Annotated in this window: 102 protein-coding genes, 1 rRNA gene, 1 pseudogene and 1 riboswitch; of the genes and pseudogenes, 87 read left to right on the forward strand and 17 right to left on the reverse strand. The window is 57.0% G+C overall.

Features of this window, described 5'->3' with window-relative positions; translation table 11 throughout:
* Window positions 1-73: 73 nt before the first annotated feature.
* Complete coding sequence (locus FOI68_RS16355; protein WP_143863754.1) at window positions 74-1,105, reverse strand: zinc-dependent alcohol dehydrogenase family protein; 1,032 nt, start codon at window positions 1,103-1,105, stop codon at window positions 74-76.
* Between the two features lie 351 nt (window positions 1,106-1,456).
* Here FOI68_RS16355 and FOI68_RS24185 point away from each other — a divergent pair, with 351 nt between their 5' ends.
* The gene (locus tag FOI68_RS24185) at window positions 1,457-1,687 is read left to right on the forward strand and encodes a WGxxGxxG family protein (RefSeq protein WP_304488788.1); all 231 of its coding nucleotides are present in this window, start codon (window positions 1,457-1,459) and stop codon (window positions 1,685-1,687) included.
* Window positions 1,688-1,995: 308 nt separating this feature from the next.
* A complete protein-coding gene (locus FOI68_RS16365; RefSeq protein ID WP_143863756.1) occupies window positions 1,996-2,250 on the forward strand; it encodes a hypothetical protein in 255 nt (84 codons plus the stop codon).
* Window positions 2,251-2,900: 650 nt separating this feature from the next.
* Here FOI68_RS16365 and FOI68_RS16370 read toward each other — a convergent pair.
* From FOI68_RS16370 to FOI68_RS16390, 5 genes and pseudogenes are all read right to left on the reverse strand, one after another.
* Window positions 2,901-3,605, reverse strand: a complete 705-nt coding sequence (locus tag FOI68_RS16370) for a DUF3600 domain-containing protein (RefSeq protein WP_143863757.1) — start codon at window positions 3,603-3,605, stop codon at window positions 2,901-2,903.
* Window positions 3,589-4,000, reverse strand: a pseudogene (locus FOI68_RS16375) (sigma factor-like helix-turn-helix DNA-binding protein). The gene FOI68_RS16370 and the pseudogene FOI68_RS16375 overlap by 17 nt, the downstream one beginning before the upstream one ends.
* Before the next feature lie 283 nt (window positions 4,001-4,283).
* Window positions 4,284-4,709 carry a hypothetical protein gene (locus FOI68_RS16380; RefSeq protein WP_143863758.1) on the reverse strand — a complete coding sequence of 142 codons (426 nt, stop codon included), beginning with the start codon at window positions 4,707-4,709 and terminating at the stop codon, window positions 4,284-4,286.
* A 195-nt stretch (window positions 4,710-4,904) separates the two neighbouring features.
* On the reverse strand, window positions 4,905-5,780 hold the full coding sequence (locus tag FOI68_RS16385; RefSeq protein WP_143863759.1) for an SDR family oxidoreductase: 876 nt from the start codon (window positions 5,778-5,780) through the stop codon (window positions 4,905-4,907).
* Window positions 5,781-5,875: 95 nt separating this feature from the next.
* Entirely contained in the window at window positions 5,876-6,316 is a 441-nt protein-coding gene (locus FOI68_RS16390; protein ID WP_370512136.1) for an Rrf2 family transcriptional regulator, read from the reverse strand.
* Between the two features lie 900 nt (window positions 6,317-7,216).
* Here FOI68_RS16390 and FOI68_RS16395 point away from each other — a divergent pair.
* From FOI68_RS16395 to FOI68_RS16415, 5 genes are all read left to right on the forward strand, one after another.
* Window positions 7,217-7,489 (forward strand): DUF6366 family protein, encoded by a 273-nt coding sequence (locus tag FOI68_RS16395; protein ID WP_143863760.1) that lies wholly within the window; start codon window positions 7,217-7,219, stop codon window positions 7,487-7,489.
* A 146-nt stretch (window positions 7,490-7,635) separates the two neighbouring features.
* Window positions 7,636-9,093: an aldehyde dehydrogenase family protein gene (locus tag FOI68_RS16400; RefSeq protein WP_143863761.1), complete on the forward strand. Its 1,458-nt coding sequence runs from the start codon at window positions 7,636-7,638 to the stop codon at window positions 9,091-9,093.
* Window positions 9,094-9,195: 102 nt separating this feature from the next.
* Entirely contained in the window at window positions 9,196-9,516 is a 321-nt protein-coding gene (locus tag FOI68_RS16405) for a hypothetical protein (RefSeq protein WP_143863762.1), read from the forward strand.
* Between the two features lie 342 nt (window positions 9,517-9,858).
* A complete protein-coding gene (locus FOI68_RS16410) occupies window positions 9,859-10,695 on the forward strand; it encodes a GGDEF domain-containing protein (protein WP_143863763.1) in 837 nt (278 codons plus the stop codon).
* A 3-nt stretch (window positions 10,696-10,698) separates the two neighbouring features.
* Entirely contained in the window at window positions 10,699-11,913 is a 1,215-nt protein-coding gene (locus tag FOI68_RS16415) for a glycosyltransferase family 2 protein (RefSeq protein WP_143863764.1), read from the forward strand.
* A 98-nt stretch (window positions 11,914-12,011) separates the two neighbouring features.
* Here FOI68_RS16415 and FOI68_RS16420 read toward each other — a convergent pair whose 3' ends face one another.
* A complete protein-coding gene (locus FOI68_RS16420; protein WP_143863765.1) occupies window positions 12,012-12,440 on the reverse strand; it encodes a hypothetical protein in 429 nt (142 codons plus the stop codon).
* Window positions 12,430-12,885 carry a hypothetical protein gene (locus FOI68_RS16425; protein WP_044898895.1) on the reverse strand — a complete coding sequence of 152 codons (456 nt, stop codon included), beginning with the start codon at window positions 12,883-12,885 and terminating at the stop codon, window positions 12,430-12,432. Before FOI68_RS16425 ends, FOI68_RS16420 begins: the two co-directional genes overlap by 11 nt.
* A gap of 869 nt (window positions 12,886-13,754) precedes the next feature.
* Here FOI68_RS16425 and FOI68_RS16430 point away from each other — a divergent pair.
* The 30 genes from FOI68_RS16430 to fliT all read left to right on the forward strand — a co-directional run bounded on the left by FOI68_RS16430 (window position 13,755) and on the right by fliT (window position 45,997).
* Window positions 13,755-15,434 carry a methyl-accepting chemotaxis protein gene (locus FOI68_RS16430; protein ID WP_143863766.1) on the forward strand — a complete coding sequence of 560 codons (1,680 nt, stop codon included), beginning with the start codon at window positions 13,755-13,757 and terminating at the stop codon, window positions 15,432-15,434.
* A gap of 159 nt (window positions 15,435-15,593) precedes the next feature.
* Entirely contained in the window at window positions 15,594-16,547 is a 954-nt protein-coding gene (locus FOI68_RS16435) for an aldo/keto reductase family protein (protein ID WP_143863767.1), read from the forward strand.
* A 252-nt stretch (window positions 16,548-16,799) separates the two neighbouring features.
* A complete protein-coding gene (locus FOI68_RS16440; protein WP_143863768.1) occupies window positions 16,800-17,945 on the forward strand; it encodes a copper amine oxidase N-terminal domain-containing protein in 1,146 nt (381 codons plus the stop codon).
* A gap of 344 nt (window positions 17,946-18,289) precedes the next feature.
* Window positions 18,290-19,240 (forward strand): accessory Sec system S-layer assembly protein, encoded by a 951-nt coding sequence (locus FOI68_RS16445; protein ID WP_029100313.1) that lies wholly within the window; start codon window positions 18,290-18,292, stop codon window positions 19,238-19,240.
* A 101-nt stretch (window positions 19,241-19,341) separates the two neighbouring features.
* Complete coding sequence (locus tag FOI68_RS16450) at window positions 19,342-20,307, forward strand: SLAP domain-containing protein (RefSeq protein WP_143863769.1); 966 nt, start codon at window positions 19,342-19,344, stop codon at window positions 20,305-20,307.
* A gap of 56 nt (window positions 20,308-20,363) precedes the next feature.
* Complete coding sequence (locus FOI68_RS16455; RefSeq protein WP_029100311.1) at window positions 20,364-21,347, forward strand: SLAP domain-containing protein; 984 nt, start codon at window positions 20,364-20,366, stop codon at window positions 21,345-21,347.
* A 229-nt stretch (window positions 21,348-21,576) separates the two neighbouring features.
* Window positions 21,577-24,132: a S8 family peptidase gene (locus tag FOI68_RS16460; protein WP_143863770.1), complete on the forward strand. Its 2,556-nt coding sequence runs from the start codon at window positions 21,577-21,579 to the stop codon at window positions 24,130-24,132.
* A gap of 26 nt (window positions 24,133-24,158) precedes the next feature.
* Entirely contained in the window at window positions 24,159-24,623 is a 465-nt protein-coding gene (locus tag FOI68_RS16465) for a hypothetical protein (RefSeq protein ID WP_029100309.1), read from the forward strand.
* A gap of 53 nt (window positions 24,624-24,676) precedes the next feature.
* A riboswitch (SAM riboswitch) is annotated at window positions 24,677-24,777 on the forward strand.
* 129 nt (window positions 24,778-24,906) lie between these two features.
* A complete protein-coding gene (metK, locus tag FOI68_RS16470) occupies window positions 24,907-26,118 on the forward strand; it encodes a methionine adenosyltransferase (RefSeq protein ID WP_143863771.1) in 1,212 nt (403 codons plus the stop codon).
* A 126-nt stretch (window positions 26,119-26,244) separates the two neighbouring features.
* A complete protein-coding gene (locus FOI68_RS16475; protein WP_044898888.1) occupies window positions 26,245-27,264 on the forward strand; it encodes a polysaccharide deacetylase family protein in 1,020 nt (339 codons plus the stop codon).
* On the forward strand, window positions 27,261-28,403 hold the full coding sequence (locus FOI68_RS16480) for a sensor histidine kinase (protein ID WP_143863772.1): 1,143 nt from the start codon (window positions 27,261-27,263) through the stop codon (window positions 28,401-28,403). The genes FOI68_RS16475 and FOI68_RS16480 overlap by 4 nt, the downstream gene beginning before the upstream one ends.
* Before the next feature lie 29 nt (window positions 28,404-28,432).
* Window positions 28,433-29,098 carry a response regulator gene (locus FOI68_RS16485; RefSeq protein WP_143863773.1) on the forward strand — a complete coding sequence of 222 codons (666 nt, stop codon included), beginning with the start codon at window positions 28,433-28,435 and terminating at the stop codon, window positions 29,096-29,098.
* Between the two features lie 112 nt (window positions 29,099-29,210).
* Window positions 29,211-29,582 carry a glycosyltransferase family 2 protein gene (locus FOI68_RS16490; protein ID WP_185973972.1) on the forward strand — a complete coding sequence of 124 codons (372 nt, stop codon included), beginning with the start codon at window positions 29,211-29,213 and terminating at the stop codon, window positions 29,580-29,582.
* A gap of 122 nt (window positions 29,583-29,704) precedes the next feature.
* A complete protein-coding gene (locus FOI68_RS16495) occupies window positions 29,705-31,657 on the forward strand; it encodes an ATP-dependent helicase ComFA (protein ID WP_143863775.1) in 1,953 nt (650 codons plus the stop codon).
* On the forward strand, window positions 31,636-32,535 hold the full coding sequence (locus tag FOI68_RS23570) for a ComF family protein (RefSeq protein ID WP_185973970.1): 900 nt from the start codon (window positions 31,636-31,638) through the stop codon (window positions 32,533-32,535). Before FOI68_RS16495 ends, FOI68_RS23570 begins: the two co-directional genes overlap by 22 nt.
* Window positions 32,536-32,662: 127 nt before the next feature.
* A complete protein-coding gene (locus FOI68_RS16505; RefSeq protein ID WP_029100301.1) occupies window positions 32,663-33,091 on the forward strand; it encodes a TIGR03826 family flagellar region protein in 429 nt (142 codons plus the stop codon).
* 148 nt (window positions 33,092-33,239) lie between these two features.
* Window positions 33,240-33,515, forward strand: a complete 276-nt coding sequence (gene flgM / locus FOI68_RS16510; RefSeq protein WP_035295905.1) for a flagellar biosynthesis anti-sigma factor FlgM — start codon at window positions 33,240-33,242, stop codon at window positions 33,513-33,515.
* 44 nt (window positions 33,516-33,559) lie between these two features.
* Window positions 33,560-34,060 carry a flagellar protein FlgN gene (locus FOI68_RS16515; protein ID WP_029100299.1) on the forward strand — a complete coding sequence of 167 codons (501 nt, stop codon included), beginning with the start codon at window positions 33,560-33,562 and terminating at the stop codon, window positions 34,058-34,060.
* Between the two features lie 12 nt (window positions 34,061-34,072).
* On the forward strand, window positions 34,073-35,551 hold the full coding sequence (gene flgK / locus FOI68_RS16520; protein WP_029100298.1) for a flagellar hook-associated protein FlgK: 1,479 nt from the start codon (window positions 34,073-34,075) through the stop codon (window positions 35,549-35,551).
* A gap of 34 nt (window positions 35,552-35,585) precedes the next feature.
* Window positions 35,586-36,476, forward strand: a complete 891-nt coding sequence (gene flgL / locus FOI68_RS16525) for a flagellar hook-associated protein FlgL (RefSeq protein ID WP_143863776.1) — start codon at window positions 35,586-35,588, stop codon at window positions 36,474-36,476.
* A 26-nt stretch (window positions 36,477-36,502) separates the two neighbouring features.
* Complete coding sequence (locus tag FOI68_RS16530) at window positions 36,503-37,081, forward strand: DUF6470 family protein (RefSeq protein ID WP_143863777.1); 579 nt, start codon at window positions 36,503-36,505, stop codon at window positions 37,079-37,081.
* A gap of 40 nt (window positions 37,082-37,121) precedes the next feature.
* A complete protein-coding gene (locus tag FOI68_RS16535) occupies window positions 37,122-37,541 on the forward strand; it encodes a flagellar assembly protein FliW (RefSeq protein ID WP_143863778.1) in 420 nt (139 codons plus the stop codon).
* Between the two features lie 8 nt (window positions 37,542-37,549).
* The gene (gene csrA / locus FOI68_RS16540) at window positions 37,550-37,798 is read left to right on the forward strand and encodes a carbon storage regulator CsrA (RefSeq protein ID WP_143863779.1); all 249 of its coding nucleotides are present in this window, start codon (window positions 37,550-37,552) and stop codon (window positions 37,796-37,798) included.
* 172 nt (window positions 37,799-37,970) lie between these two features.
* Window positions 37,971-38,798, forward strand: a complete 828-nt coding sequence (locus FOI68_RS16545) for a flagellin N-terminal helical domain-containing protein (protein ID WP_143863780.1) — start codon at window positions 37,971-37,973, stop codon at window positions 38,796-38,798.
* Window positions 38,799-38,919: 121 nt separating this feature from the next.
* Window positions 38,920-41,799: an IPT/TIG domain-containing protein gene (locus FOI68_RS16550; protein ID WP_143863781.1), complete on the forward strand. Its 2,880-nt coding sequence runs from the start codon at window positions 38,920-38,922 to the stop codon at window positions 41,797-41,799.
* Window positions 41,800-41,956: 157 nt separating this feature from the next.
* Window positions 41,957-43,198: a flagellin lysine-N-methylase gene (gene fliB / locus FOI68_RS16555; RefSeq protein WP_143863782.1), complete on the forward strand. Its 1,242-nt coding sequence runs from the start codon at window positions 41,957-41,959 to the stop codon at window positions 43,196-43,198.
* A 131-nt stretch (window positions 43,199-43,329) separates the two neighbouring features.
* Window positions 43,330-43,692 carry a flagellar protein FlaG gene (gene flaG / locus FOI68_RS16560; RefSeq protein WP_143863783.1) on the forward strand — a complete coding sequence of 121 codons (363 nt, stop codon included), beginning with the start codon at window positions 43,330-43,332 and terminating at the stop codon, window positions 43,690-43,692.
* 12 nt (window positions 43,693-43,704) lie between these two features.
* On the forward strand, window positions 43,705-45,222 hold the full coding sequence (locus FOI68_RS16565; protein ID WP_143863784.1) for a flagellar hook-associated protein 2: 1,518 nt from the start codon (window positions 43,705-43,707) through the stop codon (window positions 45,220-45,222).
* A gap of 20 nt (window positions 45,223-45,242) precedes the next feature.
* Complete coding sequence (gene fliS / locus FOI68_RS16570) at window positions 45,243-45,623, forward strand: flagellar export chaperone FliS (RefSeq protein WP_029100289.1); 381 nt, start codon at window positions 45,243-45,245, stop codon at window positions 45,621-45,623.
* 11 nt (window positions 45,624-45,634) lie between these two features.
* The gene (gene fliT, locus FOI68_RS16575; RefSeq protein WP_143863785.1) at window positions 45,635-45,997 is read left to right on the forward strand and encodes a flagellar protein FliT; all 363 of its coding nucleotides are present in this window, start codon (window positions 45,635-45,637) and stop codon (window positions 45,995-45,997) included.
* A 464-nt stretch (window positions 45,998-46,461) separates the two neighbouring features.
* On the opposite strand, the gene FOI68_RS16580 is transcribed toward fliT, so the two are convergent.
* Window positions 46,462-46,635, reverse strand: a complete 174-nt coding sequence (locus FOI68_RS16580) for a putative motility protein (protein WP_445437256.1) — start codon at window positions 46,633-46,635, stop codon at window positions 46,462-46,464.
* Window positions 46,636-46,821: 186 nt separating this feature from the next.
* Here FOI68_RS16580 and FOI68_RS16585 point away from each other — a divergent pair, with 186 nt between their 5' ends.
* From FOI68_RS16585 to FOI68_RS16610, 6 genes are all read left to right on the forward strand, one after another.
* A complete protein-coding gene (locus FOI68_RS16585) occupies window positions 46,822-47,196 on the forward strand; it encodes a PspA/IM30 family protein (RefSeq protein ID WP_143863786.1) in 375 nt (124 codons plus the stop codon).
* 175 nt (window positions 47,197-47,371) lie between these two features.
* The gene (locus tag FOI68_RS16590; RefSeq protein ID WP_029100286.1) at window positions 47,372-48,181 is read left to right on the forward strand and encodes a motility protein A; all 810 of its coding nucleotides are present in this window, start codon (window positions 47,372-47,374) and stop codon (window positions 48,179-48,181) included.
* Window positions 48,174-48,959 (forward strand): OmpA/MotB family protein, encoded by a 786-nt coding sequence (locus FOI68_RS16595; RefSeq protein WP_143863787.1) that lies wholly within the window; start codon window positions 48,174-48,176, stop codon window positions 48,957-48,959. Before FOI68_RS16590 ends, FOI68_RS16595 begins: the two co-directional genes overlap by 8 nt.
* Before the next feature lie 299 nt (window positions 48,960-49,258).
* Window positions 49,259-50,068: a basic amino acid ABC transporter substrate-binding protein gene (locus tag FOI68_RS16600; RefSeq protein WP_143863788.1), complete on the forward strand. Its 810-nt coding sequence runs from the start codon at window positions 49,259-49,261 to the stop codon at window positions 50,066-50,068.
* Between the two features lie 89 nt (window positions 50,069-50,157).
* Entirely contained in the window at window positions 50,158-50,832 is a 675-nt protein-coding gene (locus FOI68_RS16605; protein ID WP_035296749.1) for an amino acid ABC transporter permease, read from the forward strand.
* 94 nt (window positions 50,833-50,926) lie between these two features.
* Window positions 50,927-51,124, forward strand: coding sequence for a cold shock domain-containing protein (locus tag FOI68_RS16610; RefSeq protein WP_029100282.1), 198 nt, complete (start codon window positions 50,927-50,929; stop codon window positions 51,122-51,124).
* A 77-nt stretch (window positions 51,125-51,201) separates the two neighbouring features.
* On the opposite strand, the gene FOI68_RS16615 is transcribed toward FOI68_RS16610, so the two are convergent.
* A complete protein-coding gene (locus FOI68_RS16615; protein ID WP_044898822.1) occupies window positions 51,202-52,254 on the reverse strand; it encodes an HD-GYP domain-containing protein in 1,053 nt (350 codons plus the stop codon).
* Window positions 52,255-52,458: 204 nt separating this feature from the next.
* On the opposite strand from FOI68_RS16615, the gene hpf reads away from it, so the two are divergent.
* The 5 genes from hpf to FOI68_RS16640 all read left to right on the forward strand — a co-directional run bounded on the left by hpf (window position 52,459) and on the right by FOI68_RS16640 (window position 58,643).
* Window positions 52,459-53,019, forward strand: a complete 561-nt coding sequence (gene hpf / locus FOI68_RS16620) for a ribosome hibernation-promoting factor, HPF/YfiA family (RefSeq protein ID WP_029100280.1) — start codon at window positions 52,459-52,461, stop codon at window positions 53,017-53,019.
* 358 nt (window positions 53,020-53,377) lie between these two features.
* Window positions 53,378-55,900: an accessory Sec system translocase SecA2 gene (gene secA2 / locus FOI68_RS16625; RefSeq protein ID WP_035295853.1), complete on the forward strand. Its 2,523-nt coding sequence runs from the start codon at window positions 53,378-53,380 to the stop codon at window positions 55,898-55,900.
* Between the two features lie 257 nt (window positions 55,901-56,157).
* Entirely contained in the window at window positions 56,158-56,670 is a 513-nt protein-coding gene (locus FOI68_RS16630) for a hypothetical protein (protein ID WP_143863789.1), read from the forward strand.
* Window positions 56,671-56,777: 107 nt separating this feature from the next.
* Window positions 56,778-57,891 (forward strand): peptide chain release factor 2 gene (gene prfB, locus FOI68_RS16635; protein ID WP_143863790.1). Its coding sequence is split into 2 segments (ribosomal slippage): window positions 56,778-56,858 and window positions 56,860-57,891, totalling 1,113 coding nucleotides; the frame shifts between segments, so codons are not numbered across the junction.
* Between the two features lie 11 nt (window positions 57,892-57,902).
* Entirely contained in the window at window positions 57,903-58,643 is a 741-nt protein-coding gene (locus tag FOI68_RS16640; protein WP_029100277.1) for a glycerophosphodiester phosphodiesterase, read from the forward strand.
* Here the strand turns inward: FOI68_RS16640 and FOI68_RS16645 are convergent.
* Window positions 58,626-60,053, reverse strand: coding sequence for a PAS domain-containing sensor histidine kinase (locus FOI68_RS16645; protein WP_143863791.1), 1,428 nt, complete (start codon window positions 60,051-60,053; stop codon window positions 58,626-58,628). The genes FOI68_RS16640 and FOI68_RS16645 overlap by 18 nt on opposite strands.
* A 136-nt stretch (window positions 60,054-60,189) precedes the next feature.
* On the opposite strand from FOI68_RS16645, the gene FOI68_RS16650 reads away from it, so the two are divergent.
* The 11 genes from FOI68_RS16650 to FOI68_RS16700 all read left to right on the forward strand — a co-directional run bounded on the left by FOI68_RS16650 (window position 60,190) and on the right by FOI68_RS16700 (window position 72,604).
* Entirely contained in the window at window positions 60,190-60,459 is a 270-nt protein-coding gene (locus FOI68_RS16650; RefSeq protein ID WP_035295849.1) for a YciI family protein, read from the forward strand.
* An 84-nt stretch (window positions 60,460-60,543) separates the two neighbouring features.
* Entirely contained in the window at window positions 60,544-60,906 is a 363-nt protein-coding gene (cccB, locus tag FOI68_RS16655; RefSeq protein ID WP_044898826.1) for a cytochrome c551, read from the forward strand.
* 210 nt (window positions 60,907-61,116) lie between these two features.
* Complete coding sequence (argC, locus tag FOI68_RS16660; RefSeq protein WP_143863792.1) at window positions 61,117-62,157, forward strand: N-acetyl-gamma-glutamyl-phosphate reductase; 1,041 nt, start codon at window positions 61,117-61,119, stop codon at window positions 62,155-62,157.
* A gap of 13 nt (window positions 62,158-62,170) precedes the next feature.
* A complete protein-coding gene (gene argB, locus FOI68_RS16665; RefSeq protein ID WP_143863793.1) occupies window positions 62,171-62,971 on the forward strand; it encodes an acetylglutamate kinase in 801 nt (266 codons plus the stop codon).
* Window positions 62,972-63,031: 60 nt separating this feature from the next.
* On the forward strand, window positions 63,032-64,213 hold the full coding sequence (locus FOI68_RS16670) for an aspartate aminotransferase family protein (protein WP_035295841.1): 1,182 nt from the start codon (window positions 63,032-63,034) through the stop codon (window positions 64,211-64,213).
* A 238-nt stretch (window positions 64,214-64,451) separates the two neighbouring features.
* Window positions 64,452-65,558 carry a carbamoyl phosphate synthase small subunit gene (locus FOI68_RS16675; RefSeq protein ID WP_029100271.1) on the forward strand — a complete coding sequence of 369 codons (1,107 nt, stop codon included), beginning with the start codon at window positions 64,452-64,454 and terminating at the stop codon, window positions 65,556-65,558.
* Window positions 65,551-68,787: a carbamoyl-phosphate synthase (glutamine-hydrolyzing) large subunit gene (carB, locus tag FOI68_RS16680; protein ID WP_143863794.1), complete on the forward strand. Its 3,237-nt coding sequence runs from the start codon at window positions 65,551-65,553 to the stop codon at window positions 68,785-68,787. Before FOI68_RS16675 ends, carB begins: the two co-directional genes overlap by 8 nt.
* Complete coding sequence (gene argF, locus FOI68_RS16685; protein WP_143863795.1) at window positions 68,732-69,703, forward strand: ornithine carbamoyltransferase; 972 nt, start codon at window positions 68,732-68,734, stop codon at window positions 69,701-69,703. Before carB ends, argF begins: the two co-directional genes overlap by 56 nt.
* A 433-nt stretch (window positions 69,704-70,136) precedes the next feature.
* Window positions 70,137-70,688 (forward strand): DUF5317 domain-containing protein, encoded by a 552-nt coding sequence (locus FOI68_RS16690; protein WP_143863796.1) that lies wholly within the window; start codon window positions 70,137-70,139, stop codon window positions 70,686-70,688.
* Window positions 70,672-72,006 (forward strand): HD-GYP domain-containing protein, encoded by a 1,335-nt coding sequence (locus FOI68_RS16695; RefSeq protein ID WP_029100267.1) that lies wholly within the window; start codon window positions 70,672-70,674, stop codon window positions 72,004-72,006. Before FOI68_RS16690 ends, FOI68_RS16695 begins: the two co-directional genes overlap by 17 nt.
* Before the next feature lie 169 nt (window positions 72,007-72,175).
* Entirely contained in the window at window positions 72,176-72,604 is a 429-nt protein-coding gene (locus FOI68_RS16700; protein WP_029100266.1) for a DUF4760 domain-containing protein, read from the forward strand.
* Window positions 72,605-72,622: 18 nt separating this feature from the next.
* Here the strand turns inward: FOI68_RS16700 and FOI68_RS16705 are convergent, their stop codons facing one another.
* Window positions 72,623-73,447, reverse strand: coding sequence for a VanW family protein (locus FOI68_RS16705; protein WP_143863797.1), 825 nt, complete (start codon window positions 73,445-73,447; stop codon window positions 72,623-72,625).
* 143 nt (window positions 73,448-73,590) lie between these two features.
* Here FOI68_RS16705 and FOI68_RS16710 point away from each other — a divergent pair, with 143 nt between their 5' ends.
* A complete protein-coding gene (locus FOI68_RS16710) occupies window positions 73,591-74,850 on the forward strand; it encodes an argininosuccinate synthase (RefSeq protein ID WP_029100265.1) in 1,260 nt (419 codons plus the stop codon).
* Entirely contained in the window at window positions 74,847-76,292 is a 1,446-nt protein-coding gene (gene argH / locus FOI68_RS16715; RefSeq protein ID WP_035295823.1) for an argininosuccinate lyase, read from the forward strand. Before FOI68_RS16710 ends, argH begins: the two co-directional genes overlap by 4 nt.
* A 25-nt stretch (window positions 76,293-76,317) precedes the next feature.
* On the opposite strand, the gene FOI68_RS16720 is transcribed toward argH, so the two are convergent.
* Complete coding sequence (locus FOI68_RS16720) at window positions 76,318-77,328, reverse strand: iron-containing alcohol dehydrogenase (RefSeq protein WP_143863798.1); 1,011 nt, start codon at window positions 77,326-77,328, stop codon at window positions 76,318-76,320.
* Window positions 77,329-77,666: 338 nt separating this feature from the next.
* Between FOI68_RS16720 and ftsE the strand changes: the two genes are divergently transcribed.
* From ftsE to FOI68_RS16750, 6 genes are all read left to right on the forward strand, one after another.
* On the forward strand, window positions 77,667-78,353 hold the full coding sequence (ftsE, locus tag FOI68_RS16725; protein WP_029100262.1) for a cell division ATP-binding protein FtsE: 687 nt from the start codon (window positions 77,667-77,669) through the stop codon (window positions 78,351-78,353).
* Window positions 78,343-79,239 carry a permease-like cell division protein FtsX gene (ftsX, locus tag FOI68_RS16730; protein ID WP_029100261.1) on the forward strand — a complete coding sequence of 299 codons (897 nt, stop codon included), beginning with the start codon at window positions 78,343-78,345 and terminating at the stop codon, window positions 79,237-79,239. The genes ftsE and ftsX overlap by 11 nt, the downstream gene beginning before the upstream one ends.
* A 50-nt stretch (window positions 79,240-79,289) precedes the next feature.
* Window positions 79,290-80,492 carry a murein hydrolase activator EnvC family protein gene (locus FOI68_RS16735; RefSeq protein WP_029100260.1) on the forward strand — a complete coding sequence of 401 codons (1,203 nt, stop codon included), beginning with the start codon at window positions 79,290-79,292 and terminating at the stop codon, window positions 80,490-80,492.
* Between the two features lie 591 nt (window positions 80,493-81,083).
* Window positions 81,084-82,562: a S41 family peptidase gene (locus tag FOI68_RS16740; RefSeq protein ID WP_143863812.1), complete on the forward strand. Its 1,479-nt coding sequence runs from the start codon at window positions 81,084-81,086 to the stop codon at window positions 82,560-82,562.
* A gap of 99 nt (window positions 82,563-82,661) precedes the next feature.
* Window positions 82,662-83,930: a PDZ domain-containing protein gene (locus FOI68_RS16745; RefSeq protein ID WP_143863799.1), complete on the forward strand. Its 1,269-nt coding sequence runs from the start codon at window positions 82,662-82,664 to the stop codon at window positions 83,928-83,930.
* 152 nt (window positions 83,931-84,082) lie between these two features.
* Complete coding sequence (locus FOI68_RS16750; protein WP_143863800.1) at window positions 84,083-85,783, forward strand: YcdB/YcdC domain-containing protein; 1,701 nt, start codon at window positions 84,083-84,085, stop codon at window positions 85,781-85,783.
* Window positions 85,784-85,871: 88 nt separating this feature from the next.
* On the opposite strand, the gene FOI68_RS16755 is transcribed toward FOI68_RS16750, so the two are convergent.
* On the reverse strand, window positions 85,872-86,804 hold the full coding sequence (locus tag FOI68_RS16755) for a flagellar hook assembly protein FlgD (RefSeq protein ID WP_143863801.1): 933 nt from the start codon (window positions 86,802-86,804) through the stop codon (window positions 85,872-85,874).
* Window positions 86,805-86,978: 174 nt separating this feature from the next.
* Here FOI68_RS16755 and uvrB point away from each other — a divergent pair, with 174 nt between their 5' ends.
* From uvrB to FOI68_RS16770, 3 genes are all read left to right on the forward strand, one after another.
* A complete protein-coding gene (uvrB, locus tag FOI68_RS16760; RefSeq protein ID WP_143863802.1) occupies window positions 86,979-88,955 on the forward strand; it encodes an excinuclease ABC subunit UvrB in 1,977 nt (658 codons plus the stop codon).
* Window positions 88,956-88,971: 16 nt separating this feature from the next.
* Window positions 88,972-91,839 carry an excinuclease ABC subunit UvrA gene (uvrA, locus tag FOI68_RS16765; RefSeq protein ID WP_035295802.1) on the forward strand — a complete coding sequence of 956 codons (2,868 nt, stop codon included), beginning with the start codon at window positions 88,972-88,974 and terminating at the stop codon, window positions 91,837-91,839.
* Between the two features lie 69 nt (window positions 91,840-91,908).
* A complete protein-coding gene (locus tag FOI68_RS16770) occupies window positions 91,909-92,538 on the forward strand; it encodes an HD domain-containing protein (RefSeq protein WP_065067351.1) in 630 nt (209 codons plus the stop codon).
* A gap of 112 nt (window positions 92,539-92,650) precedes the next feature.
* Here FOI68_RS16770 and FOI68_RS24010 read toward each other — a convergent pair whose 3' ends face one another.
* The 3 genes from FOI68_RS24010 to FOI68_RS16780 are packed head-to-tail and all read right to left on the reverse strand — an operon-like array spanning window position 92,651 to window position 94,751.
* A complete protein-coding gene (locus FOI68_RS24010; RefSeq protein ID WP_255309705.1) occupies window positions 92,651-92,779 on the reverse strand; it encodes a hypothetical protein in 129 nt (42 codons plus the stop codon).
* Between the two features lie 2 nt (window positions 92,780-92,781).
* Window positions 92,782-93,393, reverse strand: a complete 612-nt coding sequence (locus FOI68_RS16775) for an accessory gene regulator ArgB-like protein (protein WP_143863803.1) — start codon at window positions 93,391-93,393, stop codon at window positions 92,782-92,784.
* Window positions 93,394-93,407: 14 nt separating this feature from the next.
* Window positions 93,408-94,751, reverse strand: coding sequence for a sensor histidine kinase (locus tag FOI68_RS16780; protein ID WP_029100250.1), 1,344 nt, complete (start codon window positions 94,749-94,751; stop codon window positions 93,408-93,410).
* A 227-nt stretch (window positions 94,752-94,978) separates the two neighbouring features.
* Here FOI68_RS16780 and hprK point away from each other — a divergent pair, with 227 nt between their 5' ends.
* From hprK to FOI68_RS16865, 17 genes are all read left to right on the forward strand, one after another.
* Window positions 94,979-95,914 (forward strand): HPr(Ser) kinase/phosphatase, encoded by a 936-nt coding sequence (hprK, locus tag FOI68_RS16785; RefSeq protein WP_029100249.1) that lies wholly within the window; start codon window positions 94,979-94,981, stop codon window positions 95,912-95,914.
* Between the two features lie 25 nt (window positions 95,915-95,939).
* Window positions 95,940-96,440 (forward strand): acyltransferase, encoded by a 501-nt coding sequence (locus FOI68_RS16790; protein WP_029100248.1) that lies wholly within the window; start codon window positions 95,940-95,942, stop codon window positions 96,438-96,440.
* A 230-nt stretch (window positions 96,441-96,670) separates the two neighbouring features.
* Window positions 96,671-97,846, forward strand: a complete 1,176-nt coding sequence (locus FOI68_RS16795) for an ATP phosphoribosyltransferase regulatory subunit (protein ID WP_143863804.1) — start codon at window positions 96,671-96,673, stop codon at window positions 97,844-97,846.
* 3 nt (window positions 97,847-97,849) lie between these two features.
* Entirely contained in the window at window positions 97,850-98,491 is a 642-nt protein-coding gene (gene hisG / locus FOI68_RS16800) for an ATP phosphoribosyltransferase (RefSeq protein WP_029100246.1), read from the forward strand.
* 38 nt (window positions 98,492-98,529) lie between these two features.
* Window positions 98,530-99,828, forward strand: coding sequence for a histidinol dehydrogenase (gene hisD / locus FOI68_RS16805; protein ID WP_143863813.1), 1,299 nt, complete (start codon window positions 98,530-98,532; stop codon window positions 99,826-99,828).
* Window positions 99,825-100,421 carry an imidazoleglycerol-phosphate dehydratase HisB gene (hisB, locus tag FOI68_RS16810; RefSeq protein WP_143863805.1) on the forward strand — a complete coding sequence of 199 codons (597 nt, stop codon included), beginning with the start codon at window positions 99,825-99,827 and terminating at the stop codon, window positions 100,419-100,421. Before hisD ends, hisB begins: the two co-directional genes overlap by 4 nt.
* Window positions 100,422-100,423: 2 nt before the next feature.
* Entirely contained in the window at window positions 100,424-101,041 is a 618-nt protein-coding gene (hisH, locus tag FOI68_RS16815; RefSeq protein WP_035295791.1) for an imidazole glycerol phosphate synthase subunit HisH, read from the forward strand.
* On the forward strand, window positions 101,038-101,775 hold the full coding sequence (gene hisA / locus FOI68_RS16820; protein WP_143863806.1) for a 1-(5-phosphoribosyl)-5-[(5-phosphoribosylamino)methylideneamino]imidazole-4-carboxamide isomerase: 738 nt from the start codon (window positions 101,038-101,040) through the stop codon (window positions 101,773-101,775). Before hisH ends, hisA begins: the two co-directional genes overlap by 4 nt.
* Window position 101,776: 1 nt before the next feature.
* Complete coding sequence (hisF, locus tag FOI68_RS16825; protein ID WP_029100241.1) at window positions 101,777-102,535, forward strand: imidazole glycerol phosphate synthase subunit HisF; 759 nt, start codon at window positions 101,777-101,779, stop codon at window positions 102,533-102,535.
* On the forward strand, window positions 102,532-103,185 hold the full coding sequence (hisIE, locus tag FOI68_RS16830) for a bifunctional phosphoribosyl-AMP cyclohydrolase/phosphoribosyl-ATP diphosphatase HisIE (protein WP_143863807.1): 654 nt from the start codon (window positions 102,532-102,534) through the stop codon (window positions 103,183-103,185). Before hisF ends, hisIE begins: the two co-directional genes overlap by 4 nt.
* A gap of 148 nt (window positions 103,186-103,333) precedes the next feature.
* Entirely contained in the window at window positions 103,334-103,786 is a 453-nt protein-coding gene (locus FOI68_RS16835) for a GNAT family N-acetyltransferase (RefSeq protein WP_143863808.1), read from the forward strand.
* A gap of 30 nt (window positions 103,787-103,816) precedes the next feature.
* Window positions 103,817-105,757 (forward strand): transporter substrate-binding domain-containing protein, encoded by a 1,941-nt coding sequence (locus tag FOI68_RS16840; protein WP_143863809.1) that lies wholly within the window; start codon window positions 103,817-103,819, stop codon window positions 105,755-105,757.
* Window positions 105,732-107,108: a sigma-54-dependent transcriptional regulator gene (locus tag FOI68_RS16845; RefSeq protein ID WP_044898844.1), complete on the forward strand. Its 1,377-nt coding sequence runs from the start codon at window positions 105,732-105,734 to the stop codon at window positions 107,106-107,108. Before FOI68_RS16840 ends, FOI68_RS16845 begins: the two co-directional genes overlap by 26 nt.
* 177 nt (window positions 107,109-107,285) lie before the next feature.
* Entirely contained in the window at window positions 107,286-108,284 is a 999-nt protein-coding gene (locus FOI68_RS16850) for a TAXI family TRAP transporter solute-binding subunit (RefSeq protein WP_370512139.1), read from the forward strand.
* Between the two features lie 51 nt (window positions 108,285-108,335).
* On the forward strand, window positions 108,336-108,839 hold the full coding sequence (locus tag FOI68_RS16855) for a DUF1850 domain-containing protein (RefSeq protein WP_143863810.1): 504 nt from the start codon (window positions 108,336-108,338) through the stop codon (window positions 108,837-108,839).
* Window positions 108,840-110,807 carry a TRAP transporter permease gene (locus FOI68_RS16860; RefSeq protein WP_255433620.1) on the forward strand — a complete coding sequence of 656 codons (1,968 nt, stop codon included), beginning with the start codon at window positions 108,840-108,842 and terminating at the stop codon, window positions 110,805-110,807.
* Window positions 110,808-111,157: 350 nt separating this feature from the next.
* A 16S ribosomal RNA gene (locus FOI68_RS16865) occupies window positions 111,158-111,221 on the forward strand; the annotation flags it as partial.

Genomic DNA, 111,221 nt, shown 5'->3' on the forward strand with positions numbered 1-111,221 from the left:
GGGCCAAATTCTGTTACAACTGTCCGTTCAGTTTCCGGAGCGAGTTCAACCATATCTCCGCTGAGCCTAACGGCTATTGGAGTTTACACAAAATCATTGACAGACCCGCACTTTTAAACACCTCGTACGCCTGCATAATCTGGTCCAGCGGAAAACGGTGGGTGATCAGGTGTTCTGGTTTGATCTTTCCAGACTGCACTGTCTTTAGCAGCATCGGAGTCGTGCTCGTGCTAACCAGCCCGGTCGTGATCCTGACATTGCGCAGCCACAATCGTTCCAAGTGTAGATCGACCGGTTTGCCGTGTACACCGACGTTGGCCAGCCGTCCGCCGGGCTTCAGGATTTGCTGACAGATGTCGAAGGTCACGGGGAACCCGACTGCCTCAATCGCTACGTCGACACCCTTTCCATCCGTTACTTCCATCACTTGCTCAACCGCATTTCCCTTGGAGCTGTTAACTGTCTTGGTGGCTCCGAACTTTTTTGACTGCTCCAAGCGATTATCGTCAAGGTCGACCATGATGATCTCCGCCGGCGAATAAAGTTGCGCTGTCATGAGTGCCGACATCCCGACCGGCCCGGCCCCGACAATAGCGACCACATCCCCAGGCTGAACGCCGCTGTTGATCACCCCAATTTCCATAGCCGTCGGCAAAATGTCGCTCAACATGACAAGTGCTTCCTCATCGCTTCCCGGAGGAATGTGATACATACTCGTATCGGCATAAGGGATACGAACGTATTCCGCCTGGGTACCGTCGATCAGGTGCCCCAAAATCCAGCCACCGTCTTCACAGTGGGCGTACATCGCTTTTTTGCAATAATCGCATCTTCCACAGGACGTCACACAAGAAATCAGCACTCTGTCTCCGGGCTTGAAGTTGTTGACACCCGGTCCTACTTCTTCTACGATTCCGACACCTTCGTGTCCCAGGGTTCGGCCGTCGGTTACCGCCGGTACATCACCACCTAAGATATGCAAATCCGTGCCGCAAATCGTCGTTTTGGTGATTCTTACGATTGCATCCGTCGGTTTCTGAATCGTCGGCTTGTCCTTCTCTACCCACTCGTACTTTCCTGGCCCACGGAATATAAGCGCTTTCATAAACAATACCTCCTAAGTTTATACGAACATTCTTTCTTAGCTTGATGGCGATTTGTTATCCCACAGTTAGAAGGAGAAGCCCCCATCCTCTTTCTTTTATTCTCACCAATTCTCACCCAATGTACTCATTGGACTAAAGGCCTCAAAATCATTTTTTCCAATGTATTTCACTTCTTGCTCATTACTTTCATAAGCATTTGATGTTATTGGTACCAATACATCCCCTCGCCTCGGTGGGGGATTTCTTAATGTAATTTGAATAGAAGATGATCTGCATAAAGATTTTTCTGATGGAAATAATGTCCAATAGCAAGTAAATATATGGTCTGGGAGGTTCTTATGCAAAGGAAGATGAACGTAATTATTTTGACAATGGTGTTAACTTTATCAATTGGGTTAAACGCTAACGCAGAAACTGGTGGTTCCGGGAACACAGGCGTAAATAATGTAAACCAAGGCAACAACATGTTCAGAACTACTGCTACAGACAACCGTACTGACTGGGGATGGCTAGGTTTGTTAGGACTAGCTGGTCTTGCAGGGCTAGCGGGTCGAAACAGGAATCGTAATCCTGGAAGATAAAATAAATAGCACGTCTCTTACGCGGAGGCGAGTAAATTTTTTGCATGGCTGGTACAGACAGGCATATTTCCGTTCCAGCCGGCATACGCGCGTAGGCGCTACAGCGTTGGGGAATACTACGGCCTCCTTCCCGATTGGATGGGAGGCCTTGTTTTTTGTTGTGGCGTTGCGATACGAGGTGGTGTTATGCTCCCCCCTACTGCGATGCATACTCGGTGGCGGAGTCATCGTTGATGGTTAAGTTTATAGAAGACTGAAAATAATTTCTAAAGGATGAAAACCCCCATTCTCGCTCTGGGGGATTTTTCTTGCTTACAATGGATAAATCCGGTGCTGTCAGGCAAAAAATATGTTCGGTTATAAAACATAAAGTGAGGTTGAATGCGGTGAAGCACCAGGAGTTTTTACAGAGCTTATTTGAAGCCAGTAGCAGGAGAAGGGGAAGGGATGAAAAATCATTGGAAGAATTATTCAAACGGCCAATTCTTCATCGGCAAATCAACGGTGACGAGGTGTATGTACCTTTAGATTTGGTGCGGTTAGGCTGGAAAGTTGAACCATAGAGGGGAACCCGTCTCTTATGCGGAGGGGGTTTCATTTCAGCAAAACCGCCCTCACTTCGCTAAAGGATTTGACAGCCCCGGTTGTGCAGAGGGAAACTAACCCCTTCTCAGGCATATGGGATCCCTTGTCGAACAGTGTTGTTGCTTGTTGAGCATTGCATTCAAAATCCTGCTTGTTTTTTATTGCAAACCAAATTTGTCCGATCCATTAAAACCAGGGATTTCAGGTGTTTTCGTGATTTGTGACGTTAAGTGCTATTTAACGCTTCCCGGCGGTAGCCATGGCGGCGCATGTAGCCGCTGACACCGCCTTTCCCTTTGTACCCTAGCAAATCGGAGGGAATGACCATCATTGGGCCGGAGACAAATGCGAGATGATGGAGAGGATTTTACGAAACGACAAAAAGGAAACCTCCTCCATGTAAACGAGGACGCATGGATTTTTTATCAAGTAGAAAGGGAAGAGCAGTTGGCTTTCCTGCATGAAGAAGGCTGCAGCGAAGGACAAGGGTATCTGTTCAGTAAGCCAATCCCCCGTCAGGACATAGAAGCCTTGCTGAAGGCGTCAGCGGGGGAACCACACACGACCTAGTCCTGCATCCACGTTCCGGTACGTGATGAGACCGTCGAACGATTCGACGGTCTCATTCCTATGGGTTTTGCTCCTCGATTTTCTTGTACACTTCGGCTACAATCTTGTTTGCTTCCACGTATCGTTCTCGCAAATCCTCCGGAAAATCTTCGGGTTTCAAATCCGGGCGGTCCTTGATCCCGGCTATCGCTTTCACGGTGTTTAAGGTCATTTGCGCTTCGATGTACTGGTCAAATTCCTCCGGGGTTAAGACGTCCCGGCTGGATTTCTGATGGTTGAGCCTGTCAAAGTACGGCGTTACCTCCGCCATGAGCTGTTTGGCTTCGGCGCGTATGTCAGCCGGCATCTGGTCAAAGTTGATGTGACCATACGGGTCGACATAATCATACGTCACGGCGGTATACTTTTTCAGCAATGCTTCAAACGTCGCGTATTCCGCATCGCCGAGCTCCTGGTGCGCACCGGAAAGCTTCAAGCCGATGGCCTGATACATGTTCATGGTCATGACGCTGACTTTTTTCTTCATCTTCTCAAACGAGCCGAAAATGCTGTCCGCGTAGTTATGCGCCAATACGCCTGTCGGCAGCAAAAGCACGGCGGCGATGACCGCGGCGGGGAGCCAGTTTGTACGCTTCCTTCCTGCCTCCTTTTGTCGTAGATACAATTCGAAAGACTGACGTACACGCTCCTTCAGTTCAACAGGAACCTTCATCGAGTGGGACTGCCTGTGAAGTTCCAGGCGAAGTTTATCTTCCATAGACATGTGGTGCCTCCACCTTTCCGTCAGCGAAAGTCATATAGCGTTTGCGCAATTCCTTGAGTGCGAGGTGATGTCTTGACTTGACCGTCCCGACAGGAATGTTGAGCAAGGTCGCTATCTCCTCCAGCGAGTAGTCGTGGTAGTAGCGGAGGATGATCACAACACGCAGTTTGTACGACAGCTTGTTGGAACGAACGGTTGGGATCATAGCTGGGCAAAGACTTCCACATTTCGATGTACACCTCGTTTACAAGATCGTGAACGTCGTGTGTATTGCCCATTAAAAAGGTGACCGTGCGAAAAACATCATCAACCGTATGCTCATACACTGCTTCAAAAGCGGCCTGATCTCCGTCCATCAGCCGCCGCACCCATGCATGAAACTCCAGATCTGTCATTGAGGGCCCTCCTGCCTGTTGTTTCATCCTATATTGGCTCTCACTTGAAAAAAGGTTCAGTCGCCAGCAATTATCGATATCAAGGTTCAATCTGCGGCGGATGCAAACAAGAACATCCCCGTCTTCGGTGGGAAAGTGGCTGGTGAAGCATTTCGGTTACCGGCTCTTGCATGCCGCTATGTTGCTTGCATGACCATACCAGAGGGGGTCAAAAGCGATACGTCGGGGTTCGCTGGAGGAACAGAAAAAGCCGGACTACCCATTGTAATCCGGCTTGGCTCATCTACATTTGCTCATTGACGTAAAAAGGAACGTGATATTCGTTTGGCAAATTCGTGTTGTTGACGTTTTTCAAGTCCAAATCCCTATGGATATACAAGTGATAGGTGTGCCCGAATTCATATCCATTTTTGGGAGGGAGAACCGTTATTGTGTATGGGTCCTGTTTTTGTATGGTGACCGGGATGGTGTGATTTCTATCGTCCAATACGTAGATGCTGTTTTTGTGGAGCAGACTGTCATTCATCCCTTTGTCAAAGAAAATGGTGAACTCCTTGTGGGGAGATACAGATTGTACGGATTCCGTCACACGTTGTTGGGGTTCTAAAGGGTTGCTTGTGAGTTCGTGTGGCCCCGATAGGGGAGATGCCAGATAGCCAACGATTCCCAAGCCAACCATTGCTGGTAGAACCAATGCCTTCTTTTTCATGTTGCCTCTTCTCTCCTAAAAATTTGTACAATTTTCCATATTGTATCAAAAGGAAGCGCGAATTCACAATGCCCGACAGAAGCGAGATTCTTCCGCTTTGGGGCTGCCGCTGCTGTTATTGAGTGAACGAACCCGCTCGCAGACTTCATGAAAAAACCGACCTTTCCATTCGAAAGATCGGCTTTCCATGAAAGATCAGTTTTTGGTTTGGGAGATGTCATCCACGATTTGACGCAGGGCCTTGTCGATTGGCGTTGTTGGCCGGCCGAGCAGCTTTTCAAAATCGTTGCTCTCGATGTCCAAATGCCCTTCCCGAATGCCGCCCTGGATGGCTACGAGAAGAGGAATGAGGAAGTCTGGCACGCCCGCCCCTTTCATGATGTCGGCATACGTGGCGTCATCGACCTGCTGCACAGGGACTTCCTTGCCTATTACCGTGCCGAGAATCGCGGCCAGTTCTTCTTGTGTCATCGGCTTGCCGGAAAGCTCGTAGATGGTATTCTCGTGGCCGTTCCCCGCCAGCACCGCGGCCGCCGCTTCTGCATAGTCCTGTTGCAGGGCCCATCCCACCTTGCCGGTTCCGGCAGACGTTACCCAAGGCGCTCCCGCCAACACAGCTTGAATGGAAGCAGTCTCATTCTCCAAGTACCAGTTGTTTCGCAAAAAGGAGTAAGGGATTCCGGTTTTCAGGATGGCTTCTTCCGTGGCACGGTGTACGGGAGCAAGGAACAATCGGCTTTCCCGTGCATTTGCCAAGCTGGTATACGCAATGAACTTGACGTTCGCGCGTGCGGCTGCTTCTACCGCATTCGTATGTTGACGAATTCTCGTTTCATTGTCCCCGTCCGTCGAAATGATCAACAGCCGGTCAATCCCTGAAAAGGCCGCATCCAAGGTCTCCGGACGGTCAAAGTCTCCATGACGGACATCGACTCCCCGGGCGCGAAGGCCTTCCGCTTTCTCCGGATTGCGGACACTTACGGCGATTTGACTCGCCGGTACCGATTTCAACAGCGTCTCGACCACTTTCGTCCCCAGTTTCCCTGTGGCGCCAGTAACCAACAATTTCATTGCCGATACCTCCATGTGTTTGTTGTAATATATCTTGTTATAACATAAAAAGTTACAACAAGCGTATAAACAAAAGCTCGACAAGGAGCTTTCATTTATGTGAACCTGCCAATCAGGTCGGCCAACGTCGTTTGGGCCAGCCGTTGTTCCATGGCGGATTGAGCGTCTCTCAATTCAGCTTGGAGAACTTGCTCGATATTCCGCCCAACCGGGCAGCGAATATTGGGGTTTTCGTGTATGCGAAAGAGTTGGTTCTCCTCTGTCACGTTCACAGCCCGATAGATATCGAGGAGTGTAATCTGGCTGGGATCCTTGAGCAGTGAAGCACCTCCTACCCCCGGACGTACGTCGACCAACCCTGCCTTCTTTAACATACCCATGATTCTCCGGATGACCACGGGATTGGTATTTACGCTTCCCGCGATGAAGTCCCCGGTACAATCATTCGGACTGACAGCAATCAGAGACAGGGTATGCACAGCAATGGAAAATCGTGTGCTGATTTGTTTCAAGTGAACCACCACCGTTGTAACCATTTTAGTTACTTCTAAGCGTTATGTCAAGATCCGTACCAGAAGGGCTCCTCGTTGCATGAGTCTGCCCGCAAGTGTTATGAATGTCGGCCTTCTTACAACAGGCTGCTGTTCCAGGACCCAAAATTGTTGACAACCATCCCCTGAAGTGCTGGATCGAGACTTATCCGTATACGTACAATTGCTTGACGAGGCGGTAAGGTTCCAAGGCCGCAAAGAGAGGATGTTCATCTAAAAGGGGCTTCTGCGTGGACGGAAGCATCGAATAGGCGATGGGATCAGATAACGCGGATTGCATGAAACATGGACTAGCAACCTATAGTATGATCTGGTAAATTATCCCTAACCCTGTTGGTATGTATGTGTGGCAATACACAAAGAGGCCGAGCCCGGGACGAGGTGGCAGACCTTCCTGATGCATATGGGGATCGGGTTGCTGGCCGCTGTCATCTTTTTTGTTATGGGCTCGTTTTTCCTTTCGGTATATGATCCGTTCTGATGACCATTCCTTTTCCTGAAATGCAAACGTTCATGTCGTGAAACGTGTTCCTCATGCATGTACATCATGTGTGTGATCGGAACGCCGATTTTTTCTTCTGCCGGACAGCACCAAAAAAGCGAAAAACGTACCAGGTAGCTGAATAGAAATACTTCCGGTACGCATTTCGCTTTTTGGTTGCCGTGATCGGTTAGTGTTTACGACGGCGACGGCAGCGGACTAAGACGCGCTGACCTTCCCGTAACGTAATGACGATAGTGCGGCGTTTTTTGGACATGATTCCACCTCCTCATGGTTTGCTAGTTTATTTTATGAACGACAGCGAAAGATGCTTGGACGAACCATCACTGCCAACTACCTATTTGCGTATGGATCGGGACACAAGAAGGAAATAGAAGGCGACCATGCTGTTGGGGGTGTTGGCAGCGGAACAAGGAACTGAACGGCTGGAGCTGGGTGCCGGGGCCACCCCGATTCGCTGTGCGGAGGAGATAAAAATGGTAGACCGCGATCAGCAGGAAAAAGACGAATACCGGAAACACCCGTTCACAAATCTCAAGGACTCCTTTGATCGAACGCAGATGGGAGACTTACACTCTCTCAGCAAACTGGGCTGTTGGCCAACAGTGGTGATTATCGTCATTGGAATCATCCTTTTCCTGTTATCCAAATACTAGATACGAGGGTTGAAGGACAGATCAGCTTAGGTGAAAAACCAATGTCGGGGTCAGTCAAGATTTTTGCGTGATGCTGCGAACGTCCGGAATACTTCTGTACCCACCTGCCAAATACTAACATTACCAGTGGTACAGGAGGATCGAGGATGGCAACTTTCAGCGTCTGGAACAAACAGTTTATTGCAGGAGAATGGCGGGAAGGCAGAAGCAAAGATTCCTACGAAGACAAAAACCCTTACAATGACGAAACGCTGGTACACATTCGCTTGGCAAATCTCGACGACATCAACGACGCCTACGAGTCAGCCAAACGGGTCCAAAAAGAGTGGGCACAGGTAAACCCTTACGAGCGGTCCCGCATCATGGAAAGAGCGGCGGAACTGCTCTCCCAACGGCGTCAGGAATTGATTGACATCATCACGACGGAAACAGGAAGCTCCGTGGTGAAAGCCAATGTGGAAATTGATTTTGCCATGGCCATCATCAAAGAGGCAACCACATTCCCCATACGGATGAGAGGACATATACTGCCGTCCCTGATTCCGGGAAAAGAGAATCGAATCTATCGAAACCCGGCGGGTGTAGTAGGGGTGATCAGCCCGTTCAACTTTCCGTTTTACCTGTCCATGCGTTCCGTCGCCCCTGCCTTGGCGACAGGGAACGGCGTGGTGCTCAAACCGGATTCCCAAACGATGATTGCCGGCGGTCTCTATATCGGCAAACTGTTTGAAGATGCGGGCATTCCCAAGGGACTGTTAAACGTCGTGGTCTTCAACACCGGTGAAATCGGGGATGCGTTTGTGGAACATCCGATTCCGCGCATTATCTCATTTACCGGTTCTACGCAGGTGGGCAGACATATTGGGGAGCTGTGCGGACGGAATTTAAAACGGGTCGCGCTTGAACTTGGCGGCAACAACGCCATGATTGTCCTGGCGGATGCCGATGTGGAAAAGGCGGCGGGAGCGGCGGCATTTGGCAAGTTTATGCATGCGGGACAGATTTGCATGGCCATCAATCGAGTGATTGTTGATCAAACGATATACGAACCGTTCCTGGAGGCGTTTGTCCGAAAAGCGAAAGCGATCCCGTGTGGCGATCAGTCAAATCCTGAGACGATTATCGGTCCGCTGATCAACGCGAAACAGGTGAGCCGAATCCTCGCCCTGATCGAAAAGAGCAAGAGCGAGGGAGCAAAGGTGGCGCTGGAAGGGAGCGTCAACGGAAACGTCATGAGCCCGTTCGTTCTTCGGGACGTTACCAACGAGATGACGATCGCCCAGGAGGAAATCTTCGGGCCGGTGGCGTCCGTGATCGCCGCGAAGGACGAAGAAGATGCGATCCGCATTGCCAACGACAGCCCTTATGGGTTAAGCGGCGCGGTATACGGGGGACGTCTTGAACACGCCGTTGAAGTGGCCAAACGTATTGAGACAGGCATGATTCACGTCAATGACCAAAGCGTCAACGATGAACCCATTATTGCCTTCGGCGGCGAAAAATCTTCCGGGCTGGGCAGGTACGGAGGCGAGTGGGCGCTTGACGAATTCACCACGGTCAAATGGGTTTCCGTCCAAATCCAGGACCGGCCCTATCCCTTCTAGTTCGCTTCCGGGTGTGAAGAGGAAAGCCGCCTGCAGGTGAACGGACACTCGTCAGGTTTATCCTCCGGGAGATAAGGGTATGTGCAGGAGAGAGGTGAGATCATGGAACTGCACATACCCAATCCCAAAACGCTGCAGAAGGAACGCGCCAAGGATTTGATCGAGGAAGTCCTGGCGATGAAAAATTCAGCCGATAGATTGACCGTGAAACAGTTCATTTCCATTCTGAACGAACTGCTGCGAATCAAGGTGGTCGTTTCTACGGTGTCGGAAGTGATGATTTTCGTTTCACAGAAGAAGCCCGAGCTGTATCACGCGGCAAGACTGGCCATCTCGCATGCAAGCCATCTGAAGCTGCTTTTTGAAATCAGAGGGGATGCCGCATTGGCCGAAAAACGGTTGTTGGCCTTTGTTCAGGAATAGCGGAATCGGACGTGACAGCAGTCACTCGGGGAACCGGGTGGCTTTTTCTTTTTCGTCATCGCAGCATCCTCGTGTTCCCGATCACTTATCCACATTTTGTGCATAACTCTGTTGGTAAATGTGTGAATACTTTTATTTTATGCGCAATCATTTAGTTGACAAAGGGGGACGCCTTACGGGACATGCCTGTATGAGCGCCCCTGTCTATTTTTGTGGTGTTCATGACCGGAAACATATCGGGAATCTCGGTGGCATAAATTGTTGATAGCCAATATAATTGACGTGGTGCCATAATACGAACAGGTTGGTTTCGAAGTCATAATTTATCGGGAAGATCACATCATGAAACGAAGTGTCAGTGTTGCCGTATTAACGCTGATTCAACTCATGCTGGCGGTTTGGCTTGCCTTGCTGGTGCCTGTGGGCGTCGCTTGGCTTGTTTTGGCCGCCGCTGCCCTGCTGTACGGGCTTTTCCTGTTCTTGTCCCCACTCCGCTCCTTCACCTTGCTGGTCGCCGTCATCCTGCTCCACGCCTTTGCCGCCGTGGCACAGGGATGGAAATTCGGCTGGGACGTCGGTACGCAATTTCAGTCCATCGTTCTTCAGCTTGTGGTGTTGGGGCTTGCGGCTGCGTCATGGGCGCAGGCGGCCGAGCTGCGCAGGTGGGCTCGTCAATACGAGGAAGCGCAGCGGCAGATTGCCGCTCTCCGTAAAATGGACGAGGCGGTGTCTGTGCTGAGTGCAAATGAATTCAAAGACCGCTTGAAAGCGATCGTGGTCTCGCTGCGCCGGCGAAACGAACCGGGCGTGATCATTTTTGTGTCCATTCCTTCGCACGTTGTCGGGTTTGGAGGCCGGCGCTACGCGCCGGAAGCTGTGCTGCAGGTGGTCGGAGAGACGGCGCTGGCGTCCGTGCGCGACCAGTTTGACATCGTGGGACGCATTTCGCCCACGACCATCGCGATCGTGCTGCAGCGCTGCGACCGGGAAGGGGCCCATCGCGCGCTGCGGCGGTTTCACTGGCTGCTGCTCCGGCAGCGAAGGCTTCGCGCGGACGTGGTCATGTCGTGGGTGCGCGTCGAAGACTTGTCCGTGTTCCAGGGCTGGCCTGCGGTGGAGGCCCTGCTGGAAGAATTCGGTGCGGATGACGCCGTATCCGTGCGGCGGAGAGGAGGCTGACCCGTGTCGGTTGTCCTGCTCGTCATTGCAGCCATGTTTTGGCTGCTGCTTCTCTATTATTCGGTGCTGTGTGTCGCCGGTCTTGCGTTCCGATCGAAAACGGCTCCGTCCCCTTCGCTTGACGAATACCCCAGCGTCGCCATCCTGATCGCGGCCTACAACGAGGAAAAGGTCTTGGCCCAGACGCTGGATGCCATGGCGAGACTGAAGTATGACGGTCCGCTGACGGTGTATGTGCTGAACGACAATTCCTCCGACGCCACCGGGGACATCGCCGACTATTACGCGTCGATGTTTTCCCACATCCGGCATGTCAAAGTCCCCCCGGGAACGCCGAAGGGAAAGGGACGGGTGCTGAACTACGGTCTGACGCTGGCGCGGGAGAACTACATCGCCGTGTATGATGCCGACAACCAGCCGGAGCCGGACGCCCTGCGCCTGCTGATCGAGGCGGCCGTACAGACGCCGGGGGCGGTAGGGGCCGTCGGCTACGTGAAGACCCTGAACGCGGAGAAAAACTGGCTGACGCGAATGATCGCCCTGGAGTTTGCCGTCTTCCAACTGCTGATGCAATGTGGGCGCTGGCATTTGTTCGGATTGGGGACGCTGACCGGAACCAATCTGGTGGTGGAGCGCGAGGCGCTTGTCGCCGCTGGCGGCTGGGATTCGTCCGCCTTGGCCGAGGATGCCGACCTGTCGATCTCGCTCGCGGCCCTGGGAGGGAGGCTGCCGATTGTGCCGCAGTCGCGCTCATGGGAGCAGGAGCCCCAAACATTCGCGGTGTGGCTGAGGCAGCGAACGAGATGGATGCAGGGAAATCTGCAGTTGATCGGAAAAATGTTCGAAAAGCCGGCGTGGCGCGAGCGGCACGTTGTTTTGCACGCGGCTCACATTTTGTCCATCTACATCGTGTTTGCGGCGGTTCTGTTCATTTCCGATGTGTGGTTCCTGTTGGGCGTGCTGGGGATTGTCCACACGTCGTACACGGTCCCCCTGCTCCTGCTGTGGTTCGAGACGTGGCTGATCTACGTGATCCAACTGTTGAGCGCGGAAGTGGCGGACGGCATGGCAAGTCCCGTCAATCTGGCCGTCTCCTTTGTCATGTACTTTACCTATTCGCAGTTGTGGATGTTCCTGCTGGTGCGCGCCGCTGTCCTGGAGTACAAGCGTCGGCGCATGAACGTGGAACCGGTGTGGGACAAGACCGTCCGGTTTTAGCGGCAGACCTCGCCGGTCGTCACAAGGAAATCATGTCTTCGTACATTCGCCCTTTGTCTGTCACCGACGAAGGGCGTTTTTGTTTTTCCCCGGAACAACTACGATCCGGGCACGACAAATTCGAATTCCTGATGAACATGGGAGGAAGCGGAATGTTCTTCCACGTGAACCGCGCACACCCAATGACCCGGTTGCAGCGTGGTTCTCGCCTCAAAATGACCGCTGCCGCGGTTTGTCACCTCTACCGGTTGGGGTGTGGCATCTCCTTTTTTCCAGAGTTCGAACCGCACGTTCGTGCTGCTTCCGGCTGCAGGAATGTGAGCGGTCAAGATGACGTCCCCGTCCGCGAGCGTCCGGGTGTCGAATGCCACCTCCATCTTGTGATCGCCGTGACGGTGTGCATGTGTGTCCGATTGCTGTCCGTCATGGGGCGAGGACCCGTTTGGATTCCACGGGAAGAAGAACACGGACAGTGAAACGACAACCAGCAGCGATACAAACATCCATGCCAATCCCTTATTGTTCATGGGAAGAATCCTCATTCTTCGTCTGTTCAAAATGCTCTTCTTCTTCCTGGATCAGAAAAAAGAACAGCAGGACCATGAGACCAAAGATGATGTCCACAAACCAGATCATCGGTGCCGGGACCGTGAGCATGTTGCCAAACATCGCTCCCATCATGCCCCCCATCAATCCGGCGAGCATTCCGTCCATGGCCGCCATCAGGCTAACCGGTTTGCCTGTCAAAAACCCTACCGCGATTCCAACGGCAGCGCCGATAAAAGTCGGCAGGTTCAGATCCGGATAAAGCCAAATCCCCAACAGCAACCCAACGGAAAGACTTGATACCATGGCCAACGTCATCGCCATCATCATTCCGGTCATGCAGCGAATCTTGTTCCGACGTCGGTACGCATGGAAGACGCAATACAGTGTCGTAAGCAAAACGAACAACAAATGAACCGTTATCATATGTTCCCTCCCTGCGGCTGGCAACATGGGGCCTGTATTACTGTATGTCCAAAAAATCACCCCCGACTGGACTGATACGGATCGACCAACAAATTGGACGTTCTCCTCGCATGGAAACACGCCCCATCCCGTTGTGCACGATTGTCCACACGATTTCGGAAGAAGCTGAATACCTTGTATCAGAGATTGCGGATAGAGGTGATCACCATGAAGAGAAAACGCCGCTGCGGCTGCTGCAGATGTCGCAAGTGCACGTGCAAGGTTTGCCGATGCTGTCGTTGTCAATGACGTTACACGCTACACGCAGCCGGAATGTCTGAAAAAGCGCGATGGGCTCCTTGCCCTCGCGCTTTACAAATGGAGGGAACTGATTGAGACAAAGATAAAGCCCCCCAGGGGGAGCCATGTGACGGTTAACGCCGATGCATCATCTTCCGATGGTGATGTGCCCGCATACGGTGAAAATGTTCTCGTTCCGCAAACCGGTGATGCAGGATGCGATTGTGCTGATGAGTCATTTTTAACGCCCGAAAGTGTTCCGCCATCCGCATGTGATGCCGCCATCTGCTTCGATGGTACGCAGTGTGATCCATAACCCTTCCTCCTTTCCTTGTGCTACTTCATGCTATGGAGACCGTTTCCAACGTTCTTATACATTCGTACATGGGAACCAAAAATGTGCAGCAGAAACAGCCCTTTGCCCGGGAGCCCGGATGGAGGAGGAAGAAGCTCGCATGCCGGAGGGCATTGACCATCATGCGTTCTCGTGGTAGTTTGATATTACTTATCCTTGGTATTTTTTCCTAGCGAACAAGGTCGTGAACGAAGAGTCTGAGACGCAAGTCCCTATCAATCGGAGGAGTACAGACATGAAATGGACGATTGGCAGAAAAGTAACCGCCGGGTTTTTATCAGTTGCGCTTCTTTTGGTAATGGTGAGCGGCCTGTCTTTTTACTTTCTCAAGAAAGTGGACAGCTCGTATTCTGATGTCATGAACCGAAGAGTCATCATCCTCTTGAACGCGAAGAACATTCAAGTGCACGCGACCCAATTGAACAGCAGTTTGCGGGACTATTTGCTGACCCAAAATGCGGAAGCGATGGAAAAAGTGGAGGATGCAAGCAAGCAGTTGTCGGCATTGGTCTCCACCTCCATGGGACTGGCCGATACGCAGGAAACCAAGGTTTCCCTGAGCAAGATCGAACAACTGAACAAGCAGTTTCTAAAATCGAAAAATCTGATAGTTTCGGAAACGAAAGAGCAGGCCCTGGACTTTGCCACGACCTCTTTGTTTCCGATTTCACGGGATATTCGAACGATCGCGGACCAGATCAGTGAACGACAGCAGCAGCTCATGACCCAGGCCACCCAGGAAAACGCCGCGATGGTGAACGGAGTGGTGACCACCGTGTCGATGATCAGCGTGATCGCGGTCATCCTGGCGATTTGCATTGGCTATGTGGTTTCCAGACTGATTGCGCGACCCGTTGTGCAGCTCGCGTCCTCGGCCGAAAAAATTGCGTCAGGCGACCTGACCGTGGAAGATCTTCATGTAACGAACAGAGATGAGATCGGGGCACTGGCTCATTCCTTTACGGTCATGAAAAACAATTTGCGCGGCTTGATTCAGCAAGTGCGCATCAACGCTGAACAGGTGGCAGCCTCCGCTGAAGAGCTGACAGCCAGTGCGGAGCAAACAAGTAAAGCCACGGAGCAAATCGCTGCCACCGTGCAGGCAGTCGCCTCAGGCTCCGAGCAGCAGGCCTCCAGCGTAGGCCAAAGTGCCCAGATTGTTCAGGAGATGGCGCAGGGAATCCAACAAATTGCGGCCAACGCCCAGAAGGTATCCGCCTCTTCCGTACAGGCAGCCCAGGTGGCGGAGGAAGGAAATCGGGCGCTCCAAACCGCCAGCGATCAGATGGGGTCGATTCACGACAAGGTGAACGACCTGGCAGCGGTCATCAAGGAATTGGGCGAACGTTCCATGGAAATCGGTCACATTGTGCAAGTGATTACCGACATTGCCTCCCAAACGAATCTGTTGGCGCTGAACGCAGCCATTGAAGCGGCAAGAGCGGGTGAGCATGGCCGGGGATTCGCGGTCGTTGCCGATGAAGTGCGGAAACTTGCGGAGCAGTCGGCGGCGTCTGCGAATCAAATCCACGACGTTATTTCGATGATCCGCGGGCAGATGGAGAAAGCGGTCGCTTCCATGGATCAGGTAAAGGACGAAGTGAGCGAAGGGATGAACGTCGTGACCCAGGCGGGAACGTCCTTCGCGCACATTCAGCGTTCCGTGGATGACGTTGCCGTTCAGATTCAGGAGGTATCCGCCAGCGCGCAGCAGATGTCGGCGTCTGTGGAAGAAATCGTGCAATCCATCACCTTGATCCGGGAAGTGGCAAATGAAACAGCCGCAGGAACGCAGAATGTGTCTGCCGCTGCGGAAGAACAGTTGGCCTCCATGGAAGAAATCTCGTCTTCGGCCCTGGCTCTCTCTCAAATGTCGGAAGACCTGCAGAAACTCATTTCGCGTTTTCGGGTGTAGGGAAACAGGGTGGAAAAGGACCTCATCGCTATGGGTGAGGTCTTTCTGTTGAGTTTGCCTCTTGACATCTTGAAGCGCTCGGACAGCTTCGTGATAAAATAGAGAAGGAGTCGCGGCAGCTACCCGCTTTTTCGAATCCTTTCTCGGGAGGGAACGAAGATGAAGTACCGTCGTCTCGGAAACTCGGGATTGAAAGTGAGCGAAATCAGCCTGGGAAGCTGGCTGACGTACGGAGGCTATGTCGGCAGGGAGGAGGCGATCTCCACCATCGACAAGGCCTATGAACTGGGAATCAACTTCTTCGACACAGCCAACATTTACATGAACGGGGAAGCGGAGAAGGTGGTCGGTGAGGCCCTGCGGAAGTATCCCCGCGAGTCGTACGTGCTGGCGACCAAAGTCTGGGGACCGATGGGCGATCGACCCAACGACCGGGGATTGTCCCGCAAGCACATCATGGAACAGTGCGAAGCGAGCCTGAAGCGGCTCGGTCTCGATTACATCGACGTGTACTACTGCCACGCCTTCGACAACGACACCCCCATGGAAGAGACGCTGCGGGCGATGGACGATCTCGTCCGGCAGGGCAAAGTGCTGTATGTCGGCATCAGCAACTGGACAGCGGCGCAAATCGCCGAAGCGGTATCAATCATGGACAAAAACCTGCTGCACCGGATCGTGGCGAATCAGCCGCTGTACAACATGTTCGCAAGAGAGATTGAGAAGGAAATCATTCCGCTGTGCGAGCGAAACGGCATCGGACAGGTCGTCTATTCGCCGCTGGCGCAGGGCGTGCTTGCCGGCAAGTACCGAACGGTGAATGATGCGCCTGCGGGCAGCCGGGCGGCCGACAAACACGGCAATCAGACAGTGAAATCGTGGTTGAAAGAAGAGAACCTGCGCAAGGTGGAGCGTCTGCGTCCCATCGCCGAAGAACTGGGGCTTTCCTTGGCTCAGCTTGCGTTGGCCTGGACGCTGCGCCAACCGAACGTCTCCAGCGCGATCATCGGAGCGAGCGTGCCCGAGCAGGTGGAACACAACGTGAAAGCCTCCGGGGTGACGATTCCGGACGAGACGCTGGCCACAATCGACGAGATTCTGGAACAGGCATGATGCCATTACCCGCGCCGATGCGGAACGGGTGTGTGAAACGGGCGTTTCCGCCCAGAAGAAGCCGGTCGGCACTTGGACAAAAAAGGGACATGTCACATGTGCATAGCGGCAGCCTCACTCAGCAAGCTCCATTTCCGTGGGGCTTGCTGTTTTTATAGCCGGATCCTCTTTTCCCCTATCAAGTTCCCGCCGATTTGCCGATATGGTAAACAGAGCACGTATCACTTCTGATGCAAGCGGGAGGGACATACGATGAAAAAATGGCTGTCTGCAAGTTTGGTGCTCACCCTGCTGGCCTGTACGCCTCTGGCCGCCGTCCATGCGGAAAAACCGGTAAAAGAAGCCCAAAAAGGGAACGGTGGCGGTCAAGGGGACAAAGACGACAAGGGAAAGGGCAAAGACAAGGGAAAACCGGATAAGGACGAAAAGAACGGGAAAGAAAAGGAGAAACCGGACAAGGACAAGCCTACCGGTTCGACCGCAGAAGGCGGTTCCCCACAAGCAAAACCGGGGCGGGAAGCCCCTTCTCAAACGGAATCACCTGCTTCCCAAACGCCTTCCACGGAGTCACGCGCGGATGGAACGGCTCCGTCTTCCAAAAAAGAAGCGGTCCAGCAAGCTGTCAAGACCAAGAAGGAACTGATCGAACTGCGTCAGCAGTTGAAGCACGTCAAAGAGGCAACGGGAGAACTGAAAGCGAAATACGAAGAGCTGACCAGGATGCTGGAGCAGCAGTCCGAACTGAAGCAGGCGCTGGACGTTCAAAAAGAACTGCTCAACCGCTTCTATAAACCGGGCGATCAGAAACTGTTCGACAAGCTGGGCGAACTGTACGAGAAAACAGGCGACACGTCGCTGAAGACGTTTGTCAATGGAAAAGAAGTCGTGATGGACACCGCCCCGTTCGTGGAAAAGGGACGCGCTCTGGTGCCTGTGCGTGCCATCGGCGCTGCGCTGAAGGCCGAGGTGAAGTGGAACGGGGAGACCCGCACCGTCGAAGTGGTGCGCGGCGACAACAAGATCACGCTGTATCTCGATTCCGGCGAAGCGGAAGTGAACGGGGAGAAGATCAAGCTGGAGACCCCGCCGGTGATCAAAAAGGGCCGCCTCTTTTTGCCGCTCCGTTTTATTGGGGAAACGCTGAAGGCAAAAGTCGGTTATCAGCAGAAAGGGGATCTGATCATCATCGAGGATGGCAGCCTGACGGGAACCGACGATATCGACACCACACCGGAGACACCGGCAACAAGCGGAGAAGGGGAAGAAGCAGCGCCCACACCGGCAGCAGACGCGAGCGAAGCGTCAAACACATCGGAATCCGCTGCCTCGGAAACGGCACCAACCAGCGAGGCTTCCGAATCGGCCGGCTCCGGCACACAGACGGTGACGACGCCGTAAAGACAACAACCTGAGTCGAAACGAGAGGGCGAACCATACGCAGGTTTTGCCCTCTCTATTTGTTTTAGAAGGCACCATGCCCGCATCCAACGCGTTCCATTTCTTGACGGGACGAAACCGCACAGGTATTCTAACAGGGATTGCCGATCCGCGATGAAGATCGGCACGCGATCTCCGTGACCGCCAGGACGGCGCATGAAGCCATTCGGCGAAACCGTCAAAAGCCTTGAACGGATACCAAGTTTTCGATGTTGCATTAAGGGCTCACTGTGCTATAGTGGAGTACGAACAGCATCTCTATATTCCTTTACATATAGATGTAGAGAAAAGTTGGGAGAGACGTTATGTTATCCTTTTTGAAAAACATGTTGGGGAAGACGCCGACGCCGGAAGATGTGAAACAGCAGGTGCAGGAGGAGTCGGTATTGCCGGCAGCCGATACCGGCGTGTCCGAGAAGGCACCGGAGCGGAAAGAGACGGAGTCCAAGGCGGCTGGCGTGACGACATCCCTGTCGCTGCATGAGTCGTGGGAAAAGCGGCTGAACATGCAGGAGAAATACGCGTTGTCGTTTATGGCACAGGAACTGCCGCCGCTGGAGGAGGGGAACATTTCCCTGGCCGGCATTTCGCTTGTCCCGCACGACGACGGCGTTCAGGTGACGGCTTTCCTGCGCAACGGCACCAACCGGCCCCTGCGCCTGGGGGAGATGCCGCTGGTCGTTTTGTTTGGGGATCAGCAGTTGTTTACCCGACAGACGTTTGACCTGGGAGAGCTGGGCGAAATTCCGCCGTACGCGGCCAGGCCGTGGACGTTTGTGTTTAAGCGGGAGCACTTCCTGCAGGTAAATGTCCTGCTCACCAACTGGAAGATCGCGTTTGAGCTGGCGCAGAAAAAGATGGTGCTGCCTCAGCAGTTGGAACTGGAAGAGTCGTGGATCAAGGCACTGACGGACGAGCAGAAACAGTCCCTGATCGAACTGGCCAAACGGCTGCCGCCGCTAAAGGAAGGGGAAGTCAACATCCAGAGCGTTCAGCTTCGCCGGGCGGAGGACGGTGCGCTGCACGCGATGCTCTTGATCCGCAATGGGTCGACGCAGTCGCTGTCCATCGAGAAGCTGCCGCTCGCACTTTACGACGCGGCGGGAGACAAGGTGGCGGAAGGGCTGTTTGAACTGGGCGGATTGACCGTCAACGCCAATACCAGCAAGCCGTGGATGTTTATCTACCCCAAAGAAAGCGTGTTGAAGGATGACGCGGACTTCTCTCGGTGGAAGGTGGGCGTGCCGCAGGGGTAAGGCGGCGTTCAATCGTCCGCGGCCATTTGACCCCGCCTGCAGAAAAGTCTTATCATAGAGAGAAGCTTCATTTGTGCTGCGGTCAGGAGAGGAGGATGCAGATGTTTTCCTTTTTTAAGAATTGGCTGAACAAGGAGCAGGGAAAAACACGCTCCGTGGAAGAGTTGAAAAAAGACATTCAGGAAGATGCGGCTGTCGATTTTGCCGAGCTGAGCGAACAGGAGGCGGAGGTTGAAGCTGGAGAGGCCGTACCGGCTGCGGAGGCCCGGAACCAGAAAGTGCGGACGGACCTGTCTCTTCACCCGGCCTGGGAGCAGCAGTTGGACAACGAGAAAAAGTACACCCTCCGTTTTCTGCAGGCACAACTGCCGGATGTGCCCGCCGGAAGCATCAGCGTGACCGGATTCAGCCTGATTCCGAATCCGGAGGGCCTTACTGTGGCGATGTTTGTCCGCAATGGTCTGGACCGCCCCGTGCGGTTTAAAGACATTACCCTGGCGATCTATCTGGACGACAAGCCGTTTGCTCGTCAGCGGGTTGATCTGAGCGGAATGGGATCGATTCCGCCGCGCAGCAGCCGTCCGTGGGAGGTCTTCTTTCCGGAGGGCACGTACCTGCATGAGAATTTCAGCTTCACACGCTGGAAAGTGATGATGAAGGCGCAGGCCAACCCTTACGTCTGGCCCAATCATCTCGACCTCGACCCGCAGATGGAAGCACGCATGACTGAACGGCAAAAAGACCGCCTGGAGCTCTTGATCCATTCACTGCCGCCGATTGAGGCCGAATCCGTAGAGGCTACCGGATTTGACATCGGCTGGACGAAAAAGGGAGAACTGGTGGTGGCCGTGCTGTTCCGTAATGGCTTGCCGGTAGACTATCGCCCGGACCAATTGAAGATTACCGTTTCCGACACGGAGGGCGACGTGGTCGCAACCGGGGTGATAGACGGCAGCAGCATTCGGGTCCGTCCGGGGACCAGCCGTCCGTGGCTGTTTGTCTTCCCGGCAAATGCGGTGAAAAAGCCGAACGCCAGCCTGAAACGATGGGTGTTGGAGGTTACCTGACCGCCCCTGCATCTGCTATGTGTGATCCGCCGGTCGGGAAATGAGGAGGTTTTGTCATGAGTTGGTTGCTGGAAAACTGGTTTGGCTCCAAAGAGAGCCTGGAGCAAGTGCGTGAAGAGGTGCACAAGCACCTGCAAAAGGAGTTTTACCTGGGCGTGTCCGGGATCGACAATCCGGAGCAGTCGTCCAATCGCATCCCTTCCAAGGAAATGATCCTGAGCCTGCACGGCCCCTGGGGCGATAAGCTGGAGGAGCAGGAAACCGAGCTGCTGCAGTACATCCACGACGAGCTGCCGCCTGTGGTGCGGGATGAAGTGGGGATCTTCCCGTTTTTTACCCAGGTGACGCAGGAAGGGTACCTCGTGCTTACCTTTATCCGCAATGCCACCAGCCGCAGCATGCTGTTTCAGCGGCTGCCGCTGAGACTGGTGACGCCGGACGGAAAAGTCGTCGCACGCAAAACGTTTCATCTGCTGGAGTTTGGGCCGATCGGCGACAAGTCGAGCCGCCCGTGCGAGTTCCTGTTCCCGTGGAGCGAGTTTGACGACCTGCCGGATAAGGAAGTGCCGCTCACACTGGAGTACAAGAAACCCGAGAAAACAGCCGAGCATCCGGAAATGCTGGGCGGAGAGCTGACCGAAGAGGAGCAGCAGCAGTACCGGGAAAAGGCGGCCGCTCTGCCGGTTGAAGAAGGCCTGGTGGACCTGCAGGTGCTGGACATTACGGAAGGAACCAACAACGGCCTGAAGGTGGTCGTGCTGTTCCGCAACGGGCTGAACAAGCGCCTGGAGTTTACGGAAGTGCCGATTATCGTGCACGACAAGGCAGGAGATGCGGTAGCCCGCGTCCACTACACGCTGGAAAACTTGAAGGTGGAAGCCAAGGGCAGTCGGATCTGGGCGTTTGAAATCCCGGCGACGTCGATCAAGAAAGAAGGCGTGAAAGCCGCCGATTGTACCGCTTTCATCCCCAAGGCCAAACAGCAGAAAAAAGAGCAGGCTGCATCCGAAACCTCGCAGCCGAAGGGCTTTTTGCAATAACGGAACGTTTCAGGGAGACCCCCTTTTGCCGCGGCGGAAGGGGGTTCTGCCGTTTGCCGGGTATGTCGTCAGCGTTCCAAGAATTGGATTGACAGGGTTGCGTTTCGTCCATTTATTCCGCTATGCTAGATAGATAGAATGAAGAGAGAAGGGCATGTGACCCGCCACTACCTGCATTCCTTGTGTTTCGCCGGCATGCGGAAACAGGGGAGGAAGGACTGTCATTTTCATGAGGAGAGTTATCATATTGGGGCTTGTGGTCGCCATCGGACTGACAGCCGCTTTCGCGAACGTCAGAGCCGCTGCGGCGGCCGGAATTACATCGGACCGGTACATAAACAACCAGACCCACCTGAAGCAGATCAAGGCGGACCAGGCGTGGAAAACGGTGAACAGCAACAATTCCATCATCATCGCCGTCTTGGATACAGGGGTGGATGCCAACCATCCCGATTTGAAAGGGAATGTGCTGCCGGGGATCAACCTGGTGAATCCGGGCAAGTCTCCCTATGACGACAGCGCAAACGGACACGGCACGGCGGTGGCAGGCATCATCGCGGCCAGGGGAAACAACGGCATCGGGGTGTCCGGGGTGCTGTGGAACGCCCGCATCCTGCCGATCAAGGTGCTGGACAAATACGGCCAGCAGGACAGTATTGACGTGGTGGCCAAGGGGATACACATGGCGCTGGATCGGGGGGCCAAGGTGATCCTCATGTCGGTCAGCAGCATGTCGTACTCCAAAGCCTTGACGGAGGCGGTCCAACGGGCGGAAGCGAGCGGAGCGGTGCTGGTGGCGGCCAGCGGCAACGAGAGCGACCGGGTCGCCTATCCGGCTGCTTATCCGACCGTCATCGCCGTCGGGGCGGTCAAAAGCAACAACGAACCGCTGTACGAGTCCAATTCGGGGCCGGAGTTGAATCTGGTGGCACCCGGCATGAACGTGTACACCACCAAGCCCGGAGGCAAATACGGCACGTTGAGCGGCACATCGGCCGCCGCTCCCCAGGTGGCCGGGGCCGCTGCGCTTGTGCTGGCACGCCATCCCGGCATGTCGCCGTTCGATGTGCGGCAGCTCCTGTACCAGACCGCCACCGATCTCGGCGAGCGCGGCTGGGACCGGCGAACGGGCTACGGCCTGCTCAATGTCTACCGGGCCGTCCGAACCAATCCCTCGACGGATTTTCACGAGCCGAACAACAGCATGGGACAAGCCAGTCCGTTTCCCATCGAGTCGCAGATTCGCGGCCGGCTCAACCCGTCCGACACGATCGACTGGTACAAGATGGATATTCCCTACGACGGAAAAGTGACGTTGAGGGGTTCTGTCACCACATCGATATCGTCCCCCATGGCCGCCACGTTTTATTCGGAGAATCGCACGCCGGTCACGTATTACATCGGCAACGGCGATACCCTGACGGTTCCGGCCAAGGCCGGACGGATGCTGATCAAACTGCAGCGAAGCGGCGGGGTTAACGCGTTTACCTACGTGCTGACCAGCTCGTTTACGATCAACCCGGACCGCTACGAGCGAAACAACAACATGGATACGGCGCGTCCGCTGGTCGGGAATCAGATCAGCGTGACCGGCAATTTTCACGAAGAAGGCGACCAGGACTGGTTTTCCTACTACGTGCGCGAGTATGGCCGGCTGAACATTACCGTTACCCCTGACACCAAGCGGATGGATCTGAACATGCGCATCGGCAAACAGGGGCAGGGATGGGAAGAGTACGACACCGGGGACCGGGACGACCCGACCGAGCGGGCGCAAAAAGAGGTGTCGCCGGGCAAGTACTACATCCGGATCAGCGAGTACTGGCGCAATCAGGTAAACGGGGAATACCGGCTGGATTTGACCTACACGCCGGTTCGCAAGGACGTCAACGAACCCAACGATACGTATCGCCAGGCGTCTCATCTGGCCAGCGGCACGCTGATGACGGGCACCTTGCCGACCCATACCGACTCGGACTGGTTCCAATTTACCGTCGATTCGGAATCCTACGTCAGCGTTCGCGCGCCGTTTGTCCCCGTGTCCAGGGGGATGCGCATCGAGATCTACGGGTCCCAAACGTTCAATTATGCGCTGGCCGCTACCGACCAGGTGGCCCAGTTGTCTGATCAGGGCAAGGAAGTCATCGGATTGAAACTCAAGCCCGGCAGGTACTACATCCGATTGAGCAGCGCGGTTTCGTTCAAATACGACGCCTACCGCCTCACGCTGCACAAGGAGAAGCTGGTGGACGGCTACCGCGACATCGCCACTCACTGGGCCCGCTCCGACATCGCCCGGCTGACTCGAAAAGGGGTCGTCAAGGGCTTTGAAAACGCCACGTTCCAGCCCAACCAGCAGGTGACGCGGGCACAGTTTGCCACCATGCTGATCCAGGCCATGCGGGCCAAAGGGCTGCCGGTGGGGTCGTACACGGGCCGCAATCCGTTCGGCGACCTGTCCAGCTCCCATTGGGCGTACCAGTCGCTCTTGAAGGCTTATCAACTGGGGATTTTGCAGGGGTACCCCAACCGGACGATCAAGCCGAACCAGCCCATCTCCCGGGCGGAGATGGCCCAGATGACAGCCCGCGCCCAGAACCTGCTCTTGTACAAGCACAGCAGGTCTTCGTACCGTGACGTATCGACCAGCCACTGGGCGTCTCCGGCCATCGAGGCGCTCACCTCCAGAGGATGGCTGAAGGGATACGGGAATCTCTTCAAGCCGCAGGGACACGCGACCCGGGCCGAGGTGGTCGTCCTGTTGGCCAGGGTCTATCAATTGTGATCTTCAGAAAAGGAGAGGACATCGAGATGAACAAAGCGACAAAAGGATTGCTTGCAGCCGCGGTAGTCGGAACGGCCATTTTTGCTTCCCAGGCGATGGCTGACGGCGGAAGCGCCGGCGTGCCGGGTTCCGCAGACGACCCGGTCGTGACGAAGAGCTACGTCGATCAGCAGATCCAACGAGCGCTGGGCAGTGGAGGCGGCAGCGGGACCAGCGGATTGACCGTGGTGGAGCTGTATCCGGGCCAGACGCTGTACGGCTTTGAAGGGACGGAATTCATCGTCCGCACCGGACAGGTGCAGGCTGTCGCCGGCGACAAGGGAGATGGTCTGACCGACATTACGGAGGGGGCGGATCTCCGTGCCGGTGCACCGGTTTCCCACAACCACCTGCTCCTGATCGCCCGCTCCGACAACCGCGGTTTGCGGCTGGACCCGAACTACGGCGGCGTGGCCTACATCATGGTGCGCGGCAAATACGAAATCCGCTAAGTGCATATTGACACCGAAGAGAAAAACCAGTATCCTATTATCCGTAATGGATACTCTTATCCAGAGCAGGCGGAGGGACTGGCCCTATGAAGCCCGGCAACCGACTTGAGCGGTGCTAACCAGCAGAACGGATATCTGTTCTGGCCGATAAGAGGTAAGGAACGCATCAAAACAAGCACCTTTTCCTCAAACGGAAAAGGTTTTTTTTTGCATGTGCCTTCGTCTGATAAGAACCTGTTTCGGCTACCACACTATTTGTATGAGTCCAAAGGAGGTCGTACACATGGCATTGCAAAAAGGTCGTCGTCTGTTCACTTCTGAATCTGTCACCGAAGGTCATCCGGATAAGATTTGTGACCAAATTTCCGACGCCATTCTGGATGCGATCCTGGCAAAGGATCCGAACGCCCGCGTGGCTTGCGAAACGTCCGTAACCACCGGTCTCGTGCTCGTGGCGGGTGAAATCACCACCAACACCTATGTGGACATTCAAAAGCTGGTGCGCGACACGATCCGCGAAATCGGCTATGACCGCGCCAAATTCGGTTTTGACGCAGACACGTGCGGCGTCATCACCGCGATCGGCGAGCAGTCTGCCGACATCGCCCTGGGTGTGGACCAGGCCCTGGAAGCGCGCGAAGGCAAGATGACCGACGAGGAAATCGAAGCGATCGGCGCCGGCGACCAAGGGTTGATGTTCGGGTTTGCCTGCAACGAAACGCCTGAACTGATGCCGCTGCCGATCAGCATGGCGCACAAGCTGGCCCGCCGCCTGACCGAAGTGCGCAAAAACGGCACGCTCAGCTATCTGCGTCCGGACGGCAAAACGCAGGTGACCGTGGAATACGAAGGCGACAAGCCGGTGCGCATCGACACCATTGTCATCTCCACCCAACATGCGCCGGAAGCGACGCTGGAACAAATCAAGAAAGACCTGATGGAACACGTCATCAAGCCGGTCGTTCCCGCTGAACTGCTGGATGACGAGACCAAGTACTTCATCAACCCGACCGGCCGTTTCGTGATCGGCGGTCCGCAGGGCGACGCCGGTTTGACCGGACGCAAAATCATCGTGGACACTTACGGCGGCTACGCTCGTCACGGCGGCGGCGCGTTCTCCGGCAAAGACCCGACAAAGGTGGACCGCTCCGGCGCATACGCAGCGCGCTACGTGGCGAAGAACATCGTCGCGGCCGGCCTGGCGGACAAGTGCGAAGTGCAGGTAGCGTACGCCATCGGTGTGGCACAGCCTGTGTCCATCAGCGTGGATACGTTCGGCACCGGCAAGATCGCCGAGGAGGAGCTGGTGAAGCTCGTCCGCAAGCACTTCGACCTGCGCCCGGCAGGGATCATCAAGCAGCTTGACCTGCGTCGTCCGATCTACAAGCAAACCGCCGCATACGGTCACTTTGGGCGTAACGACCTGAATGTGCCGTGGGAGAAGACAGACAAGGCGGAAGCGCTGAAACAGGACGCTGCCAATCTGTTGAACTAACAACCGAGTAGGGAGAGCCTAGTGTACGCACTAGGCTTTTTTTCTTGGATAGGAATGGTAATCCAGTCATAAAGGAATCCGTTCACCGGTGTCGAATCACTATGTAGGCTGTAAGGAGGGATTTTGTTGCCGAAAAGGTGGCCCTTCTTCCTTGTCATTCTGGTGTCGTTCGGTCTGGTCGTGACTGCCGGACTGCTCGGGGGTGTGCATCTTCCAAATAAGAACATGCCAAAAGTGCAACATTTTCCCCCGGTTCCTACGTCTATAAGCACAAGCGGGGAGGAAGCCGCTGCAGCGCGGGAACGAACGGCCGAAAAGGACGAAGCCGTCGTACCCAGGCAGTGGTATCGAAATCGGGTGGTGGTGCTGACCTACCACCATGTGTCGAACCAATTGAACCAACGCTATGTGATTGACCCGGACCAATTTGCCCGGCATATGGCGTTTTTGCGCGAGAATGACCTGCATCCGATTTCGCTGTCGGAGTTTTTGCGTTTTGTCGACACCGGCGTGCTGTCCACCGACAACGCCGTGCTGATTACGTTTGACGATGGATACGAGAGTTACTACACGCATGCGTTTCCCGTGCTGCGCCGGTACCAGTTTCCATCCGTCAATTTTGCCATAGCAGGTCGGCTGCGGGACACCGTGGAGCGCAAGCGAGAAAATATGACGACACCGTTGACTCGCCAACAGATAAAAGAAATGCTCGTTTCCGGGCTGGTGGATATCGGCTCACACACTTACAGTCTGCATGAACAGGCCGCCAGCAGCGAATGGGGAGAATGGGGGCCAAAGACCGCTCCCGTATACATGGAGGATGTGCAGCGCCTGGAAGACGAGCAGGAATACCGGAACCGATTGTACGTTGACTTTACCATGTCCCGCGTCGGCCTGAGCGATCTGGTGGGCCGACCGGTGGATACCATATCCTTGCCGTTCGGCTTTTTCAATGACATCGTTCTGCAGACAGCCCAACAAGCCGGCTACCGTTACGTGTTCAACTCCAATCCGGGAGTGGTGACACCCGGCGTCAATCCGCTGGCCATCCCGCGCTTTGACGTCGGTTTGCGCGAGATGGATACTGCCCAACTCCACCAGCTATTTACGAAAGCGAAAAACGGATTTGAAGGAGAGCAGGAATGAATCAGGCAATCAGCATCAGCATGTTGGATGGAGTGATTAAACGAACGATTGAGACGGTGGAGGCAAGCAAGGCGCAAATCTTTGAGATTTCGGAACATGCACGCCAGCAGGGCAATGCGTTAAAGCTGGAATTGCATGAATTGCGACAAGAAATTTCCAAAGTGATACAAAAGGTGGACGCGCTGGAGCTCGCCTACCGCAAGTCGCGCAACCGGCTGGTGCTGGTGAGCCGCAACTTCCACACCTATACGGAAGAAGACATCCGCATCGCGTACGAGGAAGCGAGCCGCATCCAGGTGGAGCTGTCCATTTTCCGGGAACGGGAAAACAACCTGAAGCGCAGGCGCAATGATCTGGAGCGGCAGCTTCGCAATCTGGAGGAGACGATCGAGCGGGCGGAAAAGCTGGTCACGCAGATGGGGGTTGTGCTCGGGTACCTGACCGGCGACTTGAGCAAGGTCGACGAAGCGCTGGAGACGGCCAAGCAGCATCAGATGATGGGGTTGAAGATCATTCAGGCCCAGGAGGAAGAACGGAAGCGCGTCGCGCGCGAAATTCACGACGGTCCGGCCCAATCGATGGCCAACGTGGTGCTGCGCTCGGAAATCGTGGAGAAGATGCTGAAAAACGACCGCATCCTGGAAGCGCAGATGGAACTGTACGAACTGAAAGAGATGGTCCGCATGAGCTTGGCCGATGTTAGGCGGATCATTTTTGACCTGCGGCCGATGGCGCTGGACGATTTGGGGCTGGTGCCCACGCTGCAGAAATACATTCAAACCTACGAGGAGCGAACGCACGTCTCCGTCGACCTGGTCGTGTTTGGCGTGGAGCAGCCGCTCAAGAGCTCCGTCAAAGCCGCCATCTTCCGTCTGGTACAGGAGTGCCTGAACAACGTGGAAAAGCATGCGGGGGCCAGCACGGTCCAGGTGAAACTCGAGTTCTTGGAGGATTCGCTGGTTCTCGTTGTCAAAGATGACGGGGTCGGCTTTGACGTAGACAAGCGCACAGCCAAAGGAGGGTCCTTTGGGCTGTTGGGAATGAAGGAGCGGGCGCAGCTGCTCGAGGGTACGATGGAGCTGCAGTCGTCGCCTGGAGAAGGAACGAAAGTGATGTTTCAAATACCGGTTAAATTTTGAGTGCGAAATCGTGCATAGGGAGGATGAACATGGAGAAAAGGCAGCAAGAAATCCGGATTGTCATTGTGGACGATCATCAACTGTTCCGTGAAGGCGTAAAGCGGATTTTGGAAATGGAGAGCGATTTTCGGGTAATCGGCGAAGGTTCCGACGGGGAAGAGGCGTATCGCCTCGCCGAGGAGCACAAGCCGGATGTGGTCCTGATGGACATTAACATGCCCAATGTCAACGGTGTCTCCGCCGCGGAACACGTCATTTCCGTAAGCCCGGATACCCGTGTGATCATCCTGTCCATTCATGACGACGAAGGCTACGTGTACCGCACGCTGCGTTCCGGAGCGTCCGGCTATCTGCTGAAAGAGATGGGGACGAACGATCTGGTGGAAGCCGTTCGCGTGGTGGCCGGAGGCGGCGCGTATATCCATCCGAAAGTAACAGGCAAGCTGATTGAAGAGTTTCGCCGCCTGAGCGAACAGGAAGGAGCGTCGGAACGGACGTTTGCGGTAGAGGATTCGGAGCCGGTCGATCCCAAGGTGATCGAGTCGCTGACCCGCCGCGAGCGCGAGGTCCTGCAGTTGATGGCGGAAGGGAAGAGCAACCGGGCCATCGGGGAGTTTTTGTTTATCAGTGAGAAGACGGTCAAAAACCACGTCAGCAGCATTTTGCAAAAACTGAGCGTTCAGGACCGGACGTAGGCCGTGGTCATTTCCATCAAAAACGGCTGGGTAAAACTGTAAAACAAGAAGGCGGCTGCACCATGAACAAGCCATTCCGCATACCTTGATTGCAGGAGGAGGTATGACCGTGATGGAAGAGTTGGTGGTGTGGCTGTTGGCGGCATATGGCTGCTCCTCTCTGATGGTGACGCTTGCAAACCGCTGGATCAGCCGGATGGCGGAACGCGCGGACCAATCATGCGTGCATTACCGGCTGCTGCTCGGCAACTCGGAGCAGGTGGTGGAATACGCGGTCCGGCGGCTGCAGGTCCGTTCGTATTGGAGCGGCACGCCCATACGCATCTCGTATGTCGATTACGGATCGACTGATGATACATGTGGCATCATGGCTGTTTTGAAACGGGCCGGCCACCTCTGCGCCGACAACGGGGAAGAGGCGGCTGCCGTCCCGGCCGTGACCATAGACCTTCGCCGTACGGGCGAGTGGGAGCGCGCGATGTAGCGCGCTTTTTCTTTTGCCGTGGTTCCGCTTCACGGGACGATGGTTGTCCCGAAATATTTGCGGGCAGCCGCTGTCTTTTTGCACACTGGTCGTGTGGAGACAAGGGGGACGGAGGCGGTAGTGTGCGAGAGTACCTGCTCTATGTAAAAGTGGGGGACGAGGCGGCGCACGTGTATGTGACGCCGTGTTTTGCGGTGGATCAGACGTATTGGCGGGAGCGGGACGGCTGCAGGCTCCACGTCATCGGCAAAAGCCCGTCGCTGGCGCTGGCCTTTTACCTGAGAGGAGTGCTGAACGCGCGGCTGCAGGGACGGGACGTCGGGGAAGAGGATATTGCCGCCATGCGGGAATGGGCGCTGGCGCATGTCAGGGAAACCAACGCCTTGTACGGCCGGGAAGCGCGGGACATGCAGCCGCTCAGGGGAGAGTGGTTTTTGTTCGAGAGGGCCGGGGAAGACGCGGGGGATGCGGATGGCCGACAGGCTGATGAGGGGGAAGATGCCGATGCCGGGAGGGAGGCACCGTTCGGTCCGGGAGCCCCTTTCTCCGCTGGTGCCCTTCCCGATCTTCGCGCAGACAGCGAGCGGCTGCATCTGCTGCTGCAGGGACGCGCTTTGCTGCTGGAAGAGCTGGACGGCTTTCTGCACAGGCGCGGCTGGACAGGAAGTCTGCGCGGGGAATGTCTGCAGTGGCTGGTTCTCGACGGGAAAGCGGAGTGGCGGCCGGGCATTGAGCTGTTTGTGAGGCGGGACTGGTGGCGCCGCCGTTTGGCGATGCGGTGCGGCCGATGCGGCAGCGAGCGGGGGATCGCGCTCACGCTCTGCCACTCCTGCGGGCAGGGCTGCGCATACTGCACGACATGTTTGGACATGGGCAGAAGCAAATGCTGCACGCCGTATCTCTGCGTTCCCGGCAAACGCACCCGCTTTCGCAAGGACAGCGCGGCGGCCGCTCTCCAGTGGGAGGGGCGGTATTCGCAGATGCAGGCGGCAGCGGCGGAACGGGCCAGGCGCTTCGTGGCGGCCAGCAGACCGGGGCCTTCGGCGTTTTTGATGTGGGCGGTCTGCGGAGCGGGGAAAACCGAGCTCTTGTTCCCAGCCATCCGGGAGACGCTGGCGGACGGCGGACCGGTGTTGATCGCCACGCCGCGCAAGGACGTGGTGCTGGAGTTGGCGCCCCGTTTGCAGCGCGTTTTCCCGGGGGCGCGCGTGATCGCCGTTCACGGGTCCAGCCGGGAGAAATGGGAGGACGCCGACATTACCGTCGCCACCACCCACCAGGTGATGCGGTACTATCAGCGCTTTCCCCTGGTCGTGCTGGATGAGGCTGACGCTTTTCCGTACCACAACAACCCTGTCTTGTACCGGGCGGTTTCCCGCGCCGTTCAGCCCGGTGGGAAAACCCTGTATCTGAGCGCCACGCCGCCCCGCTATTTGCGGAAGCGGCTAGTCCCATCCGCATTTCGTTTCCCGACACACTCCGCTACCCACGTGCTGCTGCCGGGGCGGTATCACGGGTTTCCTCTGCCGGTGCCCAGGGTGTGCACGGTGGCTGCCCTGGACAAGCGGATGCGGCAGGGGCGTCCCGTGCCGCCGCTTCTCGATGGTGTCAAGGCTTCCCTCGCAGCCGGCCGTCAGGTGTTCGTCTTTGTCCCGCGGGTGGAGGACGTTCCCCGGGTCCTGCAGTATTTGCAGGCCCGCCTGCCGGATCACGCAAACGCGATGGCGGGCGTCCATGCCGCCGATCCGGAGCGGGAGCAGAAGGTGCGCCTCTTTCGGGACAAGCGTCATGCGGTGATGGTGACCACCACCATTCTGGAGCGGGGCGTTACCATTCCGCGCAGCGACGTGATTGTGGTCGGGGCGGATGCCCCCGTTTTTGACGAGGCCTCCCTCGTCCAGATTGCCGGACGCGTGGGCCGCTCCGCCGACGCGCCGGAGGGAACGGTGCTGTTTATCCAGTCTCATCGTTCCACCGCACCCTACGCTGCCATCAGGCAGATTCGCAGGATGAACCGGCTGGCGGAGCGGCTGCGGAAAAAGGAGGCGCCATCATGCTGCGGGAGCCGTGTGTAAGCTGTGGCGGCCGGGTGGCCTCGCGGGAGCGGGAGGCGGCGGTCCGGCGCTTGTCTCTGACCATAGCGCGTTCCGCCCGCTACCCGGCGGTCTACCGACTGCTGGACGGACTGGGGCTGTGTGCCGATTGTCTTCGGCTCCTGCCGCTCTTGGGAGAGCGGATTTGCATCCAGTGCGGACGGGATATGGGCGGCCGGACGCCTTCCCTGCTGTCGGATCGACAGAAGTGCGGGGACTGCGCGTCTGTCAGGGATGAACCGTTGGCAGGCAACCGGGGGCTGCTTGTCTACAACGAGTGGGGAAAAGACATGCTCAGCCGTTTCAAATACAGAGGAGACGAACGCATGGCCGGCTTGTTTGCCGCTTTGCTGGCGCTGGCCTTTTACCGCTACTACGGATCAATCCGGTTCCGGTGTGCAGCGGCTGTTCCGCTCCATGACAACCGTTTGCGGGAGCGCGGCTTCAACCAGGTGGAGCTGATGGTGAGCGGTCTGGGCAAACGCATCGGCGTGGAGGTTGTCCCCCTGCTGGCGCGGACGAGACATACCCCGAAACTGAGCAGGCAGGGAGGGCGTACGGCGCGGCAGGAGAGCATGCGGGGAGCGTTTGAGTGGGTGGGCCCCGCATCCTGTCGTAAACGCGAGCCGGATATCGTTGGGGATGGCGGCGGATCAGATGTCCGTGAACGTGGGGGCACGCTGCTCTGGTGGCGGAGAATCGGCTCGGCATTTCTTGGGCGTCGGCTCATGGCTCCCGACGCCATCCTGCTCGTGGACGATATCTACACCACCGGTTCCACGCTGCGTGCGTGCGCGGAGACAATCAGGGGGCAGGTGGGGCATGGCTGCCGCGTCTATTCGCTGACGGTCTTTCGGTAGAACGGCCGGCCGTCTCACAACTCTGTCAGATTCTCTTGATAGCCATCTTGGAAAAAATACGCTATGATGGAAGTACAGCGGGAAGAACATCAAGAGCAAGAACGGGGAGATAAAAGGAGTTGTGCTTATGTCGCTGGGCAAACTGTCTAACTGCTCGCGCTGCGGTGCCCTGTTTGTGCAGGTCGTTCGCGATATTTGCCCCACATGTCATCAGACGATCGAAAAAGAGTATGAACGGTGCGCCTCCTATCTGCGGAAGCGGGAAAACCGGGGGGCGACGATCTATCAGCTCAGTGAAGCAACCGGGGTTTCCGTTAAACAGATTACCCGATTTATCAGAGAGAGACGAATCTCCATCGCCAACAACCCCAACATGGGATATCCGTGCGAGAGATGCGGGTCCTTGATTCGCAGCGGACAGTATTGTGACGACTGCACCAAGCATCTGCAGCGGGACATCGTGCAGGATCTTGACGTTGAGCGGCGCCTGGAAGAAGAAAAGAGGATCCGCTTGGCGGAGGCTACCTATCGAAGAAAGCCGAATCGTGACGAATAGTTTTCGCGGAAAAAACTAATCGATCGCCGACATTTTGCCGATGATACTACTAAGAAGTATCATCGGTTTTGTTGTTCAGATGAGGATATGGAGCGATCCTGCTCCCCAGTCTTTTATGTCTGTTTGGATTGAGAGGATGGTTTTTCAGATGCGCATACAGGAACCGAACCGCACGGGAATGATAAACGCCTACAGCAAAACGGGTCAGACGCCGGTCGGCAAAGAGCGAAAGGTGTCCATGGGCAAGGACGAAGTGAACATTTCGGCGGAAGCCCTGGAGATGCTGAAGCAGGTGGAGGACCCCGACTCTCCCGCGCGCCGGGAAAAGATACAGCGCTTGAAAAAGCAGGTGGAGGAAGGGACGTACCGCGTTCCCAGCGACAAGATTGCTGACAAGATCCTGTCCTTCTGGCGGAAGCTGTAAGGGATGCAGCGCGACAACCTCGAGAGGAAAGCTGAGGTGGCCTCATGACGAAGTGGCATGAACTCTACGAGCTGCTCGACAACTTGATCCAACTGCACAAGGCGCTGTATACGCTCGCCGTACAAAAAAAGGACGTGCTGATCAAGGGGAACGTGGATGAACTGGTGGCCATCACCAAGCAGGAACAGAAACTGATCAAGGCCGTCGGCAGCGCCGAGGAGGCCCGCCAGGCCGTGGTGGCCCACTTGTTCGCTTCCCTGGGTTTCACCCGGGACAACGGCACGATTTCCGACCTGATCAAGCTGACGACCAGCGCGGAAGAGAAGATGCGTCTGACCACGTACCGCGACGAACTGATGCGGATTGTCTCTGAACTGCGGGATGCCAACGAGCTCAATCAGCAGTTGTTGGAACAGTCCCTTTCTTTTGTCAACATGACGCTCAACCTGATCACGGATGCGCCGGAGGATGACTATATCTACGGAAATCCGGCGGCGGATACATATCGTCACACAAGCCGGACGCTATTCAATAAAAAAGCGTAAAGAGGTGTCTATATGCGTTCTACATTTCACGGGCTGGAAGTGAGCAAACGCGGGCTTTTTGCCCAACAGGCGGCATTGAATACCACCGGCCACAACATCGCCAACGCCAATACGGAAGGGTACACTCGTCAACGGGTAAACATGGTGGCCACACCCGGCATCCCCTATGTAGGCATGCACATGAACAGAGAGGCAGGACTGCTGGGGACTGGGGTTATGGCAAGCGACATTCAACGTCTGCGCGAAGATTTTTTGGATCTCCAGTATCGGAAAGAGAACAAGACGCTTGGGTACTGGGAAGTGAAGTTGGACGCCCTGAACAAGATCGAATCGATTTTGCAAGAACCGTCGGATACCGGCCTGCAGAAGGTCATGGACCAGATGTGGCAGGCGTGGCAGGATCTGTCCAAAGATGCGGCCGATCCATCCGCACGGGCGGTCGTACGTGAACGTTCAATAGCGGTAGCAGAAACGTTTGCCAATACCTATAATCATTTGCTGGATATTCAACGTGACTTTGACAACGTAATAAGCGTCAAAGTACAGGAAATCAACTCTCTCGCCAGTCAAATCGCCCACTTGAACACAATGATCAGTGACGTAGTTCCGCATGGATATGCGCCCAACGATTTGTACGACCAGCGCGATGTATTGATCGACAAATTGTCCAAGCTGACCGACGTAAAAGTGATCCAAGCTGAAAACGGCATGGTAAACATACAGATTGAAGGCAAGGACTTGGTAACCGGCAGGACGGCTGTACCGATGGCGGCGACCAAAAACGCGGTGACTGGCTTCTACGATATTGCGCTGGGCGGGGCGGCGTTCGTTCCGACGCAGGGAAGCTTGGCGGGGCTGGTGGAAGCGCGTGACAAAATCATACCTGACACCCTGAAGCAGCTCGATCTTTTGGCCATTAACCTGACGAAAGAGATCAATAATGTCCACAAAACGGGGCTTACGTTAACCGACATCCGCAACGGAAGCGCATCTTCGGCCATTCCGCTGTTTGTCGATGCAGTTACTGGGGGGAGCGCTGATCCTGCTGGAGCCAATCGAATCGCGATCAACCCGGCGATTCTTGCGAGTCTGGATAACATAGCCGCTGCCAAGCCGGATGCAAGTGGCAAAGGCTCGATGGGCAACAATGAAAATGCTCTGGCGATTGCGGCAATCAAGTTCAAAGTGATTCCGCCAGGTACCGGGCCCAATGATTTTAAAGAAGCAACGACGCTGGATGACTTCTATCGATACACCATCGGTCAACTGGGTGTCAACGGGCAGGAAGCGGCCCGCAATCAGAAAAACTCCGAGACGCTGGTCGGCATGGTGGATTCCCAAAGACAGTCCGTGTCCGGTGTTTCCATCGACGAAGAGCTGTCGAATTTGGTGAAATACCAGCAAGCGTACAATGCTTCCGCACGTGCAATGACCAGTGTGGATGAAGTTTTGGACAGGATTATTAACGGAATGGGACGTGTAGGACTGTAGTCGTTTGTGAATAGCTGTCGTAGGGGGATCAAGTATGGCAATGCGCGTGACGCAGAACATGTTAAACAATAATATGCTTCGCAACTTGCACAATTCCATGGGAAACATGAACAAGCTGCAGGAACAGCTCTCGTCGGGAAAAAAAATTTCCAAACCTTCGGATGATCCTGTAATCGCAGCGAGAGCGGTGTATTACCGGTCGGCTGTGATTGAAAATGAACAATACGTCAGCAACCTGAACCAGGCGCGTTCCTGGTTGGAAATGTCGGACAAGTCGCTGGAGGAGGGCAATAATGTTCTCCAACGGGTACGTGAGCTGTTGATCTACTCCGGTGACCCTGCCGTGGGTCCTGACTCGTTAAAAGCATTGGCCACGGAGATTACTCAACTAAAAGACCATTTGGGTACTGTTGCCAATCAGTCGATCAACGGTCGGTATATTTTTGCCGGAACGGATACATTGACACCTCCGTATGACCAAACAACAGGGGATTTTACCAATACGAACTCCGAACAGATTTCGTTGGAAGTATCGCAGCAAATCTTTCTCCCGATCAATCCGAACGGTCAGGCAGTCTTCAATTATCCCGATCCGGCCAACAATGTATTTAAACTCTTGGATAAAATCATTACAGATTTAAACAATGGTCAGCCAGTCACTCAATATCTGGATGATATGACGAGTCAAATTGACAACATGGTACGGGAACGGGCAGCACTGGGGGCACGTTCAAACCGCGTCGATCTGATTGAAGATCGCCTCCTCACCGAGGGTGTCACCATAACGGAACTGATGTCCGAGAATGAAGACACTGATATTGCCAAGGTCATTACCGATTTGAAAACGCAAGAGAATGTGCACCGCGCAGCTTTGGGAGCAGGGGCCCGCATCATTCAACCGTCGTTGTTGGACTTTCTCCGCTAAACGGTAAGAGGTAGGAGGGAGCGACCGTGCAGGTACCACAGATTCGGCTGCAGCAGACATTCGCGAAGTTGGGCTTGCAGATAACCAGGCCGGTGCAGGAAATCCAGCAGCCGCGTGCCGAGCTAAACTTGCATCAAGAACCCGCTGTTTTGGAGATTCGTCAGCCTCGGGGAGTTCTCACCATGGATACCTCGGAGGCCCAAGCCAACATCGACCTGCGCGGTCCCCTTCGCCGATCACGGGACAACGCGGAATACGGCTACCAAAAAGCGATGGAGGCGATCGCTCAAATAAGCGAGGAGGGGGACCGTCTCCGGGCGATTGAGAATAAAGGAAATCCGATTGCCGATATCGCCTTTGAGGAAAGCGTCATCTACCACAATACCGAGATTATTGCTGAGGGATCGCTGGTAGGGGATGGCGTGGAGATTCATTATGAGGCTCGGCGACCTGAGATTAATGTGCAGATAGGCGGCGTGCAGATGAATCCCGAAATCAAACGGCCTATTCACAATTACACACCAGGTAAAGTTGAGGGATACATTCGCCAGTGGAACAGCTTGAAAATTGATTTTGTCGGGTTGAATGTGGACAGGAAGCTGTGAATAACGAAGCAGTATCGCAGCAAGGAAGGAGCTGTCAACAATGGCTGATAGCAAAATGGAGCTGGCAAAACTCTTCTTTGAAGAAGGATTACCAGGGTTTTACGATCTCCGGTTCTTTCAATTAACCCAGGAAGAACCGGGGAGTTGTTTTTTTTCGCTGCAATCGTTGGAAGATGAGAGGATTGGATTTTGGTTGGTCGACCCGTTCGCTTATTTTAAAGACTATGAATTCGAACTGGACAGCCGCACTAAAAAGATGTTGGACATCACGGAAGACACCCGTATCTTTGTCGCGAATATCATCACGCTGCGGGAAGGCGGCCATGTGACCGTAAACCTGAAAGCGCCGATTGTCGTCAATCAAGACAATTGCAAGGCAATACAGCTGGTCCTTGACCACGAAACCTACAGTTTGCGGCAGCCCCTGTTTCAACTGCGGCAAGCTGCGGTGAGGGAGTAGGTGAGCACATGTTAGTCTTATCCCGAAAGAAAAACGAATCCATTATGATCGGGGACGCCATCGAAATTAAGATTATCGGGATTGAGGGTGATGTTGTCAGGATCGGCATTGAAGCTCCCAAAGAGACGGGAATCTATCGAAAAGAGATTTACATGGCTATTCAGGAGGAAAACAAGCTGGCTGCCCAGACAAAGTTGGACTGGGCGACACTGAAACAGTGGTCAGCCGAAACAGAAGATGAATCGGGCGAGAAATGACTCGTCCGATTTTTTGTAGAAAAATAAGAAAAAGCACTAAAAAAGTTTCTCCACTCTACCGATAAAAGAAATGTAAGGGGCGATGACGCAAGCGCGCGATTGCGTGATTGCCCAAAGAATTAGGCAAAAAGTCACAGGGACGTGACTTTTCACACTCAAGGAGGAATCGTACATGCGTATCAACCACAACATTTCTGCGTACAACACTCATCGTCAACTGACTTTCAACAACACCAACGCTTCCAAAAACATCGAACGTCTCTCTTCCGGTTACCGTATCAACCGCGCTGGCGATGACGCAGCAGGTCTGGCGATCTCCGAAAAAATGCGCGGCCAAATCCGCGGTTTGGAGCAAGCTACCCGCAACGCTCAAGATGGTATCTCCCTGATTCAAACGGCTGAGGGCGCACTGAACGAGACCCACTCCATCCTGCAACGTATGCGTGAACTGGCGGTTCAAGCTGCAAACGATACTAACACCGCTACCGACCGTGCGAATTTGCAGGCAGAAGTCGATCAATTGGTAACTGAAATTGACCGTATTGCTCAGAACACAGAATTCAACACCACCAAATTGTTGGATGGTAATGCGACAGTTACAGCAGGTCTGAAATTCCAAATCGGTGCTAACAAAGGTCAATCCATTACCCTTACGATCAGTGATATGCAAGCTGCTGCTCTCGGTGTTGGAGCTGGTACTATCCTGGTCGATACTCAAGCAAACGCTGACAATGCAATTAAATTGGTTGACGATGCAATTGAAAAAGTTTCTACGCAACGTGCGGATCTTGGTGCCGTGCAAAACCGTTTGGAGCATACCATCAACAACCTGGGAGCTTCCGCTGAGAACCTGACGGCAGCTGAGTCCCGCATCCGTGACGTAGACATGGCGAAAGAAATGATGGAGTTCACCAAGAACAACATCCTGACGCAAGCCGCTCAAGCGATGCTGGCTCAAGCAAACCAACAACCGCAAGGAGTACTCCAACTCCTCCGCTAATCACTCTTTTACAGCGTGAAAAAGAGGCCTTAGGACAATTCCTAGGGTCTCTTTCTTAAGTGCAAAAAATTTTTAACTTAATTGAATATTAAACTTAATTTTAGTAAGAGGGGGTACGTGCATGCAGGTCATGAAGAAGATAGCACTCGTATTTTTTGCGCTGATCGTCATGATTAACGGCTTGCCTACGGCCAGTGCGGCCACTAACTATGTGACAGCATCCAAGAGTGTAAATCCTACATCGATTACAACGGAGGAAGAAGCAGAAGTAACCCTGAACATTACGGGTACTCCACCAGTAAACGTTGTTAAACCAAATGACGTGATCCTAATCATCGACCGATCAGGTAGTATGTTGCAGGAAAACAAGATGAACGCGGCGAAAGAAGCTGCCAAGCAATTTATTGATCTTATTGATTTTACGAAGCATCGTGTCGGAATTGTCGATTTCAGTTCGGATGCCAGACAGTTTGATCTGACAACAGATGCAGCAGCTGCAAAGGCATATATTGATAAGCTTAGTGCCAATGGCGCTACAGCTACAGGTGATGCAATTGATAAAGCCAGGGAATTGTTGGCCAACCATCGACCTGAAGCACAGCCTGTCATCGTATTGATGACCGATGGTGACGCTACGGTTCCTCAGGGCACCGCATATGAATATGCACTACAAAAGGCGAATGAGGCAAAGAATGAGGGGATTGTATTTTATACAATCGCTTTGTTGTTATCCACAGACAATCCTGATACAAGTGGCCCGAATCTTTTGTTGAAAGAAATGGCGACTACGGCACATCACCACCATTTTGTTTTAGGTTCAGTCGGGCTTGCAGAAATCTACAAAGCAATCGTACAAGAAATCGGGATGGCCAGCGCGTATGACGTAGTCGTCACCGATACCGTTTCTCCTGAGTTTGAGATTGTACCTGGTTCCTATGACAACAACATTCCTCAACCGACAGTATCGGGCAATACGTTAACCTGGAATTTCCTTGAACTGAAAAACGATACTCTTACGTTCACGTACAAAATTAGACATAAACAAGGAGCCGCAATAGGCACGTTACCAACCTCTACGAAATCAATCATAAACTATAAAGACTATACAGGAGCAGCTCGTTATTTCTCCATACTACCGGTCAATCTTACTGTAAAATATCCTGCTCCAGTCATTACATCCGTTTTGAATGATAATGGCCATATTAACGGTGGAGAGACGGTTACGATCAACGGCGATAAATTCCGCCCGGGAGTAAAGGTTACGTTTGGTACCAATCAGGCTACCAATGTTCAATTGGTAAATGAGAAACAAATCACGGTAACCGCCCCTCCGGGAGTGCAAGGTGATACCACTGTAACTGTTGTGAACGATGACGGGCAAAAAGCTTCGGCTCCATATCATTATTATGCGCAGCCGGAAGTTACCAGCATTAATCCGGCAAGCGGTCCGCTGGCAGGAGGAAATACCATTACCATTTACGGTAAGTATTTCATGCCGGGCGTTACTGTGAAATTCGGAGATGCTAGCGGAAGTGTAACGAGATACGATGGTTACCTGAAAGTTGTAGTTCCCGCAGGTACGGCTCCGGGAGCGGTAAATCTGGAAATCAAGAATCCTGACGGTACAAAGGTGGATGTCCCCAATGGGTACACATATGAAGCACCACCCGTAATATTGCCGAAAATTACTGCCCTTTCTCCAAACAGCGGATTGGTTTCAGGCAACGAATATGTGTATATATCGGGAGAAAACTTTGCCAGCGGGTTAAAAGTATATTTTGGAAGTTATCAGGCGACCGTAACAAATTATTACTCCGCGACTAGCATTAAAGTGAAAACGCCTGCTGTTTCGCAGGCGGGGCCTGTTGATGTGAAGATTGTAAATCCCGATGGACAAGAGGCAACGTTGACGAACGGGTTTACGTACAATCCTTTACCTCCTGCACCGGCACCGGAAGTTACTTCCGCTTCTCCAAACAACGGTCTTATGGCCGGTGGAGAAACTGTTTATGTAAATGGAAAGAACTTTGAAAACGGCCTGAAGGTTTATTTTGGTTCGAATGAGGCAACACTACTTTCCTATCTTTCCAACACGCAAGTGAAAGTAAAGGCACCGCAATCTACCGTTGAAGGTCCTGTAGATGTTTCCGTAGTGAATCCGGACGGACAGTCTGGAGTGTTGACAGGGGGCTATATCTATAAAGCTGCAGAGATCAAACCGGCACCGACGATCACAAGCATTAATCCGAATACAGGGATTACCGCTGGTGGAACGGCTGTGTTCATTACCGGTAAGGATTTTCAAACGGGAGCAAAAGTCACTTTTGGCAACAAAACAGTAAATTTGGACTACTACTATGACGCGACAAGAGTGAAAGTAAAGACACCGGTAGTTGCAAGTGCAGGTCCTGTCGATGTGACGATTACCAATCCGGATGGTCAAAGCTTTACCGTATCGCAAGGTTTCACCTATCAAGATCCACAAGTTACGATCAGCAGCCTGTCGCCAAATAGCGGACCGGTAACTGGCGGAACAAGCGTTTATGTAACTGGGCAAAACTTTGATCCGAATCTGACCGTTACAGTCGACGGTATGCAAGTTCCAATCGATACTTACTTTGACAGCACGAGATTCAAGATCAAAATGCCGAGCGCATCTGCGGTAGGTCCGGTTGATATTGTCGTTACGAATCCTTCGGGTCAGTCTGCTACTGCGACATATACGTATGTAGAACCGCCATCCTTGCCAGTGCCTACGTTAACCAAGCTCAGTACGACAAGTGGACCGGTAAGCGGTGGAACCTACGTTTACATTGACGGTACGAATTTGGAGCAAGTAAAAATATCGTTTGGTGGAGTTGTAGTAAGCCCGACAACCATACTTAGCCCAACGAAGATAAAAGTCCGCGTGCCGGCGGCGAGCGGACCGGGAATTGTAGACGTAAAAGCAATCAATGCGGAAGGAAAGGAAAGCAACGCACTTCCATTTGAATACAAGTAAATTTGAATAAAAAGTAACTAATTAAATCAAGGATCCTCAGGGTGAATGTAGTGTACTTTCACTCTGGGGACTTTCTTTTTGATTTTATAAAGTTTCTTGTTCTTCCGATATAAGAATATTGAGATGTACTAGGATGACATAAGGAGATTAGACGATCATGAATAAAAAGAAACGGCTTGTGCTGGTACCGCAATATATGCGCAAATTCGTGTGTATCGGTTCTGAATGTGAAGATACGTGCTGTAAGGGTTGGCAGGTAAATGTCGATAAAGCTACCTACAAGAAATACAAAAAGGTAACGTATCCTACATTAAAACCTTTGTTGGAGGAAAATATTAAACGGATTCGGTCTAATTCAAGTGAAGAGAGTTATGCAAAGATTCTGCTTGATAAAGAAAAAGGGTGTCCTATGCTGACGCAAGAAGGATTATGTGGGATACAACTGGCCTTGGGAGAGCAGTATTTGTCGAATGTATGCTTAACTTACCCTCGCATTACCAATCAGGTAAACGGCATCCTAGAGAAATCTGCTACTACGTCTTGTCCAGAAATTACTCGTCTTGCCCTGCTAAATCCACAGGGTATCGAGTTTGACGAAATTGAAGAAGACGTAGAGACACGCAATATTATTAGCAAAAATATCAATACCAATATGGATAACCAACACTTAGTCCACTATTTTTGGGATTTAAGGATATTTACAATACAGGTGATCCAGAACAGAAACTTTTCCCTGAACGATCGTCTCATTATGCTTGGAATGTTTTACAAAAAAGTTCAAGAATATGTTGAGGCTAAAAACACTAATCAGATACCTGAATTAATTGATTCCTATAATAAATTGATTGCGGAAGGAGCCTTTACTGAAAGCTTTGCAAAACTACCTGCTCGCGTAGATGTTCAATTGCACATTCTTAAGCAGTTAATTGATTTTCGGCTTACTTCTTCTGCCGTTAACAGTATACGCTACAAGGAGTGTTTCGAAGATTTCTTACAGGGAATTCATTATCAACCTGGTGATACTCTTGAAGTGGTTACTGAACATTATCAGAAGGCATATAAAGAACATTATGAACCCTTTATGCATAAACATGAATACGTCATGGAAAATTACCTGGTAAATTACGTGTTTAAAAATGCCTTTCCTTTGGGTAAGGATAAAAATGCATTTGAAGAATTCGTCATGTTGGTTCTACACTATGGCTTAATAAAAATGCATTTAATCGGAATGACAGGTTATTACAAGCAGGAATTTAGTCTTGATCATGTGGTAAAATTGATTCAATCGTTTGCGAGAACGGTTGAACATAATCCTGTTTACTTAAACCAGATCTTTGATTTGTTAAAAGAGAACGGCTACACTTCCATGGCCTATATGGCCGTCTTTATAAAAAACTAAAAAAGGTTTCATCTTCAGTCAAAGAGGGTAATTTCTTTAGAAAACCCTCTTTCTTCATTAAGAGCTAGGGTAAATTTTTCTATTGCTCTTTCCGATATAAATGGTAGAAGCCATTGTGAGGAGGGGCAGGAATGGACATTGGTTCCATAAGCAAAGTTGGGAATTTTATAAATTCGTACGTGGAGCCTAGTACAAACACCCCAGAAAATCAAGATCACGCACGAATTGAACCGTATTACACGGAGAATATTGAAACAGAAAAATCCTACAACAAAGCAGAACTGAAAAAAGCCGTAGATGACTTGAACAAACTACTTCAGACGGAAAAAACGCACCTAAAGTTTACCATGCACGAAAAGTTGGGAGAGTATTATGTGCAACTTGTTAATGACGAGACAAATGAAGTAGTTCGTGAAATTCCGCCTCGGAAAATCCTGGACATGGTGGCTGATATTCAGGAAAAATTGGGATTGCTGATCGATGAAAAAAGATAGGAGGGAACCATAATGGTTAGTCCGATTCGATTTAGCGGGATGGCTTCCGGCTTGGACACGGAGCAAATGGTAAAAGATCTAATGAAGGCTCAGCGCGCTCCGTTAAATAAGTTATTGCAAAAAAAGCAACTGGAAGAGTGGAAGCGGGATAGCTATCGTGAGATGAATTCGCTCTTGCTTGACCTGAAAAATACCGTGTTTGACATGAAATTGCAGCGTACATATCTGCAAAAAACTGCTTCTTCCGAAAATGAAGCAGCAGTCTCGGTGAAAACAGTGGGCACGCCCAGTCTCTCCACCTACACGGTTGAGGTCCTATCGCTTGCGCAGCCGGCCAAACCGGCGACGGCTGTGTATAGCTCGAGCTTGGCCGATGCCAATACCGCGGTTGGCAGCGGCAACGAATTCAGTTTTGACCTGAACGGTACCAAGATCGATGTTACTGCGGCCGACACCATCAACAGTGTCGTAAAAAAGATTAATGACGTGTCTTCAACGACTGGTGTAACCGCAACGTATTTTAACAACAAGCTCATTCTTACCTCCAAGACGGCAGGCTCGACTGCTGCGATTTCCATCACGAACACCACTGTTCCGGGGAATGTGCTGGGAATTTCAGATGGTTCCTTTAGCAACGGTGCAGACGGAACGCCCGGCCAGGTCATCATAAACGGTGTCACGCAATCCATTTCCAGCAATACGTTTACCTACGATAACATGGAATTCACCATCAAACAAACGTCAGCGCCTATTACTGTAAACGTAAAAACCAACGAGGACGCCATTTTTAACGCAATCAAAGGGTTTGTTGATAAATACAACGAAGTGATCGACAAGATCAATACAAAAATTACCGAAAAACAATACCGTGATTACCAGCCTCTGCTTGACGAGCAAAAACAGGAAATGTCGGAAAAGCAGATTGAGCTTTGGGAAGAAAAGGCGAAAAGCGGGCTGTTGCGTCAAGATTCCATTTTGTCCAGTGCCTTGTACGACATGCGCCAATCATTGAGCAATGCAGTAAAGGGGGTAACTGATTCAAATTTTGATATGCTGTATGAGATCGGTATTTCCACCTCCAAATACAGCGACAACAAATACGCTTACATGGAGAACGGTAAGCTGTACATTGATGAAACGAAGCTCCGCGAGGCAATCCGCAACAACGGTGACAAGGTTATGGAGCTGTTTACGAAAACAAGTAGTATTACCAATCCGACCACTGAAGCGGAAGCGAAACAGAAATTCGACGAAAGCGGATTGGCTCAGCGCTTGTACGACAAGTTGGATGTGGCCATTAAAAACCTCACCAAGAAGGCGGGAATGAGCGGTATTTTGGTAGACAACAGTACGATTGGAAAAGAGATTGACCAGATTAACGATGATATTAGAAATTGGGAAGATCGTCTGGCAAAAATCGAAGATCGTTATTGGAAACAATTTACCGCGATGGAAAGCGCTCTGCAGCGTTTGAACTCCCAAAGCTCGTGGCTTGCACAGCAACTCGGTGGGATCGGCGGAGGACAGTAAGAATAGAGGAGCGATGAGCAATGGCAATGTATAATCCTGTCCAGGCCTACCAGACTAACTCGATCAATACGGCATCTCCCGGTGAATTGACTCTTATGCTGTATAACGGCGCGATTAAGTTTATCAAACAGGCAAAGGCTGCTATTTCAGAGAAAAACATTGGTCAAGCCCATGAATACAACCTGCGCGTACAAGATATTCTCAATGAGCTTATTGTTACACTAGACAGATCCTATCCCATTTCCGATCAACTGTATCAGATGTACGACTACATGCTTCGCCGTATGATTGATGCGAATGTCCGAAAAGACATCTCCATCTTGGATGAAGTTGAGGATTTCTTTGTTCAATTCCGGGACGTTTGGAAACAAGCAATGGTTCTGGCCAAAAATCAAGGGTAAGGAACAGTGCGATGGAAAAAACAATGGAATTGCTCTTGCAAGAATTGCTTCAACGAACAATTTCCCTCGAGAAGTCGGTTACCGAGAGCGAAACAGAGTTGGACGAATGGAACATTCTCTTGGATGACAGGGCACGACTGATCAGTGAGGTCGAAGTTCGCTTGTCAGCAGGAGAGAAGATCTCCGATGACCTGAAGCAACGATACCTGGCCAAAGTGTACGAGATTGACAAGAACATCAAACCAAAGATTGAGGCTAGGCAGCAAAAGATAAAAGAACAGCTGTCCAACATCCGGAAGACAAAACTTGCCCGCCAGACTTATTACGATGACGGTCCAAGCGGCTACGGGGCATTCTTTGATCGCAAAAAATGAAAAAACGGCCGGTTTTGCTGGCCGTTTTTTGCTGCTTGCCGGAGTTCACTTGGATGTCGTTTGCTGTCCCCAGTGCCGGATGAGGAGCAGAAATGGATTGCTGCATACTGGCTTGGGGTTTGGAGAAGTCCTCCAGCCATGGTCGACCCTGCTGCCTGTGTAGCTTGTGCCATATCCAGCAGACTGAGGCTAAGTGCGTAGGATGTAATGGCCACGGACGCGCTGAAAAAGAATAGGGGGCGAAGTAATCTACATTGACGAAAAAGACTTCGCCGAAGGTTTACAGGTGTATATGGGCGGCAAAAAGCCTAGCTCATCACTTATTACGGCACGACCCAAGGTGCAAGCGCCCGGGAGACACCCTGGGAATGGTTGATGTAAAGGTGGTGAATCTGGGAAATCTACCGCGCCACAAAAAAACAAGCAGGCTGTCAACGTCGACAGCCTGCCCGTTCTGTCCCGGGTTACACCCGCACGTCAAGCACTTTCCCCAGCGACGGATGCGGAGCCTGTGCGGCCTGCTGGATGGTTTGCTGGGTTTTGGCGAAGTCCTCCAGCATCGTGGAAGCCAGCGCCTGGGCGGTGGACTGCACCTGTTTGGTCAGGCTGATGGAGATGGCTTGCTTCAGTTGGACCATGTTCACGTTCGTTCACCTTCTTCCGTACAGGTTCATGGGACAAACATGGGGATCTATTTTGGTATCGGCATTTTGCTTGCGGCGGATTAGAGAAAACATCTTGCAAATATCCGGCGGTTCCCGATATTTTTGTCTCGACGCTCTTGCTATAATAGGGGAAAGAGCGAGCAAAAGGGGGGCTGGCCGATGCAGGAGGAGATCCTGGGGATGCTTAGGGCCATCAGGGAAAGCCAGGAGGTAACCAATTCCAAACTTGAGGCACTGACCATGGATGTGCGCCGTTTGGAAGGGGAAGTGGTTCAACTTAAGGGAGACGTGGCGCTACTCAAGACCGAAGTGGCCGAATTGAAAGCCGAAATGGGTGAAATGAAGGCCGAAATGGCCGAAATGAAAACCGAAATAACCAAAATGAAAACGGAAATGACCGGCTTCAGCCAGCGGTTTGACCGTTTCGAACAGCGCTTCGACAACATGGAGGCTGATTTCAAGGTTCTGTATCAAGACTACCGCTTTCAAAAGCGGGACATCCAAAAGCTGAAAGACGCGACCGGTTTGCTATAAGAAAACCAAATCAGCAAAAAACGGCTGGAGCGGCCGTTTTTTTGTGTGGGCAAAAACGCGTTTGGTCGATGAGCCCCCTCCCCCAACAATCCATCCGCTTCACTACACATTCATCAACCACGAGCGATTAACCGATACAGGTAACAGAACAAACTCAACGGGATGGTGACACCTCTTGTCGACAAAACGTCGCTCGCTCCTGCTGGTGGGAGCGGTCTTGCTCATGTTTGTGCACGCGGTCTACCTCAACGGCAGCGCAGCCGATCTGCTGAACGTGACGGCGATCGAGCTGGTGGCGCTGGCCGTGCTGATTGCCTACGCGATCAAGCGCAGGCACCTGGAACTGCGCCCCTTGATCCGGCTCCTGGTGCACGGCCGGGAGGGAAACGTGGAAGAGACGATCAAACGATTCTACTACTACGCCCTGGTGCAGAAGGAACAGGGGTATCTGGCGTTGGAAAAAGAACTGCAGAACGAGAAAGATTCGTTCGTCCGCCGCGGCAGCTTGCTGGCGATTGAAGGCGTGCCGGAGGAAGAACTGCGCATGATACTGGAAAACGAGCTGAAAGGGGAGCAGTACCGCTACCAGCAGGCGGCCGGCTTCTTCCGACTGATCAGCCTGCTGGCGCCGGGCATGGGACTGGTAGGGACGCTGCTGGGGATGACGGGGGTGCTGAAGACGCTCTCCGACTTTACCCAGACCGGGTACAGCCTCAGTTCGGCGGTGGTGGCGACGCTGTACGGGGCGCTCTTGGCCAACCTGGTTGCCCTGCCGTGCTACTACCGGCTGATGGACATCCACGACCAGGAAATGTTCGAAAAGCGGCTCTACATCGAAGGGTGCGTCGGGCTGCAGCGGATGGAGACGCCGCGTCTGCTGTTTGAAAAACTGAATTCGTTCCTGCCCGGGGACCGCAAGCTGGTGCTGATCAAGCCGCCGGGCAGCGTCAGAGGAACGATCGAAAGGCAGGATCGCCATGCATGACGACCGGCTGTACGACGAAAAGGAACTGGAAAAGAGCTGGCTGATCAGCTACAGCGACCTGTTTACCCTGCTGTTTGTGATTGTCGTCATTATCGCCGCGGCCCATGCGACCAAGATCAAGGCGCAGATGGACGAAGCGGCCCGGCAGCAGGCCAGCTTGAAACAGGTGCACGAGAGCCTCGACCTGCTGAACCTGCAAAAGCTGGAGCTGGAGCGGGAGATTCACCAACTGGAAGCGAGGCGCGAAGCGTTGGCGGCCGTCGTGGAGGGGAAGAGCGCGGGAGAGAGCCGTCCCCGCCCGGAGGCGCCGCCGGCTGCCCGCGATGCGGCAAAGCGCGACATGGAGACCATCCGCACGCAGCTCGCCTCCGTGCTGCAGGCGAAGCATGTCGACTTCGAAGAGACCGGGGACGGGCTGCGGGTGCGCCTGCCGGAAACGATCCTGTTCGGCAGCGGCTCCGCCGATCTGAAGGACGAGGGAAAACAGGTCGTGGACGTCGTGGCGCGGGTCTTGAAGCCCTTTTCGTACCGCGTCCGGATCGAAGGCTGCACGGACGATACCCCTGCTGCCCAAAGCCCGTACCGCTCCAACTGGGAGCTGTCGTCGGCGCGGGCCATTTCGGTGATGCGCGAACTGGTGAACATCCACGGTCTGCCGGCCTCCCGCTTTACCGTGGCGGGTTGGGGTGAACACGCCCCGTTGGAGGACAAGGCCAGCGCGGAGAACGGCCCCCGCAACAACCGCGTGGACTTGCTCATCCTGGTGGAAAAGGAATAACAGTTCAAATTTTTCTGTCAATAAAAATACTTTTTCTGGAAGGATTCCCGTGTATCAGAGAGAACTATTTCTGACAGGAATCCTTCTTTCTTTTTTTGGAACGAACCTTGTTTCCTGCCTGTCCCTGACGCCGAGGGCAGCAGGGACGCAGGGCGGGGTGAGTTATTCCCAGCTTGTGCACAACCGTCTGTGGATAATGTGGACAACTTTGTGGAGAACGCGAAGCGACCGTTATCTCGATGTGGACAGCGCTGGGGAAAAGCAAAGCAGAGAGATACAGACAAGGGGGTTATTCAAACATGAGGCGCGGAAACAAATGGTTGATGTCGCTGGTGCTGACGGTTGGGGTCGGTCTGCTGGTATCCGCCTGTGGTACGGGCGACATGCCGGCGGCAAGCGGCAGCGGTTCCTCGGGAGGCGGCGGTGCGGCGGAAAAAGTGTACGTGGTCGGTACCGACGCGGCGTATCCGCCGTTTCAGATGATGGAGGCGGACAAGATCAGCGGTCACGACATCGACGTGATGAATGCCATCGCGGAAGCCGCCGGGTTCAAGATCGAATGGAAAAACACCGGTTGGGACCCGCTCTTTGACGGACTGGACAGGGGGACCGTGGATATCGGGATTTCGTCGATCACGATTCGCGAGGACCGCAAGCAAAAGTACGACTTTTCTGAACCCTATTTTGAAGCCAACCAGTTGATCCTCGTTCCGGAGAACTCTCCGGTCACCAAGCTGGCCGACCTGAAAGGCAAGAAGATCGGCGTGCAGGCGGCGACGACCGGCGAATTGGTCGTGCAAAAGGCGTTCGGCAACACTTATGAGGGACTGAAAGGCTACGACGACATGCCGTCCGCGATCGACGACTTTTACAACGGACGCGTCGACGCCGTGGTGGGCGACGACGGCATGATCAAGTACTACGTCAAGAAATTCAAGGACAAGAAGTTCAAGATGATCAAAGACGATTCCTTTGAAAAAGAGTATTACGGCATCATTGTGAAAAAGGGCAATACGGAGCTGTTGAACAAGATCAACGCGGGTCTGAAAACGATCAAGGAAAACGGAAAACTGCAGGAAATCTACAACCGGTACTTCGGTAACGAGTAAACAGCGCGACCGGCCGGGTACGTCGACCACTGGCGTACCCGTTGCTGTTTCCATCCGGCGGAACGCATCATGTGAAAGGAGGAATCCCTCTGGATTGGAGTGTCATCTACGAGTACCGGGAGTTGTTTCTGCGCGGGATCGTGAACACGATCCTGCTGACCACCGTCGCGACGGTGCTCGGGACCTTGCTGGGACTGTTTCTCTGTCTGGGGAAGCTGTCGAAAAACGGGCTGCTGCGCATTCCCTGTGCGATTTACGTGGAGCTGTTTCGCGGCACGCCGATGCTGGTGCAGATCCTGCTGATCCACTTTGCCGTCATCCCTTCAATCTGGGAAATCTTTTTTCCGGGAGAAAACAGCCCGGAAGCGATCTACTCCGGCTTGATCGCCCTGTCCCTGAACGCCGCCGCCTACATCGCGGAGATTTTTCGCGCGGGCATTCAGTCCATCGACCCGGGGCAGATGGAAGCGGCCCGTTCGCTCGGCATGACCAAGGGCATGGCGATGCGGCTGATCGTCATCCCGCAGGCGTTTACCCGCATGCTGCCGGCGCTGGGCAACGAGTTTATCGCCCTGTTGAAGGACTCCTCGCTGACGGCGGTCATCGCCACTCCGGATCTGAACTACGCGGCCATGAACGTGGCCAAAAACACCTTTGAGCGGTATCCCCCGTACCTGACGGAGGCGGCCGTGTACCTGGTGCTCACCCTGTTCCTGTCGCGGGTCGTCGTGAGGGGCTTGGAGAAGAAATATTCCCCCAAATAAGGGGAGATTTGACTCTTGTTTCTCTGGGTGATATAGTCATTCACAAGGGATGGACAATCCCAAGTTTTTACAAAAGAAAGGGTTGTTTTTTTCGATGCATGGCAAGGTAAAATGGTTCAACGCAGAAAAAGGGTACGGATTTATTGAGCGGGAGGACGGCGGCGACGTATTCGTGCATTACACGGCGATCCAGGCTGACGGATTCCGGACGCTGGAAGAAGGGCAGTCCGTCGAGTTTGACATCGTCGACGGCGACCGCGGCCCGCAGGCGGCTAACGTGGTGAAGCGCTAATCGCCAATTGCAAACGCTTACCTGACGGGAAAGCGAATCCCCCTGGTCCATGGAACAGACCGGGGGGATTTTTTCTATTACGCGATGATGGACTGGATGTGCAGGGAGCGGTGCTGCCGCAGATCGAGATAGTCGTCGCCGCGGCGGACCAGAGGGCGCATCGGTTCGTCCGTGTGGATCATCACCACTTCCACCTGCTCGCCGTTGTTCAGGCAGGCGCGGGAACCGACGTAGAGCATGACGACGTAGTGGATGAACCGGGTGACGATCTCCGGGTTCAGCTTGCCCTCGCAGGCCGACTGCCAGAGGACGTTGGACGCTTCAAACGGCGATGTCCCTTTGCGGTAGACGCGGTCGGAGCAGATCGCGTCAAACACGTCCGCGACGCTGACGATTTGGCATTCGAGCGGGATGTCCGCTTGCGTGAGACCCGCGGGGTAGCCGCTGCCGTCCAGCCGCTCGTGATGCATGAGCGCACATAGCGGGATGATCTCGTCTGCCCCTTCCATGGAACGGAGAAGCTGCTCACCCAGCTTGGCATGCTGTTTCATGATGGCGAACTCTTCGTCCGTAAGTCGGGTGGGTTTCATCAGGATGTCTGGAGGCATCAGCATTTTGCCTACGTCATGCAGCAGGCCGGCTTGTCCCAGACGGACGATCTCTTCCCGGGAGCGGCCCATCAGTTTGCCGATCAGGGCGGACAGGATGCCCACGTGCAGGGAATGGCGGTAGGTGTATTGTTCCGTTCCTTCTTTTATGTATACGAAGCGGAGAAAGCCGTGCCGCTTCAATACGTCGTCCAGCAGCGGATAAAAGACCTCGTTAAACTGGTGCAGCGGAGGGATGGAGCCGTTGGCGATCTGCAGAAACAAGTGCTCCGTCTGTTTGACGGCTTCCATGTATTGGCGGGCTGCCTCTGCCTCCTGCCAGTGGATGAGAGGAGTCGGCATGGCAGGATCTTCTTCGGATTCCGCCAGGTGCACTGTTTCCACCTGGTGGGCAGACAGCAGGCGAATGTCGCTTTCGTGCAGGACCGCGCCGGCGGGCAGAAGCAGGAGACCGTATTGGTTGTACACATCCTGCGCCAGCGTTTTTCCGAGAATGGAGCGTGAAGGCTTTGCTTCTGCCATGATGGTTCCTCCCGTGCGAAGAAAGTCGGCGGCATATATTGATTAGATTCATTATAGCACAGGGGATATTAGAAATTGTTGGCAGAAATATGTCGAATTTTGTCGTATTGTAAAGGTTTTGTAAAGGTTTTTTGAAGCGGGCGGGGAGGATTTTATCCATAGGTACGGAATAGACATAGGTAAAGACGGAAGGAGGTTTGAACCATGAAATTCAATATTCGTGGAGAAAACATGGAAGTCACCGCAGCACTTCGAGAGTATGTGGTAAAGAAAGTCGGCCGTCTTGCAAAATACTTTGAAACTCCGCAGCCTGCTGAAGCCCAAGTCACCATGAGGGTACTGCGGAACGAAGCCACCATCGAGGTAACCATTCCGCTCGGCGGAGTGATTATCCGGGCGGAAGAAACCCATGACGACATGTACGCCGCCATCGACCTGGTGGCCGAAAAACTGGAACGACAAATCCGTAAGCATAAAACCAAACTGATGCGCAAACTGCGCGTTGAGACCAACAATAAAGCCCTCCTTCGCGATAACGAATCCATTGCCGTCCTGACGACGGACGAGAACGAGGAAGATGACGTGGAGATCGACATCGTTCGCACCAAACGGTTTGACCTGAAACCGATGGACGCGTATGAAGCGGTCATGCAGATGGATATGCTGGGTCACAACTTCTTCGTCTTTCAAAACAGCGAGACCAATGACGTCAACGTGGTGTACCGCCGCAACGACGGACGCTACGGGCTGATCGAACCGAAGTGACCGGGACGAGGATGAGCACCAAGGGGAGTTGCTTTCTTCTGGCAACTCCCCTTTACTTGTATCCGCTTGTTGCAATTTGATAAAATAGCTTTTTAGAGAACATAAATAGTAGAGATGCTTTTTTTCGCTAGGAACATGTGGAAGAAGTCTCCCCTGCGGGGACTCGGATGTGGCTGCGCAAGGAAGGAAATCGAGGCAGCTTTGCCACTAGGAAGCCCCCCTGCGGGGACTCGGATGTGGCTGCGCAAGGAAGGAAATCGAGGCAGCTTTGCCACTAGGAAGCCCCCTGCGGGGACTTGGATGTGGCTGCGCAAGGAAGGAATTCGAGGTAGCTTTGCCACTAGGAAGGGGTGTCCTTATGTTAGGACTCGTGAAAAAGATTTTTGGCGACAGCAACGAACGTGAAATCAAAAAGATGTTTAAGCGCGTGGAAAAGATCAACGCGCTGGAACCGAGCATTTCGGCGTTGACCGACGAGCAGCTGCGCGAGAAGACGACGGAGTTCAAAAACCGCCTGGCTCAAGGAGAGACGCTGGACGATATTCTCAACGAAGCGTTTGCCGTGGTGCGCGAGGCCTCCAAGCGCGTGCTCGGCATGCGCCACTTTGACGTACAGTTGATCGGCGGTATGGTGCTGCAGGAAGGCCGCATCGCCGAGATGAAAACCGGTGAAGGGAAAACGCTCGTGGCGACGCTGGCGACGTACCTGAACGCACTCCTGGGCAAGGGCGTGCACGTGGTTACCGTCAACGAATACCTGGCCGAGCGCGACGCGACCATCATGGGCAAGCTGTACAACTTCCTCGGCCTGACCGTCGGTTTGAACAAGGCCGGGATGAGCGCCGAAGAAAAGCGGGCCGCCTACAACTGCGACATCACGTACGGAACCAACAACGAATTCGGCTTTGACTACCTGCGCGACAACATGGTGCTCTACAAGGAGCAGATGGTGCAGCGCCCCCTGTTCTTTGCCATCATCGACGAGGTGGACAGCATCCTCATCGACGAAGCCCGGACGCCGCTGATCATCTCCGGGGCGGCCAACCGTTCCACGGAGCTGTACTACATCTGCGCCCATTTTGTAAAGCGGCTGGAGCCGGAAAAGGACTTCACGGTGGACGAAAAGCTGAAAATCGTCACCCTGACCGACGAGGGTGTGGCCAAGGTGGAGCAGGCGTTCAACATCGAGAACCTGTACGACACCGCCCACATGACCCTGAACCACCATATCAACATCGCCCTCAAGGCGCAAGTCCTGTTCAAACGGGACGTGGATTACGTGGTGCAGGACGGCGAAGTGGTGATCGTCGACGAATTTACCGGCCGTCTGATGGTGGGCCGCCGCTACAGCGATGGTCTGCACCAGGCGATCGAGGCGAAGGAAGGGCTGCGCGTCCAGAGCGAAAGCATGACGCTGGCGACAATCACGCTGCAAAACTACTTCCGGATGTACCAGAAGCTGTCCGGCATGACCGGTACGGCCAAGACCGAGGAAGAAGAGTTCAAGAAAATTTACGGTCTGGACGTGGTGGTGATTCCGACCAACAAGCCGGTCATCCGCAAAGACCTGCCCGACCTGATCTTCAAAACGGAAGCGGCCAAGTACCGCGCCGTCGTCAACGACATCGTCGAGCGGCACAAGAAGGGGCAGCCCGTGCTCGTCGGGACCATCTCGATCGAAAACTCGGAGCGTCTCTCGCAAATGCTGAAGCAAAAAGGCGTGCCGCACAACGTCCTGAACGCCAAGCACCACGCTCGCGAGGCGGAGATCGTCGCCCGTGCCGGCCAGTACGGCGCCGTGACCATCGCCACCAACATGGCGGGCCGCGGTACCGACATCCAGTTGGGCGAAGGCGTGGCGGAGCTGGGCGGCCTGCACATCATCGGCACCGAGCGGCATGAGAGCCGCCGGATTGACAACCAGCTGCGCGGCCGTGCCGGACGTCAGGGGGACCCGGGTTCCTCCCAGTTCTTCCTCTCCCTGCAGGATGAGCTGATGCGCCGCTTTGGTGCAGACAACATCATGAACATGATGGACCGCCTCGGCATGGAAGAAGACATGCCGATCGAGAGCCGGCTGGTGACGCGTGCTGTCGAGTCCGCCCAAAAACGGGTGGAGGGAGCCAACTTCGACGCGCGGAAAGTGGTTCTCCAGTACGACGACGTGATGAACCAGCAGCGCGCCGTCATCTACAAGCAGCGCCGCGAGATCCTGGAGCAGGACAACCTGGACGAAGTCGTGCTCAAGATGATCCACAGCGTGATCGACCGCAACGTGGAAGCCTACTGCCCGCAGGAGGAGGTTCCCGAAGACTGGAACCTGCAAGGGCTGGTTGAGGTGGCCAACAACACCTTCCTGCACGACGAGACGATTACCGTCTCCATGCTGAAGGGCAAAGAGGCCGAGGAAATTGCCGAACTGCTGAAAAACGAAGTGGCGAAGCAGTTCGAGAAGCGCAAAGCGGAAATCGGCGAGATGATGAACGAGTTCGAGAAAGTGGTCGTGCTGCGTGCCGTGGACAGCAAGTGGATGGACCACATCGACGCGATGGAGCAGCTGCGTCAGGGAATTCACCTGCGCGCGTACGGCCAGAACGATCCGCTGCGCGAGTATCAGTTTGAAGGATACGAGATGTTCCAGAACATGATCGCCTCCATCGAGGAAGAAGTGGCGATGTACATCATGAAGGCGGAGGTCAGCCAAAACCTGGAGCGTCAGGAAGTGGTGCGCGGCCAGGCGGTCAATCCGGCCCAACTGCAAACCTCCGGCCCTTCGGAGCGCCCCGTGAGCGAGACGTCCGGCGATGCGGAGCCGAAAAACCGCGCCCAGCGCCGCGCGGAAGAACAGGAACGCCGCCGTCAGATGAAGCGAGGCCAGTAATTGCTAATAGACAACGCTGCGCATAGCAAACCGCTCTTCCCGTGTCGGGAGGAGCGGTTTTTTTCTCCCCGTCTCCCTGCGGCTAGACAGCATTCGCCCGTTTCTGGTGCGCCTCGCCGAAGAGGTTTGGCGGTTTTGTCTAACACTGGAAAAAGGCATCGAACGATTCTCGTGGAAAAACCAGGCAAAATGAATACAATCGGAAGTACACCACTTTTACCTGGGAATCATCCACACGAGAGACGGGGGAATGAACCATGAGAACGTCGAGGTACGTGATGGGCATACAAGGGAAGCTGATGCTGGAGCGTATTGCGGCCACGCTGGATGCGGTCCAGGCCGGTCACCAGCAGAAACCGGCCTACCTGCTGGCCGACAGGCAGATACAGATGGACAAGCCGGAAACCGACGAGGGAGAAAGACAGCCGGAGGTGGTGTTTGCCGCGAGGGACGTCGTCTACCTCGATGAAAGACTGACGCGTGAAATTCCGGAACCCAATTGGTCAAAAGCGGCGCCGGCGGGGTGCGTCATCCCGGACAAGGCCGGTGCAGCGGCCGGATTCCGAGCGTACGGCGGACACAGCGGTGCGGCGGGGATGTGCGCGCGCAGTCAAGCCGCCGGAGGATGGACGCAGCAGGCGGTGCGCCTGCAGGCCGCGGACAGGTGGGCGGTACCGTCCGGAGGGAGCGTGCTCGTTCATGCGGGAAGCGGGGACATGGGGAACGCCCCGCAGGACGTCCGATCGGCGCCCGCCCCGCCGGAGGGGTAACGCCGTGCTGACGCCTCTGCCACGCCCGAATCGACGTTGTCCGGTTGCGAATCCGCCGATTTGCGGTACAATGTAACATAGCAAAAGGAAGAGAAGGTGATTCGCACATGGCATTGATCGACATTGCGGACGTCAAGCAAGAGATGTCCAGTATGGCTAAGCGATTAGCGGATATCAGGGGGTCTCTTTGACCTCCCTGCGAAACAGGAACGAATCGGCGAGCTGGAGGAGCGGATGCTCGCTCCCGACTTCTGGGATGACAACGACGCCGCGCAAAAAACCATCAGCGAACTGAATGCGCTCAAAGGCCTGGTGGAGACCATGGCCAAACTGGACGCCCAGTACGAGGACCTGCAGGTGATGCTGGAGCTGGTCATCGAAGAAGGCGACGAATCGATGATCCAGGACCTGTACGAGAGCGCCCAGGCGCTGAAAAAAGAGTTTGAGAGCTTTGAGCTGGAGCTTTTGCTCAGCGACCAATACGACAAGAACAACGCGATTCTGGAACTGCACCCGGGCGCGGGCGGCACCGAGTCCCAGGATTGGGCGTCGATGCTGCTGCGCATGTACACCCGCTGGGCGGAGGCGAAGGGCTTCAAGGTGGAGACCCTGGACTACCTGCCGGGTGACGAGGCCGGCATCAAGAGCGTCACCCTGCTGATCAAGGGGCACAACGCCTACGGCTACCTGAAATCGGAAAAAGGGGTGCACCGCCTCGTGCGGATTTCTCCGTTCGACGCTTCGGGCCGACGCCACACCTCGTTCGTCTCCTGCAATGTGCTGCCGGAGATTGAGGAAGACACCGACGTGGAAATTCGTCCCGAGGATCTGAAAATCGATACCTATCGCTCCAGCGGCGCGGGCGGTCAGCACATCAACACGACCGACTCCGCCGTCCGGATCACGCACCTGCCGACGGGGATTGTCGTCACCTGCCAGACGGAGCGCTCCCAGATCAAAAACCGGGAACGGGCGATGAAAATGCTGGCAGCCCGCCTGTTTGAGCGGAAACGGGAAGAGCAGGAAAAAACGCTGCAGGCCATCCAGGGCGAGCAGAAGGACATCGCCTGGGGAAGCCAGATCCGTTCGTACGTCTTCCACCCGTACAGCCTGGTGAAAGACCACCGCACCAACGTGGAGGTCGGCAACGTACAGGCCGTAATGGACGGGGAGATTGATCCGTTTATCGACGCCTATCTGCGTTCGCAGATCAAGCGATAGGAGGAGTCGCGATGGCCGGCAGACCCTCGATTGTGGCACACCGGGGCGCTTCCGCCGACGCGCCGGAAAACACCCGGGCCGCGTTCCTGCTGGCGATGGAGCAGGGAGCGGACGGCGTCGAGCTGGACGTGCATCTGACGGCGGACGGCCGTCTCTGTGTGATTCACGATCACGTGTTGGACCGCACGACCACCGGTACGGGACTGGTGGGAAGCAAAACGATGGCGGAGCTCGCCGGGCTTTCGGCCGGGGCCTGGTTTTCCTCCCGCCACGCGGGCGAGACGGTGCCGGAGCTGGCGGACGTCCTCCCGCTGTTTCCCGCCGGAGCGGTGGTCAATGTGGAGATCAAAAACGGGCCTGTCTGGTACGACGGAATCGGCTCGGCCGTCGCAGAACGGCTGAGCCCCTGGAAACACAAGCTCTCGCTGATCGTCTCCTCGTTTGACCACAAGGTCTTGGAGGAGGTACATCGGCGAGAGCCTGATTTGTGTCTGGGGCTGTTGTACGAGGCCGTCCTGTACGATCCGGTCGGCTATCTCCGCCGTCTGCCGTACCCGGTGGGGTCCCTGCACGTGTGGCATCACCTGGTCACATCCGAACTGGTCCACGCTGCTCATGCCGCAGGGGTGAAGGTGCTGGCGTACACGGCAGACCGGGAAGAGGACGTCAGAAGGCTGGTCGCGTGCGGAGCCGACGGGATCATTACCAATGCACCCGGTGCCGTCGTCCGTCTGTTACGGGCAGAAGTCTGACATCGGCAGCCGGATCTCCACCGTGGTGCCTTTTCCCACCGTGCTGTGGATGGCGATGGAACCGCGGTGTTCACGAATGATTTTGTGGCTCACCATCAGGCCGAGGCCTGTTCCTTGTTCTTTGGTACTGTAAAAGGGCTCGCCCAATTTGGGGATCATCTCCTCGGGGATGCCGTCTCCTTCGTCGATGATCCGGACCACTACTTCGGCCGTACCCACGGCCGACACGTCAACCGTGAGCGTTCCTCCGTGCGGCATGGCTTCCATGCCGTTTTTCACGATGTTGATGAATACCTGCTTGATCTGGTATTCTTCGCAGGTGATACAAGGGGCGGTATCGGGGAACCGGGTCTGGATGGTTACGTTTTTCAGATTGGCCTGCGGCTCCAGCAGCTTGATCACGGTTTGCAGGAGCGGCAGCAGGTCGTGCCGCTGATAGCGCAGCGCCTGGGGCTTGGCCAAAAGCAGCAGTTCGCTGGTGATAAAGGTGATCCGTTCGATCTCCGACAGCATGATGCGCAGATACTGATCGTTGGTCGACTGCTCCGTCTGCAAAAGCTGGATAAAACCCTTCAGCGCGGTAAGCGGATTGCGGATCTCGTGGGCGATCCCCGCCGCCAGCTCCCCCAGGACGGACAGCTTGTCCGAGTTGCGCAGCATGTCTTCCGTCCGCCTGCGCTCCGTGATGTCCCGGCCGATGACCACCACATGTTCCACTTCTCCGTTGGGGCCGATGACCGGCCTCCCTTTCACTTCAAACAGCAGGGTCCGCCCGTCCTGATGCCGGTACAGGTACTCCTTTTCAACCGGCCGCTTGCTTTCCACCATCTGCCGATAGGATGCTCTGGCTTTTTCCCGTTCGTCCGGATGCAGCAGGGAAAAACAAGGGAGATTCAAAAGCTGTTGCGGCGCAATGCCCAGCACGGTAAGGTGCGAGGGGGAGGCGTATTGAATCACGCCGTTCGTGTCGGTGATCCGGATCAGGTCCATTACGTTTTCAGAGATGAGCCGAAAAATTTTTTCCATTTGGTGCAGGGCCTCTTCGGTCCGCTTGTATGCCGTGATGTCCTTGGCGATTGCGTACCGCCCGGCCACCTTTCCGTTGTCGAAAATGGGAAAACTGGTCACACTGATTTCGATGAAATGGCCGTGTTTATGTCGAAGGAAATAATGGCGGTTTTTGCGGACTCCTTCATAGAGAGCTTTGACCATCTCTTCGACATGATTGCCGTCCGTTTTGCGCGAGAGAATGTCCCAGATCCTTCTGCCGAAGAGCTCGTCTGCAGCGTATCCCGTAAGCGCTTCCCCGGCCGGATTCACACTCGTAAACCCGCCTTCCATGTCAACCGTAAAGACAGCGTCAGGATTGTTCTGGAACAGGGACGTATAAAGTGGTATCTGCCTTCCCATTATCTACCGCCTTTCTTGTTGCTCCTCCTTCAATCGTTCGCTGTTTTCGTGGAAAATCCTACTTCTTCGACCGAATGAGTTGTCGAAATTGTGCTATACTTCCAGTGACAAGTCGTTTGATAAAGGAGAGGACGTCATGCTGTACGTTGCCGTGCTGACGATTGTTGACCAGGAACTGAATGCCAAGGTGCGCCCGGCCCACCTGAGCTACCTCAATGACCTCTACAAGCAGGGGAAAGTGGTCATGGCCGGACCGTTTACGGACAAGCAAGGCGGAATGGTCATCTACAAAGCGGAATCGCCCGAGGAAGCGCGCCGCCTGGCGGAAGCGGACCCGGTCGTCAAGGAGGGCGCCCGGACGCTGGAACTGCGGGAGTGGAGCCCGCTGGAACTGCCGCTGGCGTAGACGGATTCCCTGTGAGCGGAAGAATGATTTGTTCCGGGCGGAGGCATACTTAGCGAAGAATACTCATACAAAGGAGGGAACAGCATGAAGCGTTTCCCGTTTGCCATCCTTTCCATCGCGCTTGTATTCTTCCTGGGTGCCTGTGCCACCGGCGGCAAACAAGCACAACCGCCCGCCGGGCAAAAACCTCCGACGGAAACACCTGCCGCTCCATCGGGCAAGTATGATGCCGCGACAGCCGAAACGTTGTTTAAAAACAACTGTGCAAGCTGCCACGGTCAGAATCTGGAGGGGGCAGTCGGCCCCAACCTGACGCACGTGGGGGGCAAATACACCAAGGAACAAATCCTGGAAATCCTAAAGAACGGGAAGGGGAGCATGCCAGGCGGACTGGTCAAGGACGGAGATGCCGAAACCGTTGCTGCCTGGCTGGCCGACAAGAAATAGCACGTGCGCGAAGCGTCCGGCGAATGGCCGGGCGTTTTCTTTTTGGTGACCGCTTGGGGACCGCCCAACGAACGGATACACGGAGCGGCGGCATCGGGGCAGAGGGACGGGAGCCGTAAGCGGGGCCGAGTTTTTTAGGTGAGAAGGGTTGCCATCTGATTGAATTTTTATTATGATTCATGTATAAAAATACAAGAGAGGGAGAGAGCTATGATCCGGGTCGGGATTGTCGGGGCGACCGGTTACAGCGGCGTGGAGTTGATCCGTCTGCTTGCCGGCCATCCCCATGTGCAGGTGGCCAATCTGTATTCCAGTTCGGCGGAAGGAGAAGCGCTGGGCAGCGTCTTCCCCCATGTGCAGCATTACCCCCTGCCCCATCTGTCGGCGATCGACGCGGAGAGGATGAGCGCCGACAACGACGTGGTGTTTCTGGCTACGCCGGCCGGCGTCAGCGCGGAACTGTCGCCGCAACTGCTCAAGCGCGGCGCCAGGGTGATCGATTTGTCGGGCGATTTTCGCCTGGCGAGCGGGGAGCTGTACCGGCGGTGGTACAAACGGGAGCCGGCTCCCGGTGAGTGGATGGATCGGGCGGTGTACGGCCTGGCGGAGTGGAACGCGGAGCAGGTGGCCGGTGCGCAGTTGGTGGCCAATCCCGGCTGCTATCCGACGGCTGCGCTCTTGGCGCTGATTCCGTTGGCACAAAGCGGGTGGGTCAACCCCCGCAGTTGGATCGTCGATGCCAAGTCAGGGGTGTCGGGAGCGGGCCGCGGCGTATCCCAGGGGGTTCATTTCAGCGAAATCAACGAAAGCATTCACGCGTACAAGGTGGCCCAGCACCAGCACACCCCGGAGATTGAACAGGAGCTGTCCAGAAAGGGCGGCGTGGAGCATGTGGTCCAGTTTACGCCCCATCTGGTACCGATGACACGGGGGATTCTGGTCACCGCCTACGGACAGTTGGAGCGGGCGGTGAGGGCGGACGACGTGCATCAGCTCTACCGGTCGGCGTATGAAGGCAAGCCGTTTGTCCGGCTGCGAAAGCCGGGGAGTCACCCGCGTACCAAAGAGGTGTACGGTTCGAACTATTGTGACATTTCCGTCCATGTGGATGAGCGGACGGGGCGGGTCATCGTGCTTTCCGTCATCGACAACATGGTCAAAGGGGCGGCGGGTCAGGCGGTTCAAAACATGAACCTGATGTTCGGCTGGCCGGATGCGACCGGATTGCCGCTGGTGCCGCTGTTCCCGTAGAGGAGGATGTGACATGCAAGGCGTAGTGGTCATCAAGTGCGGAGGCAGCACCATGGATCTGCTGCCCGACGCGTTTTTTCAAGCGGTCGCCGACCTGCAGCAGGTCGGCCGGCGGATTGTCATCGTGCACGGCGGCGGTCCGGCGATCAACAGCATGCTGGAGAGGCTGGCCATCACTCCCCGGTTTGTGGACGGATTGCGCGTCACCTGCGAAGAGACGCTGCAGGTGGTGGAGATGGTATTGTGCGGGCAGATCAACAAGCGGCTTGTGCGCCGGCTGACGCAGGCGGGAGCCAGGGCGTGGGGCGTCAGCGGAATTGACGGCGTAATGCTGACGGCAGAGCGGACGCCAAAACCGCTCGGCCTGGTCGGCGAGGTGAAAGGGGTGGACACGTCCATCCCGGCCGCCATCCTCGAACGCGGCTACGTGCCGGTGATTGCGCCGCTGGCCGTAAGCGCAGACGGCGCGGAGACGTACAACGTAAACGCGGACGTGGCGGCGGGGGCGATCGCTGCCGCCCTGGCGGCGGAGCGTCTGGTCATGGTGACCGACGTGCCGGGCATCCTGCGCCCCGATCAGGACGGCGCCAAGACGCTGGTGGCGGAGACGGACGCGGAAGAGATCGGACAGATGATTGCGGACGGCGTGATTACCGGCGGCATGATCCCGAAAGTACAGGCCGCTCTAGACGCCCTCTCGCAAGGCGTGTCCCGGGTCGTCATCTGCCGGGGAACGGCGGAAGAGCTGCGGGCGGTATGCGCCGGGCAAACGGCGGGAACCGCGATCAAGGCAGGCGTCCCCAAAGGCGCGTAACCGGCGCCGCGCGTACAGCACGCACCCCAATCAAGGAGCGTAAAAAGGAGGAATCGTAACATGAGCACAGTGGCTGCCCCCCTGCATCTGATGAATACCTATTCAAAATGGCCGATCCGCCTGGTCAAGGGGGAGGGAAACCGCGTCTGGGACGACCAGGGCAACGAGTATCTCGACTTTGTCTCGGGGATCGCCGTCACCTCGCTGGGACACGTTCACCCCAAAGTGACCAAACGGCTGCACGAACAGTTGGACACCTTGTGGCACTGCTCCAATCTGATGCACGTTCCCCAGCAGGAGGTGCTCGCGCAGAAGCTGTGCGGCCTGTCCGGCCTCGACCGCGCGTTTTTCTGCAACAGCGGCGCGGAAGCCAACGAGGGACTGATCAAGCTGGCCCGGCGTTACGCGCAAAAAGTAAAAGGCACCGGACGATACGAGATCATCACGTTTCAGCAGTCGTTCCACGGCCGGACGCTGGCTACCCTGACCGCCACGGGGCAGGACAAGGTGAAGGACGGATTTGGCCCCCTGCCGGACGGGTTTGTCACCGTGCCCTACAACGATTTGGAGGCGGTGCGCGCCGCCGTCACGGAGAAGACCTGCGCCGTCATGCTCGAACTGGTGCAGGGGGAAGGGGGCGTACACCCGGCGGAAGAGCCGTTTGTGAAGGGGCTGCGCCAACTGTGCGACGAGCACGGCCTGCTGCTTTTGGTCGATGAAATCCAGACCGGCATCGGACGCACGGGCACCTGGTTCGCTTTCCAGCAGTACGGGATCAAGCCGGACGCGATCTCGCTGGCCAAGGCGCTGGGCAACGGGTTCCCGATCGGCGCCGTGGTGGCGACCGAAGAGGCGGCCCAGGCGTTTGCCCCCGGCACCCACGGCACCACGTTCGGCGGCAACCCGCTGGCGATGACCGCCGCCATCGCCACGCTGGAGACGATGGAAGAAGAGCGCGTGCTGGAACGGGTGGGCGGCCTGCATCGACAACTGGTGAGCGGACTTGAGAAATTGCGGGCGGAATATCCCGGCAAAGTGACGGCCGTGCGCGGCAAGGGGCTGCTCTTGGGCGTGGAAGTGACGGTGCCGGCGTCGTCCGTCGTGGATTACGCCCGTGAAAAAGGCGTACTCGTCCTGCTGGCCGGTCCCCAGGTCGTCCGTCTGCTGCCCTCGTTTGTTACGACCGAGGAAGAAGTGAACCGGGTGATAGCGGTCCTCGGCGAGGCGGTAGAGAAGTTGTAAGGGAAAGCGGTCCAATGCCGGGGGCGCGGCCGAAATCGCAAGGCGGTGCGGCCCGGCTTGGCGGCTGATGCGGGGGAACGGGAATGGATCGGGCACAAGCATGCAGCGAGTCGGAACGCGGCTTTCTGAACCCGTCGAAAAACTCGTTGCATTTTTATAATCCAAAATGTATATTAATACATGACGTTGCATAAATTTTCGTGAGAGAGTGCCCTTTGGAGAGGAGTGGCTTTCATAGATGAACGGAGAGAAACAAGGGTTGGGCCCGGGATATTTGACGCTGGAGAACGGAGAGGTATTCGCCGGGACGCTGTACGGCGCCCCGCTCACAGGATACGGCGAAGTGGTTTTTCATACAGGGATGACGGGATACCAGGAAGTGATGACCGATCCGTCCTTTGCGGGGCAGATCGTCACCTTCACGTACCCGCTGATCGGCAATTACGGGATTAACGACAAGGATTACGAAGCGGCAAAGCCCGCCCTGTCGGGAATGGTCGTCAGCGAGCTGTGCCTTGCGCCGAGCCACTACCTGTCCCGCCGCACGCTGGCGGAAGCGGCGGAGGCGTTTGGCTTCCCGATCCTGGCCGGGATCGATACGCGGACGATTACCAAGCGGGTGCGCCAGTCGGGCCCGCTGTTCGGCGCGATTGCCGACCGGCCGCTGAGCGTGGAGGAGGTGGCGGCGCTTGGCTCCGCGCATCGGAAAAAGTCGCTGGTCGCCGACGTCTCCAGCCGCCACATTCAGCGCTACCCCGGCAATCAGGAACACGTGGTGCTCGTCGATCTGGGCATGAAGCAGTCGATTTTGGAATCGCTTTTGGAGCTGGGCTGCCGCGTGACGGTCGTGCCGTTTGACACCCCGTTTTCGCAGATTCAGGCGCTGCAGCCGGACGGCCTGCTCTTTTCCAACGGGCCCGGCGACCCGGCCGACCTGCTCGCCTACTGCGGCGAGTGGCGGAAGGCGGCGGAACTGTATCCGACGCTGGGCATCTGCCTGGGACACCAGGTGCTGGCGCTGATGTTTGGCGCCAAGACCGAAAAGCTGGCCTACGGACACCGGGGCAGCAACCATCCGGTCAAGGAACTGGCCACCGGGAAAGTCTACATGACCTCGCAAAACCACGGGTACGTGGTGAAGGAAGAAACCCTGGACAAACGGCTGTTGACCGTGACGTACCGCAATGTCAACGACCGGTCGGTGGAAGGGCTGTGCCACACCTCCCTGCCGATCATGAGCGTCCAGTTTCACCCGGAAGCGCATCCGGGTCCAAATGACACGTCGCACGTTTTTCACCAATTCTTGCAGTCGATGCGCGTAGTGGGAGCGAAGAGATATGCCTAAATTGCCGCACATTCACAAAGTGTTGGTCATCGGGTCGGGGCCGATTGTCATCGGCCAGGCGGCGGAATTTGACTACGCCGGGGCGCAGGCCTGCCTCTCGCTGAAGGAAGCAGGGGTGCAGGTCGTGCTGGTGAACAACAACCCGGCCACGATCATGACGGACGAACAGGTAGCTGACAAGGTGTACCTGGAGCCGCTCACGGTGGAGTCCGTTACGGCGATCATCGCCAAAGAGCGGCCGGACGGCCTCCTGCCCACGCTGGGCGGACAGACGGGGCTCAATCTGGCGGTCGCCCTGGCCGAAGCGGGGGTGCTCGCCCAATACGGGGTGGAACTGCTGGGCACGCCGCTGTCCGCCATCCAGAACGGGGAAGACCGGGAGCTGTTCAAGCAGTTGATGAAGCAGATCGGCGAGCCGGTGCCGGAGAGCGCCACCGTGGAGTCGGTGGAAGCGGCCGTCGCGTTTGCCGATTCGATCGGGTATCCGGTCATCGTGCGTCCCGCCTATACGCTGGGGGGGGCCGGGGGCGGCATCGCCGACGACGAACAGTCGCTGCGCACGGTGGCGGCCCAAGGCATCGCCGCCAGCCCGATCGGCCAGGTGCTGATCGAGCGCAGCGTCAAGGGCTGGAAAGAAATCGAGTACGAAGTGATGCGGGACGCGAACGACACCTGCATCATCGTCTGCAACATGGAAAACCTGGACCCGGTGGGCATCCACACGGGGGACAGCATCGTCGTCGCCCCGTCGCAGACGCTGACCGACCGGCAGTACCAGATGCTGCGCAGCGTCTCCACCAAGGTCATCCGCGCGCTGGGCGTGGTCGGCGGCTGCAACATCCAGTTTGCGCTTGATCCGAAGTCGGATCGCTACTATCTGATCGAAGTGAACCCGCGGGTGAGCCGCTCCAGCGCGCTGGCCTCCAAAGCGACGGGCTATCCGATCGCCCGGATCGCCGCCAAGCTGGCGCTGGGCTACAACCTGGACGAAGTGCTCAACCCGATTACCGGTTATACGTACGCCAGCTTTGAACCGACGCTGGATTACGTCGTGGTGAAAATTCCCCGCTGGCCGTTTGACAAATTCCCGCTGGCCGACCGTCAGTTGGGCACGCAGATGAAGGCGACCGGCGAAGTGATGTCGATCGCCCGCAACCTGGAAGCGGCGCTGCTCAAGGCCGTCCGCTCGCTGGAGCAGGGCTGCACCCACCTCGCCCGTCCCGAGCTGGCCGCATGCAGCCGGGACGAGCTGGTCGGCCTGCTGCGGGACGCGACCGACGTCCGCCTGTTTGCACTGGCCGAGGCGATCCGCAAAGGGTTCGGCGAGGACGAACTGCACGCCCTGACCGGCATCGATCCGTTTTTCCTGCGAAGCGTGGGCCGGATCGTGGCGCTGGAGAAGCAGTTGGCAAAGAGCGGAACGCTGACCGTCGAGCTGCTGGCGGAAGCGAAGAGGCGCGGTTTTGCCGACGAGACGATCGCCGCCCTGACCGGCCGCACGGCGGCTGAGGTCAAAGCGCTGCGGAATCAGGCCGGCATCCAGCCGTCGTACAAGATCGTGGACACCTGCGCGGCCGAGTTTGACGCCCAGACGCCGTACTATTACTCCGATTGGCAGGGGGGCGACGAAGTGGAGGAGCTTGCCGGGCGCAAAGTGCTGGTGCTTGGCTCCGGCCCGATCCGCATCGGACAGGGGATCGAGTTCGACTACTGCTCCGTTCACGCGGCCAAGGCACTCAAGGCCAAGGGCATCGCCGCCGTCGTCGTCAACAACAACCCGGAGACGGTCAGCACCGATTACGAGACGGCCAACCATCTGTATTTTGAGCCGCTGCACGTGGAAGATGTGCTGCACGTGGCGGAGCGTGAAGGGGTGGACGGCGTCATGGTCCAGTTCGGCGGCCAGACGGCGATCAACCTGGCGGCCAAGCTGGCTGCCGCCGGCCTGACCGTGCTCGGCACGTCGCTGGACGCGATCGAACGGGCGGAGGATCGCGAACGGTTCTACGCGATGCTGCGCAAGCTGGAGATTCCGCACATCCCGGGCAAAGGGGTGTCTTCCCTGGAGGAAGCGGCCGCCGTGGCGGCGGAGATCGGCTGCCCGGTGCTGCTGCGTCCGTCCTACGTGATCGGCGGCCAGGGCATGGTGGTCGCCCATGACGTCGAGGAGCTGTCGGCCACGATCACGGAGTGGCTCAACCACCCCGACAGCCGCGCCTTTTTCCCGCTCCTGGTGGACAAATTCGTCCCCGGACGGGAAGCAGAAGTGGACGCCGTGTGCGACGGCGAGTCCGTGCTCATCCCCGGCATTTTTCAGCACGTGGAGAAAGCGGGCATCCACTCGGGCGACAGCGTGGCGCTCTTCCCGGCTCCGGATTTGTCCGAGGGCGTCAAACAGACGATCGCCCGGTACACGGAGGCCATCGCCCGCGAGATGGGGGCGGTCGGGCTGATCAACATTCAGTTCGTGATTCACGGCGAGACGGTCTACGTCCTGGAGGTAAACCCCCGCGCGTCGCGGACCGTGCCGATTACCAGCAAAGTGACCGGCATCCCCATGGTGGAAATGGCCGTGCGCGCCCAACTGGGCGAAAAACTGGCCGGCATGGGCTATGGGACCGGGCTGTTGCCGGACATTCCGTTCGCCGTCGTCAAGGCGCCCGTCTTTTCCACCGTGAAATTGAGCGGCGTCGACCCGGCCCTGGGACCGGAGATGAAATCGACCGGGGAAGTGCTGGGACTGGGGCGTACCTTCCCGGAAGCGGCGGGCAAGGCGTTCGCCTTTAAAGACAGCGTGCACCGCCCGTGGCAGAGGGGGCAGGTCTGCTTCCTCTCCCTGGCCGATGCCGACAAGACGGACGACGTGCTGCCGGCCATCCGGAAGTTGCAGGAACAGGGCGCGGTCTGGGCGGCCACATCGGGAACGGCTGTCTGGCTGGGCGCAAACGGCTTTTCCGTCACGCACGTGGTCGCGGACGAGCGGGATCTGGCAGCGCTGCTGCAAACGGAAACCGTAGCCTTTTCGCTCATCACCGCCACCAAGGGGAACCGGCGCGGCCGCAGCGGCTTTGCCCTGCGGAGCCGGCTGGTCCAGCAGGGGGTTCCGCTGTTCACTGCCGCGGAGACGTTTGCGCTGTACGTGGAAGCCATTACGGAGAAAAGAGGTGACGGGCATGCAGCCTGTGAAGATATTGGATCACTTTGCAAGCGAGCAATTGGCCAGTTGTAAAGGAAAAGACCTGCTCCGCGTCGATGAATTCAGCGGAGAGGAGCTGACTCAGCTCCTGCATTTTGCCGCCTATCTCAAACAGCGGCAAAAAAGCGGTCAGCCGTATCAGCCGCTCAAGGGGAAGACATTGGGGATGATTTTCGACAAGTCGTCGACGCGGACCCGCGTTTCCTTTGAAGTGGGCATGTACCAGTTGGGCGGCATGAGCATGTTTCTGAGCGGCAAGGAGCTGCAGCTCGGACGCGGCGAACCGATCAGCGACACGGCCAAGGTGATGTCCCGCTACGTCGACGCCATCATGATCCGCACGTTTTCCCACGCCGGGGTGGAGGAGCTGGCCGAACACGCCAGCATTCCGATCATCAACGGCCTGACCGACCAGTTCCATCCGTGTCAGGCGCTGGCCGACATGCTGACGATCTGGGAGCACAAGGGCACGCTGCAGGGCGTCAGGCTGGCCTATGTGGGCGACGGCAACAACGTCGCCAACTCGCTCGTGCTGGCGGCCGCCCTGCTGGGCCTGGACGTGCGCGTCGCCACGCCGCCGGGCTATGAGATGGACGCCGACATCGTGAAGAAAGCGGCCACATATGCGCAGGCCAGCGGCGGCCGGGTGGTCGTCACGCACGATCCCGCCGAAGCGGTGAACGGCGCCGACGTCATCTACACGGACGTGTGGACCAGCATGGGCTTTGAAGCGGAAAACGAGCAGCGCCTCAAGGATTTTGCGGCCTATCAGGTAAACGAGCAGCTCGTCCAACACGCCGATCCCGGTTACCTGTTCATGCACTGCCTGCCTGCGCACCGCGGAGAAGAAGTGTCGGCCGGCGTGATTGACGGTCCCCACTCCGTCGTCTTTGACCAGGCGGAAAATCGCCTCCATGCGCAGAAGGCTGTCTTGGCAGCGCTGTTGTGAATATAGTTCTAGGGAAATTTTACCATTCGGAAATTGAAGCTATTAGACTATGAATCTATGATTGCCGAAATTTGTCATGAACGTGTAAAATATAGGTAGGAAGCGCGATGAAGTACAGACTGTATCTGGTCGCTTGGTCTGTATGGAGCCAGTAGCGAATCCGCCCTCTTTTCGAACGGAAAGAGGAAAGAAGAGCACAGGCTGTATGTGGTCGCTTGGCCTGTGTGTCCACAAGTAGCGAAACCAGCTTTCTCCACTATGTAAAAGGGGGGGAATTGGAATGAAAAAATGGTTCGTTGCTGTCTTGCTGGTAGCCGGTATTGTTGCTGCAACTTCTGCTAATTATCACATTGGTTAATAATTTCAATGGCAAGGGAAAAACACCGCTTGACTGAAAAGTGGTGTTTTTTCCTTACCGTCTGGGGGATTTTGTATGTTGCTGGATGTCATTCTTCTCTCTTTTCTGATTGCGCTGCTCAGGGGAGGAAAACTAAAAGAAATCCCTACATTTAAAGGATTAATGATGCTGGTTGCCAGTATTGCGCTGCAGATTCTCTCCGCATTTGTTCCCGCGTACGGGGGTATTTTTGTCTCCGCAGCTTATTTGTTTATTCTGGGTTTTTTTCTCATGAACCGGGAATTTGAAGATATCCGCATTCTCATGGTTGGCTGGTTTTTAAATGCGATTGTCATTTGGACGAACGGCGGGAGAATGCCCATTGATCTGGAACAAGCCAAGAAACTGCCCTACGACCTCACTCCGGTACTCAACGGCACCGACTTTAAGCATACGGTCTTGACAGAGCAAACGGTTCTGCCCTTTTTGTCCGATATTATTTATATGCCGTCCATTATTCCGAGGGTGATCAGTATCGGTGATATTTTTATTATGTTAGGGGCATTTCTGCTTGTTCAGCGCTTGATGAACAAGCCGATCTCGTTACTTCAACTTCGAGAAGGTAAAAGTTATGCGACAAAGAGCTGAGAAACGATACATTTTGAAAGGATTACTGGTGATTTTGGGGTTTACCGTTTCCGGTATCCTCATCATTTTGAACTCCCTGCCTTACTGGGAGCCCAGAGAAAACTGGGAAATATTGATTTCCTATGTACTTCTCACCATCATCTCTTCATTTGCGCCCGTCAGGACGTTAAACTATATACTCACACTTAACAACGCCGTTATTTTTTCAGGGATACTGCTCTTCGGTGCGTGGGTCGGAATCTGGTCGGCCGTTATTGAGGCTTTGATTTTATCCGTCCTTGTCAAACCCAATCCCTTAAAAGCTGCCGCCAATTTCGGACAAATTCTGCTGACGATATGGGCTGTAGATGTTCTGAAAACGGCGTGCAATGTGCTTCCCGTTCCCACCATGATAACGGATGTAATCCTGGTGGTAGCGTATTGGTTTATTAACATCATGCTTTGCGGATTAGGAATTTCCTATTTTCATAAGTCGAAATGGATACCGACAGTAAAAAATTTGGCGAATGGAACAACGCTTACCTACTTGCTTTTGTTGATTCTAGGCGGCGTCAGTGCACGCCTTGTTGAAACGTTTGGGCTATCTGCCATCGTACCGATGATGGTCGCTTTTGTCCTCATGAGTTTTGTCTTTTATCAATACTACGATAGTCTTACAAAACTGCGCCAAAAAATGGACGAGATCAAATCCTTCAACCACAAATTCCTCACCGCCATGGCCGCTTCCATCGATGCCCGTGACCATTACACGAGCGGCCATTCCCAGCGGGTGGCCCATTGGGGACGGGAGATCGCCCGGGCGATCGGGCTGCCGGAGGAGAAGGCGGAGGAGGTTTATTTTGGCGGGATTTTGCACGACATCGGCAAAATCGGCATTGAGGATCAGATTCTCAACAAACGTGGGAAATTAACACCGGAGGAGTACGACAAGATCAAGCAGCACACGGTGATTGGATATGAGATTATCCTGCAGGCGGGCATGTTTCACGAGCTGCTGCCGGCCATCCGTTCGCACCATGAGCGAATCGACGGCAAGGGCTATCCGGACGGATTGGTCGGCGAGGAGATTCCGCTGATGGCCCGCATTCTGGCCATCTCTGACGCCTTCGACGCGATGGTGGCGGACAGGCCGTACCGCAAAGGGCTGCCGGTAGAGGAGGCCCTGCAGGAGATCAGCCGTGGGGCGGGGACGCAGTTCGACGCCGAACTGGCCTATCATTTCATTCGCATCATCAGGCAGCTGCCCCGCGATGAATTGGAAACGATCATTCGGCAGGACGCGCAGCCGCAAAGGCATCTGCAGGAGGTGGCCCGATAGGGGGCCCTCCTGTTGACGCTTCACGAGCAGTCCCCGGTGCTCGGACGAGCCCGGGGATTTGCTGTCCGGATGCAGGCCATTCGCGAAAAAATGCGAACAAATGCTTGTCTTTTCACCTGGTCTGGGACATACTGGAATCGGGTTGCATCTTTTTGTGAGGTGATAGCGCATGATTCCCACGTATCAGGATGCGGACATTATTCTGAAATTGTACGATCAGTTCGAATCGGAACGGCTGCGGGCCGCGAGACAGTGGTTCGCCACCTCGCTGGCGGAAGAGGAGCTGGATTACGACGCGTTTTTGCGCCTGTATCCGCGCGGCAGCGAAGGCTATAACCACTTTGTCGCGCTGTACGGCTTCTTCGAGATGGTAGGGGTGCTGCATAAAAACGGCCTCGTCCATCCCGACCTGCTGTTTGACATGTGGTTTGTCAACGGCTTTTTCCGCCGGATGTACCCGATTTTCGTCGGATGGAGGGCGCAGGGAGACATTCACGTGGCGGAAAATTTTGAACGGCTGGCCCTGGCCGAACTGAAGTGGATCGGCACGCACAAAGGAAAGGAATACGTTCCCGAGGTGCCTTACGCCCGCAAGTAAGGAAGCGCCGGACAACCATCAGGGTTGTCCGGCTTTTTGCATGTTGGGCGTGATGTCGGCCAGGTCGTATTTCACTTCCGAAAAGTTGCAGATCACCAGTTCCTCTCCGGTGCGGTTCCCTGTTCGCTTGTCAATGACGAGTCGCCATATTTCGTTTCGCCGATAATGTTTTCCTCCCTGCCGCAGAAACGCGTGGTTGCGCTCTTCGACATGGTACGCACAGGGCCATTCCCGGTCGGTGAATACGGCTCCTTTGAGGTGGTTGTCCGTCAGCCAGACCCGGATCTGAAAAGTCTGCCGGGTCGGATTGAACAGGCGCAGGTCGACATAGTTGTAAAACACGCTGGCGCCGCTGCCGAACGGGAGGACGCGGTGGTCGTCGGGAAACGGATCGAACTGGTGATGATGCCGCTCCGTTACCTGCAGCGGCGTGTGCAGCGCCATCCAGAAGAGCAGGTTGGCCAACTGGCACAGCCCTCCGCCCACGCCCGTCCTCACTTCCCCTTGCGACAGCAGCAGCCCTTCCACATATCCTTTGGCCGCCGTCGTCTTCCCCACCCGCCGCCAAAAGGAAAACGTCTCTCCCGGTTTGATCAAGAGGCCGTCGATGGACGGCACGGCAATGCCCAGATTGACCACTTTGTTTTCCTGCAGCCGGGGATCGGTGCTTCCCAGCTTTCGCCGCAGCAGCGATTGGTGTCTGTTGCAGGTGAAAGGCAGGGAAGACGCCTGCTGTTCCGCTGCGAACCGCACGCCGCTGATCCAGTCGGATATCGATCGGCAAAGCCGTTTTTGGAATACGCGCACATGGTAAAACACCGGGTGCAGGCGAGATAGCCTCATCGCGGCCGCCTCCTTATCGGTTCGTTTTCTATTTTTATTTGTATCAGGGAGAAAAGTGGGGCAGAATAGAAAAGTGGTTGTATTTTTATAAATTCGTTTGTATAATTACTCATGAACAAATCTTCGAACAGGGAGAGGGAACGATGGCAAGAGAGAAAATCGTATTGGCCTATTCGGGCGGTTTAGATACATCGGTAGCAATCAAGTGGCTGCAGGAGACGTACAACTACGACGTGATCGCGGTCGCGCTGGACGTGGGCGAGGGCAAGGACCTGGAGTTCGTGCAGAAAAAGGCGCTGCAGGTGGGGGCGCTGAAATCGATCGTGGTGGATGCAAAGGATGCGTTCGCCCAGGAGTACGTGCTGCCGGCGCTGAAAGCGAACGCCATGTACGAAGGGAAGTATCCGCTGGTGTCAGCGCTGTCCCGTTACCTGATCTCCCGCGTGCTGGTGGAGATCGCGGAAAAAGAGGGGGCGGTGGCGGTCGCCCACGGCTGCACGGGGAAAGGGAACGACCAGGTGCGCTTCGACGTGTCGTTTACGGCGCTGAACCCCAACCTGAAAATCGTCGCGCCCGTTCGCGAATGGGGATGGTCTCGCGACGAAGAGATCGAGTACGCGAAAAAGCACAACATTCCGATTCCGATCGATCTGGACAATCCGTACAGCATCGACCAAAACCTCTGGGGCAGAAGCTGCGAGTGTGGCATCCTGGAAGATCCCTGGGCGGCTCCGCCGGAGGGCGCGTACGACCTGACCAAATCGATCGCCGACGCTCCGGACCAGCCGGAAGAGATTGAGATCACGTTTGTCAAAGGCGTGCCGACTGCGCTGAACGGGGAAGAGCTGCCGCTGGCCGAGCTGATTCTCAAGCTGAACAAAATCGCCGGCAACCACGGCGTCGGCCGAATCGACCACGTGGAAAACCGCCTCGTCGGCATCAAGTCCCGCGAAGTGTACGAGACGCCGGCGGCAACCACGCTGATTCTGGCGCACCGCGAGCTGGAGTTCCTGACCCAGCCGCGCGAAGTAGCCCAGTTCAAACCGATCATCGAGCAAAAGATGGCCCAGGTGATCTACGAAGGTCTCTGGTATTCGCCGATCCGCAACGCGCTGCAGGCGTTCATCGAGGAAACACAGCAGTACGTCACCGGCGTCGTTCGCGTCAAGCTGCACAAGGGACACGCCATCGTCGTCGGACGCAAATCGGCGTCGTCGCTCTACAGCCACGAACTGGCCACCTACGCGGCGGGCGACCAGTTTGACCACAAGGCGGCGCTCGGCTTCATCAAGCTGTGGGGCCTGCCGACCAAGGTGTACGCCCAGGTGAATGAAGGCGTGCTCCACGAAAACGCGAAAACGGCGATCAAGATTTTGGACGAAAAGGATGCGATCGTGCAATGAAACTGTGGGGAGGACGCTTCACAAAGCCGACGAACCAGCTCGTGGAAGAATATACCGCTTCCATTACCTTCGACCAGCAGATGTGGCGGCAAGACATCGTCGGCAGCCTGGCACACGTGGCGATGCTGGGCAAGTGCGGCATCCTGCCGATGGAGGAAGTCAGACAGATCATCGCCGGTCTGAAAAAGGTAAAGGAAAAGATCGAGCGGGGACAGGTGCAGTTTCTCGTGGAGCACGAGGACGTGCACATGAACATCGAAAAGCTGCTGATTGAGGAAATCGGCCCGGTGGGGGGCAAACTGCACACGGGGCGCAGCCGCAACGACCAGGTGGCGCTTGACATGCACCTCTATCTGCGGGAGAAGCTGATGGAGATCATTCAGCTCGCCACGTACCTGCAGGAGGCGCTGCTGGAACAGGCCAACCGCCATCTCGACACGGTCATGCCCGGCTACACCCATCTGCAGCGGGCCCAGCCGGTCCTGTTCGGCTACCATCTGATGGCGTACGTGTCGATGCTGCAGCGCGACATCGAGCGGATGCGCGACTGCTGGAAACGGGTCAACGTCCTGCCGCTCGGCGCCGGTGCCCTGGCCGGCACGACGTTCCCGATCGACCGGGCGTTCGTGGCCGAGATGCTGCAGTTTGACGGCATCTACCTGAACAGCATGGACGCTGTCAGCGACCGGGACTTCATCGTCGAGTTTCTGGCGGACGCTTCCCTCCTGATGGCCCATCTCTCCCGCCTCTGCGAGGAATTGGTCATCTGGAGCAGCCAGGAGTTTTCGTTTGTGGAACTGGATGACGCGTTTTGCACCGGCTCCAGCATCATGCCGCAGAAGAAAAACCCCGACGTGGCCGAGCTGGTGCGCGGCAAAACCGGACGCGTCTACGGCAACCTGATCGGCCTCTTGACGGTGCTGAAAGGGCTGCCGCTCGCCTACAACAAAGACATGCAGGAAGACAAGGAAGGCATGTTCGACACGGTGGCGACGCTGCACGGGGCGCTTGCCCTGCTGACGCCGATGATCCGGACGATGCAGGTGAAGGTCGACCGGATGCGCCAGGCGGTGACACAGGACTTTTCCAACGCCACCGATCTGGCCGACTACCTGGTCCGCAAAGGCATGCCGTTCCGTCAGGCGCACGAAGTGGTGGGCCGAACGGTGCTCTACTGCATCGAGCACCAGAAATACCTGCTCGACCTGACCCTGGATGAGTTCAAGCGGTTCTCCGAGGCGATCGGGGACGACGTGTACGAGGCGCTGGCCGTGGAAACGGTCGTCAACGCGCGCAACGTGCTGGGCGGCACCGCCCGCAGCCAGGTGGAGGCGCAGATCGCCGCGTATCGCAGCCTGCTGGCCGAGACGCATGCGTGGGTGGAGAAAAACAGTCAAAAAGTGATGATTGAATCGCTGATTGACGTCGGTTCGCCGGTGTGAGCACTGATCGCGCGGGATAGGGAGGTTATCCCCGTGCAGTTGACGAAGTCCTGGTCCGCCGGGACGAGTCGGGACGCCGGTCTCCGGTGGAAAACGGTCCTGCCGGCCAGCAGCGATATACAAAGAAGAAAACGGATAGAAGCCTTGACGGGGCTCCTATCCGTTTTCTCGTTTGTTCCGACGTTACTAGGCCGCCGCCGTGCGGGATATCGTAGACGGCGCTCACCGCGTGTTCGATGGAGTGGGTGGCCCAGTCCGTTTCCACGCCGACCGGCAGGGTGCCGTTCAGGGCCATCGTACCGCAGTAGAGAATGGTGGCCCGGGCGTCGTAGTCTTCCGGATTGGCCAGCACCCGTTCCGCGTATTCGATCACGGTTTTCAAAATCGACTCGGCAAAGCGGGTCTGCAGCGGAATCTCCGGCGTATGGGTGAAATACTGTTCAAACACGTGCGACATCATGTCGCAGATCCCGTAAACGGTTTGGTCGCGGGGGACGCTGAAGGTGTTCTCCGGATCGAGGATGGAAAAGGTGGGGAAGGTTGTGCCGGCGCCCAATTTTTCCTTTGTTTCCCAGTTGGTGATGACGCTGCCCCGGTTCATCTCCGAGCCGGTCGCCGCCAGCGTCAGCACGGTGCCGAGCGGCAGCGCCGTCTGTGGTTGGGCCTTGCGGGTGTAGAAGTCCCAGACGTCTCCCTCGTACGGCACGCCGACCGCGATCGCTTTGGAGGCGTCGATCACGCTGCCGCCGCCCACCGCGAGAATCCAGTCCACGCGTTCGCGGCGGCACAGTTCAATGCCCTTCTTCACCGTGGAAAGCCGCGGGTTGGGCTCCACGCCGGGCAGTTCGTGGATGGTGCAGCCCGCCTCCTGCAGCAGGGAGACGACCTTGTCGTACAGGCCGATTCGCTTGATGCTGCCGCCGCCGTAAACGAGCAGGACGGTGGAGCCGAGCTGGGCGGCCTTTTCTTTGAGCTTTTCCAACTGCCCGCGGCCAAAGATCAATTCGGTGGGGTTATGATAAACGAAATTGTCCATGGAAAAAGTCTCCTTTCCGAGCGGATTCCCTTTTATTGTAGCCCATCATCGGGAGTGGGGCCAGTTGGGGACGAGCCGGGACCGAATCTGTCGGATTGGTGCGAAAGATTGTGGAAATCGACAGGAAATGAGAGATTTTGTGGATTCCAACATCGAAAACGGGTGGTATAATAGGAGAGATAGCTGTCGCCGCTGCGTTTCAGCACCATGCGTCAGCGGACGACGGATATGTGCGAGCTTTGTCGGATAGAGAAACGATCAAACAACAGATACATGGATGGATGCGGACCGTTTTTGTACTACATATCAAGGAACTGACAAGGTAGGATGTGATTGGCTTGATCGAGATGTTTGACGTGTGGAAGACCTACCCCAACGGGACCAACGCGTTGAAAGGGATCAATGTTCGCATCGAAAAGGGCGAATTCGTCTACGTGGTGGGACCGAGCGGTGCAGGAAAGTCCACGTTTATCAAATTGATGTACAGGGAAGAAAAGCCGACCAAAGGCCAGATTTTCCTGGGCGGCTTTAATGTCAGCCGGATCAAGGAGCGGCAGATTCCCATGGTGCGCCGCAGCATCGGCGTGGTGTTTCAGGATTTCAAGCTGCTGCCGACGCTCAGCGTGTACGAAAACGTGGCGTTTGCCATGGAAGTGATCGAGACGCCGCCCAAGCAGATCAGGCCGCGGGTGATGGATGTGCTGGGCCTGGTCAAGCTGAAGCACAAGGCCAAAATGCTGCCGAGCGAACTGTCCGGCGGCGAACAGCAGCGCGTCGCCCTGGCGCGGGCATTGGTCAACAATCCGGGGATCATCATCGCCGACGAGCCGACAGGCAACCTGGACCCGGACACCTCCTGGGAGATCATGAAGCTGTTTGAGGAGATCAACCAGCGGGGCACCACGGTGGTAATGGCTACGCATAACCGCGAAATTGTCAACACGATGAGAAAACGGGTAATCGCCATTGAAGCGGGGCAGATTGTCCGTGACGAGCAGAGAGGGGAATACGGTTATGAAGATTAGAACGCTGGGACGCCACGTCCGCGAAGGGGTCAAAAACCTCGGCCGGAACGGCTGGATGACGTTCGCTTCGATCAGTGCCGTGACCATTACCCTGCTGATTCTCGGCGTCTTTCTCATTCTGGCGATGAACGTCAACTACCTGGCCCAAACGGTGGAGAAGCAGGTGGAGATTCGCGTCTTTTTGGATACGCTGGCCACTCCGGAGAACGTCAAGCAGGTGGAACAAAACATTCGCGCGATTCCCAAAGTGGAATCGGTTGCGTTTATTCCCAAAGCCGAGGGGCTCAAGCAGCTAAAGGAGAGCATGGGCGAGAAGGCCTACCTGTTTGAGGGGCTGGAAAAGGAAAACCCGCTCCCCGACTCGTTTGTGGTCAAGACCAAGCTGCCGCAGGACACCGCCGACGTGGCCGGGCAGATCCAAAAGCTGGAGTTTGTCGAAAGCGTCAACTACGGCCAAGGCACGGTCGAAAAGCTGTTTGCCGCCACCAGCACGATCCGCAACGTGGGCATCGCCTTTATCGTCGGGCTGGGCTTTACCGCGATGTTTCTGATTGCCAACACGATCAAGCTGACCATCGTTGCCCGCCGACGGGAGATTGAGATCATGAAGCTGGTGGGCGCGACCAACTGGTTTATCCGCTGGCCGTTTTTTGTGGAAGGGCTGCTGATGGGGTTGCTGGGCGCGCTGATTCCGATCGTGCTGCTCACCGTCAGCTACTACTATTTGCTGGACGCCGTCTACAGCAGCATGCCGGCTGTCCAACTCTTCAAACTGCTGCCGCTGTTCCCGCTCGCCTACCAGGTGGCGCTTATTCTGGCCGCCATCGGCGCGTTTATCGGCATTTGGGGCAGTCTGGTGTCCGTCCGCCGCTTCCTGCGCATCTAGGAGCTGCGTAACGAAAGAGACGATACACATTTTCACTAGGGAGGAGTACCATGAGGAAGAAGAAGATTCTGCTATCACTCTTGGTGACGGGCCTATTGGGTGCGGCAGCCGTACCGGCGACCGTGGGCCTGGCAGCGAGTAAGGCATCCCTAGACAAGATCAACCGGGAATTGAATGAGATCAAGAAAAAGAAAAAGGAACAGCAGAACCAGGTAAAAGCGATCGAAGGGCAGATTTCGTCGCTTCAGCGTAAGCAGGCCGACCTGGAGAACGAGCTGATGCACATCGACTTGAAGCGCAACGAGACGCAAAAAAAGCTGGACAAGCTGGAAAAGCAGATGGAAGAGACCAAGGTGAAGGCGGCCGAGGCGCAGGATCAGCTGGATGAGGCGAAGGAGCGCGTGGCCAAGCGTGAAGCCCTGCTCAAGACACGCGTCAAATCGATGTACGAACGCGGCAACGTCTCGTATCTGGACGTGCTGCTCGGCGCCTCCGACTTCGGCGATTTCCTCACCCGGATGCAGGGGCTCAAGCTGATTGCCGAGCAGGACACCCGCATTCTGGAGGACAACATCCGCGACAAGGAAACAATCGAAAAGAAAAAGAAAGAGATCGACCATCAACTGGCCGTCTACGCCGACATGTACGAAGAGGCGGAGAGGCTCAAAGCCGAATTGGACAAGCAGTACAAGCGGAGCGTCGTGGTCAAGGCGGAGCTGAAAAAGAAAGAAAGCGAGCTCCACGAAATTCTGGAAGAAGAGGAACAAAGCCTGTTCGCCCTGATGAAGCAGGAAGAGGCCAAATACGCGGAACGGCTGCGCGCCATGACCGCCAGCGGCAGCGGCTACAAGGGCGGACGCCTGGCGCTGCCGATCGATGACGGACTGTTCCGGTTCACGTCCGGATTCGGCATGCGCCGCGACCCGTTCACCGGCCGCTCGGCTGGACACAACGGCGTGGACATGGCCGCGCCCAAAGGGACGCCGATCAAGGCGGCGGCACCCGGCATCGTAATGTTTGCCGGTTATGCCCGCGGATTCGGCAACACGGTGATGATCAAGCACAACGACGAACTGACCACGCTGTACGGCCACATCATGGAAGGCGGCATCCTGGTGTCGGTGGGACAACGAGTCGAAACCGGTCAAGTGATTGCCAAAGTCGGCTCCACGGGACGCTCCACCGGCAACCACCTGCACTTTACCGTCTACCGCAATGACGTCGCCGTCGACCCGATGCCGTATCTCAGATAGCCATACACGTTCATCCGGTAGAAACGGGAAGCACGGAAAGAAGGGATCGCGGAAACTTTCCGGGCTTCCCGATTGTTCAATCGGCTGCCGCTGTTCGCGGTTGTGTGCCGCATGACGCTCATCCGCTTTCCCCTCACCACACGGATGGCGGTTGGAACATTCCGGCAGCTTTCTGCCGTACCCCGCGCGTGTGGTACAATGAGGGAGGAGTGCCATCGGACCGCAGTTCCCGCCGGCGCCTGCAGGCGGAAGGCGGCCGCAGACAGCGTCAACGGGATGAGCAAGCGGAACGGAACAAGCAGGAGAACAGGCTTCGCGGGCTCGAAAAAGAAGAGGAAAAGTTTGCTGTTTCCTGCATCAACCAACCAAGAAGCGGCCACACTGGCTGATATGAACAGGGTGAACCGGTCAGCAGTCCGAGGAAAACGGACAACGGGCAATCATCTTCGTTTTGGCGTGTACGTGAACGATGCGGCTGTCGACCCTGCTCCCTGCATGCGGTAACGGGATCCGGCAAATATTGCCACGCGGAGTTGCATACACTAGCTGCATACCTTTTCTACCGGGAGCACAAAGGATGGTGTCGTGACGATGAAATGGAATGGACGTTCCGTGCTTGCGCTTGTGCTTGTCTCCATGGTCGCCAGCAGTTTTCTCACCATGGGCCTGATGAAAAACTCGGCTGGCGAGAGCAGCAGCGGGACGATAACCGCTTCGGCAAGCTCGCTTTTCAGCGGAAGCCAACAGGAGTATCCGAAAGAGTTTAAAAAGCTGCTGGAGGCCTTTTCGGCCATCAAGCAGGAGTACATTGAAAACGTGTCGACCGACCAGCTGGTCGAAGGGGCGATCAGCGGCATGGTCGGTTCGCTGAAAGATCCGTACAGCGACTACATGGACCCCGCGACGGCGGAAGAGTTCAACTCGACGCTCCACTCCACCTTCCAGGGAATCGGGACGGAAGTGACGATGCAGAACGGGCGCGTTACCGTCGTCTCCCCGTTCAAGAATTCCCCGGCGGAAAAGGCGGGGCTCAAGCCAAACGACCAGATCATCAGCGTCAACGGCGAGTCGCTGGAAGGGCTGGACCTGCATCAGGCGGTCACCAAAATCCGCGGCCCCAAAGGCACCAAAGCGGTGCTCAAGATCGTGCGGCCGGGCGTGCCGGAGCCGCTGACCATCGTCTGCATTCGGGACGACATCCCGATTGAGACGGTCACCAGCCAGATCATCGAGAAGAACGGGGTCAGCATTGGCGTGATCAGCTTGACCCAATTCTCCAGCGATACAGCGAACCACTTCAAGGAACAACTGGCCGACCTGGAGAAAAAGGGGATCGGCGGCCTGGTCATCGACGTGCGCGGCAACCCCGGCGGGTATCTTTTGGCCGTCAAAGAGATCGGCGAAGTGCTCATCCCGAATCGGGGCAAGATCGTCCAAATCGAATACGGATCGAACAGCAAGGAGAAGGAAGAGTACTTCTCCAAGGCCGACGCAGCCAAACCGTATCCGATCGCCGTTCTGATCAACGCAGGCAGCGCCAGCGCTTCCGAAATCCTCGCCAGCGCGATGCGCGAGAGCGGCGGCTATAAACTGGTCGGGGAGAAGTCGTTTGGCAAAGGGACGGTGCAGAGCACGATGGAGATGGCGGACAAGAGCCAGCTCAAGCTGACCATCGCCAAGTGGCTGACGCCCAAAGGCAACTGGATTCACGAAAAGGGCATCGAACCGGACGTGAAGGTCGCCCAGCCCGACTACTTCAACGCGACCCAACTGCCGACGGACAAGGTGCTGGCCCGCGACATGGCCGGCAGCGACGTGAAAAACCTGCAGTTGATTCTCAGCGGCCTGAAACTGTCTCCAGGCCGAAACGACGGCTATTTCGACGAAAAGACGGAGCAGGCGGTCAAGCGGTTCCAGGCGTCGCACAAACTGCCGGTCACCGGCAAGGTGGATGCGGCGACGCGGACGGCTCTGGAGGACAGCCTGCGGGAAGAAATCCGGAAGCCGGCCAACGACCTCCAGCTGCAAAAGGCGCTGGACGTTGTCAGCCGCGACGCGAAAGCAAAATAAACCAGCGCGGCCAGGCAGGGAATCCCTCGCCAGCCGTAGAAATGGTAACCACGGCAGAGAAACGCCGTGGTTTTCCTTTTTGCAGGAGAGGTGAGGCAATTGGCGTTACAAGGCGATCTCCTTTCGATTGCATACGGGTTTGGACAGTTTTTTCTCCACCCGTTTTTCTACCTGTTTCTGTTCGTCATCTACCTGCACTACCGCAGGCAGATGAACCTGGAACGGCAGTTGTTTGCCGTGCGCATCCAGACGCCGTTTCTTCAGACGATGCGCTCGCTGGGCATGGGGGCGGCGGGAGGGCTGCTGGTCTCCCTGATGGCCGGCGCGCTGGGTGTCGTGGTCCAGGTGCAGGACCTCTGGCTGCTGTGGGGGCTGGCGCTGCTGCTCGCGCTGATTCGGCTGCGCTTTCTGTGTTTTGCCTACGCGGCGGGCTTGCTGACGCTGCTCCACGCGATCGCGCAGGTGGCCCCGGGAGCGGTGGACATCCCTGTCATCGGCCCGGTGTGGAACGCGATCGGACAGGCAAAGCCGCTGCCGCTCCTGGCGCTGGTCGCCGTGATGCATCTGATCGAAGCCATGCTCGTCCGCTGGAACGGAGGACGGGACGCCTCGCCCGTGTTTGTCGAAGGAAAGCGGGGGCGGATCGTGGGCGCGTACCTGCTGCATTCGTTTTGGCTGACGCCGCTGGCCCTGTTTGTGCAGGTGGAGCCGGGCAGTCTGAGCGGGGCGCTTTATCCGGGCTGGCCGTTCTTTTCGCCCGGGACCGCATCGTACGGCCTCCTGCTGCTGCCGACAGTGACCGGTTACTCCGACTGGACGCAGACGCAGACGCCGGAACAGAAGGCGGGTCAAATCGCCAGGCAGTTGGCGCTGTACGCGGTGGGGCTGCTCGGCCTGGCTGCGCTCGCCGTCCTGTGGGCTCCGTTGACGCTGCTGGCCGCGCTGTTCGCCCTCCTGGGGCATGAAGGGCTGTTCCTGTTGAGCCAATGGCAGGAACGGCAGCGGGCGCCGTATTTTGTCCCCTCGTCCCGGGGCGTCAAGGTGATGGCGGTCATCCCGGGAACGCCGGCGGAAGAGATCGGCATCCGGCCGGGCGAGGTCATCGTCAAGGTAAACGGGGTAAGCGTCCGCGGCAAAGAGGACCTGTACCCGGCCCTGCAGGTGAACCCGGCCTTCTGCAAGATGGAGGTGCTCACCCGCGACGGCGAGATCAAATTTGTGCAGTGCGCCGTCTACGCGGGCAACCACCACCAGCTCGGCATCATCGTCGTTCCGGACGCCTCTACCCGGGTGTACGTGGACATGCAGCGGGCCGGCGTGGTGGAGCTGATCAAGCAAAAGTTGGAAAAATTGAATATCGGTGCGTAAGCTGCCGCCTGAACCCGTACCCTGCCGCATGCGCGCGGCCGTCCGGGTTTCGGGCGGTTTTTTTATTGCCGGGCAGGCTTGACAGACCGCAACGAATGATCCGGCTCCTGCGTCAAATGGGTGTGAATGGAAAAAGGGAGAGGATGAACGCGATGGGAGCATATCGAAAGTCTGCGGCGGTGTTCTGGACAGGGGCGCTCACGGCGGCAAGCCTGCTTGTCTCGCCGGTGGCGGCGGCCAACCCCGGATCGCAGCCGCATGCAGAATCTGCACAGGGGCAGAAGGCGCCCGTTCCCGTCCCCGCGCCGGTCTCCAAAGGCGTCCAGCACCTGGTCCGGCTCGTTCCGGAACTGGCCAGCCGCTTCGTCATCTACTCTGGACCCGTCGACGGTCCCGGCATCAGCGGCGAGGCGGTCACGTTTGGCTTCACCCGTGCCGGTGCGGAGGAGAGCAGGGACAAAGCCGTCTTTGATCCGCAGACGGGCGATCTGCTGAGCATGGAGATTACGCCGGAGCAGCCCAATACGGGGCCCGTGCTTGGGGATCAGCAGGTGATCGCAAAGGCATCGGCGTTTTTGTCCCGCCTGCATCCGCACGGCTTGTCGTACCACCCCCGCGCCGTGACGCGCCAGGGTGAACTAAGGACGGTCCGCTTCGTCCGCACCATCCGCAACATCCCGCTCGACGACGGCTACGATTGCTTCGTCACGGTCGACCAGTCCGGCCGGATTGTCGGGTTTCGCACCTTTGACGGCGCCCTTTATCAAAAATGGAGCCCGGCGTCGTTTCCTTCCGCGCAGCGGATCATGTCCCCCGCGACAGCCAAGCAGCGCTACGTCCAGAGTCATCCGCTGGAGCCCGTCTATCTGCTGCCGAGCCCATACGACGGCCGCACACCGGTCGAGGCCCGGCTGGTCTACGCGATCAGGGACGGCGTGGTGCGCGGCCCGCACTCCGGCAGCGCGCTGGATGCCGTGAAGGGGAGCCGGCTGGCGGCATCCCGTCAACAAGCGGAGGTTCGCACGCTGACCGTGACGGGAACAGGAGAAGCATGGACAGCGCGGACAGAAGCGGAAGCGCAGGAACTGGTCAGGCGGGCACTGGGGGCGGATGTGCAAAAGCTGCCGGTGACCGTCTATACGGACGCGCGGGACAGCGGCGAGCAGCACCGCTTTTTTATCTGGGGGTTTTTTGACGAAGGCGTGGGCGACCGGGACAAAGCGTATGCCCTGGGCCAGTTTCCCCGCGACGTGAGCCCGGCGCTGCGCATCCACGTCCTGCTGGAAACGGACGCCGCGTCAGGCCGGCTCATCCGCGTCGTGCTGGACGATGGGCTGCACGGGGGGCGCCCAACGGACAAAAAACGGGATTGGGCGGCCGCCACTGCCCTGCTGGAGCGCCTGCTGCCGGCCGGTACCCACAAGCTGCGCGTGCAGGATACGGGAGGAGAAAACCGGACCTGGATCACCGCCGATCCGGTCGTCAACGGCATTCCCGTCTTTTGGGAGGACGAGCGGGAGGAAGAAGGTGCGTACACTATTTCCGTCAATCCGCTGGACGGTTCGATCAAGGAGGTGTCGCTCGCCCTGCCTGACTGGGCCGCCATCCGCTATCCCTCGCCCGCCGCGGCCGTCTCTGAACAGCAGGCGGTTCAGGCCCTGCTTGCCGCGTACCCGCTGGAGCTGGTGTACGTCCGCGGCGATCGGCCGCATACGGATGGGCAGACCTGGCAGCTTGCCTACGATCTCTCGTTCCGGCAGTCGCGTTCCCACTGCTTTTGCGGCGTGGAAACGAAGGTGGACCTGACCGTTTATGTGGACGGACAAACCGGGACCGTCGTCGTCCGTGAATGAAACGGGCCCGCGAAAGCCAAACAGCCGCACCTGCCTGTTCGGCCGGTACGGCTGTTTTTTTTGTCTTGTGTGAGGGCTCGCGCTAGGGTTATTGCGCAGTTGCTTCGAACCCGACAATCTGGCTCAGCTTCACCTTTTTGTCGTCTTCCAGGACAAACTCCACCATGCCGTTCTTCATGCTGACCGCCTTGATCACGCCGGTGCTTTCGGTGGTGGACGTGGTGCCGTCCGGGTTGGTGGCCGTCTCGGTGTAGGTGATCGTGTAGCCGATCACCTGGGCGTACTGGAGTGTGTTGTTCATCGGCAGGTTGTCCGGCTTCACCGACATGCCGGTCACGTCTTCCAGCTTGATGGTCTTGCCGTTGTCCAACTGGAATTCCACTTTGCCGTCCTTCATCGTAAAGCCGACAATCACGCCGTTCTTGATCTCGTCAACGGTGGTGATGTCGTCCGTCGTATCCGGATTGCCGTCCTTGTCCACCTGCTGCGTCTCCTTGTAGGAGATCTGCTTGCCGATCATTTCCGCGTACTTCAGGCTGTTGTCCAGTTCGGTCCCGGTCATGCCCTTGGACTCCAGGCCGCTCACCCATTCGCGCGGGATCGGTGTCTGCTCGCCCGCGATCCGGAAGTAGATTTTGCCGTTATCCATGGAGACCGATTCGATGACGCCCGTCTTTTTCTCGTGTGTCACTTCGCCGGTCAGCTCGTCCACCTTCTGCAAATCGTAGGTGGCCGTCTTCCCGATCAGGCCCTCATACTCGCGCAGGGTGAGCATGCTGCTGTTGGACTGCTCCATCAGGTTGGCCATTTTCGTGATTTTTTCCACCATGGTCATCATGCTGGTCTGCTGGATAAACTGCGAGTTGTCCATCGGCGAGAGCGGGTCCTGGTTTTTCAACTGCTCCAGCAGCAGTTTCATAAAGGCGTTCTGGTCCAGCTCGGTGGTAAACTCTTTTTTGCCCTTGTAGCTCCAACTGGGCTGTATGTAAGGATTGTTGGTAACGCTTCCTGTGTCTGCCATGGCGATCCTCCCTGACATGTCGGGTGTGTCGTTCACACATACGTAGAGACTCACTATCAGTATCGGCAGAAGCGGGCGGCGGGTGAAGACAAACATTTGTTCGAATTCCGGCTTATTTTTTGAACGATTGTGCTATAATGGAAAATGACATGTGACAAGGAGATGAACGAGGGAATGGACCGTTTTGAATTGGTATCGGAGTATCAGCCGTCCGGTGACCAGCCGACCGCCATTGCCGAACTGGTGAAGGGCGTAAAGGCGGGCAAGCGGCACCAGACGCTGCTGGGGGCGACCGGTACGGGAAAAACCTTTACGGCGGCGCAGGTGATCGCCCAGGTGAACAAGCCGACGCTGGTGATCGCCCACAACAAGACCTTGGCTGCGCAGTTGTGCGCCGAGTTCAAGGAGTTTTTCCCCAAAAACGCCGTCGAATACTTCGTCAGCTACTACGACTACTACCAACCGGAAGCGTACATTCCCCAATCGGATACCTATATCGAAAAAGACTCCAGCATCAACGACGAGATCGACAAGCTGCGCCACTCGGCCACCAGCGCCTTGTTCGAGCGGCGGGACGTGATCATCGTCGCGTCCGTCTCGTGCATTTACGGGTTGGGTTCCCCGGAAGAGTACCGGGAGCTTGTGCTGTCGCTGCGCGTCGGGATGGAGAAAAGCCGGGACGAAGTGCTGCACCGGCTGGTGGACATCCAGTACAACCGCAACGACATCAACTTCACCCGCGGGACCTTCCGCGTCCGCGGGGACGTCGTGGAGATCTTTCCCGCGTCCCACGGCGAACAGGCGATCCGCGTGGAGTTTTTCGGAGACGAGATCGAACGGATCACGGCGATTGACGTGGTGACCGGAGAGATTATCGGCCAGCGCGACCACGTCGCCATCTTCCCGGCATCCCACTACGTGACCCGCGAGGAGAAAATGAAGCGGGCCATCCAGAGCATCGAGGCGGAGCTGGAAGAGCGGCTGGCCGAACTGCGCGCCGCGGGCAAGCTGCTGGAGGCGCAGCGCCTGGAGCAGCGCACCCGCTACGACATGGAAATGATGATGGAGATGGGCTTCTGCTCCGGCATCGAAAACTACTCCCGCCACCTGACGGGGCTGCCGCCGGGGCATCCACCGTACACGCTGCTCGACTATTTTCCGAAAGACTTCCTCGTCATCATCGACGAGTCGCACATGACGCTGCCGCAGATTCGCGGGATGTACAACGGGGACCGGGCGCGCAAGGACGTCCTGGTCGAGCACGGCTTCCGTCTGCCGTCGGCGCGGGACAACCGGCCGCTCACCTTCGAAGAGTTTGAGTCCAAGGTGAATCAGGCGATCTACATCTCCGCCACGCCGGGACCGTACGAGCTGGAGCACTGCCCGGTCGTGGTGCAGCAGGTGATTCGCCCCACCGGCCTGGTCGACCCGACCATTTCCGTGCGGCCGATCAAGGGGCAGATCGACGACCTGATCGGCGAGATTCGGGCCACGATCGCCAAGGATGAGCGCGTGCTGGTCACGACGCTGACGAAAAAGATGGCCGAGGACCTGACCGACTATCTGAAGGAAATCGGGATCAAGGTGCGCTACCTGCACTCCGACATCAAGACGATCGAGCGGATGCAGATCCTGCGCTCCCTGCGGCTGGGGGAATTTGACGTGCTGATCGGGATCAACCTCCTGCGGGAGGGGCTGGACCTGCCCGAAGTGTCGCTGGTGGCGATTCTCGACGCGGACAAGGAAGGGTTCCTCCGCAACGAGCGCTCGCTGATCCAGACGATCGGCCGGGCGGCCCGCAACGCCGAGGGACGCGTCATCATGTACGCCGACCGGATCACCGACTCCATGGCAGCGGCCATCCGGGAGACGGAGCGGCGCCGTTCCATCCAGATCGCGTACAATGAAAAGCACGGCATTACGCCGCAGACCGTGAAGAAAGCCGTCCGCGAAGTGATCGAGGCGACGCGGGTGGCGGAAGAGAAAGCCGAATACCTGCCGCACGCCGACTTCAAGAAGATGTCGAAGAAAGACCGCCTGGCCGTGATTGAACGGATGGAAGAAGAAATGAAGGAAGCGGCGCGCAACCTGATGTTTGAACGCGCGGCCGAACTGCGCGACTTGATACTGGAGCTGAAGGCGGAGCTCTAAGAAAAGAGGTATGTTCATGCCATTGGAACACATCGTGGTAAAAGGCGCTCGCGCCCACAACCTGAAAAACATCGACGTGGTCATCCCCCGGGACAAGTTCGTCGTGCTGACGGGACTCTCCGGTTCCGGGAAGTCGTCGCTCGCGTTTGACACGATTTACGCCGAAGGACAGCGGCGTTACGTGGAATCCCTCTCCGCGTACGCCCGCCAGTTCCTCGGACAGATGGACAAACCGGACGTGGACTCGATCGAAGGGCTGTCTCCGGCCATCTCCATCGACCAGAAGACGACCAGCCGCAACCCGCGTTCCACGGTGGGCACCGTGACGGAAATCTACGACTATCTGCGGCTGCTGTACGCCCGCGTGGGGCGGGCGATTTGTCCGGAGCACGGGATCGAGATCAAGTCACAGACGATCGAGCAGATGGTGGACCGGGTGATGGAGTACCCGGAACGCACCCGCCTGCAGATTCTGGCCCCGATGGTGCAGGGGCGGAAAGGGGAGCACGTCAAGCTCCTGGAGGACATCCGCAAGCAGGGATTCGTCCGTGTCCGGGTGGACGGGGAGATTCGCGACCTGTCCGAAGAGATCAAGCTGGAGAAAAACAAGAAGCACAGCATCGAGGTCGTCGTCGACCGGATCGTGGTCAAGCCGGACGTGCAGGCCCGGCTGGCCGACTCGCTGGAGACGGCGCTGCGCCTGGCCGACGGCAAGGTGATCGTCGACGTGATGGAACAGGAAGAACTCCTGTTCAGCGAAAAGCACGCCTGCCCCGTGTGCGGTTTTTCCATCGGCGAGCTGGAGCCGCGCATCTTTTCGTTCAACAGCCCGTACGGCGCCTGCCCGGAGTGTGACGGGCTGGGCGTCAAGCTGGAAGTGGACCCGGACCTGGTCGTGCCGGATGTGACCAAGACGCTGGCCGACGGCGCCATTGAAGCGTGGGAGCCGAAGTCGTCCACCTATTATCAGCAGCTTCTGGAATCGGCCTGCCGCCACTTCGGCATCCGCATGGACATTCCGTACGAGGAACTGCCCGACGAGCATCGGCAGATCCTGATGTACGGCAGCCAGGGGGAAAAAATCCAGTTCCGCTACGAAAACGAGTTTGGCCAGGTGCGGGAAGCGTCCGTCGCCTTTGAAGGGGTCATCCCCAACCTGCAGCGGCGCCACCTGGAGACCAGCTCCGACTACATCCGCGAGCAGATCGAGGGCTACATGAGCCAGAAGCCCTGCCCCGTCTGCAAAGGGCACCGGCTGCGGCCGGAGAGCCTGGCGGTGCGGGTCGGCGGCAAGAGCATTTCCGAGCTGACCGACCTGTCGATTACGGAGGCGTACCAGTTCATCGAGAACCTGGAACTGAGCGAGAAAGAGGCCAAGATCGCCAACCTGATCGTCAAGGAGATCAAGTCCCGCCTCAACTTTTTGATCGACGTGGGACTGGATTACCTGACGCTCAGCCGGGCGGCGGGGACGCTTTCCGGCGGGGAGGCGCAGCGCATCCGCCTGGCGACCCAGATCGGCTCCAGCCTGATGGGCGTGCTCTACATCCTGGACGAGCCGAGCATCGGCCTGCACCAGCGGGACAACGCCCGCCTGATCCGGACGCTGGAGCACATGACCAAGCTGGGCAACACCCTGATCGTGGTGGAGCACGACGAAGACACGATGCTCGCCTGTGATTACATTATCGACATCGGCCCCGGGGCGGGGATTCACGGCGGCCGGGTGGTCGCTGCCGGCACGCCGGAGGAAGTGATGAACGACCCCAACTCGCTGACCGGTGCCTACCTGAGCGGCCGCAAGTTCATCCCGGTGCCGCTGGAGCGGCGCAAGCCCAACGGCAAGTGGCTGACGGTGGAAGGGGCCAGGGAAAACAACCTGAAAAACGTCACCGCGAAGATTCCGCTGGGACTGTTCGTCGCCGTGACGGGCGTCTCCGGTTCGGGGAAAAGCACGCTGATCAACGAAATCCTGCACAAGGCGCTGGCGCGCGAGCTCAACGGGGCCAAGGCGAAGCCGGGCGAACACCGGCGCATCACCGGTCTGGAACACCTGGACAAGGTGATCGACATCGACCAGTCGCCCATCGGCCGCACGCCGCGCTCCAACCCGGCCACCTACACCGGGGTGTTTGACGACATCCGCGACCTGTTCGCCTCCACCAACGAGGCCAAGGTGCGCGGCTACAAAAAGGGACGGTTCAGCTTCAACGTCAAGGGCGGCCGCTGTGAAGCGTGCAGCGGCGACGGGATCATCAAGATTGAGATGCACTTCCTGCCCGACGTGTACGTGCCGTGCGAGGTGTGCCACGGCAAGCGGTACAACCGCGAGACGCTGGAAGTGAAGTACAAGGGCAAGAGCATCGCCGACGTGCTGGAGATGACGATCGAGGACGCGCTGGAGTTTTTCCGCAACCTGCCGCGGATTGAGCGGAAGCTGCAAACCCTGGTGGACGTGGGGCTTGGCTACATGAAGCTGGGGCAGCCGGCGACGACGCTCTCCGGCGGGGAAGCGCAGCGCGTCAAGCTGGCGTCGGAACTCTACCGCCGCAGTTCCGGACGGACGCTGTACATTCTCGACGAACCGACGACCGGGCTGCATACGGACGACATCGACCGGCTGCTGAAAGTGCTGCAGCGGCTGGTGGAGAACGGCGATACCGTGCTCGTGATCGAACACAACCTGGACGTGATCAAGACGGTGGACTACATCATCGACCTGGGGCCGGAGGGCGGCACGCGCGGCGGCCAGATCGTCGCCACGGGGACGCCGGAAGAAGTGGCGGAAGTGCCGGGTTCGTACACGGGTCAGTTCCTCAAGCCGATTCTGGAGAGGGACCGCGCCCGGACGCTGGCCAAGCTGGAGCAGTTGGTTTCCAAATAGTTTCCAAATATGAGGAGCGATGCGGTCCGGGCGGAACCGGATCGAATGGACCAAAGGGGCGAGGAGAGCATGGAGTACGCGGCAGAGGCGCTGGCTTCGCTGCCGCCGCGGCTGGTGGAAACGGCGCGGCGCTATTTTGACGGACAGGATCCGGCCCACGACTGGCAGCACAATCTGCGGGTGATCGCCCTGTGCGAGCGAATCGGGCGGGAGGAAGGAGCGGACATGACCGTCCTTCGTCTCGCCGCGCTGCTGCACGACATCGGCCGCGCCGAGGAGAGGCGGACCGGAGAATGCCACGCGGAAATCAGCGCGCGTGAAGCGGCTGTGCTGCTGCGCGACGAAGGAATGGACGAGGGGCTGATCGCCCGCGTCCAGAGCGCGATTCTCGCTCACCGCTATCGCAAGGAAAGGCCGCCGGTGACGCGGGAAGAGCAGATTTTGTTTGACGCCGACAAACTGGATTCCATCGGCGCCATCGGCGTGGCCCGGGCGTTTGCCTACTCCGGGGTGATCGGTCAGCCGATCCATTCCGACGACCCGGACCAGCACACGCCGGCCAAAGAGTTCGAGTGGAAGCTGAGCCGATTGAAGGACAGGCTGATGACACCGGCCGCCCGGCGGATCGCCGAAGAGCGGCACCGCTTCATGGTCCAATTTTTTGAGCGGTGGGAGTTGGAACTGCGCGGGGTGCGGTGAACAACCGGCAGCCGATCCGGACGATGCTTCCCCTCCCTGTGAACAAGATAACGCTGGTGAAAAAGAACAGGTCCACTCGTTTAGGGAGTGGACCTGTTCTGTTCTGTATGATCTATGCTAGTTCATCGCGCTGTTCCGGCGGAAGCGGTTCGTAAAAGACGCCAACTTTCAGAATGCCAGCGAGATTCAGTGCTGACAGGGAAGCAAAAAAACCACACGACAGCTTTACCAGTTTCTTCATCACTACCACCCTTTCGAAAAGGTTTTTTCCAGGCGGGCTACCAGCCGGAATGCGACCGGATGGAGCAGCAAGGATTGAAGAAAAACAGCCAGTGTGTAGGTTATCGCTAGTCTATAGGAGAATTCTACCAGGACCAGCGATAGAAAGCAAGCGCATCCCAGCAGACTGAACGCAATTTTTCTGCTTGTTTGCCGGACGCTTTGCTGATAGTTGACGTAGCTGTGCGCAGCGGGCGCGTGTCGATAATAGATGACAAACGCCGTGCCAAACGAGAGCAGGATCAGCGCATAGGCCGCTGCTGGCGGCAGCAGCGGAACGTGTTTGACCAGATAGCCGCCCCCCAGCATAATCAGGAGGCCGGCGATCAGGCATGTCCACGGATTTTTCAAGTGGACGCCCCCGGTGATCACGCGATGCAGGAAAAGGATCAGGGCAAAACACAGGGTTTCCGGGAAGATCCCGAGCAGCCAGGCTGCGAGCAGCAGCACGGCGGCGTTGATCAGATTGAGCAGAAAAATCTCGATGCCGTGGGAGATCTGGCCTGCCGTATAAGGCGAACCTTCCATGGTCAGGCGTTTGGCGATGCGATTGGATACTTTCCGGGTCCAGCCCATCAGAACCCCTCCTTTTATTTGGAGAGAAAAGAAATGCGGAAACTGGTCACGCCATTCTCGGACTTCACCGCAATCTTGCCGCCGTAGCGTTCGGTCACCGATTTGACCACCGCCAGACCGACTCCGCCCTCACCGTCCTTTTTCGTGGTATAGCCCAGTTGAAAGATTTCCTGCAGTTTTTCTTTCGGGATTGTCGGACCGCTGTTCTCGATGTACAGGTATTGTTCCTTGTTGGTTTGCCCCCACTCAAAGCGTATGTAACGATCCTCCTCCAACTCGTGGGAGGTGGCCCGAATGGCATTGTCAAACAGGTTGCCCAGCACCTTGATCAAGTCGTAGGTCTTGATAAATGAAAACTGACCGGAGCCGGAGATGGTAATGGTACACGAAATCCGTTCGGCCAGACAGATTGCCATTTTGGACTGAAGCAGGGAAGAGACTGCGGGATTTTTGATGCCTTCCAGCACCTGCACGCTCGCCTCCGCCGCCTGTTCGATGGAGACGGTCTCCTTCAGGATTTGCTGTACGTATTCGCGAGCGTGATCGTGCAATCCTTCTTTGATGAAGCCGTTGATCGCCGTGTAATGGTTGAGTGAATCGTGCTTGAGCGAACGGATGGCCGTCAGCAGGTCGTTGATGTTTTGCAAATAAGGCGTTTCCGTCTCTTCTTCGACACGGTTGATCGTCAAATTGATATAGATTCGAAACAGAATCACAATGACGATAAACAAGGCCAGAATCAAAAGCTGAAAGACCAATTGAAATTGGGGCGTGTAAAATTGGAAGAGCGGCGAGTTGTTGTCCCGGATGAAAAAGGACGTATTCATAAACAGGATCAGCAAAAACTCGACGCTGCCCATCAGAATCAGCATCAACAGGTAGCGGTTGTGTCGATTCCGGGGAATGAGCCGTCCCAAGTCCACTTTCAGCACGCGCAAGATACTGGTGAACAGGAACAGGACGAGCAAATAGAGAAAACTGGCGGCGTACTGCAGCCACTTGCCTTCCAGGATGTCGATCCAGTAGATATGTTGACTGTTAAAAATCATGAAGAGAACAAATTCCGACATGATCATGCTGCCCATGGCAGCCGTCGCCATCGCTACGGACAGCAGCAGCCTCGTGCGGAAAACAACACGCAGCAAAAGTATGTAAAAGAGAAACATCAACAAGATTTTCGGTTGATACGCGACCTGCGACAAGCCCAGAATTTCTCCGGCGGCGGAAAACGGCATGCTGAAAAACAAGGCTTTCTTCCAATCTTCGAAGACGGAACGATTGAAGACGGCAAAACCTATGGCCAGCAACAAGAAGGCTTCGGGTACGTCAATAAGTACGAATCGCAAGAGGAACTCCAAGGTCTTGCCTCCTTTCAATCTAGACCAGGGTATGTAGCTGAATGTAACGCTTCTATAATAATATATATAACACGGTTCAGCGGCATCATTTCTATCTTATGAAATAAGTCGAAAAATGTAAATGATGCGACAATTCGGTGATTGACCAAAGGTTGTCGCTTTGGCGGCGGTTTCGCTACAATGAAAATACAGAAACAGGACGAGGATATTGCCAAGGGGGATCAAACGTGCGCAAGACAAAAGTGAGTCATCTGGCAGAGCATTTCCATATGAAAGTGTTAAGCGGCGAAGAGGGGCTGGGCCGGGAGATTACCGTTACGGATTTGAGCCGGCCGGGGCTGCAGCTTGCCGGCTACTACTCCTATTACGCGGACGAACGGATCCAGCTCCTCGGCTTGACGGAAATCAACTTTTTTCAGACGTTGAGCCGGGAAGAACGGCTGGAACGGATGCGCTTCTTGATGCAGGAGCGGACGCCCTGTTTTTGTGTGACACGCAACCAGCCGGTCCCGGAAGAAGTGCTGGAGGTCTCCAACGAACGCGGCGTTCCCGTGCTGCAATCCCCGCTGGCGACGACCACCCTGGTCGGAAAAGTGACCAACTACCTGGAAAACCGGCTGGCGCCGACGACGACGATCCACGGCGTGCTCACCGATATTTACGGGGTGGGCGTGCTGATCATCGGTTCGAGCGGGATCGGCAAAAGCGAGGCGGCGCTGGAGCTGGTGAAGCGGGGGCACCGCCTGGTGGCGGATGACGCCGTGGAGATTCGCCAGACCCAGGGCGGCCAACTGGTCGGCAGCGCGCCGGAGCTGATCCAGCATCTGCTGGAGATTCGCGGGGTCGGGATCATCAACGTGATGACGATGTTCGGTGCCGGCGCCGTGCGCAATGTGAAGAACATCGCCATGGTGGTCCAACTGGAACTGTGGGAACCGCACAAGCAGTACGAGCGGTTGGGACTGGATGAAGAAAAGATCAAGATCATGGACACGGAAATCCCGATCATTACCGTGCCGGTCCGCCCCGGCCGCAACCTGGCCGTCATCATCGAGGTGGCGGCGATGAATTTCCGCTTGAAGCGGATGGGCTACAATGCCGCCGTCCACTTTTCCAAGAAACAGTCTGACATGATCCTGGAAGACAGCGATTCCGACTTGTAGAAGGCGAGGCAGAAAGGACGAGCAGATGAGACAGACCAGGCGTTTTCCCGTCCACGGGGCCAACCCGTTGTGGCAGTTGTACCGAACCGTCAGCTTTTGGAAAGTGGTCAAAAACTTTCTCGTGATTCAGATCGCCCGCTATACGCCGTTTCTCTCCTGGAAAAACTGGCTCTATCGGACCTTTTTGCGCATGGAGGTGGGGGAGCAGACGGCTGTGGCCCTGATGGTGATGATGGACATCATGTTTCCCGAACTGATCAAAATCGGCCGCAACTGCGTCATCGGCTACAACACCACGATCCTTGCCCACGAATATCTGGTGGACGAATACCGGCTGGGCGAGGTGCGCATCGGCGACCGCGTGCTGGTGGGAGCCAACTCCACCATTCTGCCGGGCGTGACGATCGGCGACGGGGCGATCGTCGCGGCAGGCACCGTCGTGCACAAGGACGTGCCGCCCGGTGCGTTTGTCGGCGGCAATCCGATGCAGATCATCCGGGAAGCAGGTTCCGACCGGCCGGAGTAGTTGCGGGATGGTTGTTTCGTCAGAAGCCCCAGACGCGGTTTCGTGAAAACGCGTCCGGGGCTTTTCGCTGTTTCCGGGCGCTGCGCTCGTTTTTGGTCGAGATGATTGAATTGCCCGATAATTCCTGTTGCGGTTGACGGCCGGGAGTTTCCGTGATAATCTTCTACATAACACTTTAGTTTGCTACCATATTAGCATAGTAAAGCGAAATCGGTGTGGAGGGAAGAGCGATGACAAAGCCGTTGGGATTTGAAAAACCGCTGGGGATGCGGGACATACTGCCGGAATCACTGGCGAGACAACGGCATTTGGAGCGGGCGCTCCGGCAGTGCATTGAACGGTGGGGATACCGGGAGATCGTCACCCCGTCGCTGGAATATTTCGACACGGTGGGGATGGCGAGCGCGACGCTGACCGACCGGATGTTCCGGCTGCTGGACAAACAGGGTCACACCGTCGTGCTGCGGCCGGACATGACGACGCCGATCGCCCGCGTCGTGTCTTCTTTATATAAGGATGTGCCGCTGCCGATTCGCCTGTATTACCAGACCAACGTATTCCGTGCCCAGGAAAAGGAAGCGGGCCGCAACGCGGAGTTTTTCCAGACGGGGATCGAACTGGTCGGGGACGGGACCGTAGACGCCGACGCGGAGGCGATTGCCCTCGCCGTGTTCTGTCTGCGGGCGGCCGGGGTGGAGACGTTCCGGATCGCGATCGGCCATGTTGACTTTGTCGAGGGACTGCTGGAGGAGACGGCGCCGGAAGAGACGGTGCGCGGCCAGTTCCGCCGGTTCCTGTACGAGCGGGATTTTGTCGGATTCCGGCAGTTGGCCGACGAATTGGACATTTCGGCGGAAGATCGGCGCCGGCTGAATGCGCTGCTGCGGCTGCGCGGGGGCAAAGGCAAGATTGCCGAAGCCCGCGAGCTGACGGCGAACGGCAAAGCGCGCCGGGCCGTCGAGAACGTCTTCTCGCTGTGGCAGGCGCTGGAGGCGTACGGCGTGACCGATGCGCTGCTGCTCGATTTCAACCTGATCAGCAACCTGGACTACTACACGGGCGTCGTGTTTGAAGGATATGCGGCCGATCTGGGCTCGCCGCTGGTGGGAGGCGGCCGCTACGACCGCTTGCTGGCCCAGTTTGGACGGCCCGCGCCGGCGACCGGTTTTGCCATCAAAATGGACCGGCTGATGCAGGTGACGCCGCTGGCCCCGTCGCCGGAACAGCCGCCCGTGCTGCTCTGCTACACGGAAGAACGGCGCAAAGACGGGCTGGCCGAGGCGCAGCGGCTGCGTCAGGAGGGACGGGTCGTCGTGACGCGGTTGGTGCGCGACCAGGCGGAGGCGGCGGTGTGCCGGGAGCAGGTCGACGGCGAATTTATCTGCCTTACGGGACAGGGGGAGTAGGAGATGAGTCTTTCCGACAATGCGCAAAAATTGACGATTGCCATGCCGAAAGGGCGGATCTTTGAGGAAGCGGTCCACTTTTTGCAGCAGGCCGGCCTGCAGGTGACGGCAGAACTGCAGGATTCCCGCAAACTGATCATCCCGGTCGAAAACGCCAGCCTGGAGTTTATCCTGGCCAAGCCGACGGACGTGCCCACCTACGTGGAATACGGCGTGGCCGATGTCGGGGTGGTGGGCAAAGACGTGCTGCTGGAAGAGGAGCGGGACGTGTACGAACTGCTCAATTTGCGCATCGGCCGCTGCCGCATGGTGGTGGCCGGCCTGCCCGGCTGGAGACAGACCGAGGCGCCCCGCGTTGCCACCAAGTACCCGCGCATTGCCTCCCGCTATTTTCGCGAGCAGGGGCAGCAGGTCGAGGTGATCAAGCTGAACGGTTCCGTCGAGCTGGCCCCGCTGATCGGGTTGGCGGACAGGATCGTGGACATCGTCTCCACCGGCCGCACGCTGAAAGAAAACGGGCTGGTGGAACTGGAACACATCTGCGACATTACCACCCGCCTGATCGCCAACAGGGCCAGCTATCGGATGAAGAGCGAGGCCGTGGACGACATCGCGCAAAAATTCTGGGAGGCCATCCCCCGCTGAGCCCCCAATCGTTAGGAAAGGAGAGGTAACCGGCAATGATGCGAATTGTGCAAGCCAATCAGTTCGACGCGAAACGATCGGTGGAAACGGGAACGCGCGAACAGCAGGAAGCGGTGCGGGCCATTCTGGCTGACGTGCGGGAGCGGGGAGACGAGGCCGTCCGGGCGTATACGGAGCGGTTTGACCGGGTCCGGCTGGAGAACTTTCGGGTGAGCGAGGCGGAATACGCCGAGGCGGAGGCGCTGGTGGCCTCCGCAGTGAAAGCCGCGCTGACGGAAGCGGCGGCAAACATCCGCGATTTTCACCAGCGGCAGGTGCGCCAGTCGTGGTTTACCGCCAAGGAAAGCGGCACCGTGCTGGGGCAGATCGTCCGGCCGCTGAAGCGCGTCGGCCTGTACGTGCCCGGCGGGACGGCCGCCTATCCGTCCAGCGTGCTGATGAACGCCATCCCGGCCAAGATTGCCGGCGTCCCGGAAGTGGTCATTGCCACGCCGCCGGGACCGGATGGCAGGATCAATCCGGCGATTCTGGTGGCGGCCGGCATCGCCGGCGTGAACGAAATCTACAAGGTGGGCGGCGCGCAGGCCATCGCCGCCCTCACCTACGGCACCGCGCAGATCAAGCCGGTGGACAAAATCGTCGGGCCGGGAAACATTTTCGTGGCGCTGGCGAAACGGGAGGTATTCGGCCTGGTCAGCATCGACATGGTGGCCGGCCCGAGCGAGATCGTCGTACTGGCTGACGAGACGGCCAACCCGCGTTACGTGGCCGCCGACCTGCTGTCCCAGGCGGAGCACGATCCGATGTCGGCCGCCGTGCTGGTGACGCCGTCCCGCGCGCTGGCGGAAGCGGTGGCGCAGGAAGTGGAGCGGCAGTTGACCGAACTGCCCCGCCGCCAGATCGCCGAGGCGGCGCTGCGCGATTATGGCGCCATTTTGCTGGTGAACGATCTGGACGAGGGATTTGCGGTGGTCAACCGGCTCGCCCCCGAGCACCTGGAGATCATGATCGACAACCCGTTTGACCAGTTGGGCAAGGTGGAAAACGCCGGGGCCATTTTCCTCGGACCGTACAGCTCGGAGCCGGTCGGGGACTATTTCGCCGGCACCAACCACGTCATCCCCACCAACGGCACGGCCCGTTTCTCCTCGCCGCTGTCGGTGGACGACTTTGTGAAAAAATCGAGCGTGGTGTCCTACAGCAAACGGGACCTGCGGGAGCATGGCCATAAAATCGTCGCCCTGGCGGAACAGGAAGGGCTGGCCGCCCACGGACGGGCCATTCAGGAGCGGCTCAACGACTTTGCCAAAGAAGAGCAGGAGCGTGACCAATCATGAGCGACAACAGACGGGCGGCGCAGATCGCGCGCACGACCAACGAAACGGACATCGCCCTTTCCTTTGCCGTCGACGGCACGGGGGAAAGCAGACAGGACTCCGGCGTGCCGTTTCTCGACCACATGCTGGACCTGTTTACCCGCCACGGTCACTTTGATCTGACCGTGAAGGCAAAAGGGGACATCGAGATCGACTACCACCACACCGTCGAGGACATCGGCATCTGCCTCGGCCAGGCGCTGCGCGAAGCGTTGGGCGACAAAAAGGGCATCAAGCGCTACGGCAACGCCTTCGTGCCGATGGACGACGCGCTGGCGCAGGTGGTCATCGACATCAGCAACCGGCCCCACCTGGAGTACCGGGCGGAGTACCCGTCGCCGGTGGTCGGGCAGTTTCCCACCGAGCTGGTGCACGAGTTTCTCTGGAAGTTCGCCCTGGAGGCGCGGATCAACCTGCACGTAATCCTGCACTACGGCCACAATACGCACCACATGATCGAAGCCATTTTCAAAGCGCTCGGCCGCGCCCTGGACGAAGCGACGACGATCGATCCGCGCGTCAAAGGCGTACCGTCCACCAAAGGGGTTTTGTAACGATGATCGGCATTATCGACTACGGCATGGGCAATCTGTACAGCTTGAGCAAAGCGCTGGAACGGCTTGGGTACGCCTATGAGTTCGTCTCCCGCCCGGAGCGGCTGGACGACTTTGCGGGCGTGATCCTGCCGGGAGTCGGGGCGTTTGGCGACGCGATGGCCAACATCCGCCGGCTTGGACTGGAGGAGGGCATTCGCGCGTACGCGGCGTCCGGCCGGCCGGTTCTCGGCATCTGCCTCGGCATGCAGCTCCTGTTTGAAAAAAGCGAAGAGCACGGCACGCACACCGGCCTCTCCCTGTTGGGCGGGGAAGCGGTCCGTTTCCGCGGCGACTACAAGGTGCCGCACATGGGCTGGAACCAACTGCAGGTGAAGCAGGAGCACCCTCTCCTGGAAGGCGTGAAAAGCGGGGATTACGTCTACTTTGTTCACTCCTACCACGTGCGGGTGAGCGATCCGGCCGTGCTGTTGGCGACCAGCGACTATCATCAGGACGTCACCGCCATCGTCGGGCGGGACAACGTGTTCGGCATGCAGTTTCATCCGGAAAAGAGCGGCGACACCGGCATGCGGCTGCTGCGCAACTTTGCCGGACGGTGCGAGGGGGGAAAGGCATGAGGTTTACGATCTATCCCGCGATCGATATTCGCGGCGGCAAATGCGTGCGGCTGTTCCAGGGCGATTACGCGCAGGAGACGGTGTACGCCGATTCGCCGCTGGAGATGGCCCGCCAGTGGGTGGCCCAGGGAGCGTCCTGGCTGCACCTGGTTGACCTGGACGGAGCCAAGGAGGGGCAGCCGTTCAACGGCGAACTGATCAAGGAGATCGCCCGCACCGTGCCGGTACCGGTGCAGGTGGGCGGCGGCATCCGCACGGAAGGGCAGATTGCCGGCTACCTCGAGGCGGGGGTCGCCCGCGTCATTCTCGGCACGGCCGCCATTGAGGACGAGCCGTTTACGGAACGGATTTTGCGCCGGTACGGGAGCAGCGTGGCGATCGGCCTGGACTGCCGCAACGGCATGGTAGCCACCCGCGGCTGGCTGACCACGACGGACGTGTCGGCGGTGGAGCTGGCGAAGCGGCTCGTCTCGTACGGCGCGGAGACGTTCATCTACACGGACATCGCCCGGGACGGCACGCTGACCGGCCCCAACGTGGAGGAGATCGCCGGGCTGGCGAAAGCCACCGGCAAATCGGTGATCGCTTCGGGCGGCGTAAGCGCGCTGGACGATCTGCTGACGCTCGCAGCCTGCACGGCGGACGGCGTCTCGGGGGCGATTGTCGGCAAAGCCCTCTACACGGGCGCGTTCACCTTGGCGGAAGCGGTATCCCGGATGGAGGAGCGTGAGTAGCATGCTGGCCAAGCGCATCATTCCCTGTCTGGACGTAAAAGACGGCCGGGTCGTCAAAGGGGTGCAGTTCGTCGGACTGCGGGACGCCGGGGACCCGGTGGAGCTGGCGAAAAAGTACAGCGAAGAAGGGGCGGACGAGCTGGTCTTCCTCGACATCTCCGCCTCCCACGAAGGGCGCAAGACGATGGTGGACGTGATCGAACGGACGGCGGCCAACATCACGATTCCCTTTACCGTCGGCGGCGGGATCAACAGCGTGGAGGACATGAAGCGCATCCTGCGCGCCGGAGCGGATAAAATCTCGCTCAACACGGCGGCGGTGCTGCGGCCGGAGCTGATCCGCGAAGGGGCGACGGTGTTCGGCTCCCAGTGTGTCGTGGTCGCCATCGACGCCCGCCGTGTCGGCCCCGGCCGCTGGGAAGTGTACACCCATGGCGGACGCAACGCCACGGGTCGGGACGTGATCGACTGGGCGCGGGAGGCGGAAGCGCTCGGCGCCGGCGAGATTCTGCTCACCAGCATGGACGACGACGGCGAAAAGAAAGGCTTCGGCGTGGAGCTGACGCGGCTGGTCTCGGAGGCGGTCGGCATTCCGGTGATCGCGTCCGGCGGCGCGGGCGCGCGGGAGCATTTCTACGACGTGCTGACGGAGGGCAAGGCGGACGCCGCCCTGGCCGCGTCCATTTTCCACTACGAAGAGACATCGATTCAGGCGGTCAAAGAGTACCTGCTTGCGAAAGGAGTTGTCGTGCGGCCATGACCCCAACCATTCCCTGGGAGCAATTGCGCTTTGACGAAAACGGGCTGATTCCCGCCATCGTACAGGACGCGGTAAGCAAAGAGGTGCTGACGCTCGCCTACATGAACAAAGAGTCGCTGGCGAAGTCGCTGGAGACAGGAGAGACGTGGTTCTGGAGTCGTTCGCGGCAGGAACTGTGGCACAAAGGAGCCACGTCCGGCCACACCCAGCGGATTGTGTCCATGCGGTACGACTGTGACGGAGACGCCCTGGTCGTGCAGGTCGTGCCCAGCGGCCCCGCCTGCCACACCGGTTCGTACACCTGCTTTGGCGGGGCGATCGCGCACGGAGGGGAAGCGGCGGAGGGAGCGGAGCAGGCGCCCGTCCCTGACCGGTTTGCCATCCTGAACGAGCTGGAGCGGCTGATCGCCTCCCGCGAGGCGGAACGGCCGGAAGGGGCGTACACCACGTATCTGTTTGAAAAGGGCGTCGACAAGATTTTGAAAAAAGTAGGAGAGGAAGCGGCGGAGGTAATCATCGCCGCCAAGAACCGCAGCCACGACGAACTGCGCTACGAGGCGGCCGACCTGATCTACCACCTGCTGGTTCTCCTGCGGGAGCAAAAGCTGCCGCTCGACGACGTGCTGGCCGAACTGCGGCGGAGACGTTGACGCCACACGACCACTCCCTTTGCCGGGGAGTGGTTTTTTGCTAGAATGGAAACATCCGCCGAAGGGAAAGGAGTGGTGTTTATGCAGCATGTCTTGAATGGTTTTGCAAGCGCTTTCGCATACATCATTTCGAAAGGCGGGGATCCGATTGATCAAAGGAGAGCGAGTGGAGCTGCGCCCGGTCACGGAAGCGGACCTGGTGCGGCTGTTTGAATGGCGAAACGACGAGGAAGTGGCCAGGTGGGCGGCCGGTTCGGAGGCGGCCAAATACAGCAACCTGCCGCTGGAATCGCTGCGGGCGATGTACGCGGAGGCCGTGCGCGGCACGCGTCCGTCTGACAATTTGCGCGGGTGTGTATTTTCTGTCTACACGCTGGACGGCGTGCATATCGGCACATGCGATTACCGCGACGTCCGGCCTGATCCCAAGCAAACCGACGACAGAAGCGATGGATCAGACAGGCGGCGGACATGGCGGCTGAGATGTTACACAACAACTGACCGCTCACACACCTGCACGATGGGACACCTACAGGAGAAAACGCCGGTACGATGGGGGCCTCTGCCAGGCAGGGGCCTCTTCCGGTTGGCGGCCGTGTGAAAGACGAAGCGACGAAAGGAGGACAGCGCTGTGAACCGACGATGGTGGGCCATCGCCCTGCTGGCTTTGGTCTGGCTGTATCCCGCGAATGCGTCAGCCGGCGACGTGCTGCGGGTCGTCTTTGACAAGGAGCTGCCCCCGTTTTCCTACACGGACGAACACGGCGACGTCTCCGGGTTTAACGTCGACTTGATCCGGGCCATCGCCGAGCAAAACGGCTTCGAGCTGGAGTTCGTGCCGCTGGAGTGGGAGGATGCCGTCTCCTACCTGCTGCACGGCAAAGCGGATGTCCTGCTGGGGATGAAATACACCAGCCGGTACGATCGGGTCGTCGACTTCAGCGAATCGTTTTTCACCATGTCCGAGGTGCTGCTGGTTCCGAAAGCCGACAGCGACATCTACACCCTGAACCACTTGAAGGAAAAGGTGGTGGCGGTACAGCGGGGGAATACCGGCATGGAACTGGTGCAGGACATCCGCAGGGTGAAACTGCTCGTCTCCTTCAACCAGCGGGACGCCCTGGACAATCTGATGCGGGGGAGAGCAGACGCGTTTATCGGCAACCGCTGGACCGCCGCCTACTTCCTCGACAAGGCGGGCAGGCGCGGCGACTTTGTGATGCGTTCCGGCCTGATCAACCCGACCGACTACGCCTTTGCCGTGCGGGAGGGCAACTACGAGCTGCTGGACAAGCTGAACAAAGGACTGAACCAACTGTACCGGGACGGCACCTATACGCGGCTGTACAGCCAGTACTTTGAACCGTATTCGCCGCATGTCACCGACTGGTGGCGAAAACTGGTTATCGCCCTGGTAATCGCGATGGCGATCGTGGTTGTGACGCTGGTGACCATTTTTACCTGGAACAAACGGCTGCAGGAGGAAGTGCGGCGGCAGACGGCGGCGTTGGCCGACCTGCTGGCGTTTCAGCGCAAGGTGCTGGACAACACGGAGAGCGCCATCCTCTCGCTGGACGTGAGCGGCCACGTGACGCTGGTCAATCAGGTGGCCCGCCGGATGCTGTCCTTGTCCGACGACGTGTTGGGCCGCCACATCTCCTCCCTCTTGCCGCAATTGCCGTTGGAGACACCGCTGGAGCAGTTGGCCCCTCGTCAGTACGAAGGGGAGTTTCAGTGGGAGCCCGGCTCCATCCGCGTCTTTCACTACTACATGGCGCCGTTTGCCAACGCGTCCCACGAGCACGTGGGATGGATCGTCAGCCTGCAGGACCGGACGGAGCAGAAGCGGCTGCAGGCCCGGCTGGTCGCCCAGGAAAAGATGCGGGCGCTCGGCCAGTTGGTGGCAGGCATCGCCCACGAGCTGCGCAATCCGCTGACCGCGATCAAGACGTTCGTTGAGCTGCTTCCGAAAAAGCTGGACGACGAGCGCTTCCGGGCGGAGCTGCTGCGGTACGTGCCGGAAGAGATGGAGCGGATGAACCGCATTTTGGAGGACCTGCTGGACTACTCCCGTGCCAAGCCGCTGCAGATGCAGAACGTCGAGCTGCGGGAGCTGGTCGGCTCCGTGCTGGGCCTGTTTGCCAGACGGATGGAGCGCGAGCAGGTGGAGGTGGTCGTGGAGGTGCCCGGCGAGCTGGTGATTCGAGCCGACCGCGCCCGGGTGAAGCAGGTGCTGATCAACCTGGTGATGAATGCGCTGGAAGCGATGGCGGCCAGTCCCCGCAAGCGCCTGACCATCCGCGCTGGCGGCGGGGCGGGCGGCGTGGAACTGGCGGTGGGCGACACCGGGGAAGGAATGGACCCGGAGGAGCTGCCCCACCTGTTCCAGCCGTTTTATACGACCAAAGCCCAGGGAATCGGCCTGGGGCTCTACCTGAGCGACAGGATCATGCGGGAGCACGGCGGCCGCATCGAGGCAAACAGCGCGAAGGGGAAGGGAACCACGTTTACGCTATGGTTTGAACGACAGGAAAAGGAGGAGAGCCATGCCCAACTTGCTCATCGTGGATGATGAACCGGCCATCTGCGCCTCGCTGTCGTTTGCGCTGGAAGACGATTACACGGTCTGGACGGCCGGGGACGAGCCGAGCGCGCTGGCCGTCGTCCAGCAGGAAGCGATCGACTGCGTCCTGCTGGACTTGAACCTGGGACACACGTGCGGCCTGGATTTGCTCGCCAAGCTGAAAGGCGTCAAGCCGGATGTGACCGTGATCATGATGACGGCGTACGGCACGATCGAATCCTCCGTCGCCGCCATGAAGGCCGGCGCCTACCACTACCTGACCAAGCCGCTGCACCTGGACGAGGTCAGGCTGCTCTTGAACAAGGCGCTGGAATTTCAGCATCTGCACCGGCAGGTAAAGGTGCTGAGCGAAGCGGTCAAGCAGCAGCAGGCGTACGCCGGGCTCATCGGCAAAAGCCAGCCGATGCAAAAGCTCTACCAGTTGATCGAGAAAGTGAAGGACATCACCTCCAGCATCCTGATCACCGGCGAAAGCGGAACGGGCAAGGAACTGGTGGCCCGGGCCGTCCACTTTCAGGGAAATCGCAGACACGCGCCGTTTTCGGTGGTCAACTGCGCCGCCATCCCGGAGCAGCTCCTGGAAAGCGAGCTGTTCGGCTACGAAAAGGGGGCCTTTACCGGGGCGTTTCAGCGTAAAATCGGACTGTTTGAGCGCTCGCACGGCGGCACGGTGTTTCTCGACGAGATCGGGGAAATGCCGCTGGCCCTGCAGGCCAAGCTGCTGCGCGTCATTCAGGAGCGGACGGTGACCCCGCTCGGCGGTTACGAGGCAAAAGAGGTGGATATCCGCATCATCGCCGCCACCAACCGGAATCTGGAGGAGGAAGTGGCGCGGGGAGCGTTTCGCGAAGACCTGTTTTACCGCCTCAACGTCATCCCGATCCGCACTCCGGCGCTGCGGGAGCGGCGCGAGGACATCCCGCTTTTGATCGAGCACTTCCTCGACCTGTACGCCGTCAATCTGGGCAAGGGAAAGAAAGTGTGCAGCCCGGAGGCGCTCAAACGGTTGTACGCCTACTCCTATCCGGGCAACGTGCGGGAGCTGGCCAACATCGTCGAGTACGCGGTCGCCCTTTCTCAGGGAGAGATCATCACGACAGAGGACCTGCCGTTTTCCGTCAGCGAGCGGCCATCAGGCAGCCGGACGGCCCCTGCCGGACAGGAGGGCGTCTTTATCCCGGCCGGCATGTCCCTGGAGGAGGCGGAGCGGCGGATTATTCTCTACACCCTGGAGCGAAACGGCGGCCACCGGAAAAAGACGGCGGATCAGTTGGGCATCAGCGAGCGGGGGCTGCGGCAAAAACTGAAACAATACCTGGAATCGGAGTCATTCTCGTAATCCATTGTCGAACCGGCAAAAAATTCCGTGCGGGCGGGATTTTTTTGCCGGTTTTTCGTGGGCGGCGGCAGGAAAAACGGCAAAATTCGTCGTGTTTCGGCATGTGTGTCAGTTGGCACGGCATTTGCTTGCAAGTAGGGGTGTAAACGGTTTCAAACCAGAAAAGGGGGAATTGTCGTGTTGAAGAAAATGCTGACCATCTTGTCTTCCACGCTGCTGGTGCTCTCCGTGGCGGCCTGCAGCAGCCAATCTTCGCCTGCGCAGGGAGGGGGCAGTGCATCCGGCGGCGCTGCCGAGCAGAAGTTTTTGACCATCGCCACCGGGGGAAGCTCCGGTCCGTACTACACGATCGGCGGCGCGATGGCCAAGATCTACAAGGACAAGCTGGGCTACAACGCATCCGTCCAATCCACCGGCGCGTCCGTGGAAAACATCAACCTGCTGAAGACCAAGAAGGCGGACATGGCGTTCGTCATGTCGGACGTGGCCTCGTTTGCCTACAATGGCCAGGAAAACTTCAAGGATACCGGCGCCGTCAAGGACCTGAAGGCCATGGCCGGCCTGTATCTCAACTACGTGCAGATCGTCACGCTGAAAGACCGCAACATCAAATCCGTGGCTGACCTGAAAGGCAAGCGCGTCGGCGTGGGCGCTCCCAACTCCGGGGTGGAGGTAAACGCGCGGATGGTGCTGGCCGGTCACGGTCTCACCTACAACGACATCAAGGCGGACTACCTTTCTTACGCCGAGGCGGTCGAGCAGTTGAAGAACAACACGATCGACGCCGCCTTCGTCACATCCGGTCTGCCGAACTCCACGGTGATCGACCTGATGACCACCAAGGACGTGGAGATCGTGCCGATCAAAAAGGAAGACGTGGAGAAAATGGCGCAGCAGTTCCCGTTCTTCGTGCCGGCGGAAATTCCGGCGGGCCTGTACAAGAACGACCAGCCGGTGCCGACCGCCGCGATTCGCAACTTGATGCTGGTTCGCGGCGACCTGTCTGACGATCAGGTGTACAAGCTGACCAAGGCCTTCTTTGAAAACCTCGACACGCTGAAGGGCGCCCACAGCGCCGCGAAGGAGATCGACCCGAAGGAAGCGGGCAAAAATCTGGTGGTGCCGCTCCATCCGGGGGCCGAAAAATACTTCAAGGAAATCGGCGCTCTCAACTAATCCCGATCATTTTGAAAACAGATACTCCAGGGATGCGGGAGGGATGACGGCATGAAAAGACGGGCGATGCGCGTGTTCCTCCTCGTTGTGGGGCTCGTCCTGACAGGGCCCCACCCCTTTTTGCTGCTGAAGGACTTTCATCGGCAGGAGATCATCGGAGCGGTGCCGCTCTGGATGGACGATCGCTTTGAGATGGAATGGGTTCATTCGGTGGAGCTGACCCCGTGGCGGGAAACGTACCGTGTCCATTGGCTGCGCGGCATGGAACTGGCCGAGACCTCGTTTCAATCGTTTGGAGCGGGCGTTCCGACTGCGTTTGCCGACGCGGTTGTTGCGGTCCACGACGGCTGGATTACGGTATCCGGACTGCACGAACAGCGGGACAGCGTCCTGTATGTCATCTCCCGGAAGGATTACAAGCTGACCGCGGGAGGCCAACAGTGGAAATTATCCGAAGTATTGCCGCTGGGTACGTCGTTGGAGCTGTCAGTCAGGTGGTACCCGTGGTGGTACCGGTATCTATACAGGTTGAAGCAGAAAGGAAGTGACGTGTAGGTGAGCACGCAGGCAAACCTGCCCAACCAGGAGGAAATCCGCTTGAACGAGAGCAAGGCCCTGGCTGTCCTGGAGGAGTACGACATGGAAGCCCGCTACCGCGTGTTTGAGAAAAAGTGGCTGCGCCTCCTGGTCTCCGGTGTGGCGATCGCTTTTGCCCTGTATCACTTGTACGCCGCGTACGCGATTCCGTTTGTGACCTTGAAGCATCGGTCGCTGCACGTGGCCATCGTGTTATGCCTCATCTTTTTGCTGTACCCGGGCCGAAAAAAGGCGTCCCGCAAACATCTGTCGCTTCTGGACGCGGTGTTGGCCGTAGTGTCGTTGGGCACGGCCGGCTATATTTTTATCTATTACCTGGACATCGTCAACCGCGGAGGGATTCCGTCTGCGCTGGACGTGACCTTTGCCACGATCACCTGTCTCCTGGTGCTGGAAGCGTCCCGCCGCGTGGCCGGCTGGGAGCTGACGGCGATGGCCGCCATTTTTGTCGCGTACGCCTATCTCGGTCCGTACCTGCCGGGCGAATTTGGCCACAGGGGGTATACGCTGAGCGATATCTTCAACTACATGTACGTGACGACGGAAGGGATTTTTGGCGACGCCATCGCGGTATCCGCGTCGTTCATCATTCTGTTCATCATCTTTGGCGCGTTTCTCTCCAAATCCGGCATGGGCACCCTGTTTAACGACCTGTCGCTGGCGCTGGCCGGCAGCAGCAAGGGCGGTCCGGCCAAAGTAGGGGTGATTGCCAGCGCGGTCCACGGGTCGATCAACGGCTCGGCCGTCGCCAGCGTGGTGACGACCGGTTCCTTTACGATTCCGATGATGAAGCGCGTCGGCTACAAGCCGGAGTTCGCCGCGGCAGTGGAAGCAACGGCTGCCGTGGGCGGTCAAATCCTCCCGCCGGTCATGGGAGCGGCCGCTTTCATCATGGCCGAGACGCTGGGGGTGCCGTACGTCACGATTGCCATCGCGGCGCTGATTCCGGCGGTGATGTATTATTTTGGCCTGCTCGTCCAGGTGCACCTGCGCGCGGACCGCGACAACCTGCAAGGGCTGAGCAGGGACGAACTGCCGAAGGTAAAGGACGTCCTTCGCGAGCGCGGGCATCTGCTGCTGCCCCTGATCCTGCTGGTGGCGCTGCTGATGATGGGCTACACGCCCACGCTCGTGGCGGTGGTAACGATCGTGGCTACCGTGATCATCGCCGCGCTGCGCCCGTCCAGCCGGATGGGGTTCCGCGACATTCTGGCAGCGCTGGAAACCGGCGTGCGCGATACGCTGGGCGTGGCGGCCGCCTGCGCGTCCGTCGGGATTACCGTAGGCGTGTTCAGCCTCACCGGCCTGGGTCTGAAACTGGCCAACATCATCCTGATGATGGGCTCGGGCAGCCTCTTCATGACGCTGTTTTTCACGATGATCGCCTCCATCATTCTGGGGCTTGGCCTGCCGTCGATCCCGTGCTACATCATCACCGCGACGATGGCGGCGCCGGCGCTGTCCACGTTCGGCGTCGACCCGCTGGCGTCCCATCTGTTTGTCTTTTACTTTGGAGCGATTGCCAATCTGACGCCGCCCATTGCGCTGGCCGCATTTGCCGGAGCGGGGATTGCCGGTTCCGATCCGCAGCGGACCGGCTGGATCTCCTGCAAGCTTGCGCTGGCCGGATTTATCGTCCCGTTTATCTTCATCTACAAACCGGGCCTGATGATCCTCAACTCCAGCGTGCTGGACATCGCCGTTGCTAGCGTCACCACCATTCTGGCCGTCCTGGCGCTGGCCGCCGCCACCGAAGGGTTCCTGTTAACCAGGCTGAACTGGGCGATGCGCCTGGTCTTGATCGGGGCAGGCGTCCTGCTGATCTTCCCCGAAGCCGTCTACATGGGTACTGGACTGGCGGCGATGGTCGCCGTACTGATGTATCAATTCGTCAAAAAGCGCGGCGCCGTCTCCATCCAGGCGTGAGGATGAGCGTTCCTTTTTCGTATGGAAGCTGCGGCAGAGGCACAGTGTCCCCTCCACGAACAGGAGGGGACATTCCTTTTGTCACCACCCGTTTTTGACACAAAAAAACTTTTAAAATTACCCTTGATTTTGTTTTTGCAATGTGATAGATTATTCCTTGTCGCCGATGAGCGATGACGAAATGAGAGAAACGATCTCGAAGATTGATAGAAAAAAGATCTTGACTCTTGAAAGTCGAATGTGATATAGTAGCAAATGTTCGACACGAAATGCTCCTTGAAAACTGAACAGCGAAAGCGTTGAACGAGCCTAGCAATTCTTTTTCTTGAAGCTAATGATTCAACTCAACTTTATTGGAGAGTTTGATCCTGGCTCAGGACGAACGCTGGCGGCGTGCCTAATACATGCAAGTCG

The sequence above is a fragment of the Brevibacillus sp. LEMMJ03 genome, from assembly GCF_007197875.1.
Lineage (GTDB): Bacteria > Bacillota > Bacilli > Brevibacillales > Brevibacillaceae > Brevibacillus > Brevibacillus thermoruber.

Excerpts from the sequence above, each read along its gene's own strand:
- FOI68_RS16405 (WP_143863762.1), top strand. The coding sequence starts at position 9,196 with ATGGAACTGCACATACCCAATCCCAAAACGCTGCAGAAGGAACGCGCC.
- FOI68_RS16435 (WP_143863767.1), top strand. The coding sequence starts at position 15,594 with ATGAAGTACCGTCGTCTCGGAAACTCGGGATTGAAAGTGAGCGAAATC.
- FOI68_RS16400 (WP_143863761.1), top strand. The coding sequence starts at position 7,636 with ATGGCAACTTTCAGCGTCTGGAACAAACAGTTTATTGCAGGAGAATGG.
- FOI68_RS16485 (WP_143863773.1), top strand. The coding sequence starts at position 28,433 with ATGGAGAAAAGGCAGCAAGAAATCCGGATTGTCATTGTGGACGATCAT.
- FOI68_RS16430 (WP_143863766.1), top strand. The coding sequence starts at position 13,755 with ATGAAATGGACGATTGGCAGAAAAGTAACCGCCGGGTTTTTATCAGTT.
- metK (WP_143863771.1), top strand. The coding sequence starts at position 24,907 with ATGGCATTGCAAAAAGGTCGTCGTCTGTTCACTTCTGAATCTGTCACC.
- hisF (WP_029100241.1), top strand. The coding sequence starts at position 101,777 with ATGCTGGCCAAGCGCATCATTCCCTGTCTGGACGTAAAAGACGGCCGG.
- flgL (WP_143863776.1), top strand. The coding sequence starts at position 35,586 with ATGGCAATGCGCGTGACGCAGAACATGTTAAACAATAATATGCTTCGC.
- FOI68_RS16465 (WP_029100309.1), top strand. The coding sequence starts at position 24,159 with ATGAACAAAGCGACAAAAGGATTGCTTGCAGCCGCGGTAGTCGGAACG.
- FOI68_RS16640 (WP_029100277.1), top strand. The coding sequence starts at position 57,903 with ATGGCCGGCAGACCCTCGATTGTGGCACACCGGGGCGCTTCCGCCGAC.
- FOI68_RS16565 (WP_143863784.1), top strand. The coding sequence starts at position 43,705 with ATGGTTAGTCCGATTCGATTTAGCGGGATGGCTTCCGGCTTGGACACG.
- FOI68_RS16770 (WP_065067351.1), top strand. The coding sequence starts at position 91,909 with ATGGAGTACGCGGCAGAGGCGCTGGCTTCGCTGCCGCCGCGGCTGGTG.
- hisB (WP_143863805.1), top strand. The coding sequence starts at position 99,825 with ATGAGCGACAACAGACGGGCGGCGCAGATCGCGCGCACGACCAACGAA.
- FOI68_RS16460 (WP_143863770.1), top strand. The coding sequence starts at position 21,577 with ATGAGGAGAGTTATCATATTGGGGCTTGTGGTCGCCATCGGACTGACA.
- flgM (WP_035295905.1), top strand. The coding sequence starts at position 33,240 with ATGCGCATACAGGAACCGAACCGCACGGGAATGATAAACGCCTACAGC.
- FOI68_RS16720 (WP_143863798.1), bottom strand. The coding sequence starts at position 77,328 with ATGGACAATTTCGTTTATCATAACCCCACCGAATTGATCTTTGGCCGC.
- FOI68_RS16445 (WP_029100313.1), top strand. The coding sequence starts at position 18,290 with ATGTTATCCTTTTTGAAAAACATGTTGGGGAAGACGCCGACGCCGGAA.
- hisG (WP_029100246.1), top strand. The coding sequence starts at position 97,850 with ATGAGTCTTTCCGACAATGCGCAAAAATTGACGATTGCCATGCCGAAA.
- FOI68_RS16845 (WP_044898844.1), top strand. The coding sequence starts at position 105,732 with ATGCCCAACTTGCTCATCGTGGATGATGAACCGGCCATCTGCGCCTCG.
- FOI68_RS16595 (WP_143863787.1), top strand. The coding sequence starts at position 48,174 with ATGCATGACGACCGGCTGTACGACGAAAAGGAACTGGAAAAGAGCTGG.
- FOI68_RS24010 (WP_255309705.1), bottom strand. The coding sequence starts at position 92,779 with ATGAAGAAACTGGTAAAGCTGTCGTGTGGTTTTTTTGCTTCCCTGTCA.
- fliT (WP_143863785.1), top strand. The coding sequence starts at position 45,635 with ATGGAAAAAACAATGGAATTGCTCTTGCAAGAATTGCTTCAACGAACA.
- FOI68_RS16390 (WP_370512136.1), bottom strand. The coding sequence starts at position 6,316 with ATGGTTACAACGGTGGTGGTTCACTTGAAACAAATCAGCACACGATTT.
- FOI68_RS16440 (WP_143863768.1), top strand. The coding sequence starts at position 16,800 with ATGAAAAAATGGCTGTCTGCAAGTTTGGTGCTCACCCTGCTGGCCTGT.
- FOI68_RS16700 (WP_029100266.1), top strand. The coding sequence starts at position 72,176 with ATGATTCCCACGTATCAGGATGCGGACATTATTCTGAAATTGTACGAT.
- flaG (WP_143863783.1), top strand. The coding sequence starts at position 43,330 with ATGGACATTGGTTCCATAAGCAAAGTTGGGAATTTTATAAATTCGTAC.
- FOI68_RS16670 (WP_035295841.1), top strand. The coding sequence starts at position 63,032 with ATGAGCACAGTGGCTGCCCCCCTGCATCTGATGAATACCTATTCAAAA.
- FOI68_RS16410 (WP_143863763.1), top strand. The coding sequence starts at position 9,859 with ATGAAACGAAGTGTCAGTGTTGCCGTATTAACGCTGATTCAACTCATG.
- FOI68_RS16385 (WP_143863759.1), bottom strand. The coding sequence starts at position 5,780 with ATGAAATTGTTGGTTACTGGCGCCACAGGGAAACTGGGGACGAAAGTG.
- FOI68_RS16735 (WP_029100260.1), top strand. The coding sequence starts at position 79,290 with ATGAGGAAGAAGAAGATTCTGCTATCACTCTTGGTGACGGGCCTATTG.
- hisIE (WP_143863807.1), top strand. The coding sequence starts at position 102,532 with ATGACCCCAACCATTCCCTGGGAGCAATTGCGCTTTGACGAAAACGGG.
- FOI68_RS16610 (WP_029100282.1), top strand. The coding sequence starts at position 50,927 with ATGCATGGCAAGGTAAAATGGTTCAACGCAGAAAAAGGGTACGGATTT.
- FOI68_RS16855 (WP_143863810.1), top strand. The coding sequence starts at position 108,336 with ATGAAAAGACGGGCGATGCGCGTGTTCCTCCTCGTTGTGGGGCTCGTC.
- FOI68_RS16690 (WP_143863796.1), top strand. The coding sequence starts at position 70,137 with ATGTTGCTGGATGTCATTCTTCTCTCTTTTCTGATTGCGCTGCTCAGG.
- uvrB (WP_143863802.1), top strand. The coding sequence starts at position 86,979 with ATGGACCGTTTTGAATTGGTATCGGAGTATCAGCCGTCCGGTGACCAG.
- hpf (WP_029100280.1), top strand. The coding sequence starts at position 52,459 with ATGAAATTCAATATTCGTGGAGAAAACATGGAAGTCACCGCAGCACTT.
- FOI68_RS16550 (WP_143863781.1), top strand. The coding sequence starts at position 38,920 with ATGCAGGTCATGAAGAAGATAGCACTCGTATTTTTTGCGCTGATCGTC.
- FOI68_RS16370 (WP_143863757.1), bottom strand. The coding sequence starts at position 3,605 with ATGTCTATGGAAGATAAACTTCGCCTGGAACTTCACAGGCAGTCCCAC.
- FOI68_RS16615 (WP_044898822.1), bottom strand. The coding sequence starts at position 52,254 with ATGGCAGAAGCAAAGCCTTCACGCTCCATTCTCGGAAAAACGCTGGCG.
- carB (WP_143863794.1), top strand. The coding sequence starts at position 65,551 with ATGCCTAAATTGCCGCACATTCACAAAGTGTTGGTCATCGGGTCGGGG.
- FOI68_RS16480 (WP_143863772.1), top strand. The coding sequence starts at position 27,261 with ATGAATCAGGCAATCAGCATCAGCATGTTGGATGGAGTGATTAAACGA.
- fliB (WP_143863782.1), top strand. The coding sequence starts at position 41,957 with ATGAATAAAAAGAAACGGCTTGTGCTGGTACCGCAATATATGCGCAAA.
- ftsX (WP_029100261.1), top strand. The coding sequence starts at position 78,343 with ATGAAGATTAGAACGCTGGGACGCCACGTCCGCGAAGGGGTCAAAAAC.
- argB (WP_143863793.1), top strand. The coding sequence starts at position 62,171 with ATGCAAGGCGTAGTGGTCATCAAGTGCGGAGGCAGCACCATGGATCTG.
- FOI68_RS16455 (WP_029100311.1), top strand. The coding sequence starts at position 20,364 with ATGAGTTGGTTGCTGGAAAACTGGTTTGGCTCCAAAGAGAGCCTGGAG.
- FOI68_RS16630 (WP_143863789.1), top strand. The coding sequence starts at position 56,158 with ATGAGAACGTCGAGGTACGTGATGGGCATACAAGGGAAGCTGATGCTG.
- argH (WP_035295823.1), top strand. The coding sequence starts at position 74,847 with ATGAAACTGTGGGGAGGACGCTTCACAAAGCCGACGAACCAGCTCGTG.
- FOI68_RS16755 (WP_143863801.1), bottom strand. The coding sequence starts at position 86,804 with ATGGCAGACACAGGAAGCGTTACCAACAATCCTTACATACAGCCCAGT.
- FOI68_RS16580 (WP_445437256.1), bottom strand. The coding sequence starts at position 46,635 with ATGGTCCAACTGAAGCAAGCCATCTCCATCAGCCTGACCAAACAGGTG.
- hisD (WP_143863813.1), top strand. The coding sequence starts at position 98,530 with ATGCGAATTGTGCAAGCCAATCAGTTCGACGCGAAACGATCGGTGGAA.
- FOI68_RS16645 (WP_143863791.1), bottom strand. The coding sequence starts at position 60,053 with ATGGGAAGGCAGATACCACTTTATACGTCCCTGTTCCAGAACAATCCT.
- FOI68_RS16795 (WP_143863804.1), top strand. The coding sequence starts at position 96,671 with ATGACAAAGCCGTTGGGATTTGAAAAACCGCTGGGGATGCGGGACATA.
- cccB (WP_044898826.1), top strand. The coding sequence starts at position 60,544 with ATGAAGCGTTTCCCGTTTGCCATCCTTTCCATCGCGCTTGTATTCTTC.
- argF (WP_143863795.1), top strand. The coding sequence starts at position 68,732 with ATGCAGCCTGTGAAGATATTGGATCACTTTGCAAGCGAGCAATTGGCC.
- flgK (WP_029100298.1), top strand. The coding sequence starts at position 34,073 with ATGCGTTCTACATTTCACGGGCTGGAAGTGAGCAAACGCGGGCTTTTT.
- FOI68_RS16515 (WP_029100299.1), top strand. The coding sequence starts at position 33,560 with ATGACGAAGTGGCATGAACTCTACGAGCTGCTCGACAACTTGATCCAA.
- FOI68_RS16395 (WP_143863760.1), top strand. The coding sequence starts at position 7,217 with ATGCTGTTGGGGGTGTTGGCAGCGGAACAAGGAACTGAACGGCTGGAG.
- FOI68_RS16750 (WP_143863800.1), top strand. The coding sequence starts at position 84,083 with ATGGGAGCATATCGAAAGTCTGCGGCGGTGTTCTGGACAGGGGCGCTC.
- FOI68_RS16695 (WP_029100267.1), top strand. The coding sequence starts at position 70,672 with ATGCGACAAAGAGCTGAGAAACGATACATTTTGAAAGGATTACTGGTG.
- FOI68_RS16490 (WP_185973972.1), top strand. The coding sequence starts at position 29,211 with ATGGAAGAGTTGGTGGTGTGGCTGTTGGCGGCATATGGCTGCTCCTCT.
- uvrA (WP_035295802.1), top strand. The coding sequence starts at position 88,972 with ATGCCATTGGAACACATCGTGGTAAAAGGCGCTCGCGCCCACAACCTG.
- FOI68_RS23570 (WP_185973970.1), top strand. The coding sequence starts at position 31,636 with ATGCTGCGGGAGCCGTGTGTAAGCTGTGGCGGCCGGGTGGCCTCGCGG.
- FOI68_RS16585 (WP_143863786.1), top strand. The coding sequence starts at position 46,822 with ATGCAGGAGGAGATCCTGGGGATGCTTAGGGCCATCAGGGAAAGCCAG.
- csrA (WP_143863779.1), top strand. The coding sequence starts at position 37,550 with ATGTTAGTCTTATCCCGAAAGAAAAACGAATCCATTATGATCGGGGAC.
- hisH (WP_035295791.1), top strand. The coding sequence starts at position 100,424 with ATGATCGGCATTATCGACTACGGCATGGGCAATCTGTACAGCTTGAGC.
- argC (WP_143863792.1), top strand. The coding sequence starts at position 61,117 with ATGATCCGGGTCGGGATTGTCGGGGCGACCGGTTACAGCGGCGTGGAG.
- FOI68_RS16355 (WP_143863754.1), bottom strand. The coding sequence starts at position 1,105 with ATGAAAGCGCTTATATTCCGTGGGCCAGGAAAGTACGAGTGGGTAGAG.
- FOI68_RS16505 (WP_029100301.1), top strand. The coding sequence starts at position 32,663 with ATGTCGCTGGGCAAACTGTCTAACTGCTCGCGCTGCGGTGCCCTGTTT.
- FOI68_RS16650 (WP_035295849.1), top strand. The coding sequence starts at position 60,190 with ATGCTGTACGTTGCCGTGCTGACGATTGTTGACCAGGAACTGAATGCC.
- secA2 (WP_035295853.1), top strand. The coding sequence starts at position 53,378 with ATGTTAGGACTCGTGAAAAAGATTTTTGGCGACAGCAACGAACGTGAA.
- FOI68_RS16675 (WP_029100271.1), top strand. The coding sequence starts at position 64,452 with ATGAACGGAGAGAAACAAGGGTTGGGCCCGGGATATTTGACGCTGGAG.
- FOI68_RS16535 (WP_143863778.1), top strand. The coding sequence starts at position 37,122 with ATGGCTGATAGCAAAATGGAGCTGGCAAAACTCTTCTTTGAAGAAGGA.
- FOI68_RS16425 (WP_044898895.1), bottom strand. The coding sequence starts at position 12,885 with ATGATAACGGTTCATTTGTTGTTCGTTTTGCTTACGACACTGTATTGC.
- FOI68_RS16790 (WP_029100248.1), top strand. The coding sequence starts at position 95,940 with ATGAGACAGACCAGGCGTTTTCCCGTCCACGGGGCCAACCCGTTGTGG.
- FOI68_RS16545 (WP_143863780.1), top strand. The coding sequence starts at position 37,971 with ATGCGTATCAACCACAACATTTCTGCGTACAACACTCATCGTCAACTG.
- FOI68_RS16740 (WP_143863812.1), top strand. The coding sequence starts at position 81,084 with ATGAAATGGAATGGACGTTCCGTGCTTGCGCTTGTGCTTGTCTCCATG.
- hisA (WP_143863806.1), top strand. The coding sequence starts at position 101,038 with ATGAGGTTTACGATCTATCCCGCGATCGATATTCGCGGCGGCAAATGC.
- FOI68_RS16600 (WP_143863788.1), top strand. The coding sequence starts at position 49,259 with ATGAGGCGCGGAAACAAATGGTTGATGTCGCTGGTGCTGACGGTTGGG.
- FOI68_RS16775 (WP_143863803.1), bottom strand. The coding sequence starts at position 93,393 with ATGGGCTGGACCCGGAAAGTATCCAATCGCATCGCCAAACGCCTGACC.
- FOI68_RS16380 (WP_143863758.1), bottom strand. The coding sequence starts at position 4,709 with ATGAAAAAGAAGGCATTGGTTCTACCAGCAATGGTTGGCTTGGGAATC.
- FOI68_RS16705 (WP_143863797.1), bottom strand. The coding sequence starts at position 73,447 with ATGAGGCTATCTCGCCTGCACCCGGTGTTTTACCATGTGCGCGTATTC.
- FOI68_RS16420 (WP_143863765.1), bottom strand. The coding sequence starts at position 12,440 with ATGAACAATAAGGGATTGGCATGGATGTTTGTATCGCTGCTGGTTGTC.
- FOI68_RS16710 (WP_029100265.1), top strand. The coding sequence starts at position 73,591 with ATGGCAAGAGAGAAAATCGTATTGGCCTATTCGGGCGGTTTAGATACA.
- fliS (WP_029100289.1), top strand. The coding sequence starts at position 45,243 with ATGGCAATGTATAATCCTGTCCAGGCCTACCAGACTAACTCGATCAAT.
- FOI68_RS24185 (WP_304488788.1), top strand. The coding sequence starts at position 1,457 with ATGAACGTAATTATTTTGACAATGGTGTTAACTTTATCAATTGGGTTA.
- FOI68_RS16450 (WP_143863769.1), top strand. The coding sequence starts at position 19,342 with ATGTTTTCCTTTTTTAAGAATTGGCTGAACAAGGAGCAGGGAAAAACA.